At 69.3% G+C, this 115343-nt stretch carries 101 protein-coding genes, 2 tRNA genes, 5 pseudogenes and 1 other annotated feature (2 of these 109 only partly in view); of the genes and pseudogenes, 51 read left to right on the top strand and 57 right to left on the bottom strand.

Features of this window, described 5'->3' with window-relative positions:
* Nucleotides 1–603, top strand: the 3' portion of a protein-coding gene (locus BRM1_RS10065; protein ID WP_268529813.1) for a fatty acid desaturase family protein. The gene continues 498 nt to the left of window position 1, outside the view; only the last 603 of its 1101 coding nucleotides appear in the window; its start codon lies beyond the left edge, outside the window; the stop codon is at nt 601–603.
* Between the two features lie 39 nt (nt 604–642).
* Here the strand turns inward: BRM1_RS10065 and BRM1_RS10060 are convergent, their stop codons facing one another.
* The 7 genes from BRM1_RS10060 to BRM1_RS10030 all read right to left on the bottom strand — a co-directional run bounded on the left by BRM1_RS10060 (nt 643) and on the right by BRM1_RS10030 (nt 10127).
* Nucleotides 643–2088, bottom strand: a complete 1446-nt coding sequence (locus BRM1_RS10060) for an amidase (RefSeq protein ID WP_268525591.1) — start codon at nt 2086–2088, stop codon at nt 643–645.
* Nucleotides 2085–2744: a CoxG family protein gene (locus BRM1_RS10055; protein ID WP_160951996.1), complete on the bottom strand. Its 660-nt coding sequence runs from the start codon at nt 2742–2744 to the stop codon at nt 2085–2087. The genes BRM1_RS10060 and BRM1_RS10055 overlap by 4 nt, the downstream gene beginning before the upstream one ends.
* A 24-nt stretch (nt 2745–2768) precedes the next feature.
* Nucleotides 2769–5216 carry an aerobic carbon-monoxide dehydrogenase large subunit gene (gene cutA, locus BRM1_RS10050; RefSeq protein WP_268525589.1) on the bottom strand — a complete coding sequence of 816 codons (2448 nt, stop codon included), beginning with the start codon at nt 5214–5216 and terminating at the stop codon, nt 2769–2771.
* Entirely contained in the window at nt 5213–5857 is a 645-nt protein-coding gene (locus tag BRM1_RS10045; RefSeq protein WP_326956837.1) for a (2Fe-2S)-binding protein, read from the bottom strand. The genes cutA and BRM1_RS10045 overlap by 4 nt, the downstream gene beginning before the upstream one ends.
* Complete coding sequence (locus BRM1_RS10040; protein ID WP_160951992.1) at nt 5854–6768, bottom strand: FAD binding domain-containing protein; 915 nt, start codon at nt 6766–6768, stop codon at nt 5854–5856. The genes BRM1_RS10045 and BRM1_RS10040 overlap by 4 nt, the downstream gene beginning before the upstream one ends.
* 6 nt (nt 6769–6774) lie before the next feature.
* A complete protein-coding gene (locus BRM1_RS10035; protein ID WP_202410703.1) occupies nt 6775–8247 on the bottom strand; it encodes a uracil-xanthine permease family protein in 1473 nt (490 codons plus the stop codon).
* A gap of 200 nt (nt 8248–8447) precedes the next feature.
* Nucleotides 8448–10127 (bottom strand): PucR family transcriptional regulator, encoded by a 1680-nt coding sequence (locus BRM1_RS10030; RefSeq protein WP_268525584.1) that lies wholly within the window; start codon nt 10125–10127, stop codon nt 8448–8450.
* 113 nt (nt 10128–10240) lie between these two features.
* On the opposite strand from BRM1_RS10030, the gene BRM1_RS10025 reads away from it, so the two are divergent.
* Both BRM1_RS10025 and BRM1_RS10020 read left to right on the top strand, forming a co-directional pair.
* Nucleotides 10241–11044, top strand: a complete 804-nt coding sequence (locus BRM1_RS10025) for an oxamate carbamoyltransferase subunit AllH family protein (RefSeq protein ID WP_160951990.1) — start codon at nt 10241–10243, stop codon at nt 11042–11044.
* 22 nt (nt 11045–11066) lie between these two features.
* On the top strand, nt 11067–14087 hold the full coding sequence (locus BRM1_RS10020; protein ID WP_268525582.1) for a DUF1116 domain-containing protein: 3021 nt from the start codon (nt 11067–11069) through the stop codon (nt 14085–14087).
* A 58-nt stretch (nt 14088–14145) separates the two neighbouring features.
* Here BRM1_RS10020 and BRM1_RS10015 read toward each other — a convergent pair whose 3' ends face one another.
* Genes BRM1_RS10015 through BRM1_RS09985 form a run of 7 tightly spaced genes read right to left on the bottom strand, consistent with a single transcriptional unit; the run spans nt 14146 to nt 23116 of the window.
* Nucleotides 14146–15255 carry an XdhC family protein gene (locus BRM1_RS10015; RefSeq protein WP_326956827.1) on the bottom strand — a complete coding sequence of 370 codons (1110 nt, stop codon included), beginning with the start codon at nt 15253–15255 and terminating at the stop codon, nt 14146–14148.
* A gap of 49 nt (nt 15256–15304) precedes the next feature.
* Nucleotides 15305–16462 (bottom strand): VWA domain-containing protein, encoded by a 1158-nt coding sequence (locus tag BRM1_RS10010; RefSeq protein ID WP_160951987.1) that lies wholly within the window; start codon nt 16460–16462, stop codon nt 15305–15307.
* On the bottom strand, nt 16419–17342 hold the full coding sequence (locus tag BRM1_RS10005) for an AAA family ATPase (protein WP_160951986.1): 924 nt from the start codon (nt 17340–17342) through the stop codon (nt 16419–16421). Before BRM1_RS10005 ends, BRM1_RS10010 begins: the two co-directional genes overlap by 44 nt.
* On the bottom strand, nt 17335–18009 hold the full coding sequence (locus tag BRM1_RS10000) for a nucleotidyltransferase family protein (protein ID WP_268525579.1): 675 nt from the start codon (nt 18007–18009) through the stop codon (nt 17335–17337). The genes BRM1_RS10005 and BRM1_RS10000 overlap by 8 nt, the downstream gene beginning before the upstream one ends.
* A gap of 10 nt (nt 18010–18019) precedes the next feature.
* On the bottom strand, nt 18020–18967 hold the full coding sequence (locus BRM1_RS09995) for a carbamate kinase (protein ID WP_268525578.1): 948 nt from the start codon (nt 18965–18967) through the stop codon (nt 18020–18022).
* A 7-nt stretch (nt 18968–18974) separates the two neighbouring features.
* Nucleotides 18975–20990: a hydantoinase B/oxoprolinase family protein gene (locus BRM1_RS09990; protein ID WP_268525576.1), complete on the bottom strand. Its 2016-nt coding sequence runs from the start codon at nt 20988–20990 to the stop codon at nt 18975–18977.
* Nucleotides 20987–23116 (bottom strand): hydantoinase/oxoprolinase family protein, encoded by a 2130-nt coding sequence (locus BRM1_RS09985; RefSeq protein ID WP_160951983.1) that lies wholly within the window; start codon nt 23114–23116, stop codon nt 20987–20989. Before BRM1_RS09985 ends, BRM1_RS09990 begins: the two co-directional genes overlap by 4 nt.
* 345 nt (nt 23117–23461) lie before the next feature.
* Between BRM1_RS09985 and BRM1_RS09980 the strand changes: the two genes are divergently transcribed.
* Nucleotides 23462–24454 carry a GTP pyrophosphokinase gene (locus BRM1_RS09980; protein WP_160951982.1) on the top strand — a complete coding sequence of 331 codons (993 nt, stop codon included), beginning with the start codon at nt 23462–23464 and terminating at the stop codon, nt 24452–24454.
* Between the two features lie 192 nt (nt 24455–24646).
* On the top strand, nt 24647–25837 hold the full coding sequence (locus BRM1_RS09975) for an acyl-CoA dehydrogenase family protein (RefSeq protein WP_268525573.1): 1191 nt from the start codon (nt 24647–24649) through the stop codon (nt 25835–25837).
* A gap of 72 nt (nt 25838–25909) precedes the next feature.
* Here the strand turns inward: BRM1_RS09975 and BRM1_RS09970 are convergent, their stop codons facing one another.
* Entirely contained in the window at nt 25910–26212 is a 303-nt protein-coding gene (locus BRM1_RS09970) for a DUF3072 domain-containing protein (protein ID WP_442864241.1), read from the bottom strand.
* Nucleotides 26213–26366: 154 nt separating this feature from the next.
* Nucleotides 26367–26627: a hypothetical protein gene (locus BRM1_RS09965; protein WP_160951980.1), complete on the bottom strand. Its 261-nt coding sequence runs from the start codon at nt 26625–26627 to the stop codon at nt 26367–26369.
* 213 nt (nt 26628–26840) lie between these two features.
* Between BRM1_RS09965 and BRM1_RS09960 the strand changes: the two genes are divergently transcribed.
* Together BRM1_RS09960 and BRM1_RS09955 are read left to right on the top strand one after the other, a co-directional pair.
* Nucleotides 26841–27317: a VOC family protein gene (locus BRM1_RS09960; protein ID WP_160951979.1), complete on the top strand. Its 477-nt coding sequence runs from the start codon at nt 26841–26843 to the stop codon at nt 27315–27317.
* A gap of 234 nt (nt 27318–27551) precedes the next feature.
* Entirely contained in the window at nt 27552–30365 is a 2814-nt protein-coding gene (locus BRM1_RS09955; RefSeq protein WP_268525570.1) for a cation-translocating P-type ATPase, read from the top strand.
* A gap of 356 nt (nt 30366–30721) precedes the next feature.
* On the opposite strand, the gene BRM1_RS09950 is transcribed toward BRM1_RS09955, so the two are convergent.
* Both BRM1_RS09950 and BRM1_RS09945 read right to left on the bottom strand, forming a co-directional pair.
* Nucleotides 30722–31768, bottom strand: coding sequence for an NADP-dependent oxidoreductase (locus BRM1_RS09950; protein ID WP_268525568.1), 1047 nt, complete (start codon nt 31766–31768; stop codon nt 30722–30724).
* 77 nt (nt 31769–31845) lie between these two features.
* Nucleotides 31846–32232 carry a DUF1304 domain-containing protein gene (locus BRM1_RS09945; RefSeq protein WP_114045794.1) on the bottom strand — a complete coding sequence of 129 codons (387 nt, stop codon included), beginning with the start codon at nt 32230–32232 and terminating at the stop codon, nt 31846–31848.
* A gap of 90 nt (nt 32233–32322) precedes the next feature.
* On the opposite strand from BRM1_RS09945, the gene BRM1_RS09940 reads away from it, so the two are divergent.
* The 7 genes from BRM1_RS09940 to BRM1_RS09905 all read left to right on the top strand — a co-directional run bounded on the left by BRM1_RS09940 (nt 32323) and on the right by BRM1_RS09905 (nt 38970).
* Nucleotides 32323–32901 (top strand): TetR/AcrR family transcriptional regulator, encoded by a 579-nt coding sequence (locus BRM1_RS09940; protein ID WP_268525566.1) that lies wholly within the window; start codon nt 32323–32325, stop codon nt 32899–32901.
* A gap of 225 nt (nt 32902–33126) precedes the next feature.
* Nucleotides 33127–33699, top strand: coding sequence for a hypothetical protein (locus BRM1_RS09935; RefSeq protein WP_268525565.1), 573 nt, complete (start codon nt 33127–33129; stop codon nt 33697–33699).
* Between the two features lie 372 nt (nt 33700–34071).
* A complete protein-coding gene (locus BRM1_RS14070) occupies nt 34072–34383 on the top strand; it encodes a transposase (RefSeq protein ID WP_160951977.1) in 312 nt (103 codons plus the stop codon).
* Nucleotides 34344–34473 (top strand) — a sequence feature (AL1L pseudoknot). It overlaps the preceding gene by 40 nt.
* Nucleotides 34474–34550: 77 nt before the next feature.
* Entirely contained in the window at nt 34551–34742 is a 192-nt protein-coding gene (locus tag BRM1_RS09920; RefSeq protein WP_202410702.1) for a hypothetical protein, read from the top strand.
* Between the two features lie 32 nt (nt 34743–34774).
* Entirely contained in the window at nt 34775–36058 is a 1284-nt protein-coding gene (locus tag BRM1_RS09915; RefSeq protein WP_160951976.1) for a nitrilase-related carbon-nitrogen hydrolase, read from the top strand.
* A 936-nt stretch (nt 36059–36994) separates the two neighbouring features.
* Entirely contained in the window at nt 36995–38404 is a 1410-nt protein-coding gene (locus BRM1_RS09910; protein WP_268525564.1) for a hypothetical protein, read from the top strand.
* Nucleotides 38405–38544: 140 nt separating this feature from the next.
* Nucleotides 38545–38970: a hypothetical protein gene (locus tag BRM1_RS09905; RefSeq protein WP_268525563.1), complete on the top strand. Its 426-nt coding sequence runs from the start codon at nt 38545–38547 to the stop codon at nt 38968–38970.
* 524 nt (nt 38971–39494) lie between these two features.
* Here the strand turns inward: BRM1_RS09905 and BRM1_RS09900 are convergent.
* The 9 genes from BRM1_RS09900 to BRM1_RS09865 form a co-directional block, all read right to left on the bottom strand.
* The gene (locus BRM1_RS09900) at nt 39495–40061 is read right to left on the bottom strand and encodes a hypothetical protein (RefSeq protein WP_160951973.1); all 567 of its coding nucleotides are present in this window, start codon (nt 40059–40061) and stop codon (nt 39495–39497) included.
* Between the two features lie 20 nt (nt 40062–40081).
* Complete coding sequence (locus tag BRM1_RS09895; protein ID WP_160951972.1) at nt 40082–40438, bottom strand: hypothetical protein; 357 nt, start codon at nt 40436–40438, stop codon at nt 40082–40084.
* Nucleotides 40435–40863, bottom strand: a complete 429-nt coding sequence (locus tag BRM1_RS09890; protein ID WP_268525557.1) for a hypothetical protein — start codon at nt 40861–40863, stop codon at nt 40435–40437. Before BRM1_RS09890 ends, BRM1_RS09895 begins: the two co-directional genes overlap by 4 nt.
* Nucleotides 40835–41455, bottom strand: a complete 621-nt coding sequence (locus BRM1_RS09885) for a hypothetical protein (protein WP_268525555.1) — start codon at nt 41453–41455, stop codon at nt 40835–40837. Before BRM1_RS09885 ends, BRM1_RS09890 begins: the two co-directional genes overlap by 29 nt.
* A 253-nt stretch (nt 41456–41708) precedes the next feature.
* Nucleotides 41709–43100, bottom strand: coding sequence for an AAA family ATPase (locus tag BRM1_RS09880; RefSeq protein WP_268525553.1), 1392 nt, complete (start codon nt 43098–43100; stop codon nt 41709–41711).
* On the bottom strand, nt 43097–43396 hold the full coding sequence (locus BRM1_RS09875) for a hypothetical protein (RefSeq protein ID WP_160954377.1): 300 nt from the start codon (nt 43394–43396) through the stop codon (nt 43097–43099). Before BRM1_RS09875 ends, BRM1_RS09880 begins: the two co-directional genes overlap by 4 nt.
* The gene (locus BRM1_RS09870; RefSeq protein ID WP_160954378.1) at nt 43393–43557 is read right to left on the bottom strand and encodes a hypothetical protein; all 165 of its coding nucleotides are present in this window, start codon (nt 43555–43557) and stop codon (nt 43393–43395) included. Before BRM1_RS09870 ends, BRM1_RS09875 begins: the two co-directional genes overlap by 4 nt.
* Nucleotides 43554–43736 carry a DUF6011 domain-containing protein gene (locus BRM1_RS14065; RefSeq protein ID WP_442864355.1) on the bottom strand — a complete coding sequence of 61 codons (183 nt, stop codon included), beginning with the start codon at nt 43734–43736 and terminating at the stop codon, nt 43554–43556. The genes BRM1_RS09870 and BRM1_RS14065 overlap by 4 nt, the downstream gene beginning before the upstream one ends.
* Nucleotides 43737–43832: 96 nt before the next feature.
* Entirely contained in the window at nt 43833–44054 is a 222-nt protein-coding gene (locus BRM1_RS09865) for a helix-turn-helix transcriptional regulator (protein ID WP_268525551.1), read from the bottom strand.
* Here BRM1_RS09865 and BRM1_RS09860 point away from each other — a divergent pair.
* Together BRM1_RS09860 and BRM1_RS09855 are read left to right on the top strand one after the other, a co-directional pair.
* Complete coding sequence (locus tag BRM1_RS09860; RefSeq protein WP_160954372.1) at nt 44041–44793, top strand: hypothetical protein; 753 nt, start codon at nt 44041–44043, stop codon at nt 44791–44793. The two genes, BRM1_RS09865 and BRM1_RS09860, sit on opposite strands and share 14 nt — an antisense overlap.
* An 11-nt stretch (nt 44794–44804) precedes the next feature.
* Nucleotides 44805–45992, top strand: a complete 1188-nt coding sequence (locus BRM1_RS09855) for a tyrosine-type recombinase/integrase (RefSeq protein ID WP_160954371.1) — start codon at nt 44805–44807, stop codon at nt 45990–45992.
* Between the two features lie 80 nt (nt 45993–46072).
* Here BRM1_RS09855 and BRM1_RS09850 read toward each other — a convergent pair.
* The 10 genes from BRM1_RS09850 to dnaA all read right to left on the bottom strand — a co-directional run bounded on the left by BRM1_RS09850 (nt 46073) and on the right by dnaA (nt 58389).
* A tRNA-Ala gene (locus BRM1_RS09850) sits at nt 46073–46145 on the bottom strand.
* 186 nt (nt 46146–46331) lie between these two features.
* Nucleotides 46332–46405: transfer RNA gene (locus BRM1_RS09845), tRNA-Ile, on the bottom strand.
* Nucleotides 46406–46526: 121 nt separating this feature from the next.
* On the bottom strand, nt 46527–47777 hold the full coding sequence (locus BRM1_RS09840) for a DUF3566 domain-containing protein (protein ID WP_268525548.1): 1251 nt from the start codon (nt 47775–47777) through the stop codon (nt 46527–46529).
* The gene (gene gyrA, locus BRM1_RS09835; protein ID WP_442864238.1) at nt 47774–50494 is read right to left on the bottom strand and encodes a DNA gyrase subunit A; all 2721 of its coding nucleotides are present in this window, start codon (nt 50492–50494) and stop codon (nt 47774–47776) included. The genes BRM1_RS09840 and gyrA overlap by 4 nt, the downstream gene beginning before the upstream one ends.
* 103 nt (nt 50495–50597) lie before the next feature.
* On the bottom strand, nt 50598–52592 hold the full coding sequence (gene gyrB, locus BRM1_RS09830) for a DNA topoisomerase (ATP-hydrolyzing) subunit B (protein ID WP_160953592.1): 1995 nt from the start codon (nt 52590–52592) through the stop codon (nt 50598–50600).
* Nucleotides 52593–52782: 190 nt separating this feature from the next.
* Entirely contained in the window at nt 52783–53496 is a 714-nt protein-coding gene (locus BRM1_RS09825) for a M50 family metallopeptidase (RefSeq protein ID WP_268525545.1), read from the bottom strand.
* A 17-nt stretch (nt 53497–53513) separates the two neighbouring features.
* Complete coding sequence (locus tag BRM1_RS09820; RefSeq protein ID WP_160953594.1) at nt 53514–54023, bottom strand: DUF721 domain-containing protein; 510 nt, start codon at nt 54021–54023, stop codon at nt 53514–53516.
* Nucleotides 54016–55164: a DNA replication/repair protein RecF gene (recF, locus tag BRM1_RS09815; protein ID WP_268525543.1), complete on the bottom strand. Its 1149-nt coding sequence runs from the start codon at nt 55162–55164 to the stop codon at nt 54016–54018. Before recF ends, BRM1_RS09820 begins: the two co-directional genes overlap by 8 nt.
* Nucleotides 55164–56318: a DNA polymerase III subunit beta gene (dnaN, locus tag BRM1_RS09810; protein ID WP_202410982.1), complete on the bottom strand. Its 1155-nt coding sequence runs from the start codon at nt 56316–56318 to the stop codon at nt 55164–55166. Before dnaN ends, recF begins: the two co-directional genes overlap by 1 nt.
* 538 nt (nt 56319–56856) lie before the next feature.
* Nucleotides 56857–58389, bottom strand: a complete 1533-nt coding sequence (dnaA, locus tag BRM1_RS09805; protein ID WP_442864236.1) for a chromosomal replication initiator protein DnaA — start codon at nt 58387–58389, stop codon at nt 56857–56859.
* 425 nt (nt 58390–58814) lie between these two features.
* Here dnaA and rpmH point away from each other — a divergent pair, with 425 nt between their 5' ends.
* The 8 genes from rpmH (at nt 58815) to BRM1_RS09765 (ending at nt 64181) form a co-directional block, all read left to right on the top strand.
* The gene (gene rpmH, locus BRM1_RS09800; RefSeq protein WP_160953597.1) at nt 58815–58952 is read left to right on the top strand and encodes a 50S ribosomal protein L34; all 138 of its coding nucleotides are present in this window, start codon (nt 58815–58817) and stop codon (nt 58950–58952) included.
* 23 nt (nt 58953–58975) lie between these two features.
* Nucleotides 58976–59314: a ribonuclease P protein component gene (gene rnpA / locus BRM1_RS09795; RefSeq protein ID WP_268525539.1), complete on the top strand. Its 339-nt coding sequence runs from the start codon at nt 58976–58978 to the stop codon at nt 59312–59314.
* A complete protein-coding gene (yidD, locus tag BRM1_RS09790; protein ID WP_268525537.1) occupies nt 59311–59706 on the top strand; it encodes a membrane protein insertion efficiency factor YidD in 396 nt (131 codons plus the stop codon). Before rnpA ends, yidD begins: the two co-directional genes overlap by 4 nt.
* Nucleotides 59707–59742: 36 nt before the next feature.
* On the top strand, nt 59743–60696 hold the full coding sequence (gene yidC, locus BRM1_RS09785) for a membrane protein insertase YidC (protein WP_160953599.1): 954 nt from the start codon (nt 59743–59745) through the stop codon (nt 60694–60696).
* Nucleotides 60697–60703: 7 nt separating this feature from the next.
* Entirely contained in the window at nt 60704–61216 is a 513-nt protein-coding gene (locus tag BRM1_RS09780) for a Jag family protein (RefSeq protein ID WP_160953600.1), read from the top strand.
* Nucleotides 61217–61223: 7 nt separating this feature from the next.
* Nucleotides 61224–61862, top strand: coding sequence for a 16S rRNA (guanine(527)-N(7))-methyltransferase RsmG (gene rsmG / locus BRM1_RS09775; RefSeq protein ID WP_160953601.1), 639 nt, complete (start codon nt 61224–61226; stop codon nt 61860–61862).
* A gap of 92 nt (nt 61863–61954) precedes the next feature.
* Complete coding sequence (locus BRM1_RS09770) at nt 61955–62854, top strand: ParA family protein (RefSeq protein WP_268525533.1); 900 nt, start codon at nt 61955–61957, stop codon at nt 62852–62854.
* Nucleotides 62847–64181, top strand: a complete 1335-nt coding sequence (locus BRM1_RS09765; protein ID WP_268525531.1) for a ParB/RepB/Spo0J family partition protein — start codon at nt 62847–62849, stop codon at nt 64179–64181. Before BRM1_RS09770 ends, BRM1_RS09765 begins: the two co-directional genes overlap by 8 nt.
* 1942 nt (nt 64182–66123) lie before the next feature.
* Here the strand turns inward: BRM1_RS09765 and BRM1_RS09760 are convergent.
* From BRM1_RS09760 to BRM1_RS09730, 7 genes are all read right to left on the bottom strand, one after another.
* Nucleotides 66124–67272 carry an N-acetylmuramoyl-L-alanine amidase gene (locus tag BRM1_RS09760; RefSeq protein ID WP_268525530.1) on the bottom strand — a complete coding sequence of 383 codons (1149 nt, stop codon included), beginning with the start codon at nt 67270–67272 and terminating at the stop codon, nt 66124–66126.
* A gap of 92 nt (nt 67273–67364) precedes the next feature.
* Entirely contained in the window at nt 67365–67685 is a 321-nt protein-coding gene (gene trxA, locus BRM1_RS09755; RefSeq protein WP_160953605.1) for a thioredoxin, read from the bottom strand.
* 1 nt (nt 67686) lies between these two features.
* Nucleotides 67687–68643, bottom strand: a complete 957-nt coding sequence (gene trxB, locus BRM1_RS09750) for a thioredoxin-disulfide reductase (protein ID WP_160953606.1) — start codon at nt 68641–68643, stop codon at nt 67687–67689.
* Nucleotides 68644–68749: 106 nt separating this feature from the next.
* Complete coding sequence (locus tag BRM1_RS09745; RefSeq protein WP_268525527.1) at nt 68750–71227, bottom strand: hypothetical protein; 2478 nt, start codon at nt 71225–71227, stop codon at nt 68750–68752.
* A 32-nt stretch (nt 71228–71259) separates the two neighbouring features.
* The gene (gene murJ / locus BRM1_RS09740; RefSeq protein ID WP_326956788.1) at nt 71260–72888 is read right to left on the bottom strand and encodes a murein biosynthesis integral membrane protein MurJ; all 1629 of its coding nucleotides are present in this window, start codon (nt 72886–72888) and stop codon (nt 71260–71262) included.
* Between the two features lie 89 nt (nt 72889–72977).
* Nucleotides 72978–75383, bottom strand: a complete 2406-nt coding sequence (locus BRM1_RS09735; RefSeq protein ID WP_268525525.1) for a DUF6049 family protein — start codon at nt 75381–75383, stop codon at nt 72978–72980.
* Entirely contained in the window at nt 75380–75868 is a 489-nt protein-coding gene (locus BRM1_RS09730) for an NUDIX hydrolase (RefSeq protein WP_160953610.1), read from the bottom strand. Before BRM1_RS09730 ends, BRM1_RS09735 begins: the two co-directional genes overlap by 4 nt.
* A 369-nt stretch (nt 75869–76237) precedes the next feature.
* Here BRM1_RS09730 and BRM1_RS09725 point away from each other — a divergent pair, with 369 nt between their 5' ends.
* The 20 genes from BRM1_RS09725 to BRM1_RS09630 all read left to right on the top strand — a co-directional run bounded on the left by BRM1_RS09725 (nt 76238) and on the right by BRM1_RS09630 (nt 101434).
* On the top strand, nt 76238–77695 hold the full coding sequence (locus BRM1_RS09725; RefSeq protein ID WP_268529803.1) for a CCA tRNA nucleotidyltransferase: 1458 nt from the start codon (nt 76238–76240) through the stop codon (nt 77693–77695).
* A gap of 144 nt (nt 77696–77839) precedes the next feature.
* Nucleotides 77840–79555, top strand: coding sequence for an AMP-binding protein (locus tag BRM1_RS09720; RefSeq protein WP_268525523.1), 1716 nt, complete (start codon nt 77840–77842; stop codon nt 79553–79555).
* A gap of 257 nt (nt 79556–79812) precedes the next feature.
* Complete coding sequence (locus tag BRM1_RS09715; RefSeq protein WP_268525521.1) at nt 79813–82209, top strand: transglycosylase domain-containing protein; 2397 nt, start codon at nt 79813–79815, stop codon at nt 82207–82209.
* 32 nt (nt 82210–82241) lie between these two features.
* Nucleotides 82242–83768 carry a hypothetical protein gene (locus tag BRM1_RS09710; RefSeq protein ID WP_268525519.1) on the top strand — a complete coding sequence of 509 codons (1527 nt, stop codon included), beginning with the start codon at nt 82242–82244 and terminating at the stop codon, nt 83766–83768.
* Nucleotides 83769–83986: 218 nt separating this feature from the next.
* Nucleotides 83987–84277, top strand: a complete 291-nt coding sequence (gene rpsF / locus BRM1_RS09705) for a 30S ribosomal protein S6 (RefSeq protein ID WP_160954351.1) — start codon at nt 83987–83989, stop codon at nt 84275–84277.
* A 47-nt stretch (nt 84278–84324) separates the two neighbouring features.
* Nucleotides 84325–84960, top strand: coding sequence for a single-stranded DNA-binding protein (locus BRM1_RS09700; protein WP_160954350.1), 636 nt, complete (start codon nt 84325–84327; stop codon nt 84958–84960).
* Between the two features lie 30 nt (nt 84961–84990).
* The gene (rpsR, locus tag BRM1_RS09695) at nt 84991–85230 is read left to right on the top strand and encodes a 30S ribosomal protein S18 (RefSeq protein ID WP_160954349.1); all 240 of its coding nucleotides are present in this window, start codon (nt 84991–84993) and stop codon (nt 85228–85230) included.
* Between the two features lie 19 nt (nt 85231–85249).
* Nucleotides 85250–85708, top strand: coding sequence for a 50S ribosomal protein L9 (gene rplI / locus BRM1_RS09690; RefSeq protein ID WP_160954348.1), 459 nt, complete (start codon nt 85250–85252; stop codon nt 85706–85708).
* Between the two features lie 226 nt (nt 85709–85934).
* Nucleotides 85935–87386: a DUF445 domain-containing protein gene (locus tag BRM1_RS09685; protein WP_268525514.1), complete on the top strand. Its 1452-nt coding sequence runs from the start codon at nt 85935–85937 to the stop codon at nt 87384–87386.
* On the top strand, nt 87383–89380 hold the full coding sequence (locus tag BRM1_RS09680; protein ID WP_268525512.1) for a GAF domain-containing protein: 1998 nt from the start codon (nt 87383–87385) through the stop codon (nt 89378–89380). Before BRM1_RS09685 ends, BRM1_RS09680 begins: the two co-directional genes overlap by 4 nt.
* A gap of 101 nt (nt 89381–89481) precedes the next feature.
* Nucleotides 89482–90741 carry a hydroxymethylglutaryl-CoA reductase, degradative gene (locus tag BRM1_RS09675; RefSeq protein ID WP_160954105.1) on the top strand — a complete coding sequence of 420 codons (1260 nt, stop codon included), beginning with the start codon at nt 89482–89484 and terminating at the stop codon, nt 90739–90741.
* Entirely contained in the window at nt 90741–91703 is a 963-nt protein-coding gene (locus tag BRM1_RS09670) for a hydroxymethylglutaryl-CoA lyase (protein WP_160954106.1), read from the top strand. Before BRM1_RS09675 ends, BRM1_RS09670 begins: the two co-directional genes overlap by 1 nt.
* A gap of 58 nt (nt 91704–91761) precedes the next feature.
* On the top strand, nt 91762–92211 hold the full coding sequence (locus BRM1_RS09665) for a hypothetical protein (protein ID WP_160954107.1): 450 nt from the start codon (nt 91762–91764) through the stop codon (nt 92209–92211).
* On the top strand, nt 92204–93607 hold the full coding sequence (locus BRM1_RS09660; protein WP_160954108.1) for a tripartite tricarboxylate transporter permease: 1404 nt from the start codon (nt 92204–92206) through the stop codon (nt 93605–93607). The genes BRM1_RS09665 and BRM1_RS09660 overlap by 8 nt, the downstream gene beginning before the upstream one ends.
* Nucleotides 93608–93695: 88 nt before the next feature.
* A complete protein-coding gene (locus BRM1_RS09655) occupies nt 93696–94583 on the top strand; it encodes an ABC transporter ATP-binding protein (RefSeq protein ID WP_326956779.1) in 888 nt (295 codons plus the stop codon).
* Nucleotides 94580–96100, top strand: coding sequence for an FtsX-like permease family protein (locus tag BRM1_RS09650; RefSeq protein ID WP_268525508.1), 1521 nt, complete (start codon nt 94580–94582; stop codon nt 96098–96100). Before BRM1_RS09655 ends, BRM1_RS09650 begins: the two co-directional genes overlap by 4 nt.
* Before the next feature lie 181 nt (nt 96101–96281).
* Entirely contained in the window at nt 96282–97088 is an 807-nt protein-coding gene (locus tag BRM1_RS09645; RefSeq protein ID WP_268525506.1) for a MerR family transcriptional regulator, read from the top strand.
* 154 nt (nt 97089–97242) lie between these two features.
* A complete protein-coding gene (dnaB, locus tag BRM1_RS09640; protein WP_160954111.1) occupies nt 97243–98592 on the top strand; it encodes a replicative DNA helicase in 1350 nt (449 codons plus the stop codon).
* A 182-nt stretch (nt 98593–98774) separates the two neighbouring features.
* Nucleotides 98775–99572: a class I SAM-dependent methyltransferase gene (locus tag BRM1_RS09635; RefSeq protein ID WP_268525505.1), complete on the top strand. Its 798-nt coding sequence runs from the start codon at nt 98775–98777 to the stop codon at nt 99570–99572.
* Nucleotides 99573–99634: 62 nt separating this feature from the next.
* Nucleotides 99635–101434 carry a bifunctional 3'-5' exonuclease/DNA polymerase gene (locus BRM1_RS09630; RefSeq protein ID WP_160954113.1) on the top strand — a complete coding sequence of 600 codons (1800 nt, stop codon included), beginning with the start codon at nt 99635–99637 and terminating at the stop codon, nt 101432–101434.
* A 14-nt stretch (nt 101435–101448) separates the two neighbouring features.
* Here BRM1_RS09630 and BRM1_RS09625 read toward each other — a convergent pair whose 3' ends face one another.
* Complete coding sequence (locus tag BRM1_RS09625) at nt 101449–102465, bottom strand: hypothetical protein (protein ID WP_268525503.1); 1017 nt, start codon at nt 102463–102465, stop codon at nt 101449–101451.
* Nucleotides 102462–103040 (bottom strand): annotated as a pseudogene (locus tag BRM1_RS09620) (transposase); the annotation flags it as partial. The gene BRM1_RS09625 and the pseudogene BRM1_RS09620, both read right to left, overlap by 4 nt.
* On the opposite strand from BRM1_RS09620, the gene BRM1_RS09615 reads away from it, so the two are divergent.
* The 5 genes and pseudogenes from BRM1_RS09615 to BRM1_RS09590 all read left to right on the top strand — a co-directional run.
* Nucleotides 103018–103224, top strand: a complete 207-nt coding sequence (locus tag BRM1_RS09615) for a hypothetical protein (protein ID WP_268525502.1) — start codon at nt 103018–103020, stop codon at nt 103222–103224. The pseudogene BRM1_RS09620 and the gene BRM1_RS09615 overlap by 23 nt on opposite strands.
* 107 nt (nt 103225–103331) lie before the next feature.
* Nucleotides 103332–103778, top strand: a pseudogene (locus BRM1_RS14060) (S-layer homology domain-containing protein); the annotation flags it as partial.
* Between the two features lie 196 nt (nt 103779–103974).
* Nucleotides 103975–105150 (top strand): zinc-dependent alcohol dehydrogenase, encoded by a 1176-nt coding sequence (locus tag BRM1_RS09600; RefSeq protein WP_073557437.1) that lies wholly within the window; start codon nt 103975–103977, stop codon nt 105148–105150.
* Between the two features lie 380 nt (nt 105151–105530).
* Nucleotides 105531–106562: pseudogene (locus BRM1_RS09595) on the top strand (ISL3 family transposase); the annotation flags it as partial.
* Nucleotides 106563–106683: 121 nt separating this feature from the next.
* Nucleotides 106684–107262, top strand: a pseudogene (locus tag BRM1_RS09590) (ISL3 family transposase); the annotation flags it as partial.
* Here the strand turns inward: BRM1_RS09590 and BRM1_RS09585 are convergent.
* From BRM1_RS09585 to BRM1_RS09565, 5 genes and pseudogenes are all read right to left on the bottom strand, one after another.
* On the bottom strand, nt 107231–107638 hold the full coding sequence (locus tag BRM1_RS09585; RefSeq protein ID WP_268525494.1) for an HIT family protein: 408 nt from the start codon (nt 107636–107638) through the stop codon (nt 107231–107233). The pseudogene BRM1_RS09590 and the gene BRM1_RS09585 sit on opposite strands and share 32 nt — an antisense overlap.
* Nucleotides 107639–107783: 145 nt before the next feature.
* Entirely contained in the window at nt 107784–108317 is a 534-nt protein-coding gene (locus BRM1_RS09580; RefSeq protein ID WP_160954362.1) for an ATP-binding protein, read from the bottom strand.
* Nucleotides 108318–108549: 232 nt separating this feature from the next.
* Nucleotides 108550–109125 (bottom strand): recombinase family protein, encoded by a 576-nt coding sequence (locus BRM1_RS09575; protein ID WP_160954361.1) that lies wholly within the window; start codon nt 109123–109125, stop codon nt 108550–108552.
* Between the two features lie 302 nt (nt 109126–109427).
* A pseudogene (locus BRM1_RS09570) lies at nt 109428–109565 on the bottom strand (IS110 family transposase); the annotation flags it as partial.
* A gap of 39 nt (nt 109566–109604) precedes the next feature.
* Complete coding sequence (locus BRM1_RS09565; RefSeq protein WP_268525491.1) at nt 109605–110321, bottom strand: TetR/AcrR family transcriptional regulator C-terminal domain-containing protein; 717 nt, start codon at nt 110319–110321, stop codon at nt 109605–109607.
* Between the two features lie 96 nt (nt 110322–110417).
* Here BRM1_RS09565 and BRM1_RS09560 point away from each other — a divergent pair, with 96 nt between their 5' ends.
* On the top strand, nt 110418–111497 hold the full coding sequence (locus BRM1_RS09560) for a YihY/virulence factor BrkB family protein (protein WP_268525489.1): 1080 nt from the start codon (nt 110418–110420) through the stop codon (nt 111495–111497).
* A gap of 87 nt (nt 111498–111584) precedes the next feature.
* Here the strand turns inward: BRM1_RS09560 and BRM1_RS09555 are convergent, their stop codons facing one another.
* The 3 genes from BRM1_RS09555 to BRM1_RS09545 are packed head-to-tail and all read right to left on the bottom strand — an operon-like array spanning nt 111585 to nt 112668.
* The gene (locus BRM1_RS09555) at nt 111585–111884 is read right to left on the bottom strand and encodes a DUF4235 domain-containing protein (protein ID WP_268525488.1); all 300 of its coding nucleotides are present in this window, start codon (nt 111882–111884) and stop codon (nt 111585–111587) included.
* 36 nt (nt 111885–111920) lie between these two features.
* Nucleotides 111921–112271 (bottom strand): DUF3618 domain-containing protein, encoded by a 351-nt coding sequence (locus BRM1_RS09550; protein ID WP_268525487.1) that lies wholly within the window; start codon nt 112269–112271, stop codon nt 111921–111923.
* Nucleotides 112258–112668 carry a phage holin family protein gene (locus BRM1_RS09545; protein ID WP_268525486.1) on the bottom strand — a complete coding sequence of 137 codons (411 nt, stop codon included), beginning with the start codon at nt 112666–112668 and terminating at the stop codon, nt 112258–112260. The genes BRM1_RS09550 and BRM1_RS09545 overlap by 14 nt, the downstream gene beginning before the upstream one ends.
* A gap of 365 nt (nt 112669–113033) precedes the next feature.
* Here BRM1_RS09545 and BRM1_RS09540 point away from each other — a divergent pair, with 365 nt between their 5' ends.
* A complete protein-coding gene (locus BRM1_RS09540; protein WP_268525484.1) occupies nt 113034–113849 on the top strand; it encodes a PRC and DUF2382 domain-containing protein in 816 nt (271 codons plus the stop codon).
* An 83-nt stretch (nt 113850–113932) separates the two neighbouring features.
* Here the strand turns inward: BRM1_RS09540 and BRM1_RS09535 are convergent, their stop codons facing one another.
* From BRM1_RS09535 to BRM1_RS09525, 3 genes are all read right to left on the bottom strand, one after another.
* Nucleotides 113933–114187: a hypothetical protein gene (locus BRM1_RS09535; RefSeq protein ID WP_268525482.1), complete on the bottom strand. Its 255-nt coding sequence runs from the start codon at nt 114185–114187 to the stop codon at nt 113933–113935.
* A 270-nt stretch (nt 114188–114457) separates the two neighbouring features.
* Complete coding sequence (locus BRM1_RS09530; RefSeq protein ID WP_268525481.1) at nt 114458–115267, bottom strand: AAA family ATPase; 810 nt, start codon at nt 115265–115267, stop codon at nt 114458–114460.
* On the bottom strand, nt 115264–115343 hold the 3' end of the coding sequence (locus BRM1_RS09525) for a Mu transposase C-terminal domain-containing protein (protein WP_268525479.1). The gene runs 1315 nt beyond the window's last position; only the last 80 of its 1395 coding nucleotides appear in the window; the start codon falls outside the window, past its right edge; its stop codon occupies nt 115264–115266. Before BRM1_RS09525 ends, BRM1_RS09530 begins: the two co-directional genes overlap by 4 nt.

The raw sequence follows: 115343 nt of genomic DNA, 5'->3' as shown, positions 1-115343 counted from the left end.
TGGATCGCCAAGCGGCAGGGCTGGCTGTTCTTCCCCCTGCTCACGCTGGAGGGCCTCAACCTCCACGTGAGCAGCCTGCGCCACGTCATCTCCGTGCGCTCCAGCGCCCACCGCAAGACCGAGCTGGCCCTGCTCCTGGGCCGCTTCGCCGTCCTGTTCGCCGGCGCGTTCCTGCTCATGCCCCAGGGCATGGCGGTGGCCTTCCTGGCGATCCAGTTCGCCGTCTTCGGCGTGTACATGGGGGCGTCGTTTGCGCCGAACCACAAGGGCATGCCCGTCATCGCGCCCACCGCGCGCCTGGACTTCTTCAGCAAGCAGGTGCGCACATCGCGCAACATCCGCGGCGGCTGGTGGGCCACCGCGCTCATGGGCGGCCTCAACTACCAGGTCGAGCACCACCTGTTCCCCAGCATGCCCCGCCCCCACCTCGCACGCGCGCGAATGCTGGTGCGCGAGCACTGCGCGGTGCTCGGAATCCCCTACACGGAGACCTCCCTGTGGCGGTCGTACGGCATCGTCGTGCGCTACCTCAACCGCGTGGGGCTCGCCGCCCGCGACCCCTTCGAATGCCCCGTCCTGGCCCAGTACCGCGGGCACCGCTGAGGGGGTCGTCCGCGGCGCTCTCACATCCCTTCGGGTGGCTCACGCTGCGTGCTCCGGCCTCCGCTGCCCCCAGCCGGTCACGAGCTCGAATGCGCGCGCAACCCGGAGGACCTGAGCATCGGCCCCCAGCCGCCCAACGATCTGCAATCCCACCGGCAGCCCGCCGGCACTGAAACCAGCGGGAACGCTCACGGCGGGGCAGCCCGTCGCGGAAATCAGCGTCGTCGCCTCCATCCAGGCCAGATAGTCTGTCACCCGCGACCCGTTCAGCTCCACCGGGTATTCGAGGTCGGCATCAAATGGCAGCACTTGGCTCGTCACGGTCACGAGAACGTCGTAGCGAGCAAAGAAGTCATCCATGGCAGACAGCAGCTGCGCACGCCTGCGCAGGGCAGCGAAGATTTCCGCGCTCGAGAGGTCGAGGCCGGCCCGGATGTTCGAGCGCAGAGCGGGTTTCAACTGATGGGCGTGCGCGTCGAGGAGCGCCCCATAGTTGAACCCGAACTCGAATGCTCGGGCCACGCGGAAGACTTCCGCAGCCGCACTGAGGTCTGGCGCCTCCGAAGCAAGGTGCGCTCCGAGATCGCAGAAGACCTGGGCCGCGGAGCCAACGATCGCGGCCACCTCGGCGTCGACTTCGATTCGGCCCCCAAGGTCCGGGGCGAAGCCGATCCGCAGTGCCTTCAGCTCCGGTTCCCAACCGCCGTCCCCGGTGAACTCGGGCCCGGTGAAGCCGCCAGGCTCACACCTGGACTGAGGCGCAAGTGCCGCGGGACCGGAGCAGAGCTCCATCAGCAATGCGACATCGGCTGCCGAGCGGGCCATGAACCCGTCTTGGCTCAGCCATTCCCACGGGTTCTCCGGAATGGCGTGCGGCAGCCAGCCATTGGTGGGCCGCAATCCGACGAGGTTGGTGAAGGAGGCGGGCAAGCGCAGCGAGCCCCCGGTATCGGAACCATCGCCGGCGGGCTGGATGCCCGCGGCGATCACCGCCGCTGCCCCACCCGACGAACCGGCGGCCGACCTTGTCGGATCGTACGGATTCACCGTGGTGCCGAAGAGGGGGTTGAACGTGTGCGCACCGGCCGCGAATTCGGGGACATTGGTTTTGCCGGTGGCGATCACACCGGCCGCGCGCAGGCGTGCCACGACGAGGCAGTCCCGCTCGGACACGTGGTGGGCACGGATGGGCGAGCCCCAGGTGGTGCGCATACCGGCCACCTCGTGCGTGTCCTTGTGCGTCATCGGCACGCCGGCCAGCGGACCGAGCGGCACCCCCGCTGCCCGCGCATCGTCGACCGCGCGTGCGCTCGCGAGTGCGGTCTCCGGCTCCCACGTGACAACCGCGTTGAGCGCCGGATTCAGCCGGGCGACGCGCTCCACGTGCGCCGAGACGGTCTGGGTCGCGCTGAGCTCACCGGCGGTCAGCAGGGCGGACAGCTCCCGCAGCGACAGCCACGCAAGCTCGTCCGCGACTGCGGTCACCGGCGTCCCGCAAGCAGCCCGATGCACACGCCGAGCAGCGCGGCACCCGCCCCGACTGCGGCACCGACCGCGAAGTCCCCCACGCCGCGCCCCGGGGCGTGGACGGGAAGGACGGGCGCGGGAGCCGCCCGACCGCGCGATTGCTCGGCAGCGGGGGAGCCGATCGGGGCCGGGGAGGCTGCATCGGGCTGGGGTTCTGCCGCCGCGGCTTCGGGGCCGGCCTGAATGGCCGCGTCGATGTCCGTGAAGAATTTCGCGGCGATGCGCTTCGCCACGCCGGAGAGCATCCGCTGACCGACCCCGCCGATCGCACCGCCCAGAATCGCATCTGCGGTCCAGTCGATGTCCGTGCCGCCGTCGGGCGCTGTGGCGAGCCGCACCGCGATGTCGGCGCCGATCGTCCCCGGTCCGCCGGAGCCCTTGGCACTCAGCACGAACGCGCTAGTGGGCTCCTCTTGGGAAAACGACACCGTTCCCTTGTACGTGCCCTTGATCGCGGCGACGCCCATCGTCAGCACGACGTCGTACGCACCCTCCCCGGCCGGGGTGAGCGATTCGACGCCGGGAATGGTCTTCGCCAGAATGCGCTCGTCGTGGAAGGCCCGCCAGGCGGTATCCGGATCGGCGCTCATATGAGCCGTCGAGATGATCTGCACGGGTTCTCCTCTGCTTCGCCGCGTTCACGCGGATGTGCGGGTGGTCTCGTTCGCAGCATGCCCGTCGGTCTGCTGTGCGCTGCGCCGCAGGCGGTCAATCTCCCCGTTGGCGCTGTGGCGGCGCAGCTCCCACAGCGTTGAGGGGTCCAGCGGCATCTGCCGGATTTCGAACCCCTCTGCGTCTTCGATGGCCGAGGCGATCACGGCAGCGGTCGGAATCGTCCCTGCCTCACCCGCCCCCTTGATCCCCAGCGGGTTGAGCGGGCTGGGCGACTCCAGATGATCGGTCTCGACCGTGGGAACCTCGGATGCGAATGGCATGAGGAAATCCATGAATGAGGCATTGAGGAGCTGGCCGTCGGAGTCATAGGCCATCCGCTCGTACAGCGCTCCCCCGATGCCCTGCGCCACTCCCCCGTGCACCTGTCCTTCGACCACCATGGGGTTGATCATCGGCCCGCAGTCGTGGACCACGCAATAGCGCAGCACGGAGATGTCCGCGGTTTCCGGATCGATCTCCACGATCGCGGCGTGCATGCCGTTCGCCACAGTTGAGCGCATCGGCGAGAAGAAGTCCTGCTCGTCGAGACCCGGTTCATCCCCCGGTGCCACAGGCGGCGCGTCCATCTTGGCCGGACGGGCGAACTGAGTGGCTGCCTTGGCGCTTTCGTCGAACGCGTAGCGCAGCGGATTCGACAGCACCGAGACGGCCGCCAACGGCATGGCCGAACTCGGATCGCCCTTGACGCCCACCATGCCGTCGACGATCTCAAGATCCTCCGGCGACGCCTCGAGGGCTTCCGCGGCGATGCGCAGTGCCTTCGCCTTGACCTTCTTGGCGGTCAGATGGAGCGCGTTGCCTGCCATGACACCGCCGCGCGAGCCCCACGTCCCCACCGAATACGGCATCTTCCGGGTGTCGCCGGTGATGACGTGCACATCTTCCATCGGCACGCCCAGTTCGTCGGCGACGATCTGGGCGAAGACGGTCGCGTGCGCCTGGCCCTGTGTGGTCAGCCCCGTCCAGACGTTCACGCGTCCGGAGGTCTCGACCTCGATGTGCCCGCCCTCATAGGGCCCGGCACCCGTGCTCTCGATATAGCATCCGATCCCGAGCCCGACCCGGCGGCCCTCAGCACGGGCTCGCTCCCGATACTCCCGGAACTCATCCCATCCCACGAGGGCCTTGAGCTTGGCCATCGAAGTGACGAAGTCACCCGAGTCGATACACCCTTCGGCGCCATCCTGCATGACGACGCCCATCGGGTGGGGGAACTCGCGGACGAAGTTGTTCAGCCGCACCTCCGCACGGTCGAGGCCCAGGCGGTCGGCGATGGCGTCCATCGTGCGCTCCATCATGAAGACCGCGTGGGCGCGCCCCGCCCCCCGGTAGGGCGTCACAATGACGGTGTTCGTGTACAGCGACCAGTATTCGCACCGGTACGCAGGCACGGCGTAGGGGCCCATGACGTGTGTGGAGGTATTCAGGGGGACGATCACGCCGTACGGCAGATAGGCACCGTTGTCGTGCCAGAACTTCACGTCGAGCCCCAGAATGCGCCCGTCGTCGTCGAAGCCGACCCGCACGTGCTGCACCTGCGCCCGCTCGTGGGCCGATGAGATGAAGTGCTCGCGCCGGTCCTCGGTCCACTTCACGGGCACGCGCAGGGCACGGGCGGCGCAGGCCACGGCGAGTTCCTCCGGCCATGGATGGTTGATCTTCACCCCGAAGGCCCCGCCCACATCGGGCGCGATGACCTCCACCTTCGTCAGCGGTACTTCGAGCTTGGCCGCCAACGCGGCTCGCAGGCCGGTGCTCGTCTGCGTAGACGAGTGCACGAGGAGACTCTCGTCATCGGTATTCCACTGGGCGAGAACGCCCTTGCCCTCCATGGGCATGCAGGCGCTGCGTTCGAAATCCAGTTCGAGCTCGAGCACATGCGCAGCTGCATCGATGCTCGCCGGGGCATCGCCGACCTCCTGCACGTAGTGAGCGGCGACATTGTCCGGGGCGCACTCGTGCACGGTCCGCTCCGCGGCGCGGGCCTGCCTCACACCCACAACCGGGGGCAGAAACTCGTAGTCGACTTCGATCCTGCCGGCCGCATCCTCGGCCACGTAGCGGTCTTCTGCGATCACCATCGCAATCGGTTCGCCCACGAAGTTCACGTGGTCCTTGGCCAGCGCAAAACCCGTCATCGGTGCGACGATCGACGGGTGCGGAAGGAGCATCGGAAGACGCTCCGCGGCCTGGCCCGGCAGATCCTCGTGGGTCCAGACGGCGATCACACCCTCAACGTCAATGGCCCCGGACACGTCGATGTCGACGATGTCCGCGTGCGCGTGGGGGCTGCGCACGAACGCCGCGGCCAGCGCACCGGCGCCCAGGTCATCGAGATAGCGTCCGTTGCCGGTGACGAGGCGGGGGTCCTCGCGGCGCGCGACCTTCTGGCCGAACATCCGGGTCGTCATCGCCGCTCCTGTCCGCTTCCGAGGTGCTCCACAACCTCCGCGGCGTCGCGCGCCGCCTCCTGCTCCTCGCCGGTGACCTCGCTGCCCTCCCCGGCTCCTGGCCGGTCGGCCGGCGCGGTGCCGTTCGGGTCCGAGCCGGCGGCGCGGGGGCCATGGCCCCGCCTGAGTTCGGCGGCGCGGCTCACGGCTCGCACGATGTTCTGGTAGCCCGTGCAGCGGCACAGGTTTCCCGAAACCGCTTCTCGGGCTTCATCCTCCGAAGGGTTTGGATTCTCATCCAGGAACGCGTCGATGGTCGTGATGAAGCCCGGGGTGCAGAACCCGCACTGCAGGCCGTGGCAGTCGATGAACGCCTGCTGCACGTCGGAGGGGTGCTCGGGATCCCTGCCGATGCCCTCGACCGTGGTGATCTCATGGCCCTGCGCGCTCGCGGCGAACACGAGGCACGAGCGAACCGGGGCTCCGTCGAAGCGCACCGTGCAGGCACCGCACACCCCGTGCTCACAGCCCACATGGGTGCCTGTGAGCCCAAGGTCGTGACGAAGTACGTCGGACAGCAGTCGGCGGTCGGGCACCTCCACGGTGTGGGAGATTCCATTGACGTTCAGTCGGAGCGTCGTGTGCGGTTCGGCGACGGTCATGCGGCTCCTTCTGCGGGGGCGAGCGAATCGCGCGGCTGGGCGGACCCGGCGGGCGGTTGGGCCAATTCCTCCAGCAGCCGCCCGGCGAGCACGCCGGCCAGGCGACGCCGGTAGTCGGCGGTGGCATGGATATCTCCGACGGGGTCAACGCATGCTTCCACGGCGGCCGCGACGGCGGGGGCTGCGGAATCCGCTGCGGCGACCGGAACCCCCGCAACGGCTTCGCCAAGGTCCACCACGACCGGCATGTCGGTGACCGAGACAAACGATGCGCGCAGGCCCGTCATCGTCTCGTTCTCTATGGTCAGAATCATGCCCACACCGGCCAGGGCGTAGTCCCCCGTCCTTCGGGTCAGCTCTTTGAAGCCACCGCGCTGGCCCGGTGCCAGGGCGGGGAAGGTCGCGCTCGTCAACAGCTCGTGCGGCTCCAAGGACGTTTCCAGCGGGCCCACGTTGAAGTCCTCCCAGCCGATCCTGCGCTCTCCGGAATCACCGCGTGCGGTCACCCAGCCGCCGGTGAGCGCGAGGATCGCCGGCATCTCGCCGTTCGGGTCCGCGTGCGCGAGTGAGCCCACCGTCGTTCCCCGGTTGCGGATCGCCGGGTGCGCCACACAGCCCAGTGCCGCCCGCAGCAGGGGCTGGGCCGCCCGCGCTTCCGGGCTCCGCTCGAGCCTGCGGTGCGTCACGAGGGCACCCACCTCGACGGACCCCTCGGCCACGGAGATCCCGTCAAGACCGGTCAGCGCCGTGATGTCGATGAGGTGCTCCGGGGCCGCGAGTCGCATGTTGAGCACCGGCACCAGGCTCTGTCCGCCGGCGATGACCTTTCCCTTCGCTCCGTAGGCGCGGAGGAGTTCAAGTGCCTCGTCGAGCGTGGTGGGGCGGTGCATGGTGAAGGGGGAAGGTTTCATGGAATATCACTCGACTCTCCTGGCGTGGCGCCCATGGTCGTGCTGCAGTTCTTCGCCGATACGGCCTTCCTGGCCCTCTCGGCCGACCGTGATCGCCGTTCCACCAGCATCCGCCTCGGACGCCCTGACCAGCGATTTCGGTGCAAGCCAGTGCGCTACATGGTACATAAGCACCATCACGATGGTGCCGAGTGCGATGCCGGAGAGCGTGAACTTGTCCGAGAACTTCAGGCTCACGCCGCCGATCGCCAGGATGAGGCCAGCGGCGACGGGCACCATATTGAGGGGCGTCGCGAGGTTGACCTTGTTCTCAATCCAGATCTTGGCGCCGAGCATCCCGATCATGCCGTAGAGCACGACCGTGATCCCTCCCAGCACACCACCGGGCACCGCGGAGATGAGCGCACCGAACTTGGGGGACAGCCCGAAGAGAATCGCGACGATCGCGGCCACCCAGTAGGCGGCCGTCGAGTACACGCGGGTCGCGGCCATCACGCCGATGTTCTCCGCGTAGGTGGTCGTGGGGGACCCTCCGACGGCGGTTGCGACGACTGTCGCAACACCGTCGCCGATCACCGCGCGTCCCATGGAGCCGTCCAGGGAGCGCCCCGTCATCTCCTCCACGGCCTTGACGTGCCCGACGTTCTCCGCGACCAGCGCGATGACGCCCGGGAGCATGACGATGATCGCCGCGGCGTTGAACACCGGCAGGTGGATGCCGACGATCCCCGCTGCCGGATCGCTCAGCGGAGGAAAGCCCACCCAGGCAGCGGACTGCACCCCTGACCAGTCGACGCGGAAGTGGGTGTCCACGGCCCCGGTCACAGCATTGAACGCGGTGATCTGCCCGAAGACCATGTCGAAGACCCAGGAGAGCGCATAGCCGAACACGAGTCCGAGGAAGACGGCGATGCGCCCCAGGAAACCGGGGACGCAGACGGAGAAGAGGATGACGAACGCCATCACCAGGAGCGCCACCCACTGGTCCTGGGGCCAATAGGTCTGCGCGACGACGGGGGCCAGGTTGAAGCCGATGAGCATCACGACACCACCGGTCACAACGGGCGGCAGCACCTTCGTCAGGGCGGCGGCTCCCGCGAAGTGGATGAAGACGCCCACGAGCGCCAGCACGATGCCGGAGACCAGGATGGCGCCGGTCACCTCCGCAGGCGTTCCGCCCTGGGCGGTCACGGCTGCGACGCCCCCGACGAAGGCGGCGGACGTACCCACATAGCTGGGTACCTTGCCCTTGACGATGAGAAGGAAGATGATCGTGCCGACACCGCTCATCATGACCGCGAGCTGCGGGTTGAGCCCCATGATGACGGGGAACACGAACGTCGCGCCGAACATGGCGAAGACGTGCTGGATGCCGAGCCCCACGGTGCGGCCCCACGACAATCGCTCGTCCGGAGCGACCACCTCGTTCGGGCCCACGTGCCTGCCGTCGCCGTGCAGCTTCCACGCGAACATCCCCATGATCTTCTCCCCTGCTCAGGACGCGGTGTTGGATTCCGCGGGATCCGGCTGCCGCCGACCCACCACAGGCCCGGCCGAGGTGCGGTGCCGAGCGCTTTCGTTCGACTCTAGGCCCAGAATGAGGTCTGCATCACGTCAGATCCTGCCAAATATTGACCGGTCTTCACGGCCGAACATGTTCACCCGGGCAACCGCGCAGACTAGGGCAACCGGGTGATCTGCAGCGCCAGAGCGAGCGCGAGCCTGAGATTCGGGTCGGTGGTGAACGGGCCCACCATCCGCTCGAGCTTCGTGATGCGATACCGCAGAGTGTTGTAGTGGAAGAAGAGGGCACGGGCGGTCTCGGCCACGTTCAGGCTGTGGTCGAGCAGCGCCTGCAGGGTCTCGCGCAGCCCAGCATTCTCCGGCCTGTCGTCATCGGCCAGCGGTCCGAGCACTTCGCGCGCAAATCGCCTCAGCTCCTCCTGCTCGCCCACCTGCAGGAGCAGGCGGTAGACGCCCAGTGAATCGAAATGGCTCAGACCCCGGCCGTGACTGAGCTGGCGACCGACCTCCACCGCGCGCATCGCCTCCTGATACGCACCGGCCAGCCGCTCCACGTGGTCCGCTGGGCGCGAGACGCCAACGGAGAATTCCCGCCGGCCGCCTCCTCCCTGTCCCCTGACCTCACCGCTGTAGCCGCGCAGGCGCTCCAGGATCTGCTCCGCGGGCTCCGCCCGGAGCAGGAGGATGACCTGGTCGCCCGAGCCCACCACGGCCGCCTGCGGGTCGTCGTGGGAGACCACCCGCGTCCACGCCGCGGTGAACAGCTCCTGCATGGTGCGCTTGTTCTCCGCCTCCGTGCCATCCGTCTCCGGGTCGATCTCCGCGACCGCCACGCTCAGCGGCCGGTCGAGGCGCCAGCCCAGCGATCCCGCGTGGGCCAGGACCTGCTCTGCCGAGGTGATGTGCCCGCGGAGCACCTCGAGCACGAAATCGGCGCGATACTTGCTCTCCACCGCGGCGATCGATTGGTCGCGGGTGATCACGAGGGCGGCCGCTGCAGCAGTCTGCTCGATGAGATGGAAATCCGCCGCGGTCAGGGGCCGATCGGCGAATGCGGCGATGCGGCCCAGCGACCGAGCCCCCGCCTCGATGCGAACATTCCCCCACCACAGCGGGCCGCTCCCGCGTGCCTCCCCGGCCGCCTCGGCTTCGACGATGAAACGGCCCGAGCCGTCGAAGCACGGCAGGGCGGTCAGCGGTGCGGAGTGCGCGGGAGGCTGACTCGCCGTCCGCACACGGCCGTCGACGCTGGTGATGACGGCACCGGCCCCCACGCGCTCCCCCAGCGCAGCGCAGAGATCCTCGAGCGAACCACCGCGGATGACGACATCGACGAGTTCGCGCAGCGTCCGCTCGGTGCGACGCATCTGGCGCGACTGCAGCGCGAGGCTGTGGGTGAGCACATCGTGGATGATCTCGTCGAAGCCCACGCCGTCGCCGAGGCTAATGAGCGGCAGATCGATTTCCTCGGCCGTCTCAAGCGCCCCGGCCGGAATTCCCTCCAGGTAGCGACCGGGTTTGATGCAGATCGCGGACACACCGCGCTCCTTGAGTCGGCGCAGCAGCCCGCTGAGCTCCTCCGGTTTTTCGCGCAACGGGTATCCGGTGGTGAGCAGGAGCTCCCGTTCCTTCACCCACGGCAGGATGTCCGGCACCTCCATGACGTTCGTCAGCTCGACGGGCAGATGCAGTCCCCCGCCGCCGGCTACGAGTTGAGCACCGGCCATGGTGGGGAGGGCGAGGACATCCTCAACGGTCAGCCAGTCTGCCGAATCACCGGGTGCGCCAGGCACTTTCTCGACGGGATCGCCGGCATTTTCGGCATTCTTTGACATGCGCTGACGCTAACAGCCCACGGTAGCCTGCTCGAATGAGGCCCACATCACGTACGTTCGTCGGTGCTGCCTCCCCCCTTGCCGGAGCGGATCCGGTCCCGGGCCCCGGCACCGTGGCACAGGTCTTCACCAGGGGGTTCTACGCCCTCGACGCTGCCGGCCGGATCGTCCCGGTCCTAGGCGCCCGAGCCCTGCGCCTGCCGACGGGGATCCTTGTTCCCGCGCTCGACGCAGATGACCTCCTCGGGCTGCGCTCCGGCACTCCGATCCAGTTCTCGAACACCGGTTCCGGGCCTCGAATGCGCATCGCTGACCTGACCATCGCGACGGGCCGCCGATGGGCCCCCGCACGCGTGGCGCTGGCGCCGACGGTCAAGTCCCCGCCGGCGATGGAACCGCCGGCCGCGAGCCACCGCACCGGAGTCGAAGCGCTCCCGGGCCTCGTTCGCACATTGGCGACGCAGCTCTTAGCACCGGAGACGGCCTGCAATCGGGTGGCAACGGCAGCGGCCGTGAGGGCCCTGGTCGGCCTGGGGCCGGGGAGCACGCCCTCGGGCGACGATGCCCTCTGCGGTGCTGCGCTCGCGCTGCGGTGCCTGGGCCACGGACGCCGGCTGGCACGGCTCCGCCGCGCGGTCAGCCCGCTGCTGCACCGTACAAGCCCCTTTTCCGCGTCACTGCTCGCAGCGGCGCTCGACGGGTGGTGCCTGCCGCAGACCGCCCGGCTCATTGCCCTCGTGTGCCGGCCCCGGTCGGCCGGGGCCCTGTGCACGGCGGACCGGCCAACCTCGTCGGGAGAGCTCCTTGAGCTCGCCGATCAGATCGGCAGCACGTCAGGGCACGACCTGCTGGCCGGTGCGACCGGCCTCGCAGCAGCGCACAGCTCCCAAGCCGGCCCCGCAGTTCGCGTCGCCTGACCCCCACAGACAAGGAAGTTCCATGTCGGATCTCTTCGACGCCCGCACCGGCGTCTACTATGACTCGGTCGCCCTCATGCAGGTCTCCGCCCGAGTGAAGCGGACCACCGGGATCAGCGACGCGCTGATCGGCATGGGAACCCCCCTCAATCTCGACCTCATGCGCGCGGCCGGCTTCGACGTCTCCGGAGACGTCGGCCCCGGGGATCTCGTCATCGCCGTGCGCGGTGACGGCGAACAGGCCCTCGCGGCGGCCCGCACCGAACTCGAGGCGGCGTTCGACGAACTCGCGCGGGCTGCCCGGGCATCGGAAGGGCCCGGCGGGCAGGATCAGCCTCCGCTCACAGTCGAAAGTGCGGCAGACCGTCACGGGGCCAACCTCGCCGTCGTCTCCGTCGCCGGCGAGTACGCGGGGATCGAAGCTCTGGCCGCGCTCGACGCCGGTTGCTCCGTGCTCCTCTTCAGCGACAACGTCGACGTCGCAACCGAGGTCGAGCTCAAGCGAATCGCGGGCGAGCGCGACCTCCTTCTCATGGGCCCCGATTGCGGCACTGCGATGATCGGCGGCGTCGGACTCGGCTTCGCGAACACCGTCCCCCCGGGGCCGTTCGGCATCGTCGCCGCCTCGGGGACCGGTTCCCAGCAGGTCGCCACCCTCCTGGCCGCGGCAGGCACCGGAGTCTCCCACCTGCTCGGAACCGGTGGGAGGGACCTCGGCGCAGAGGTGGGCGGGGCCTCCGCCGCGCAGGCGATGAGGGCGCTTGCCGCCGATGCCCGGACCGAGCGCATCATCGTGGTCTCGAAGCCCGCGGACACCGCGGTTGTCGGCCGGCTCGAGGCACTCGCCGCCGACCTCGGCGTCCCGGTCAGCTGGGCCGTACTCGGTCCGGACTCCCCCGACCTCACCGCCGGTGTCGAGGCCGCGCTCGAAGCGGCGGGCCACGAGGCCGTCGAGTGGCCCGTGTGGGGCAAGGCCGCGCAGTGCACTCCCGACGGCCCCCTCGTGGGGCTCTTCGTGGGCGGCACCCTCGCCGACGAGGCGATGCTCATCGCCAGCCGGTCACTGGGGCCCATCGCCTCGAACATCCCCCTTCCCAGGGCCCCGCAGATCGGCGGCAGTAACCTGCCGGCCGGCCGGCACGCGATCGTGGACTTCGGCGACGACTCGATGACGGAGGGCAGGGCGCATCCGATGATCGACCCCAGCCTGCGCCTGGCGGCCATTCGCGAGCAGGGTGAGAACGCGGGAGTTCTGCTCCTCGACCTCGTGCTGGGCCACGGCGCCCACCCCTCGCCCGGTGCCGAACTCGCCGCGGCGATCTCGGATGCGCGCAGCGCCGCGGCCGCCCGTGGACGCGAACTTCCGGTGCTGGTGAGCCTCATCGGAACCACCGACGATCCGCAGGATCTCGAGGCGACAGCGGCGGCACTCGTCAACGCGGGAGCCCAGGTATTCGCGTCGAACTCACAGGCAGTGCGGCAGGCGCTCGCGCTGGTCGACGGCGCGCGCGCCGGCGCCGGCACCGGTTCGGGTGCGGACACGCAGGGGTGGGCGCAGGACCCCGGCCCCGGCAGGCCCGCGGAGCACCGGATGCCCGACGGAGCGTCGACCGGGGAGGAGCCGCTGCGCGGTCTGCTCGGCTCGGAGCTGATCGCGGTCAACTGCGGCGTTGGGCTCTTCGCACAGTCGCTGCGCGATCAGGCGATCGAGGTGGCGGAGGTGTCCTGGCAGCCGCCCAGCGCCGACCCTGCCGAGATCTTCGCGATCATGGCGGACCCGCGCCGACTGACGGCGAATGCCCTCGCCCTTGAGCGCATGCTCGGCGCCGGTGCCGAGCTCATCGGCCTCCGGCCAGCTCGCGAGTGCCTCGGGCTGCGAGATCACGAATTCCTCCACTCTGGGCCTCCGCTCCGCTGGGAGAATGCCTCCGGACCGATGCGCGGAGCACTCGCGGGCGCGGTCGTCTTCGAGGGCCTCGCGGAATCCCTGGCGGAAGCGGAGGCCGGGCTTGCCGCCGGGACCTTCACCACGGCGCCGTGCCACAGCAGGGACGCGGTCGGCCCGATGGCCGGTGTGGTGAGCCCGTCCATGTGGATGTTCGAGCTGCGCGACCCGGTCTCCGGCAATCGCGCCTACTGCTCCCTCAACGAGGGTCTGGGCAAGGTTCTGCGCTACGGGGCCAACGGCCCGGAGGTACTCGACCGCCTGCGCTGGATGCGCGACGTCCTCGGCCCCGTACTCGCCCGCGCAGTGGAGTCGCACGGACCCATCGACACCAAGAGCTATGTCTCGCAGATGCTGCAGTCGGGCGACGAGGGCCATAACCGCAATCGCACGGCGACCCTCCTGTTCCTGCGCGATCTCATGCCCGACCTGTTGGGCCTGCAGTGGCCAGCCGAGCAGCTGGCCGAGGTCTGCCGCTTCCTCGGCGCCAATGACTACTTCGCCCTGAACCTCGTCATGCCCACGTGCAAGCTCGCGATGGCGGCCGCGAAGGACATCCCAGGATCCTCCCTCATCGTCACGATGGCCAGGAACGGCACGGAGTTCGGTGTGCAGACGGCGGGCGCCGGTCCGACATGGTTCACCGGGCCGGCACAGGTCGCCGACGGCCTCTACCTGGGCTCTTACGGCCCCGAGGACGCGAATCCCGACATCGGCGACTCGGCGATCACCGAGACCGCGGGCATCGGCGGACTGGCCATGGCCGCGGCCCCGGCGGTCGTCCGCCTGGTGGGCGGTGACGTCGCATTCGCCGTCGAGACCACCCGGCGGATGTACGAGATCACTGCGGGAGAGCACCCCGTCCACCAGATTCCGATGCTCGAGTTCCGCGGCGTGCCGAGCGGCATCGATGTCGTCGCGGTTCTCCGCACGGGCGTGCTGCCGCAGATCAACACCGGAATGGCCGGGCGGGTGGCCGGTGTCGGTCAGGTCGGTGCGGGGCTCGTCACCCCGCCGTGGGAATGCTTCACCGAGGCGGCCTCCGAACTGGCGCGTGCGACGGGGGGGCGCGACCGCGCAGCCGCATCCGCGGGGTGAGCAGCGCCGTGCTCGTTCGGATCCGGCGCCCGGCAGGCGCGCATCCCGCGGGGGGTTCTCAGCGGTGTATCGGCCCGCGGAGTCGGCTGAGCGGCCGTCCTGTCGCACCGCTCTGACGGGCAAGCACCTCGGCGAAGATCGACACGGCGGTGGCCTCGGGGGTCTGCGCCCCGATGTCCAAGCCGATCGGTGCGCTGATCCTCGCCAGCTGATCGGGTGCCGTCCCCCGCTCCTCGAGCACCGCCCGGCGGCGTTCGTGGGTTCGGCGGCTGCCCAGGGCCCCAATGAATCCCGCCCGCGACCGCAGCGCCTCCTCCAGCACTGGGACGTCGAACTTGAGGTCGTGGGTGAGGATCGCCAGCACAGTGCTGGGATCGATGCGGCCACCCTCCCTCTCCTGCGCAAGGTAGCGGTGCGGCCAGGCGACCACCACCTCGTCGGCGGCGGGGAACCGGGCCTGGGTGGCGAAGATCGGGCGCGCGTCGCACACCGTCACCCGGTACCCCAAGAAGCGCCCCATCTCCGTCAGCGCTGCGGCATAGTCGATCGCGCCGAACACGACGAGCCTCGGGGGATGAGCGGTGGTCGTCACGAAGATGCGGGTGCCCGCCCCCAAACGCCGACCGGTGGCGTCGTACTCGCGAATGCCCGTCCGCCCGAGGCGCATCATGGCCCGCGCGTCCTCGATCACATGTCGGGTGAGCCGCTCGGGGCCGACACCGCCCGCCTGCTCCTGCGCGGAGACGAAGACCGCTCCTTCGATCGGTTCCACTGGAGGACCGTCCGGCGGTGCTCCGGCAGCCTCGTCACCGTCTGCGAGCTCCCCGTGCGCTGCGAACGGCACCGGAAGCGCGAGGGCGGCTGGCGCGGTGCCGGCACACGCGAGGAATGAGCGCAGCGCGGTGCGCACGCGATCGCCTACGGGCACGACGAGCACGTCGAGCCTGCCACCGCAGGCCAGCCCCACGGAAAGCGCCTCGTCATCGCTGACTCCATAGTGGGCGATCTCCGATGTGCCGCTGTCCAGGCACGCGAGCGCGAGTTCGTGCACCGCCCCTTCCACACACCCGCCGGAGAGGGAGCCCAGCACGGTGCCATCGTCGGCCACGGCCATCATCGCACCGGGGGGACGGGGGGCGGATGACCACGTCTCGACGACGATCGCCACCGCGCACCTGCGCCCTGAGGAGAGCCAGTCGAGCAGTTCCGCAGCGATATCAGGCATCGGCGACCGCCCCGCTCACCCGATTCGCTCCGGTGGAGAGCCGCAAGGCCGAAATCGCATCGGCCGCCGCCTGCCAATCACGCACGTCTGTGCCGGCAATGAGCACGTGCGCCTGCGCGGCGGCAAGCCTCATGCCACGCGCCGCCGGGGAGAATCCGGCACGGCCAGACCGCGGGTTCACCCAGACGAAGCGGTGAGCGAGCCGCCGCAGCCGAGTCGATGCGGCCTCGAGGGCGGCGAAGTCTCCCTGCTCCCACCCGTCGCTGATGAGGACGACGACGCTGGCCCGGACGGCCGTCGAGTGCTCGGCTAGCAGGGTTGCGAGGACGTCACCGAGCCTGGTTCCGCCTCCGAGGTCCGGAACCGCCTCGCGCGCGCGGGCGATGGCGGGGCTCGCAGCACCGGACCTCAGCATGTCGGTGATCTCACTGAGGCGGGTCCCGGCGGCAAAGCAGCGAGCTCCCGTTTCGAGTGCGGCCCGCCGCGCGAAGCGCAGGCTCGCGGCCATCCACTGCTCCATCGAAGCCGACACATCGCAGATGACCGTCACCCGCCGGGCCCGCTGCGCGGGGGCGCGTCGGGGGAGTCGCTCCAATTCCTCACTGCGGAGGAGCTGGCGCACCACCCGCCGCAGCTCCGGCCGCCCCGCACGTGCACGGCGCAGGCGCCGAGTGCGGCGCAGCGCCGGGCCGAACCGGACTTCGTCGATCAACTCGACCGCCTCTCCGCGCAGCTCCGAGCGCCCCAGATCCGCACGGCGCAGGATCTCCCGCCGGCTGGCCCCTGCCTGCATGTCCTGTGTCCCGACTCCGGCGGGCGGCGGGCCCCCAGCCTGAGCGGCGGCGGGCTCCGGGACCTCGACCTGCGCGCGGGAGCGCACGAACGGCGGCGCGCCGGAGGCGAAGAAGCGGGCGAAGACACGATCGTGCACCGCGAGCTGTTCGGGGTCCCGACAGATCACCGCCCGCGAAGCGGCGCACACCCGTGCCCGATCGAGTGGGCCCACCTCGGCGACGGCCGCCTGGAGGTCTGCCACGGCGCTCGGTGGCGCCGGCAGTCCCGCACGTCGCAGATCCCCCGCGAAGGCGGCGAGCACACCCGCGAGTTCAGGCACGATCGTCACCGCCGAACCGAGCGACGTCGTCGGCATCCTTGAGCACTGCGCTCAGCGCTGCGCGCGCGGCGGGCTGATGGAGCTCCTCGACCCCGAGGGCACTCAGGGCCCGCAGCCAGTCGATCGTCTCGGCCGTGCCTGGAGGCTTGGCCGGACCGGCGGCGCGCAGTCGGCCGGCCTCGGCGACGACCGCCGCGCGCAGGCGAGCTGCGGATTCGGGGACGCGCTGGGCGAGGATGCGCTCCTCCTGGTCGGCGTCGGGCTGGGCGAACCAGTGGTAGAGGCAACGCCGCCGCAGTGCGTCGTGGAGCTCGCGCGTCCTGTTGGACGTGAGGATGACAAGCGGAGGAATCGCCGCTGTGATGGTGCCGAACTCGGGCACAGTGACCGACCATTCGGAGAGGACCTCGAGCAGGAGCGCGTCGAACTCGTCGTCGGCGCGATCGATTTCGTCGATGAGCAGCACCGCTCTGCCGCGTTCGGTCGAGGACTCGAGTGCCTGCAGCACTGGCCGGGCCAGCAGAAAGCGGCGGTCGTGAAGCTCGTCTGCCAGCTCCCGCGCGCCGATCGGCCGCCCCAGGGCCTTCGCCTGCGCCTCGATCGTACGGATATGGAGGATCTGCGCGGCGAAGTCCCAGTCGTACAGCGCGTGAGTGGAATCGAGGCCGTCATAGCACTGGAGCCGAATGAGCGGGCCACCGGTCAGGGCAGCAAGGGCGGCGGCCAGACTCGTCTTGCCCACTCCGGGCGGTCCTTCGCAGAGGAGCGGGCGGGTCAGGCGGGAGGCGAGAAAGCAGGCTGCGGAGAGATCGGGCTCGGCCAGATAGCCCTGCGCGGCCAGTGCCTGGCGCACGGCGGCCGGAGAAGAAAGCACCCCATCGCCTGCGGCCTGGGCGGGGTCGTGCCGCTCAACCATGTGCTTCCACTCCTTTTTCGGGCGCCGGGATGCGCATACCCCGCTGCTCTGCGGCCTCACGGGTGTCGATATCGAACCCGCCGCTCATGCCCGGTGCGAGGAGATCGGCGCACTCGATTGCGACGGTTTGCGCCGCGTGCTCGCGCAGGTAGCGACGAGCACCGGTGTCACCGCTGGCGCTGGCCATCACCGCCTCCAACAGCCCCGCGCCGAAGACGACGGGGTGCCCCGGGTGCCCATTCCACGCACACCTGGCGAGCGCCTCGGCAGGCGGACGGGCGGTGCCGTTGACGACGGCACCCGCCAGCCGGGCGTGCGCGGTTGCGGGAACGTCGACAAGGTCGGCGAGCATGACGAGAACGGCCGACGGGGCACCGGCGGCTGCGGCCGACAGCCCCGCGCGCAGTGAGGCCGACAGCCCGCGGGCCCAGTCCTCGCAGATCACCGTACGAACACCGTGCGGCACCAGCGGCACGGCACTGCCCGCCCGCGCTCCGAGCACGACGATCGACTCGAGCGGTTCCACCGCAGCCATTCTGCGGGACTGCTCGGCGATGAGCGGCGTGCCGTCCGGCATCCGCAGCAGCGCTTTGGGACAGCCCAGCCGCGAACCCGCCCCGGCCGCTAGGAGCACCGCACTGAGCCGCGGGCGGGAGGTCGCCATCATCTGGACGATCCTAGTCGGCCGCGCCGGCGACCGCCGTGACCACTGTCCCCGCGGCGCCTGCCACGGCTTCGGGAAGAGCACCGAGGGCGGCGATGACCCCGACCGGGCCGCCGGCCTCCACGAAGCGGAGCACCGCCTCGACCTTCGGTCCCATGGAACCCGAGGCGAATGTGCCCGATTCGCTGATCCCGCGCAGCTCCGCTGCCGTGATCGGGCCGATGTCCCGCGCGGAGGCGGTCCCGAACCCCGCGACGGCGCACGACACGTCCGTGGCGATGATCAGCCGATCCGCCCCGACAGAAATCGCCAGCTGCGCCGCACTCAGGTCCTTGTCGATGACAGCCGATGCTCCGTTGTAGCCCGTGCCATCGGGCACGACGGGCACGCCGCCGCCGCCGGCCGCCACGACCACCCAGCCGGCATCGGCCAGCAGTTCGACGGTGGGGGTCTCGAGGATGCGAAGCGGAGTCGGCGAGGCCACGACGCGTCGCCATCCCCGGGCTCCGAAGTCCTTCCACACCTGCCCGTGCGCCGTCATCGCGCGCGCGTGCTCGGCATCCTGGTAGGAGCCGACCGGTTTGACCGGGTTCTCGAATGCCGGATCCTCCGGATCCACGACGGTGCGCGTGATGAGCGCGACCACGCCGCGCTCGATTCCCCGCGCGCCAAGCTCCTTCTCGATGCGGTTGACGAGCGTAAAGCCCAGGGTGCCCTGGGTCTGCGCACCGCACCAGTCGAGACTGACCGGCGGCAGCTCGGAGGCGGCGAGCTCGTTCTTGCGCATGATGTTGCCCACCTGCGGTCCGTTGCCGTGGGAGACGACGACCTCGTGACCGGCAGCCACGAGGTCCGCCAGGTGCACGGCGGCTCCGGCGATGGCGCGACGCTGGCTGTCCGGTGAAGCGTCGCCGTCGGGGCCGGTCATCGCATTGCCGCCCAGTGCGACCAGAACCCTCATGGGCGTCTCACACCCAGTCGACCGCAGGGGCCTGCGAACCGTCGCTGCTGAGGGCGGCGAAGCCGGGCCCACGGTCGAAGAAGGGCTCTGCAGCGCTGCGCTCGGCCCGCATCCGCTGACGCAGTCCGTCCGAGCCCGCCGCGTCCACGGCGATGTTGTCCGCCGCACCGGAAATCACGACCCCATAGGAGTCGCGCGCTCCATCGGCACTGACCTTGCCCCACTGCACGTCGCGCAGCACCTCGCCGTAGGGGCGCTCCAGCGGGTCGCCCCATCCCCCGCCGCCCGTCGTGCGGATCCGCACTACCTCACCTGCGGCAATCGGCTCCGCATCGGCAAGCGCGTCCACCGTGCGCTCATGGGCGCCGCCGGGGTCGATGGTGACCTCGAACGGCCTGCCTGCCTTGCCGCCCTTGACTCCCCAGCACGCGAGGATGGATCGGTCGGCGATCGACATGAAGTTCCCATCCTTGAGCATGCGGATGTGCTTCTCATAGCCGAGCCCGCCTCGGTAGCGGCCGGCGCCGCCGGAGTCCTGGGCCAGACCGAGCCGCTCCACCCGGAAGGGGAAGCGCGATTCGGTGAATTCCGTCGGGAGATTGCGCGAGTCGGGCACCACGTGGATCGTGTCCTCCCCGTCCGCGTAATAGCGCCCACCGGACCCACCGCCGAGCACCTCGCGCATGAGGTAGTCATTCCCGTCCCGGTCCTTGCCGTAGACGCCGGTATAGCGGATCGTCTCCTGGTCAGCGGGCATCTGCCCATCGACGGCCTTCGCCACAACGCCCGCAAGGACGCCCAGCAGGCGAAGGATCACGAAGGTGCGCGCATTCGTGGGGCCTGGGAACACGGGGGTGAGCAGCGTTCCCTTCTCGGGGAATCGCATCTCGATGAGCGGCACGATGCCCTCGTTGACGTCCAGCTCCGTCATCCGCTCGGGGCTGTCGGCGAGGTTGCGGAGAATGGGGGCGAGCCACTTCTTGAGGAAGTTCCCGCCCACGTAGTCGCCGCAGTGGTTGATCGGCCCCGCTGCCTGGGCGGCAGTGCCGGTGAAGTCGACGATGAGCCGTGGCCCGTCGTCGGGCCCCCCCGTCGAGACTTTCGTCAGCGTGATCCGCTGAGTATGGAGCATGGGGTCGGAGACTCCATCGTGCTCCGCATAGTCCTCCCACACGTACTGCCCATCGGGGATCTTCGAAAGAATCTCCCGCCGGTAGATCTCGGTGGTGTTGTCGAGGATTGTGTCGAACGCGGCCTCGACGGTGTCCACTCCGTAGCGGGCGAACAGCTCGCCCAGCCGCCGGGCGCCCATCAGGCAGGCGGAGCATTCGGCGTCGAGGTCAGCGGAGAGCGAATCGGGCATCCGCGAATTTCGCGTCATGATCCTCAGCGCGGCCCGGTTGGGCCTGCCGGCATCCCACAGTTTGATGGGCGGGATCATGAGGCCCTCTTCGAACACGCTCGTCGCACCCGAGGGCATCGAACCCGGGCAGGCTCCTCCGATGTCGTCGTGGTGTCCGAAGGCCTGGACGAAGCAGACCACCTTCCCATCGGAGAACACCGGCACCGTCACGCACATGTCCGGGAGGTGGCCGATGCCGCCCTCGGACTCGTAGACGTCATTGTGGAAGAAGACGTCGCCCTCCCTCATCTCCTCGATGGGGAAATCCCGGACCACGGGATGCACGAGTGCGGAGTAGGACCGCCCCGTCAGCTTCCGCAGCTGCCTGTCGTGGATGCCGGCACGGAAATCGTGGGCGTCGCGGATCATCGGGGACCGCGAAGTGCGGGAAATGGCGGTCTCGACCTCCATCTCCACACTCGCAAGGGTTCCCTCCACGATCTCCACCACGATGGGGTCGACCGTCGTGCCCGCGGCAGTCAGTCGCTCGCCGTGCTGGTAGGGCGTGGGGAGGCCGGCGGGGTTGATCGGCTCGGCGGCGATGTAGGCCGCGAGGGCATCACCGGTCAGCGGCTGTTCGCCGAGCATCGAACCCGAATAGGTCTGCTGCGTAGACGTCACTGTGCTGCCTCCTGGCCTGTACTGCGGGTGATGATGATGTTCGCGGCGGAGTCGATCGCGGCGGTGAAACCGGGGTGAAGGGGAACGGTGGAGCCGAACTCCTCGATGATGGCGGGGCCGTGGATGCGGTCACCCGCCAAGAGCTCGGGCCGCCAGTAGACCTCGCTGTCCGCATAGCCGTCGGCGGCGTCGAAGCACACGGCACGCGTGGCCGTGCGCGCCCGTTCCGCGAGCGGCGCGGCCCCTTCGGCGGCTGCGATGCTGCGGGTTGCCGGGCGGGTGATGGGCCCTACCCCGGAGACGCGCAGGTTGACCCATTCCACGTGCTGATCGTCCGCGTCTGCGAAGTCGTAGCCGTAGAGCTGGCGGTGCTCGGCATGGAATGCCCGGGTCACTGCGTCCGCCCATTCGCGCGAGATGGCCCCCTGCGGCGCATTCACCCGCACCTCGAATGCCTGGCCGAAGTAGCGCAGGTCAACGGAGCGATCGAAGACGTGGTCGTCATCGGCGAACCCCTCGTTGCGCAGCGCCTGGGTGGCGCGGTCCTGCAGGCCGGTGAACACGGCGCCGATTTCCTCCAGGTCCAACCGGTCATCGCGGGAAACGTGCGTTTGCACGTAGTCGTTCTTCACGTCGACCGTGAGCAGCCCGAATGCGGAGACGTTCCCGGGATTCAGGGGCACCACGACCCCGGCGAGGTCGAGGATGTCGACGAGGGTGCAGGCGAGGAGGGAGCCCGAACCGCCGAAGGTTGTGAGCATGAAGTCGCGCACGTCGAGCCCGCGTTTGACCGAGATCTGGCGGAGCGCGTTCGCCTGGTTCCACGCGGAGATCTCGAGGATTCCCGTGGCCGCCTTCTCCGTGCTCAGTCCCAGGCGCGAGCCGAGAGCGGCGATCCCGCTGCGTGCCGCCTCGGCATCGAGGGGGATCTCACCCCCCAGCAGATGCGGAGGGATGCGCCCCAGCAGTACGTGGGCGTCGGTGATCGTCGGCTCAGTACCACCGTTGCCGTAGCAGATCGGCCCCGGGTCGGCGCCTGCGGATTGGGGGCCGACCTTGAGCTGGCCCTCCGCAGTCGTCCACGCGATCGACCCGCCCCCGGCGCCCACGGTGACGACGTCGATCATGGGGATCTTCGAGGGGTACGCGCCCACCGAACCTTCGGTCGTGAGCGCGGGCTCGCCATCGAGGACCACAGTGACATCCGTGGAGGTTCCTCCTCCGTCGCAGGTGAGGACCTTATCGAAGCCGGCTTCTCGGGCGATGAGCCCGGCTCCGAGGGCTCCCGCCGCTGGACCGGAGAGCACGGTGGTGATGGGCTGGTGAATGACCTCGTCGGCGGAGAGCACGCCTCCGTTGGACTTCATGATGTAGAAGGGAATGGCCTCCCGCTTGCCCGCTGCGGTCCCGGTGTATGCGTCGAGTCGCTCATGGATGTTGGTCACGTAGGCCGACACCTTGGGTTTGACGGCCGCGTCGACCAGTGTGGTCATGGAGCGCTCGTACTCGCGGTACTCCCGCAGCACCTCCGAGCTGAGGGACACGATCGCAGTGGGGTGGACCTCCTCGAGGATCTCCCGCATCCGCTGCTCGTGGGCGGGATTGGCGTAGGCGTGCAGAAAGTTCACACCCAGGGTGTTGATGCCGCGGTCCTTGAACCACTGCGCGGTCTCGCGGGCCTGACGCTCATCGAATGGCCGGACCTCCGTGCCCTCGAAGTCCATTCGACCGCCCACCGTCTTGACGAGGTCAGCGGGAACGATGCGGTCGGGCTTCACCCAGAAGTAGGAGTTGCCGTAGCCATCCGGCACCGCCTGCCGGGCGATCTCGAGCACGAACTCATAGCCTTCGGTCGTGATGAAGCCCAGTTTCTCGAGCTTGCCCTCGAGGAGCTGGTTGGTCGCAACCGTGGTGCCGTGGCTGACCGCCACGATGTCTTCACCGGACGCTCCCAGGATGCCCAGCACCTTGTCGATGCCGTTGATGAACCCATCGGCGGGGTTGCTGGGCGTCGATGGCGTCTTCGTGGTCGTCAGCTCGCCGGTGGCCTCGTTGAACGCCACCACATCGGTGAACGTGCCACCGGTATCGATTCCGATCCGGATTCGCGAATTCTCCTGCGGCATCTGTGTCCTTCCGGGTGCGCGGCAGCGCCGTGTTCGACGAGGGGAACAATGACCCCAATCATTCCCCGTGGCGCAGATCACTCCACCGGCACAATCTGCTGAACCCTCGGGAGGCCTTCGTCGACAATTGCGCCGGCACCCGGAACGGGGAGTCCCCGGTGTCCGCCTGTGCACACCGGTCCCGGTGCCACCGCAACAGTGCGGGGCGGGGCAGTGCGCAGCACCCCGCACTGCCCCGCAGCGGCCGCTCCCCGCTCGCCATCCGGCCGACGGCTTCGCCAGCAGGTTCGGTCAGTTCGGCCGGTGCCCACGCACCGCGTCCGCCCCGTCTGCTTGGATGGGACCATGACACGGAAGTCACTCGAGCGCGCCACCGCTCGCTACGCGGAGCGGTTCCCGGCCATGAAGCGCCACGCCGCCGAATTCGTCGACGCCCTCACCGCCGTCATCGACGATGCGGGGATCAACTACCTCTCGGTCACGGGGCGGGCGAAGTCACCGGAGTCGTTTGCCGACAAGGTCCGGCGCCGCACCGCCGAATTCGGCCACACGGACTTCGACCCCGCCGTCGAGGTCACCGATCAGGTGGGGGCGCGGATCATCACGTACGTCCACAGCGACATCCCGCCCGTCGCGCAGCTGCTCGCGGACAACTTCACGGTGCTCGAGGACCGCGACATGGGCCGCGAGACCGCCCGTGAGGGCCGGTTCGGCTACGCCAGCCGCCACATGCTCATCTCCGACGACCCGCAGGCCACGGGCTTCGACGCCCGCCACTGCGCCTCCGTGCAGATCCGCACGGTCCTCCAGCATGCGTGGGCCGAGTTCGAACACGATGCCCGCTACAAGGGCACCGTCCCCGAAGAGCACGCCGCCGAACTCGACCGCCGGTTCACGCTGGCCGCCGGTCTCATCGAGCTTGCCGATCGCGAATTCTCCATCATCCGCGACACCCTCCAGTCCGGGCTGCGCCACGCAGACTTCGACTCCGACGGCGCCCGCGATGCCTCCCACATCGATCCTCGCGAACTCGCCTCGTTCCTGGCCGGCTGGTACGAGTCCGCGGGATTCTCCCGCTCCGAGCACTACCTGGCCCAGGTGCGCCTCCTCACCGAACTCGACATCACCTCGATCCCCCAGCTGCGCGACGAGCTGCAGCAGGTCGACACCGAGCGGATCCTGCGCGCCATGGGCTATCGGCATCCGCCGGGTGCCATCCGCAGGCTCGACGACGACCTCCTCGCCCTCTTCCGCGAGCGCTACGCGGACCTGCCCGGCAACGCCGAGCGCCGCGATGCGCTGCGCCGGCGGATGCAGCGCCTCGGCAGCCCGGACTGAGGCCCGAGCGGGCGCTCCACCGCGGGTATGCCGGATGCGCGCGAGTGCGGGGCGCACTGGAACCCGCCCCGGCGGATAGGAGCGCACGCCCCCTTGGGGCGGAACGGCCTGACGGACCCGGCCGGCGGCTCCTAAGCTGGGCCCATGACCGGTCGCACCGCTGCGGCCCCGCCCCCTCCGAAAGGACGCGCGATGACGAGCGCAGCCCACGTCGAGCCCGCCGATCTCATCTCCTTCGACTCCCTGCTGAGTGCCGAGGAGATCGCCCTGCGCGACGAGGTGCGCGCCTTCGTGCAGGCGGAGATCAAGCCGCACATCTCCGGCTGGTTCGAGGACGCGCACTTCCCCCTCGAGCTGGTCCCGGAGCTCGGCCGCCGGGGGCTGCTCGGCATGCACCTGACCGGCTACGGCTGCGCGGGCCGCTCGGCCGTGGACTACGGGCTGGCCGGAGCGGAGCTCGAGGCCGGTGACTCGGGCCTGCGGACGTTCGTCTCCGTGCAGGGCTCGCTGGCCATGTCCGCGATCCACAAGCACGGCACCGAGGAGCAGAAGCAGGAGTGGCTGCCGCGCATGGCCGCGGGCGAGGCGATCGGCTGCTTCGGGCTGACCGAGCCGGAGGCGGGTTCCGACCCGGCCTCCATGCAGACGTTCGCGCGCCGCGACGGGTCCGGCGATGATGCCGACTGGATCATCAGCGGCACGAAGCGCTGGATCGGCCTGGCGAACGTGGCGCAGGTGGCGATCATCTGGGCCCAGACCGACGACGGGGTGCGCGGCTTCGTCGTGCCCACCGAGACCCGGGGCTACACCGCGCGCGTCATCGAGCCCAAGCTGTCCATGCGCGCGTCCATCCAGTGCGAGATCTCGCTCGACGAGGTGCGCTTGCCCGCCGCCGCGGTCCTCGAGGGCACCGGGCTCGGCGGGCCCTTCTCCTGCCTCAACGAGGCCCGCTACGGGATCATGTGGGGCGTGATGGGGGCTGCGCGCGACGCCTTCGAAGACGCCCTCGCCTACGCGCAGCAGCGCCGGCAGTTCGACCGCTCGATCGCATCGTTCCAGCTGACACAGCGCAAGCTCGTCGACATGGCGCTCGAGATCAACAAGGGCTTCCTGCTCGCCCTGCACCTGGGCCGCATGAAGGACGCGGGCACACTCGACCACCGGCAGATCTCCGTGGGCAAGCTCAACAACTGCCGCGAGGCCATCGCGATCGCCCGCGAGGCGCGCACGATCCTGGGCGGCAACGGCATCACGCTCGAGCACTCGCCGTTGCGCCACGCCAACAACCTCGAGGCCGTGCGCACCTACGAGGGCACGGACGAGGTCCACACGCTCATCCTGGGCAACTGGCTTACGGGCGAGGCGGCGTTCGGCGCGGACTGAGCAATCGCCCTCGGGGCAGCAGCGCGCGGCCCACGCGCGTGCTGCGAAGCCCGGGCACCCCGGCCGGTGAGCTCAGGAATGCTTGCCCTGGAGCCGGTCGATGTGCTCGGATGCCTGCGCCTTCGTGAGGTTCGCCGGCAGCTCCTCCCCCGCCTCCTTGGCGAGCGTGTCGAGGTAGGACTTCTGCGCCTCGGTCATCGGATCGTCGCCGCTGACCCACTCCTCGGGGTCCTTCTGCAGGTTGGAGCCCTGCGCATCGCCGGTGGCCCCGATCGTCTCCTGCTGCTCGGGTCCGGCCTGCTGGGACTCCGGCGGCTTGGCTCCCGGCTGTCCCGGCTGGGGCTGCTGGGGTTGCTGGTCCATCGACTCGCTCATCGCACTCTCCTTCTCGACCGGCTGCCGCACTGCTCGGCGGAATGCCCCCATGCTAGTACCGACCCCCGGCGCCTCCCGGGCTCGCGCCACACGCCTGCGCCCCGGCGGATCACCACCCGGGCACAGGCGCCGCGCTTGTCTCAGAGCGATGGTCTCAGGCGTTCTCGTCGCGCGCCCTGTCCGCCTGGGACAGGTCGCTCGCCGCAACCGAGCGCTCTGCCTCGGTGCCGCCGTTCTGCATGACGTCGGAGGCCTCCGTGGCGACATCGGGGCTCGTCTCGCCCCCTCGTCCGCCGGACTGACGCAGGGCGCTCGCGGCTACCGCGCGCTCCTCCTCGGTGGAATTGGGGTCCTGCATGATGCGGCTGGCCTCGGACGCATCCATGTTCCCGGTGTGTGCGCTGTTCTCGGACATGGCTCCACTCTCCTTCGCTGGGCCCCGCCCCGTTGCGGCGCCCGTGTTTCGATCGTCGTACCGGCAACCGGTGGTGTCCAGGCCCCGCCGCCGAGGCGCGGGCCGGCTTCCCCACCCGTCCCGCGCCTCGGGCGCGAGCACCCGCTGCGGCTCCGCCGCGCGACACTGGGAGCGGTGGGAACCGCCCGCCGACCCGTTGCCCCGGGAGGCCCCATGCGCATCGACAGACTCGACCACCTCGTGCTCACGGTGGCAGACATCGACGCGACCGTCCGGTTCTACACCGAGGTGCTCGGCATGGAGCTCGTCCGCTTCGGCGCGGGCAGGCTCGCGCTGCGCTTCGGGGACAGCAAGATCAACCTCCACGAGGCCGGCCGCGAGGTCGAACCGCACGCACTGCGTCCCACCCCCGGCAGCGCGGACCTCTGCCTCGTCCTCGCCGGGGAGCCCTCCGAGGCCCTCGCCGGTGCCCGGGCCCGTCTCGCCGAGCACAGGGTGGCCATCGAACTGGGTCCCGTGGAGCGCACGGGTGCGCGCGGAGGCATCGAGAGCCTCTACGTCCGCGACCCCGACGCCAACCTCATCGAACTCAGCGTCTACCCCGCTGCCGCACCGGGTGCGGGTGCCGGGATGCAGCCTGGCGCGAATGCAGGTACCGACTCGGGCGCGGACGCGGCCGGCATCCCCTGAGCGGCCGGGCCCCAGCACGCAGCCCACCCTCCCCACCCCAGCCCGCGAACCGGCTCCGGGCGGCAGGCTCCCCTGCCGGCATCATGCATTCCGCAGGACTCCGCGTCGGCACCGCTGACCACCGCGCCACCGCCATCGCGCTGCACCGCCGGCCCGCGGTCAAGCGGTGAGAGCAGCGGTCCCAGGCGACGGGAATCCGCGCACATAGATCGATGAGATCACTAGGCTCGGTCTATGGAAGCCCACCCCGATCCCCGTCCCGCCTCCGCACCGGCAGCACCCGGTGCACCCGCCGGACCCTCCGACGAGACGCCGGTGGACCAGCCGTGGGCGCGCAGCGGTGAGGAGGCGCTGGAGGCCCTCGCCGCCTCGGGAACGGAGGGCCTGAGCCAGACCCAGGCGGCCGAGCGCCTGGCCGCGCACGGCCGCAACGAGCTCACGGCCGCCCCGCCCACTCCGTGGTGGGCGCGGGTGCTGCGGCTGCTCAACGAGCCCCTGACCTATCTGCTGCTCGCGGCGATCGGCGTCTCGCTGGTCGCGTGGGCGATCGAGGGCCGCCAGGGGCTGCCGGTGGATGCGATCGTCGTGGGGGCCGTCATCGTCCTCAACACCGTCATCGGGCTGGTCCAGGAGCTCAAGGCCGCCGATGCCGTCGCCGCGCTGCGCACGATGGCCTCCCCCACCGCCGTCGTCACCCGCGACGGCGCCCAGCGCAGCATCCCGGTCGCGGAGCTGGTTCCCGGCGACCTCCTCCATCTGGACGAGGGCGATGCGATCCCCGCGGATGCGCGCATCCTGCGCGCCGGCCGGCTCATGGTCGCCGAGGCCGCGCTGACCGGCGAATCCGTGCCGGTCGAGAAGTCCGCCCCGCCGGTGGCGGCGGACGCTGACCTGGCCGAGCGCACCTCCATGGTCCACGCCGGCACCGCCGTCACCCAGGGCAGCGCCGTCGCGCTCGTGACCGGCACGGGCGCGGATACGGAGATCGGCCGGATCGCCGGCATGATCGCCGCGGCCCCGGAGACCGTCACGCCCCTGCAGCGGGAGATGGCGGCGGTCGGCAGGATGCTCACGGTGGCGGTCGTCGCCATCGCGCTCGTCACCATGGTCACGGCCTACCTCGTGACCGATGACCACTCGCTCGAGAGCGTCGTGACGATCCTCCTGCTGGGCGTCTCGCTGGCCGTGGCCGCGGTGCCGGAGGGCCTGACCGCCATCGTCTCCGTCGTGCTGGCACTCGGCGTGCGCCGCATGGCCACGCGCAACGCCATCGTCAAGCAGCTCGATGCGGTCGAGGCGCTGGGCTCGGCCGGGGTCGTGGCCACGGACAAGACGGGCACGCTCACCCTCAACGAGATGACCGTCGAGGCCGTGCTCACCGGGAATGGGCGCGTGGAGCCCGCCGACCCACGCGCAGCGGAGGTCCTGGCCCTGGGGTCGCTCGCCTCGAACGCCCGTCTGACGGCCGATGGGGCGATCGGCGATCCCACCGAGCTCGCGTTCCTCACCGCCTGCCGCGACGAGGGCGTCGAGGTGCCCGCCTGGCGGCGCCTCGACGAGCTGCCCTTCAGCTCCGAGCGCAAGCGCATGTCCGTCCTCTTCGCCCCGCCCGAGGCGCCCACCCGCCTGGTCACGAAGGGCGCCCCCGATGTGGTGCTGGGCCTGTGCGAGCGCGTGCGCACCGCCGAAGGCGATGTCGAGCTCACCGCCCAGGCGCGCGAGCGCCTCGAGGCCGGCATCGAGACCCTGGCTGGGCAGGCGTACCGCACGCTGGCCGTGGCGGAGAAGGAGGTCCCCGCGGCGACCCCGGCACAGGCGGAGGAAAGGACTGCCCCGGCGGGCGGCATCGCCGAGTCCGACGAGCGCGGCCTCACGCTGGTGGGTATCGCGGCGATGATCGATCCGCCGCGCCCCGAGGCGGCCCAGGCCATCGCGCAGGCCCAGCACGCGGGCATCCGCGTCATGATGATCACCGGGGACCATCCGGTGACCGCGCAGCGCATCGCCTCGGACCTCGGCATCGAGCACGCGCACGCGCTCACCGGGCGCGAGCTGCGCGCGATGGACGATGCGCAGCTGGCCGAGGCCATCGAACGGTCCTCCGTGTTCGCCCGCGTGGATCCCAGCCACAAGCTGCGAATCGTCGAGGCCCTCCAGCACAGCGGCAAGGCCGTCGCCATGACCGGCGACGGCGTCAACGACGCCCCGGCCCTCAAGCGCGCTGACATCGGCGTGGCCATGGGGATCACGGGCACCAAGGTCTCGCGCGATGCCGCGACAATGATCCTCGCCGACGACAACTTCGCCACGATCATCGCCGCCGTCAAGCAGGGCCGCGGAATCTTCGCCAACCTCACGAAGGTGCTGCGCTACCTGCTGTCATCGAACATGGGCGAGGTCTTCACCGTCTTCGGCGGGGTGGTGCTGGCCGGGCTTCTGGGCCTCCTGGGGCCCGACGGCGCCATGCTGCTGCCGCTGCTCGCCACCCAGATCCTGTGGGTCAACCTCGTCACGGATTCAATGCCGGCCCTGGCCCTGGGCGTGGAGCCGGTGGAGGACGAGGTCATGGACGCCCCGCCGCGCGACATGTCCAAGCGAGCACTCGACCGGGGCGAGTGGCTGCGGATCCTGGGCACCGGCCTGGTCATGGGGGTCCTCGCGCTGGGCTCACTGGACTGGTGCCTGCCCGGCGGGCTCTTCGACGGCGGTGACGACATCACAACGAGCCGCACGGTGGCATTCACGGTGCTCGTCTTCCTGCAGCTGGCGAACACACTGAGCGTGCGGCACGCCCGCCGCTCGATGTTCTCCCACCTCTTCGCCAACGGCTGGCTGTGGTCCGCGATCGGCCTCACGGTTGCCCTGCAGGCCCTCGTCGTCTACGTTCCGGTGCTCAACACCGCGTTCTCCACGGCCCCGCTCGACGCCGCGCACTGGGGCATAGTGGGAGCCTGCGTCGTGCTCTTCATCGCGTGCGAGGAGCTGCGCAAAGCGATCGCGCGAGGACTGCGGCGGCGCAGGCAGGCGCTCAGCCCCGAGACTAAGTGAAGCGAGCGCTGCGCACAGCAAACGGCCCCGGATCTCCGCTGCTGCCAGCGGCGATCCGGGGCCGTTCGACGAGTGCTGTCTCAAAGTACTCGAGTGGACGCGGGTGGACTCAAACCGAACACCTGGCAGAGGTTCGAGCGGCTCGGCACCGCGTGGGAACAGGCGAAACTCGGTCTTGGCGACGAGCCGCGAGGTGCCGCCGACGATGAACCCGGAGTCGTAGTGAACGCTAGGAGACGAGCTAGAACACCTCTGACGGACAGCTAAGTGGACGCTATTACGCCACGTCTCCACGGTGCCGGAGCGTTGCCCGCGGATGAGGCCGCCGTCGACGGGAACTACGAGGGTGTCGTCCCTCACGCGTGCGCCTCCTCCTCGCCGCGGGTGTCGGTGGGGATGCGGACGAGCATCTTGCCGGTGTTCGCGCCGCGCATCATGTCCAGGAACGCATCCACGGTGTGGTCGATGCCGTCGACGATGGTCTCGTCGTAGGCGATCTTTCCCTCGGCGAACCAGGGAGCGATCTTCTCCTGGAACTCCGCGCCCAGCTGCAGGTAGGCGGCCAGGGTGAAGCCCTTCAGGGTGAGGGCGCGGGTGATGACGTTGGCGAGGTTGTCCGGACCCGGGGCGCGTTCGGTGGTGTTGTATCCCGCGATCGCCCCGCACAGTGCTGCCCGTCCGCCGTCGTTGAAGACGTCGAGGGCCGCTTCGAGGTGGTCGCCGCCGACGTTGTCGAAGAATACGTCGATGCCCGCGGGGGCGGCTTGGGCGAGCTGGCCGCGCACGTCACCGTTCTTGTAGTTGAAGGCCACGTCGTACCCGTACTTCTCGGTGAGCAGGGCGAGCTTCTCGTCGCTGCCGGCAGAGCCGATGACACGGTCGGCGCCGAGGAGCTTCGCGAGCTGTCCGACCGCGGTTCCCACCGCGCCCGCAGCGCCGGAGACGAACACCGTCTCACCCGGCTGCAGCTTCGCGATCGCCGTCAACCCGACGTACGCCGTCAGCCCCGTCACCCCGAGAATGTGCAGGCGCAGGGAGGACGGCACGCCGGGAAGATCTGGCACGGCGCGGAACGTCGAGGCGGCATCCTGCACGAGGTCACTCCACCCGTGCTGGTGCAGCACCAACGCACCCACCGGCAACTCCGGCGCCTCCGAGGCGACGACGCGGCCGATCGCACCACCGGTGATCGTCTCACCGAGCTGGTACGGGGCGACATAGCTGCGGACGTCGTTCATCCGCCCCCGCATGTACGGGTCGACCGACACGAACTCGTTCCGCACCCGCACATGCCCGGCCTCGAGCGCCCCCAACGGCACCGTCACGGTGCGTAAATCGTCGTGGGTGGGCCAACCCTGCGGGCGGGCGGCGAGCTGGATCTGCGTGCTGACAGGCGTGGACATGACTGATGATACTTCTCAAAGCAACAACGAACAGTTCCGGGCGCCGGGCGCATACCCCCGGCATGGCAACGAAACGACTACAGGGCGACGCCGATGGCCAAGGCGATCACCCCGAGCAGCGGCAGGATACCCTGCTTGAGCGCGGCGCCGCGCTTGTCGGGGCTGGAGGCGAACAGCACGAGCGCAGCGGCAGCCATCGACCCCGCACCGGTGAACACGAGGGCCGCGCCGACCGCTGTCGCACCCGTGGCGAGGAAGACGATGCCCGCGACGACGGCGATCGCGAGGAACAGGTTGTAGAAGCCCTGGTTGAACGCAAGACTCTTCGTCGCCTCCGCTTCTTCGACCGTGGTCCCGAACGTGGCGCGCGCCTTCGCGCCCGTCCAGGCGATGGACTCCATGTAGAAGATGTAGACGTGGATCAGCGCCGCCAACCCGGCGAGCACGAGACCTGCGATGACCATGATGCGTTCCCTCTCCGGACTCCTGCCCGTTCTGTAATGACTCTTCCAGTATATACTGGACTGAACGTTACGGAACGAGCGAGGTGCAACATGGCCCGGACGCAGGCCTTCGACCGCGACACTGTCGTGCGCGCCGCCCGCACAGTGTTCTGGGAACACGGCTACGACGGCGCCTCCATCCCCGAACTCGAGGAAGCGACCGGCATCCGCCGCTCCAGCCTGTACAACACCTTCGGCTCGAAGCGCGGTCTCTTCGACGAGGCCGTCCAGTCATACCTCGACGAGGTCATCCGCCCCCGCCTGCGCCCATTCAAGGCCGACCCCGTCGCGCCCGATGCCCTCACGGACTACCTAACCGGGCTGTGGGACGCGTTCGGCAACCTCGACTCCATGCCCGCCACCAACGGGTGTCTCCTGGTGAACACCGCGAGGGAACCCATCGCTCACGACTCCGCAGTGGCACAGCTCGTTGCCGAGTATCGGGCAGAGCTCGCCTCGGCGATGAGGCGGGGCGTACACGCCCAGCGACCCGCATCGTTAGCCACGCAGACAGACGATCTCGCGGAGAACATCGTGGCGCTCGTGATCGCGGCCTTCGCACTCGCCCGAGTCGACTCCACCCAGGCCCGCCACAACCTCACCCTCGCACTCCGCCTCGCCCACGACTGAGCTGAGACGGCCGATACGAGCAGACCGTGGCCGAAGACACCCGCGTCGTCCCTGTTCCCGCTGACGAACTCGCCAAGAAGGCGACGTGACGGCGCTCACCGCCGTCTGACGGCGGTCCGGCGCCACCCCACCACGGCGGCGCCTGCCCGGACCTGGAGAACCGCGAGATCTCGGCGCGGACCAGTCGCCGCCACTTTCGTGCCAGGACGCGCCTCCCCCGATTGCATGGGCAACCAGCGCTCACATCGAGACACAGGCAACGCTCGCTGCTACCGGGACATCGCGATCACCGAGGTCGAGTACGCGGCGCTCGCGGCGCAGGTTGAGGCCGCGTTCGACGAACGCCTCGCCTCCCGTTCCCAAGAACTGGCCGAGCTGACCGAGAACCGCAAGCGGCTCCAGAACGAGAGCGACAAGCTGCTCGCCGCGCACTTCGCCGACGCGATCGACCTCGACACCCTCAAGCGTCACCAAGACCGCATCCGCGCCGGCCTCGCTGACATAGACCGTCGGCTCGCCAGCGAGCACGACCACCACGAGGGATCATGTAAGCAACTCAGCACCGCACTCCGCCTGCTGGTCGACTGCGCCACCCTCTACGCACGGACCGACGAGCACGGCAAGCGGCTGGCGAACCAAGCCTTCACTGATGGCATCGAGATCAGCGAGGACGAGCAGGCGACGATCCGACTCGCCGAGCCCTTCACCGCCCTCACACCGGCATCAACCGATGTCAGGTGTTCTAGTACGTCTTCAATGGTGGAGGTAAGGGGACTCGAACCCCTAACCCCCTGTTAGCGGGCACCGTTTTTCGTGAGTTTCCGTGGGGTGCCGTGTGCCGCGGATTCTAGGGGCGCAACAGGGTTAGGTGCCCCAGACTGTTTCCGCTAGTTTCCGTGGGGTTGCGTTGAAAAAGATGAGTAAGCGTGGGGTTGGTCAAGTCTCTGCACTCATCGAGGAAGCACCCCTGTTGGGCGCGCAGCGTGCCGGCTGACAGCGCGACCGTGGCTCCGCGACCCCTGGGTACACGACAGCGTGTAACCCAGTGCCTCACTACTGAGGACCCATGCAGGGGTCCGCGCTAGTGCGGACCCTCGCGGGCGCCGTGAAGTGTTCCTGGTTTGATAGAGAGTGAGCGGGTGATCCCGAACCAAGGAGCAGACACTCACTATGCCAGCAGTATCGAAGTACCCCGAGGAGCTCAAGGCCAGGGCGACGCGGCTGACCGTCGAGGCCCGGAAAGACCCGGACACGCGTAACGGCGCGATTGCGCGGATCGCTGACCAGTGCGGGGTGAAGCGGGAAGCCCTGAGGATGTGGGTCCGCAAGGCCGAAGCCGACGAGATCCCCGTTGAGACAGAAGACGCCGCCGCGACCATCCGCCGGCTGGAGAAGGAGAACCGGGAGCTGCGCCGCTCGAATAGCATCCTGAAGTCCGCCGCGGCTTTTTTCGCCGCGGAGTTCGACCGCCCACAGAAGTAATCGTCTGCTTCATCGACGAGCACAAGCATCGATGGGGTATCGAACCGATCTGCCGCGTCCTGACCGAGGAATTCGGCATCAAGATCGCCCCGTCAACCTACTACGCCTACACGTCCCGGCCGCCATCGCCGCGGGCCGTGCGGGATGCTGCCCTGAAGGAAGAGATCATGACTATCCATGCCCACGAGCACATGAAGGTGTATGGGATCTTCGAGGTCACCGACGACATCGTGGAGAACTGGGAGAAGTACGCGCTCATCGTCAGCGATGTGTTGCCGTTCGACCGTGCGCTGGACGCGCTGGAGCTGGCCCGGACCCCCGGAGCCGCGGAGAAGGTCGTCGTCGTCAACGAGGACTGAGGTCCACCGTCCGCTCGGTTAGAGTGAACGGCATGGCGCGAACGAGCCTACGGGAGCAGGCGACGTGGGGCATCGTGTTTCTGTGCGGCGGCGCGCTGGCGACTGCGACGTTTGTCGACCGGTGGTGGGTTCAGGTGCTTCCACTGTTCTGCATTGCTCCCGTGTTTGTCGCCATGCGGCGGGCGAAGCCCAGTCGTCACTACCCGGCCGGCCTCGTCTTCTTCGGCGCGTGGCTGCTGCCTACGACGTATTGGTATTACTCGTTCATGCCCGTGTGGCTCGCGTTCTTGGCCAGCGTCGGTTTCGTCGCCCTGATCGCGAACCTCTTCAGACTCTTCGCACTGCGCCTCCCGTTCTGGGCGGTTCTGGTTCTTGTGGCGGCCGTGTGGTCGGCGCTGACATTTGCACGCATGCACCTCCCGGTGACCGAGGACTGGTGGCTCCCTCACCTGGGGTACGCGGTATGGAGGAACAGCGGGCTGCTGCAGTTCGCGGCGCTTGGGGGCGAGGCCGTTGTCGAGGCAGGGGTCCTCGCCTCGAACGTCGTGGTGGCGCTGTTGATCGTGTCGTTTCGTCCCTGGGTGGCGGTGGCCGGAATGTGCGCCCTTGGCGGCGCGGTCGTCGTGGCAGATGTCCGGGTGTGGGATTCGGAGCCGGATGCGGTGCCGCAGGTGGTGAGCGTTCAGCAGATGACCGTCGGCGGGGTCGATGTTCCGGCCACCGCGCGAGACATCCGCACACTCACGGAGACAAGCGCCGCCGCGCTCAAGACTCTCGATGGCGACGCACGGCGAATAGTGGTCTGGCCGGAGAACTCCGTGCCGGAGGCGCAGCGTTTACTCGTCGAGTCGGCCGCTCGAGACCTCGACGCCTCCGTTGTGTATCACTCGGCCGAGATGCGCGGCGATGAGCGCTTCAAGCGGGTCATCGTCCTCAACGAGCGCGGCGACGAGGTGCTCTCGAACACCAAGGCACACATCGCACCCGACGAGAGCGGCACGGGGGCTTTCTCGAACCGCCACGTCTCGTGGGCAGACTGGTCGATCACGGCCTACGTCTGCTACGACATGCACTATCCCGATAGCGTGCGGCGAGTCGCGGGAGCCGACATCGTGTTCGTTCCGATCAACGATGCGGCTTATGGCGGGTTGCAGCAGCGGTTCCACAAGGCCGACCTTGCCATCCGGGCGGTACAGAGCCGCGCCAGCATGATTTCCGCTTCGACGAACGGGCCAACCGTGTTCATCGACAAGCATGGCGTCGTCCGGGACGAGCTTCAACCGGTGACCGCCGGTGTCATCACGGTCAAGAAGTAGGACGGAGCGGGTTCCGGATGACGACGCCTGCTGGTCGTGACCTGGCTTGGCTGCGTCATACGACAGCCGGATCATGTCCCGACCGAGTGCAGCACATCGACGATCTCTTCGCGTGCCCCGCTTCCGTGCCATCCGCCGGGCACCAGAACAGATCGTTTAGTAATGGTGTGAACACTGCGGTGATGGCTAGGCGGTTGCGGGTGAGTCAGCGGTCGGTACAACGATGGGTCCGGCACGGGCTGCCGACAGTTCGGGAGGCGCGGCTCTTTCGTGGTTGGCGTCCGTTGCAGAGCACCCTAAACATGGAACAAGAGAAGCTGCGGAACGCTATAGAAGCTCGGCGTTCGTTGGCTCTCGGACGGGGGCGGGGTGTCCTTCCATCGTGGCAAAGAAGCGGATGGCTAAAAGAGCATGTGGTCTGGGTAAGGCGCGTTAGCCGCGTGGGTGAGTGGCAGCCGGTGCTGCGTGTGCAATCTTCTCGTGTAGATGCAGAAGAAGGTAGTCGAGTTCTGAGATGGCTTAGTGCCTCGATAGAGGGCAATGACCAGTTGGCATGGGAAGCCGGTCTGCCTGATCAGTTCCGCGAAGATACGGGCATAGTGGCGCTGATGCGAGTTCCTACATCGTTCGATTCGGAAACTGTTAAATACCGACTCCTGGAGGAGATGCGGCAATACCGGATCCGAGGAAAGATGATCGGGTGGTGTAGAGCGGGGCACAGCTTGCTTTGGCTGGAGAACGGAAAAATTTTCCACTCTAGCTTCGTTTGCTTGAAAAGCAAGAGGGTAGAAAAATTCAGCGAAGGCCATGAAAATCAGCAATGTGGGTGTAGAGTCGATCGAAATCGGCCGAGATTCAGTAGATATATTGAATACTCAATGTATTTTAACTTCAGACGTCGATTGCCACAAATAATCACCGATAAGGAGAGAAATTGTGAAACGGATGCTAGCTGCTGCGACATTGGGTCTGATAGTACTACCTGTCGCTACTACGCAAATCGCTGCGCAAGCAGTAGAATCTAAAACTGCCAGTTCCAGTTTTCAAAAGGTTGTTAAAGCAGTTCCACCTGCTGGTAAAGCTAAAACACTGCGGACCAACAGCGCGGTACCTAAAACCTCCTCCAAACTAGTGCTAGCGCAACCGAACGCGAATTCGAGCCAGTTAACTACTCTTAACAGGGAATTGAGTAAACAGGCAAGAGCTGCGTCAGCAGAAGCATCGTCATTGTCATCTCTAAATACGGTTTATTTTGAAACCGATAATAAGAATCGCATTATAGATCGGTATATTGGTTCCAGCCCGCAACGCGTCATCGATGACAGAACTGGACAGACTTCATTTAATTGGTCTGCGAACAGTAAAAGCGTTAATCTGTCCTGGTGGAAGCCGAAAGGGGTTTCTGCGACTTGGGTAATTAGCAAAAACGGTCAACCAATAGCGAAAACCGATTCTACGAGTTTCACTGATAACTCGGTTGACCGCAGTCGAGTTAACGAATATTCTGTCGAGGCGCAGGTAGAACAGCTGAAGAAGTCAAACGATCCAGACTCGAAGTATACACATGCGTATAGCTACGGCACAGAAGTTCCTAAAGGCGAAAAAGTTCCGGTCAATGAGTCAGTCGAAAGCAAATCGGTTCTAAGTGCTGCGGCGAACGCGGATATTATGCCTAAGAATGCTGCACTAGCGAAGGCCAAAGTAGCACAAGGCTCGGCCCAGTTCCGGTACGCATCTTTCATTCCAGATAAGAAGATCAAGCAGCCTCCGTTTTGCTCGAATGGATTCGACTCCCATCACGGTGACGGTAGGGCCTTCAGGAACTCGAAGACCATCAACAGTAATCTGAGTTCTAGGGGCGAGAACCAGGCTGGGGTTACGGTCCAGGGTAATAAGAACCACTTGGACTTTACGAAAAAGCACGTCGGAGAGACTATCGCTTACAAAAAGGATGGATCTGTAGCGGATCGTAAAACTGCTAGCGATTCAGGACTTAGCACCACACTGGGCAGTTATGGGATACTCCCGGATATTCGCTTTAAACAGTCTATCGGAAACCCTCTGTGTGATGTTCTTGCTGTGGGGAAAGCACCCGCAATCGACGTAGATATGCACGCGATTTTCGACCCTTCTGGATCAACTGAAGTAAAGGGTAGTCACGACGGGGCACCAAATCACGAGCTAACCTACAATTTGGCTAATAGTAAGGGACGTAGTTACGGTTGCCTCTACCGCTTCCAGTACAGCAGCTTCAATAGCTTGCTGCCACCTATGGACGTGACGGTTAATAGGTACTCGACTCCTATGAACGGTAAGTTCCCAAGGGACTGTGCCATACGCAAATGATGGTGGTTGATAGGCAGTAAGAGCGTCAGAGCTTGAGGGTTGGTGGACATATCGTTTCCATCAACCCTCAAGCAGTCTTGTTTAATGCGCCGTTTCATTTACTGAGGCTCCACGGTTAGAATAACACACATGAAGCAGGCGTGTCAAATCTTGACACTTATTATCATGGAGGCACTGTGGGGTTTGTAAATGTGATAAATGTAGGCGCGCGACGTCTTCAGTTTTCGTTCGCGGTAGCAGCCGTTGTTGTTTTTTGTGTTGCCTTCTCGCTGTACCGTTTTTCGATTTCAAGTGCCGGATTTTTGGCGTTTTACGCACTTCTTCCGGGGCTGCTATCGTCTATCGTTCTTTATTTTGTGTTTTGGTCTCGAGAAGTTTTGCAATGGATCGTGTCTATAGCTTCTCTTCTGGTAGTCCTTGGTGTTTGCGAAGTCATTTATAATACTTGGGGAGAGTGGTGGACGCCTGGTGATTATCTTGGGTATCTGCTATTTGGTGTGCCTGTTCTGGTGCTGGCTATTATTATCCGCCTACTAATAGGTGTGTTGCCCAGTAGACAAAAATGATTGTGTTCCGCAGTCTCTTTTTGCTTCGGGGTTGTCCATGTTATTGCGGCCGTATATGACTGCGATCAGGCGCCGAGCAGGTGAGGTTTGGCAGAGGAGTTCTTCGAGAATACTTGAATCGTGCCCTTCTGGCTGTGTCTGTTGGTGGCGACGCTGAGATTGTGGGTACCGGTTTCTCGGCGAGGTGTGAGACTTAACGACAGAACTGTCGCAAAGGTCACCAGGAGTCCAACACAACGGGCGGGGTACGCGGCCGGTTAGTGCTAGATGCTCAAAATTGAGCACAAGGCCACCACACCACGGGTACACGAAAGCGCCCGCCCCAGCCGAAACCGGGACGGGCACGAACTACCAGCAGCACACCAGTCAGCGGAACCGCTCGAGGCGACCACTGATCTGCGAGAGCATCTCGAGGTCCTCCCCCTCCACCACACCGGCGTGCTGCGCACGCTCCTCAAGGTCCGCTAGACGCCGCAACTCCACCTGCAACAGTGTGTGATTGCGCCAATCCCGCCAGTCCACTCTCACAGCTGCACACCCGCCGCGATGACCTCCGAGAGAGCCTCGTTCGGTTCGACCGCGTAGAACTCATCCAGTGGGCCAGGACGCTTCCCGTGCTCGAGGTAGAAGCGGATGAGGCCGGCGTGATTCTTCGCAGCCTCCACCTTGTCGCCCAAGTCCTCCGACTTCGGCACGTCGCGCCACCTGCCCTGCGGCCCCTCGTGCCACTCCTCAACCGGCGCGTACTCCACACCGTCAAGGTCGCGCAGCTGATCCACCAGAGCTCTCACCCTCCCGGCGTGCTTGTCTGCCTCCCGCTGGGCCTGCACCGCGGCCTTGTCCAGGTTGGCTGCTTCGTCCTCTAGGTGCTTGCGGTACACGTCCACTAACCGCTGCCGGGCCTCCACAGCCGCCGCGTCATAGGCACGTGCCTCCCGCTCCTTGGCCTGCACCTTCACGGTGATGCGCTCAGCGGCAGACGGGTCATCCAAGATCGCGGCCCCTGAGGTCTGGTCAAGCTCCGCACTCTCAGCGCGGGCACGCTCAGCCTTCGCCTCCCACTCCTCAACGGTCGCAGTCGCCTTGCTCACGGCGGCACTCAGGCTGCGCATCACCGGGCCTCCCGCATCTCCGTGAACCGGTTGAGCAGCCGACTCGTCTGCGCGATCCGATCCAGGGGCTCAGCATCCGGATTCGTCATCTCATACGCCTCCCGCACAAGCGCATCCGCGTCACCACGAGACGAAGCGATGATGTGCCGGCCCGCAGCCTGGTGCAGGCCCTCGATGACCGCCCACCGCTTCACCGCCTCCCCATCACTCGGAGGCACGGGCAGCCCGTAGAGCCACTCCTCGCCCTCGAGGGCTGCGCGTACCGCGCTGTGCGCCTGGGGGTCGGCCTCCGACACGTGGGCGGTCGTGGGCGGCTCACCCCGCAATGCCCTGAGAATGTCGTTATCACCGGTCATGCTGCTCTCCTCAGATTCGTGTAGGTATGGACAGCCTCGCGGGTGAACTGAGACCCGACACGTTGAGCGTCGATGTGGCCCGCCGCCGCCAGCTGCCGGACCCTGCGAGTCGAAACCCCCAAGAGCCCGGCAGCCTCCCGGCTGTTCAAGCGGCCACCAACAAGGCCGCTCGGGATTGACTCTGCCGCCTCAGTGCCGATTTCCGCCCTGATGTTTCCGGGAACGGAATCTGGTTCGAAGTTCGCTCGTGCCGCCCGCAACCGCCGCATCGTGTCCTCGAACTCGCGCAACATCACAGGCGGCAGACTGCGCGCCAGCCGCTTGCGCGCCTCCTCCTCCGGCCCCAGCAAGGTCAGCAGGATCACCGCGCCGGCCGGGGTCACCGCCGCCGACAGGTCAGCGTTCGAGGTTCTGCGGTAGATCACCGGGAGCCACCCCCTCGAGCGCCTTGCCCACCCACTCCCGAGCCACACTCAAGGAACGCTCGTGCTGTTCCGCACTCAAGTCCAAGTCGAGGAACACGCCCTGCAACACGAACATGAACAGGCGGGCAGTCTGCTCCTCGACCTGCACTCGGCGCGCCTCAAGGTCATGCCGGCCCAACACGTCCAAGACCTTCACCGTGCGGTCGAGAGCACGCTCATACAGTGCCAGCTCCACGCGGGGTTTCTCCTCCCCCATCGCCGCATAAGTGGGGTCCGTGAGGGCATTGACGCGGGCAGCCAGAGCATCCTTCATCGCTACGATTTCTCGCGCGGCTTTCCCCAGTTCGATCACCGGGTCACCCACGGGTTTCAGACCCTCATGGGCAAGAGCCGCGGCCGCATCGGCTCGAGCCTGAGCCACCGCGAGAGTCTGCTGCGCCTTGCGTTTCACGGCCGGGGTTCGGCCACCGTGGGCGGTGCACACGGACCCGCCCCTGATTGCGTACTTCCCGCACTGCTGGCCCTTGCGGTTCGTCGCCGTGCACCGGCGTTCCGTGGGGTAGTTGGCGGTGGGTTCGTCCCAACGGCTCACAGGTCGTTCCTTTCGCAGGGATGGTAGGTGATGGGGTCAGCGGTGGTGAGTGCGCGGAGGGCTGCTGAGGTCGTGATGATGATGTGGTTGGGGTGGTCCCACATGTCGTGCCAGGGCACGGTGCAGGTGGGGGCCGTGAGGTGGTGGAGGGGTGGGGCCGTGGTGCTGCCGCAGGTTGTGCAGATGGGGTGTTGGCGGCGTATGAGGAGGCAGCGGCCGTGGATGGGACGTGAGCACGAATGGCAGGTGGGGTTCATGCGCTCTCCTTGTGGGTCTTGGCGCAGTTGAGGCAGTGACCGTCGTTGTCGCGGGCGGTGCGCCACTTGGTGTTCTTGCCGCAGAGACTGCAGCCGACGTTGCCGTTGGTGTCTTGGGCGGCTTCGTAGGGGTCTGCGGCCTTACCGAAAATGTCTGTCGGTTCGTCGGGGTCCTCGTGCTTGAGCTGACTGAGCTGACTGGCGTTCGGGGGTGTGTTTTCCCTGGTCAGTCCAGTTGGCTCACAGTTGGCTCTCTCCACGCTTCGCGAGCTGACTGTGAGCTGACTGGGCTGACCTGCGGAAACGTGTGTTTTTGTGTCAGTTGGCTCAGTCGGCTCACGGTCGTGAGCGACCTGGTTCCCACTGATGGACGGGTGCTCCCAGACTGTCGTCGTCGGCACTGTCTTAGTCCGCCTGTGGGCGACACCCAGACGCTTCTTGGAGCGCTTCAAGGTTGCCTCGGAAAATCCCTCTGCGCGCCCGGCCTTGACGATATCGGCGCGGGCGAACTCGAAGGGTTCCCGGTCAAGGTACGACAGCAGCCATTCTCCGCACTCGCTCACGTCGTCGTCCCCGTCCGCTACCGGGCGGTTGATGATCTCGGCTACGTCCACTTCGCTGGGGGTGATGTTGCCAATGGCGACAACCTCGACAGTCTCCCCCGAGATGGGCACGGGGACGCCTGTCAGCTCGAACTCATAGGTGCCCTTCGTCTTGGAGTAGTTGGACTTCTCCTGGGTCATGTAGTGCTTGCCGGTCTCGTCATCGGTGGCGAAGGCCCAGTATGAGCGGGTGAGGTCTCGCCATGCGTGAGAGCCGGAGAGCTTGTCGCCAACGCTGCCTGTGCCCTTCCCGAAGTGGGCGATGAGGATCACAGCGAGGTCCAAGTCCTGCGCGAGCTTGGAGATGGGTTCGAACGCCCTCCGCACGTCGATGACCTTGTTCGGGTCACCGTCGATAAACGATGCTGCGGGATCGAAGATCACTAGGCGCACATCATGTTCGATGATCGCCTCGCGCAGCTGCGTCACGTCGATGGGCAGGACGGCTTTCGTCTCGAAGGATTCCCCGGTGTCTTCCACGTAGGTCTCAACGTCGAACTTGAGGATTCGGTCAAGGTTCGCACCCGCAGCCATGAGACGGGGGACAACTGTCGTCTGCCAGTCATCCTCCACCGAGACAATGAGGGTGTTCACTGGCCCTTGAACGTCACCGTGAAGCTCACCGCGTGACCCTCGTGCAGCCACGTCGAGGACGAGCGTCGATTTCCCTTCGCCTCCTTTGCCTCCACATGTGGAGAGGGTGTTGAGCGGAAACTGGTCCTCCACGAGCCACCGCATTTTGCGGGGTGTGATGGTGGAGGCGGGAGTGACGCGGGGTATCCTCATGCGGCCTCCTTTCGTGTGGAGCGGATTCGATTCGCTGCCCGGGTGGCGAGTGTGGCTTTGAGCGTCTGCTGTAGGTGGTCCTCGAGCACGTCGGCTGCGCGCACACGCCTGGCCAGTGCCGCGAGGAACTCATCATCGGAAAGCGCGGCCGCCTGCTCCCCTGCCGTGTACCCGTCGGCGTATCCGAGGCCGTAGCCGTACTCGATTGCGCTGCGGTGGACCCGGTTCATATCCGACGCTGTGACGGTCATACCGCCCACGAATCCGCGGCCGGCGTCTGCACCGAGGGTGCTCATGCGTCCCACCCCTTCGGCTTGGCCCACCACTTGCCGCGGGAGTCCACCCACGTTGTCGTGTAGTCGGTGGTGCCCGCGTCCTTGATGGTGAGGGCGCGCGCCACAGTCTCGACTGCGGTGGGCTGGGAGGTATCGTGGTGGTTAGTCTTTGTAGTGCTCATCGTTGGGTCTCCTCCCTGGAGGTCTGAACGTTGGGTTCGGCGGCCTCGGCGCGTGCATTCTTGTCGGTATGCGCGTCGGGGTCGTTTTCGTGTCGGCGTCGGCATATCGGCCCGGCCCCGGCTGTGATGCTCCGGTGGTCCCAGAGTGGTGCGCCGCAGTGCTGGCAGCGGACCGTCACCGCGAGGCCCAGAGCGTCAGCGCGGGCGCGGAACTCTGCGAACTCCTTGTCAGTGATGTGGGCTGAGGTGGCTTCCGTTGTCAACGAGATCACGTCTCAGGCTGCCGGGTCCGGGTCGGCCTGCTCGTTGATCCATGCTTCTACGTCGGCGCGGGAGAAGCGCAGGTGACGGCCGAACTTGTGCGCCCGCGGCCCCTTCCCTTCCGTGCGCCAGCGGTAGATCGTCTGTTTCGGGACGTGGATGTATGCGGACAGCGAGTCCGCCTCAAACCATTCCGGAACTGCGTCAGTCGTATAAACCTGCATGTCGTTCTCCATTTCATTGGCGGTCTGTGAACGTGAACACTCGCACGATACCACGGGTGTTCATCGATTGTCTGCGAACCTCAAACATGCCATGATTACTTCCATGAGCAACAGCGCCGCGGGGCGGTTACGCCCCCGCATCACCCCTTCAAACAACGACGGGGTATCCGACGAGTGGTTAGGGCATCTCGTCCCGGACGACACTTCGTTCGCCGAGCTGCCCGGAGACTACTGGCATCGTGTCGAGGTCGAGGGAGTCAACTTCCCCCTCTGGGCCAGATTCGGCCAGACCGAAATGGGGGACTTCGTTGTCACCGGAATGCTCTTGGGAGAGCCTGACGAATCGCAGGCCATTGGAACCGGTGCGCTGAGCAAGATAGCTATCAACGACATCCTCGCGGTGGCTAATGACCTGTCGGAAACAGACGGTCGCATCATCGAACACGCAAGTGACTTCGTGGGGCGCGTACCGACGCCCGGAGGTCAGCCCACGGATGATCGCGTTTACGCGGAAGCAGCGCGGGCATGGGCACTTGCGAAAGCACTGAACGGTACTGCGACAGTCTCGACCGTTGCGAACCTACTAACCACGTCCCGACCGACTGCATCAAGACGAATCCAACGTGCGCGCAGTGAGGGACTCTTGAAAGCGGAGACCGAGCGGCTGGCGAAGATGCCAAGGGCCGCAATCGAAAACGAAGCACGTGAGTCTGCCTTCAACACGAAGTACTTTGAGATGCCGCCCTTCTAGTAAGGAACACCATGCCTAGACCTCGCCTTGAACTCGGCACATGGGGCAAGATCACCCGCACCGAGGTAGCACCCAAGCGGTACCGTGCCCGCGCCCGCTTCCGGGACTTCACCGGCAAGACACGACAGGTCGAAGCCTGGGGCACCTCCGGCGCAGCCGCCCAACGCGCCCTAGAACGAGACCTCCGGGACCGCGCCCAATCCGCAGGCGAGCACATCACCCGCGAGATGCGCATCAGCACCCTCGGCCGGTCATGGCTGGCAGAAATGGAACAGTCCGAACTCAAGCCACAGTCACTAGCCGAATACCGCGCCACGTTCACCCAGCGAATCGAACCGGCCCTCGGTGAGTACGCGATCCGCGAGGCCACGATCTCCGTCCTCGACCGCTTCCTGAAGTCTGTGGCAGCGGAAAGGCCGGCTCTGGGCAAGCAGTGCAAGGTCGTGCTCAACGGCATGTTCGGACTCGCCGCGCGCCATGATGCGATCACCCACAACCCCGTGCGCGAGACGAAGCTCCCCTCACGGCAGCGGCAGGCCGTCATGGCGCTCAGCCTTGACGAAGTGCAGGCACTCCGCCGCGGGGTCTACGCCTGGCAGAACGAACCGGGCACGCACGGCCCCAAGCGGGCGCCCGACCTGCTCGACCTCGTGGACGTGCTGCTTGGCACCGGCCTCCGCATTGGGGAGGTGTGCGCACTGCGCTGGGATGACGTAGACCTTGGAGCCGAGCAGCCTGCAATCGTCGTCTCGGGCACCGTCGTGCGGGTCAAGGGGAAGGGCCTGACGCGCCAGGCTCACCCCAAGACCTCGAGCGGGTTCCGCCGCCTCATTCTCCCGACGTTCGTCGTCGAGACTCTGCTCCGCCGTCAGGTGGAGGCGCAGCCGAACCCGTGGAATGTCGTGTTCCCCAGTGCGGCGGGGACGCTGCGCGATCCGCACAACGTGCGCCGGCAGTGGCGCGACGCTCGCACCGCGGCCGGGTTCGAGTGGGTATCGCCGCACACCTTCCGCAAGACGGTGGCGACGCTCGTGGATCGCACGAGGGACACGGAGAGTGCTGCGGCACTTCTGGGACACTCCGGTACGGCGGTCACGCACGCGCACTACGTGCAGAAGCTCCACGAGGCTCCCGACCTCTCGAATGTGCTCTCCCAGCTGGGGGCGAACAGGCCGGGGCTGATCGAAAAAGGTGGGTAAGCGTGGGGTATGTGACCCCATAGCGAAAATGCGAAAGGCCCTGGCTGGGTGTTATCCCAGGCCAGGGCCTCTGTTGGTTGTGGAGGTAAGGGGACTCGAACCCCTAACCCCCTGCTTGCAAAGCAGGTGCGCTACCAATTGCGCCATACCCCCAAGGTCCGGCCAGCCTACACCGAATCGGTGAACTGGGACCAGGCTCGGTGACCGCTCATCCTGCTGCGCCGCTGGCTGGCGAGCAGGCCCGCCAGGGCTGCGAGGATTCCCGCGATCGGCAACCACGTCTTCATGAGCGCTCCGCTCCTTGGAGTCCAGGCTCCGGTGCTGTCTCAGGGTGGTGCGTGGGCCTAAGAGGACTTGAACCTCTGACCTCTTCGTTATCAGCGAAGCGCTCTAACCGCCTGAGCTATAGGCCCCTGTGAACCGAACCAACTATATAGGCAACGCCGGGGCCAAGCAAAATCGCAGCGGCGGCGTCCCCGCAGGGAAACCGCCGCCGCGATCGCGTCGGGTCCGCGCCTGTGCGCGGCCACCGTGTCAGTCGTCGGAGAGCGTGAGGTGGAAGCCGCCCACGATGGATGCGCCGATGTTGTACAGCAGCGCGAACAGCGTCGACAGCGCGGTCATGAGCACGATGTTCACCACGGCCAGGATGATCGCGAAGCTGAGGATGCGCCCCAGCCCGAACAGGCTGAGCAGCTGGTCCGCGCTCTCCGTGCCCGCGATCTCGCCCAGCGTCGACTGGAGGTTCTGCAGCGTGCCGGTCGCCTGCAGCACGAGCCACAGCACGAGCGCCGCGATGACGGTCGCGATGCCGATCGCCACGGACAGCAGGAACGTCATCTTCATGACCGACCACGGGTCGATCTTCGACACGGTGAGCTTGACGGTGCGCGGGCCCTTCTTCTTCGCGGACCCGCCCATCTTCACGCCGGACGAACTGGCGCGCACCGACTCGCCCTCCCCGCGGGGCGCCGCGCTGGCCCCCTGGGGCGCGGACCCGCGCTGCGAGCCCTGGCCCGCCGTGCGCTGCACACCGCCGCGCGGCGCACCGGCGCCGGCCCCAACAGCGGCACCCGCTCCGGCACCCGCGGCCGCGGCGCCGGTGGCCCCGCTCGGCTGCGAGCCGCGCGGCTCGGCTTCGCGCACCGGGGCGTCGTCGACCCGCAGCTGCACCGCGGTCTGCGACCCCTGGGCCTGCGCGCCCTTCGAGTTCGGCCCGGAGATCCGCACCTGCTTCTTCGGCGGCGCACCCGGGCCCTTCTTCGCACCGTCGCGCTCCGCTCCCGCGACGCCAGCAGGCCGCTCCTCGCGGGCGCCGGCGCCCGCAGTGGCGCCACCGTCAGATTCCGATGCCTCGGATGCGCCCGGCCTGCCGGCCGGCATCGCGATCGTGCGTGCGTCGGCGTCGCCGGACTTGCCGCCCGCCTCCTCCGCAGCCTCGCGGCCGCCGGCCGCCGGTGCCTCGGGGGCCCGCTGTGCGGACTTCGCCGCGGGGGCGGGCTCGGAATCGCCGGCGCGCTTGGCCTCGGCCGATTTCGCCTCGCCCGGTTTCGCCTCCGCCGATTTCGAATCCGTGCCCTGGGAGCCGCGCATGCCGTACTGCGGCCGCTTGGGCTTGCCGGGCTTGCCCGCAGCGGGACCGTCGCCGGTGCCCTGTTCGCCTTCGCGCTGGGGGCGGGGGCCCTCGGCGTCCTGGTCGGAGGGCTTGGCGCCCCCGGCGGTCAGTCGCGTGGACCCCGCCGAGGTGCGCAGGACCTTGCCGGGCTTCTGCTCGTCGTCGCTCACTGCTGCTCTTCACCTTCGCTTCCGGCCTCAGCCTCAGGGGTGTCGGTTCCATCCGCCGCACCGGGCCCATCGGGCGACTCGGCCGCGCCCTCGTCGACGACGGCCCGGACCTCGGCGACCTCGGCCTCCGAGGCCACGTCCTGCGCCGCCTCAAGCGCCTGCTCGTCGACCGGGGTCTCGGCCTCGTCCTCGACGATCTGCTCCGGGCCGCGGGTTACGGCAATGATACGGTCCTTCTTCCCGGGCTTGGCGAACACCACGCCCATGGTGTTGCGGCCCTTGGCGGGCACCTCGTCGATCGCCGAGCGCACCACCTTGCCGCGCTCCATGACGACGAGGACCTGCTCGCCCTCGCCCACGATGAGGCCGCCCACCAGGTCTCCGCGCTGCTCGGTGACCTTGGCGACCTTGATTCCGTAGCCGCCGCGGCCCTGCACGCGATACTCCTCGACGGGGGTCCGCTTGGCGTAGCCGCCCTCGGTGACGACGAAGACGAACGTGCCCGGCGTGAGGACGTCCATGGCGAGCAGCTCGTCGTCGTCCTTGAACTTCATGCCGGTGACGCCGGACGTCGCGCGGCCGGTGGGCCGGATCGTCGAGTCATCGGCGGTGAAGCGGATCGACATGCCCTTGCGGGAGATGAGCAGCAGGTCGTCATCGGCCATGACGAGACGGGCGGAGACGAGCTCGTCGGCCCGGCCCTGCTCGTCCTCGCGCAGGTTGATCGCGATGACGCCGCCCGTGCGGTTCGAGTCGTACTCGGACAGGCGCGTCTTCTTCACGAGCCCCGAGCGGGTGGCGAGCACCAGGTAGTCGGCGGCCTCGTAGTCGCGGGTGGCGAGCACCTGGGCGATCGTCTCGCCCGGCTGCAGCGCGAGCAGGTTCGCCACGTGCTGGCCCTTCGCATCGCGCGAGCCCTCCGGCAGCTCGTAGGCCTTCGCGCGGTAGACGCGCCCCGTGTTCGTGAAGAACAGCAGCCAGTTGTGCGTCGAGGTGACGAAGAAGTGGTCGACGACGTCGTCCCCGCGCAGCTTGGCGCCCGTGATGCCCTTGCCGCCCCGGTGCTGGGCGCGGTAGAGCGCGGACTGGGTGCGCTTGGCGTACCCCCCGCGGGTGATCGTGACGACGACCTCCTCCTCCGGGATGAGGTCCTCCATCGACACATCGCCGTCGAAGCCGGCGAGGATCTTCGTGCGGCGGTCATCGCCGTAGCGGTCGACGATCTCGGCCAGTTCCTCGGAGACGATCTCGCGCTGGCGGTCCTCGCTGGCGAGGATCGCGTTGTACTCCTTGATGAGCTGCTCGATCCGCGCGGCCTCCTCGTCGATCTTCTGCCTCTCGAGGGCCGCGAGGCGGCGCAGCTGCAGGTCGAGGATCGCGTTGGCCTGGATCTCGTCGACCTCGAGCAGCTCCATGAGGCCGGTGCGGGCCTCCTCGGAGCTGGGCGAGCGCCGGATGAGGGCGATGACCGCATCGAGGGCGGAGAGCGCCTTGAGGTAGCCGCGCAGGATGTGGGCGCGCTCCTCGGCCTTGCGCAGGCGGTAGCGGGTGCGGCGCACGATGACGGTGATCTGGTGCTTGACCCACAGGCGCAGGAACGCGTCGAGGGAGAGCGTGCGCGGCACGTTGTCCACGAGCGCGAGCATGTTCGCGGAGAAGTTCTCCTGCAGCGAGGTGTGCTTGTAGAGGTTGTTGAGCACCACCTTCGCCACGGCGTCGCGCTTGAGGACGATGACGAGGCGCTGGCCGGTGCGGCCGGAGGACTCGTCGCGCAGGTCGGCGATGCCGGCGACCTTGCCGTCCTTGACGTAGGAGGCGATCTTCGTGGCCAGCGTGTCCGGGTTGACCATGTAGGGCAGCTCGGTGACGACCAGGCAGGTGCGCCCCTGGATCTCCTCGACCTCCACGACGGCGCGCTGGGTGATCGAGCCGCGCCCGGTCCGGTAGGCGTCCTCGATCCCGGAGTGGCCGAGGATCGTCGCCCCGCCCGGGAAGTCGGGGCCCTTGACGAGGCCGATGAGCGCGTCGAGCGCCTCCTCGCGGCTCGCCTCGGGATGGGAGAGCAGCCACTGAGCGCCGGCGGCGAGCTCGCGCAGGTTGTGCGGCGGGATGTTCGTCGCCATGCCCACGGCGATGCCGGCGGAGCCGTTGGCCAGCAGGTTGGGGATGCGCGAGGGGAGGTAGACGGGCTCGAGGTTGCGCCCGTCGTAGTTCTCCTGGAAGTCGACCGTGTCCTCTTCGATATCGCGGACCATCTCCATGGCCAGCGGGGCCATGCGGCACTCGGTGTAGCGGGGGGCCGCCGCGCCGTCGTCGCCGGCGGAGCCGAAGTTGCCCTGCCCGGCCACGAGCGGATAGCGCAGCACCCACGGCTGGACGAGGCGGACCAGCGCATCGTAGATCGCGGAGTCACCGTGGGGGTGATACTGGCCCATAACGTCGCCCACGACGCGCGCGCACTTGGAGAAGTTGCGGTCCGGCCGGTAGCCGTCGTCGAACATCGCGTAGATGATCCGGCGGTGCACCGGCTTGAGGCCATCGCGCACGTCGGGCAGGGCGCGGCCCACGATCACGCTCATCGCGTAGTCGAGGTAGGAGCGCTGCATCTCCAGGTTGAGGTCCACCTGCTCGATGCGGGAGAGGACATCGCCCGCGGCGCCCGCGCCGCCCTGCGGTTCCGCGCCCTCGGGCTGGGTGTTCTCGGTCTCGTCGGCCACGCCTGTGCCGCCCTTTCGCTGTTCGTCCCGCGCCCCTGCGCGGCTGGGTCAGTGTGCGCTCGCGCGCGCAGCCCGCTCCCCCGGCGGGGGCGCGGGCGGATGGTCACACGTCGAGGAAGCGCACGTCCTTCGCGTTCTCCTGGATGAAGCGCTTGCGGGAGTCGACGTCCTCGCCCATGAGGACGGTGAAGATCTCGTCGGCGAGGATCGCGTCCTCCAGCTCCACCTGCTTGAGCAGGCGGGTGTCCGGATTCATCGTCGTCTCCCACAGCTCGTGGTAGTTCATCTCGCCCAGGCCCTTGTAGCGCTGGATGCCCTGCTGGTTGGGCAGCCGGCGCCCGGCGGCGCGGCCCTCGGCCAGCAGCCGGTCGCGCTCGGCGTCCGTGTAGGCGTACTGGTCCTCCGCGTTCGTCCACTTGATGCGGTAGAGCGGCGGATTGGCCAGGTACACGTAGCCCTGCTCCACCAGCGGCTTCATGTAGCGGAAGATGAGCGTGAGCAGCAGCGTCGTGATGTGCTGGCCGTCCACGTCGGCATCGGCCATGAGGATGATCTTGTGATACCGCAGCCGGGACATGTCGAACTCGTCGCCGATCCCGGTGCCGAACGCCGTGATCATCGACTGGACCTCGTTGTTGGCCAGCGCCCGGTCCAGCCGGGCCTTCTCCACGTTGAGGATCTTGCCGCGCAGGGGCAGGATCGCCTGGGTCTCCGGGTCCCGGCCCTGGACGGCGGAGCCACCGGCGGAATCGCCCTCGACCATGAAGATCTCGCTGATCGCGGGGTTCTTCGACTGGCAGTCGCGCAGCTTGCCCGGCATTCCCGAGGTCTCGAGGAGGCCCTTGCGGCGGGTCGCCTCGCGCGCCTTGCGGGCGGCGAGCCTGGCCTGCGAGGCCTGGATGGCCTTGCGCACCACATCCTTGGCCTGGTTGGGGTTGGACTCCATCCAGTGGCCCAGCTCATCGCGCACCACCCGCTGGACGAACGTCTTGGCCTCGGAGTTGCCGAGCTTCGTCTTCGTCTGCCCCTCGAACTGGGGCTCGCCCAGCTTGATCGAGATGACGGCGGTCAGGCCCTCGCGGACATCGTCGCCCGTGAGGTTGATGTCCTTCTCCTTGAGCAGCTTCTGCTCGCGCGCATAGGCATTGATGAGGCTGGTCAGCGCGGTGCGGAAGCCCTCCTCGTGCGTACCGCCCTCGTGGGTGTTCACCGAATTGGCGTACGAGTGGACGGACTCCGTGTAGGCGGTGGTCCACTGCATCGCGACCTCGAGGGCGATGAGCTGGTCCTTGTCCTCGGACTCGAACGCGATGACGTCCGGGTTGATCGCCTCGGACTTCTTCTGCCCGTTGAGGTACTCGACGTAGTCGAGCAGGCCGTTCTCGTAGCGGTAGGTCACCTCGCGCGGCTTGAACTCGGCGTCCTCGTCGTGGAGCTGGACGTCGTCGTCGTTGACCTCCGGGCGGCGCTCGTCGCGCAGGGTGAGCGTGAGGCCCTTGTTGAGGAACGCGGTCTGCTGCAGGCGGGCGCGCACCGTCTCATAGCTGAAGGCGACCGTCTCGAAGATCTCCTCGTCCGGCCAGAACGTGATGGTCGTCCCGGTATCGGACACGGGCTCGCCCTGGGCGACCTCCGCCGTCGGCACGCCGCGCACATAGTCCTGCGTCCAGACGCTGCCCTCCGTGTGCACCTCCGCGAAGAGCCGGGAGGACAGGGCGTTGACGACCGAGGAGCCCACGCCGTGCAGGCCGCCGGAGACCGCGTAGCCGCCGCCGCCGAACTTGCCGCCGGCGTGGAGGATGGTGAGCACCACCTGGAGGGTGGAGACGCCCTCCGAGGGGTGGAGGCCCACCGGGATGCCGCGGCCGTCGTCGACGACGCGCACTCCGCCGTCGGCCAGCAGCGTCACCCGGATGTGGGAGGCGTAGCCGGCCAGCGCCTCGTCGACGCTGTTGTCGACGATCTCGTAGACGAGGTGGTGGAGGCCGCGCTCCGAGGTGGAGCCGATGTACATGCCCGGCCGCTTGCGAACCGCCTCCAGCCCTTCGAGGACGGTGATATCGCTCGCGTCATAGTGCGGGTTGTCATCAACAGCCATGGGTCTCCTTGCTCAGTGGGCGCCTGCCTGTGCGATTCTACCGCGCGCGGGGCCCGGATTGCGCCAATCGGGCGGTGACTGTGGACGCGGATTCGCCCCTATCCGCCCGCAGGCGCCGATTTCCGGCGCTCGGGGAGCCTCGGCCGTAGGGGATCTCATGGCCAGGCCCGCAACAGCGCCTGCGCGGCTCTCACACGATCGAGGCGAACGCCCATCCGGCCGCGGCGATGCAGGCCGCGATGACGAGGGCCATGAGGAGGAGCCACACCGCCGCCGGCACTCCGGTCGCGCGGGCCATGAGCGCGGCATCGCTGTCGCCCGTCCGGCCGCGGGCGTGGGCGCGCAGCACGTTGCCGAAGCCGCGCAGGGAGCCCACGAGGAAGTACGCGCCCACGCCGCCCACCACGGAGCTCAGCCAGGCACCGGGCAGCCAGCCCAGCGCGCCGATCCCGAGCGCCAGCACGATGAGCACCGTCAGCCAGGTCAGCGCCCCGCGCATGAAGACGAGCGAGACCACGAGGACGAGCAGGCTGAGCGCCAGGGCCGTGCCTGCCCTGCCCCACAGCGCGGCGGCCACGAGTGCGGCGCCGTAGATCGCCGGCGCCGGATACCCGAAGAACGTGGAGAACGGCGCCGATGCGCGCGTGCCCGTCGAGGTCGTGAGTCCGGCGTGGTCGCCGGAGATCCGGATGCCCACGACCCGGCGGCCGGTGAGCAGCCCGGCGAGCCCGTGGCCCAGCTCGTGGACGACCGTGACGACGAGCCCGCTGTAGGCCCAGACCGCGCGCGGCAGGACCAGCAGCGCGGCGACGACGGCGGCAAGGCCCACCGCGAAGGCCGCGGATTCGTCGACCGGGGTGGGCTGGAGGGAAGCGGCGCAGATGCGCTCCAGGATCGGCGGCATCCGCTCAGGCTAGCGACTCAACCATAGGTATCCCTGGGTCCGCGCCCGCGCACCGAGCGCCGCCCGTGCTTCCACGACCGCTGGGCCGGGCCCAGGATCGTGATCTCGTCGATGACCCGCCGCCCCAGCTCGCGCTCGAGCCGGTCGAGCAGCGCCTGGGACATGAGCCGCAGCTGGGTGGCCCAGGTCGTGGACGAGGCCCGGACGACGAGCGCCGGCGGATCGCACGTCTCCGGTTCGCAGTGCGCCGCGACGTCCTGGCCGACGAGCTCCGGCCAGCGGCCCATGAGCGCGCCCACGTCCAGCGACGCGCGCCAGCCCCGCGCCTGGGTGAGCGTGCGGATCTCGGCGACCAGCGGCTTCGGGTCCCGCGCATCGGCCCCGGCCCCCGTATAGGAGACCTCCGCGATGCTGCGCACGGTCCGGCGCAGGCTGCCCGTGTACCGCCCCGCGGCCACGTCGCCCATGCGCCGGACCCGGTCGAGGGCCTCGAGGGCGGCGATGGGCGTCCCCGCCGGCTCAGCCATCGCCGTCCTCGCCGCGCACCGCCGTCAGCTCGTCGAGGTCGACGACGCGTCCGCTCAGGTTAGCCGGGATGTCCCCGGCGACGGCGGCCGTGATGAGCACCTGCTCCGCCGGGGCCACGAGCTCGGCCAGCCGCTCGCGGCGGGCGGCGTCGAGCTCCGCGAAGACATCGTCGAGGACAAGCACGGGCTGCTCCGCCGGATCGTCGGAATCGCCGGTGAGCACGCGCCAGCCCGCGAGGCGCAGGCCGAGCGCCAGCGACCAGGACTCGCCGTGGGAGGCATAGCCCTTGGCCGGCACGCCCCCGATCGTGAGCTCCACATCGTCGCGCTGCGGGCCCACGAGGGTGAGGCCGCGCTCGATCTCCGGGCGCCGCCGGCGGGCCAGCGCGTCGACGATGACCTCCTCGGCCGCGGCGGCATCGGCCACGCCGGCGTAGTCGATCCGCGAGGCGTAGACGGCCTGGGCGCTGCGCCGCTCCTCCTTGGCACCGGCGGCCAGCACCGCGAAGTCCGCGCTGAGCGGGGCGGCCAGCCGCTCGAGCAGCGCGCGGCGGCCCAGCACGAGCTGCGCGGCGGCCTGCGCGAACGCCCGATCCCAGATCTCCAGCGTCGCCTCGAGGGACTCGTCGGGCTGCGCGCGCAGGGACTTGAGCAGGGCGTTGCGCTGGCGCAGTGCGCGGTCGAAGTCGCTGATGACCGCGGCGTAGCGCGGGGCGCCGGTGACGAGGAGGGCGTCGAGGTAGGCGCGCCGCTCCGCGGGCTCCCCCTTGACCAGGCCCAGGTCCTCGGGAGCGAAGACGACGCACGGCAGCAGGCCCAGCAGCTCGCGGGTGCGCACGCCCTGGCGGTTGATGCGCGCCGTGTTCGCGCCTCGGGCCCGGACCGTGACCTCCAGGGTGACCTGGCGGCGGCCCCGGTGGGCGAGTGCGGAGACGGTGGCCTGCTCACGGCCGGCGCGCACGAGCGGCAGGTCCTGGGAGACACGGTGCGAGGACAGCGAGGACAGGTAGCCCAGCGACTCGACGAGGTTGGTCTTGCCCCACCCGTTCGGTGCGGCGAACGCCGTCACCCCCGGCTCGAGCTCCAGGTCGAGCAGCGCATAGGAGCGGAAGTCACGCAGTGAAAGCCGCGAGACCCACATCAGAACCTGAGGATGGGCATGAGCAGGTAGCGGTAGGACGGGTCGTACTCGCCGTCGGGGGCGGACTGCCCCGTGATGACGACCGGCTTCTTGGGCTCGGTGAGCGAGAAGCGGACGAACGGCGCGTCGATCTGCGCGAGGCCCTCGGAGATGAAGTGCGGGTTGAAGCCCGTCGTGATGTCCTCGCCCTCGATCTGCGCCTGCAGCGCCTCGGTGGCCTGGGCGTCGTCGCCGGCACCGGCGCGCAGCACCAGGGAGCCGTCTGCGAACTCGAACTTGATGGGCGTGTTGCGCTCCGCGACGAGGGAGACGCGCCGCACGGCCTCGCGCAGCGCCGAGGTCTCGAGCACCGCGGTGATCCCGACCTCCTTGGGGAAGAGCGAGCGCACCTTCGGGTAGTCGCCCTCGACGAGCAGCGAGGTGGTGACGCGGCCGTTGCCGCTGAAGGCGAACATGTCCTTGCCGCCGGACTCGGCGAGGGCGATCTCCACGTCGCCGCTCATGGCCTTCGCGGCATCGCCGAGGGTGCGCCCGCGCACCAGGGCCGTGGCGGAGACGTCGGGGCGGCGCGGGTTCCACGTGAACTCGCGCACCGCCAGGCGGTAGCGGTCGGTCGCCAGCAGGGTCACGGTGTCGCCCTCGATCTCGACGCGCACCGCGGTGAGGATCGGCAGCGTCTCGTCCTTCGACGTCGCGATGCCCACCTGGGACACGGCGTGCTGGAACTCCGAGGACGCGATGACCCCGGTGGTGTCCGGCACGGTGGGCAGGCTCGGGTAGTCCTCGACCGGCATGGTCATGAGGGAGAAGCGCGAGGAGCCGCAGGTCAGATCGACCTTCGTGCCGTTGAGCTCGAGGGTGACGGGCTGGGCCGGCAGCGCGCGGGCGATGTCCGCGAGCAGCTTGCCGGAGACGAGGAACGTGCCGGGGGCCTCGACCTCGGCGGAGATCTCCGCCCGGGACGAGACCTCGTAGTCGAAGACCGCGAGCTGGACCGTGCCATCGGCCTGCGCGGTGACGAGGATGCCGGTGAGCACCGGAACCGCGGGGCGCTGCGGCAGGGACTTCGTCGCCCAGGTGACGGCGTCGGCGAGGACGTCGCGCTCGACCTTGAACTTCACAGGGGCTTCGGCGTTCACATCTCTCCTGGTCATCAGGTTTCCAAGCGGCAGCGCAGGCCACCGGACCGGGCCGCCGGAGCGCACAGGCGCGTGGCGGCGGGCAGCTGGGGGCATGCGACGACAGCCGACTTTACACGATGCCCGGCGTGTCCCGTTGGCGCAGTGCGCCGTCCGTGATGGACTGTGCCGTTGCAGTGAGCGCCGATGTTCGAATCAGCCCCTCGAGCTCCCGGTCGAGTGCGCGCAGTCGAATCGCGTGCGCAGCCCGGACGAGCCCCCGGGCCGAGCAGTGTGCGGCGCGCCCTCTCCTTCGTCATGTGAGTACAGCAGAAGTATTAGCACCTGTGGAAGCTGTGTAATCACATCGCTGTCATCGGGTGTTCATGCGGCCAAGCGGCCGGCGGGCCCGGTGGACGGCGTGTGGAGAACGGCGCCCGGGGCAGGGGACGATTGTGAGTTACACCGATGTGCCTCCACACCCGTCCACCGGGGCGACGCCGTGCGTTCATTCACCGTACCCAGGATGTGAGCCGTTTCCCACAGGGTTGTCCACACGTGTGGACGCGGCGGATCATAGCCGATGCTGTTGTTTGATCCTGTTTGTGAGCTCAGTGACCTGGGTGTAGAGCGCCCGCCGCTCGGCCATCTGGGTTCGAATCTTCTTGTTCGCGTGCATGACCGTCGTGTGATCGCGCCCGCCGAACTCCTGGCCGATCTTGGGCAGGGAGAGGTCGGTGAGCTCGCGACACAGGTACATCGCGATCTGCCGCGCGGTGGTGAGCGTGCGCGAGCGGGAGGTGCCCTGGAGGTCTTCGAGGGTGAGGCTGAAGTACGCCGCCGTCTGGCCCATGATGTCCGTGGCCGTGATCTCCGGGGTGTCGTCGTGGGTGATGAAGTCCTTGAGCACGGCCTCGGCGAGCCCCACGTCGATGACCTGGTCGTTGAGATTGGCGAAGGCGGTCACCCGGATGAGCGCGCCCTCGAGTTCGCGGATGTTCGACGAGACGCGCGAGGCGATGTACTCGAGCACGTCGTCGGGCACCGCGAGCGACTCCGCCTTCGCCTTGTTGCGCAGAATCGCGATGCGGGTCTCGAGGTCCGGCGGCTGCACATCGGTGAGCAGGCCCCACTCAAAGCGCGAGCGGAGCCGCTCCTCGAAGCCCTTGAGCATCTTGGGCGGCTGGTCCGAGGTGATGACCACCTGCTTGTGCTCGTTGTGCAGTGCGTTGAACGTGTGGAAGAACTCCTCGACCGTGGCATCCTTGCCCTGGAGGAACTGGATGTCGTCGATCATGAGCAGGTCGACCTCGCGGTAGCGGCGCTGGAAGGCCGGGCGCAGCGAGTTCGATGTCGTCGACGAGCCGATCGTGTTGATGAAGTCGTTGACGAACTCCTCGCTGGAGACGTAGCGAACGCGGATGTTGGGGAACAGCTGCGCGGCATAGTGGCCGATCGCGTGCAGCAGGTGGGTCTTGCCCAGGCCGGAGTCGCCGTAGATGAAGAGGGGGTTGTAGGCCTTCGCCGGCGCCTCCGCCACCGCGAACGCGGCAGCGTGGGCGAAGCGGTTCGAGGCGCCGATCACGAACGTCTCGAACGTGTACTTGGGGTTGAGCTGGGCACCCGCGGACGCCTCGTCGGCCCCCGCCATGGCGGGCACCCGGCCCTCCGGGCCGCCGTCGCCCGAGGCGCGCCGCTCATCCGGGGCGGGCCCCGCGGCGGGCTGGGGCTGGGCCTGTGGCTGGGACTGCGGCGGCGCCTCGGGAGCGGCCGAGGCCTGGGTGCGGGCGGGCGGCGGCACGTCGGACTGCTCCTCGACGGCGATGGCGAAGGCGACGTCGTGGCCGAGCGCTGCGGAGAACTCGCGGGCGAGGGGCTCGCGCAGCTGGGTCTCGATCGTGTTGCGCGTGAGCTCATTGGGCACGGAGAGGACGACGAGCTGACCCTGGACGAGGGCCTTGGGCTCGGCCAGGCTGAGGAATCCCTTCTGGCCTCGGGTGATGCCGGAGTCCCCGAGGAGGTTGGCCAGCACCTGCTCCCAGGTCTCCGCCAATTCGCCGCGGTCCGAGTCCTCGCTCACGTCGTCCTCCTGCAGGTGTGCATCCACCGGGCCCCTCCGGTGTGGACAGACCCGCGCTTTCGTTCCACACAGTTTTCCACAGTTTGTGGAGCGCTTCTCCCGCAGCCCCGGATTCATCCACATTGGTGGACAAACATGTGGAAATCACACCCGTGTGAGTTGTGGACCGGGCTGTTCACCCGGGACTGTGAATAACGTGTGGACGCCCGGAGACGGCCCCGTGCGCCCCGTGTGGTGCCCCTCACGGGTGCGGTGAGGGAATTGACCGGCCGCCCCGGCGCCGCCTAAAGTGGAGTGTCCTGTGTTGCGGGCCCGCTGGTGTGTGCGACTTCCCCTTGGCCTCGAGGCGCAGGAGCGCGAGTCGGATCCAGACACCCCCGGGTGGGATCCGCTGCGCGCACGTCCCAGAGCGCACGAGCGCTGCACCCGACGAACCGACCGGAGAGACCCAAGTGAGCAAGCGTACGTTCCAGCCCAATAACCGCAAGCGCGCCAAGACGCACGGCTTCCGCCTGCGCATGCGCACCCGTGCCGGCCGCAGCATCCTCGCCGCCCGCCGCCGCAAGGGCCGCACCAACATCTCTGCCTGACCGTGCTGCCGGTCCAGAACCGGGTGAGGTCGGCCGACGACTTCCGGCGCGCATTCCGCTCCGGGGTCAGGGCAGGCTCCCGCGTTCTGGTCCTCCACGCCGCGAAGGCCGACCGATCCCACGCCGTGCGCGTGGGATTCGTCGTCTCCAAGGCCGTGGGCAACGCCGTGGTCCGCAACCGCGTGAAGCGCCGGCTGCGCGAGATCATGCGCGCCCGGCTGGGCGCGCTGGCCCCCGGCCTCTACGTCGTGCGGGCGCTGCCGGCGGCAGCCGCGGCGGATTTCGGCGCTCTCGAGGCGGCCCTCGATCGGGTGCTGCCGGAGGCGCAGCGCAAGCTCGCCGGCCGAGCGGAGGGCCGATGAGGGCCGCGAAGACCCGCGAGGAGGACACGCCGTCATCGCTGCCGGCGTGGCCGCACGGGGCGTGGGCGAGGATTGGACACGCGCTGCTCCTCGCGCCCCGGATGCCGTTCGTCTGGTTCATGCGGGCCTATCGGCTGCTGGTCTCCCCGCTCTACGGGCGCGTGTGCCGCTACTACCCCAGCTGCTCGAAGTACGCGCTCGACGCCTATGAGGCCAAGGGCGCGATCGTGGGCACCGCGCTGACCGCGTGGCGGCTGCTGCGCTGCAACCCCTTCAGTAGGGGCGGCGTGGACTACGTGAGCGGCTCCGTCCTGGCCCGCCGCAGCGCCGCCCTGCACGGGCAGGACCGCACCGCTGGCAATGGCACAATAGACCGAGTACCCAATGCATAAGGGCCCTGGCACAGTCACGGCTCGAGGAGATGTCGAATGGACTGGCTAGGAAAGCTGCTGCTGCCGCTCGAGTGGGTGGTGGCGTGGATCCTCACCTTCTTCCACCAGGTGCTCACCTCGATCGGCATGCCCGCCGACGGCGGCTGGACCTGGGTGGCCTCGATCGCCCTGCTCACCGTGGTGGTGCGCGCCCTGCTCATCCCCCTCTTCGTCTACCAGATCAAGGCGCAGCGCAAGATGCAGCTGCTGCAGCCGGACATCCAGCGGCTGCAGGCGAAGTACAAGGGCAAGAAGGACCAGTTCTCGCGCCAGCAGATGGCCGAGGAGCAGCAGGCGCTGTTCAAGAAGCACGGCACGAACCCGTTCGCCTCGTGCCTGCCGCTGCTCGTGCAGCTGCCCATCTTCTTCTCGCTCTTCCGCGTCATCCGCGCCACCGCGGCAATCGCGACCGGCGAGCAGGCGCCCATCGGCGGCCTCACGCAGGAGCTCGCCCAGCAGGCCGAGGCCTCCTCCGTGTTCGGCATCCCGCTGTCTGCGACGTTCATGAGCGACGGCGCGGCCGTCAAGGTGCTCACGGCGCTGCTCATCATCATCATGGCCGCGACCCAGTTCCTCACCCAGCGCCAGATGATGACGAAGAACATGTCCGAGGCGGCGCTGAACAACCCGTTCATGCAGCAGCAGAAGATGCTGCTCTACGTCATGCCCGTGGTGTTTGCGATCGGCGGCATCTACTTCCCGCTCGGCGTGCTCGTCTACTGGCTGGTCTCCAACACCTGGACGATGGTCCAGCAGCACGTCGTCATCCGGAACATGCCGGCGCCGGGGTCCAAGGCGGAGAAGGAGATGATGGAGCGCCGTGCGCGCCGCGGCAAGGAGCCGCTGCCCGGTGCCAAGCCCATCGAGATGGCCGAGGAGGCCAAGCCCGCGAGCGGCCAGCGCCAGCAGCCGGTGAGCAAGAACCGTCAGAAGAACAAGAAGAGGAAGTAGGTCGCCGATGACTGAAGAGAACACCGCGGAGGACGCGAAGCCCACCCGGGCGCAGCTGCTCGAAGAAGAGGGCGATATCGCGGCGGACTACCTCGAGGAGTTCCTCGATCTCGCCGATCTCGACGGCGACATCGACATCGACGTCGTCGACGGCCGCGCCCAGGTCGCCATCGTCTGCGACGACGACGAGGCCGGCGGCCTCGACGACCTCGTGGGCCGCGACGGCCGCGTGCTCTCGGCGCTGCAGGAGCTCACGCGCCTGGCCGTGCAGACTTCAACCGGCCAGCGCTCGTGGCTCATGCTCGACATCGACGGCTTCCGCAGCCGCCGGCGCGACGATCTGGCCGCGCAGGCCGATCGTGCGATCGAGCGCGTGCAGGAGACCGGCGAGGCCGAGGCGATGGCGCCGATGAACTCGTTCGAGCGCAAGGTCGTCCACGACCAGGTCGCCAAGGCCGGGCTCGTCTCCGAGTCCGAGGGCGAGGGCGACGGCCGCCACGTCGTCATCCGCCCGGCCTGAGCCCAGGATGGAAGCCGCCGAGTCCCCCGCCGTGCCGCCCGCGGGCGCTCTCGAGCTCTTCGGCGCGCGCGCCGGACTCGCCGAGCGCTACGCCCACCACCTGGCGACGACGGGCGTCGAGTGGGGCCTCATCGGCCCGCGCGAGGTGCCACGGCTGTGGTCCCGGCACATCCTCAACAGCGCACTGGCCGCCGAACTGCTCAGCCCGGGCGACGATGTGGGCGATGTGGGCTCCGGCGCGGGCCTGCCGGGAATTCCCCTGGCGCTCATGGTCCCCGAGGCATCGTTTGCGCTCATCGAGCCCATGGAGCGGCGCGTGGACTGGCTGACGATGGTCGTTCACGACCTCGGCCTGGAGAACGTGCGCATCGTGCGTGGGCGCGTCGAGGACCTCGCCGATGACGAGGTGTTCACGGCGGTGACGGCGCGAGCCGTCAAGGCGCTCAAGGTCCTCGTCGAGTGGTGCGCGCCCGTCCTGGCTCCGGACGGCAGGCTGCTGGCGCTCAAGGGCGAGCGCGCGCAGCAGGAGATGGCCGAGGCGGCGAAGGCGATTCGCCGGCTGCGCCTCTCCCCCGCCGTCCTGCATACCCTGAGCAGCCCGCTCGTCGAGACGCCCACTCGGGTCGTGGAGGTCGTGCGGCCCTGAGGGCCGCGTCGGTGCCGTTCGGTAGAATCGCAGAGCCGGAGCAGGCTTCGGAATCCCGGACGCGTTCCGGTTCACACAAGGACGGAGTGCACATGCCGATCATGGACGAGTCGACTCCGCTGGGCGCCGCGATCGCGCGCGACAACCGGCGGGCGGAGCGCCTGGCGACGACCACCTTCCCCCGGCCGGATCGGACGCGCATCTTCACGATCGCGAACCAGAAGGGCGGCGTCGGCAAGACGACGACCACCGTCAACATCGCGGCCGCGCTGGCGAAGCAGGGCCTCGAAGTCCTCGTCATCGACATCGATCCGCAGGGCAATGCGAGCACGGCACTGGGCATCGACCACTCGACGGAGGTGGCGAGCGTCTACGACGTCATCATCGAGGACGCCGCTATGGCGGACACCGTGGCGCCGTGCCCGGACCTCGATCACCTGCTGTGCGTGCCCGCCACCATTGACCTCGCCGGGGCGGAGATCGAGCTCGTCTCGCTCGTGGCGCGCGAGCAGCGCCTGGCGCGCGCCCTCGAGGAGTACCTCGCCCTCCGCGAGTCCGAGGGCTCGCGTGTGGACTACGTGCTCATCGACTGCCCGCCCAGCCTGGGGCTGCTGACGGTCAATGCGTTCGTCGCCGCGAACGAGGTGCTCATCCCCATCCAGTGCGAGTACTACGCGCTCGAGGGGCTGAGCCAGCTGCTCAAGAACATCCAGCTCATCCAGAAGCACCTCAACCCCGACCTCAGCATCTCGACGATTCTGCTCACGATGTACGACGGGCGTACGAATCTTAGTGCGGAGGTCGCCAACGATGTGCGCGCGCACTTCCCCGAGCAGGTGCTGCGCGTGGCCATCCCCCGTTCCGTGCGGATCTCCGAGGCTCCCAGCTACCGGCAGACCGTCATCACCTATGAGCCCTCGTCGTCCGGTGCGCTGTCGTACCGTGAGGCGGCCGAGGAAATCGCAGCCCGAGGAGTGGCAGACAATGGCTGAGCGCAAGCGCGGACTGGGCCGGGGCATCGGCGCCCTCATCCCCGATATCGTCACCGATGAGCGCCCCGTGGACGTGTTCTTCCCCGACGCCGGTCGCGACGCGGCGGACGAGGCGAAGCCCGCCCAGCGGGCCGCCAGGCGCGACCCCTCGGAGGGCATGCGGCGCGCCGCGGCGAAGAAGAGCGCCGGCAAGAAGGCGCCCCGCGGTGCGGCTCAGGCCAAGGCAGCGGCTCAGAAGGATGCCGAGGCCGATGCCGGAGCCGGTGCTGCCGATGGCACCGCCTCCGCGGTGGGGGGTGCGGGATCCGGGAAGCGATCGGGGTCGTCAGGAGGCGCACGCGGTCGTACGTCCGGGGCGGGTGCCGGTACGCAGTCCGGTGGGGCGTCTCCCGCGGCCAAACGCGGAACCGCGGCGGACAAGCTCGTCCATGAGCAGCAGCAGGCGGAGGCGCACCCGACAGCCGATGCCGGGGAGCCCGGTGGCGATTCGATGGACCACTCCCCCGAGCTGCGCTCCGTACCGGGCACGGCGTTCGGCATGCTTCCGGTCGGCCAGATCCGGGCCAATCCCCGGCAGCCGCGCACGATCTTCGATGAGGACGCGCTCGCCGAGCTCGTCCATTCGATCCGCGAGGTGGGTGTTCTCCAGCCGATCGTCGTGCGCGTGGTCGACGCCCGGCAGCCGCAGTACGAGCTCATCATGGGCGAGCGCCGGTTCCGGGCCAGCCAGGAAGCCGGGTTGAGCGAGATCCCGGCGATCATCCGCGACGTGCGCGATGACGACCTGCTGCGGGACGCGCTGCTGGAGAACCTGCACCGCGCCGACCTCAATCCCCTGGAGGAGGCGGCCGCGTATCAGCAGCTGCTCGACGACTTCTCCTGCACGCAGGAGGAGCTGTCCGAGCGGATCGGACGCTCGCGCCCCCAGATCACCAACACCCTGCGGCTGCTGCGGCTGCCGGCGCTTGTGCAGCGCCGTGTCGCGGCCGGTGTGATCTCGCAGGGCCATGCGCGCGCGATCCTGGGCCTCAACGACTCGGGGCAGATGGAGGTCCTTGCCCAGCGGGTGGTGGCCGAGGGACTGTCGGTCCGCGCCACGGAGGAGGCCGTCGTGCTGCTCAACCGCGGCGAGAAGCCGCGGGCATCACGCGCCGCCGGACAGGTCTCCCCCGAGCTTGCCGAGGTTGCTCGCTCCATCGGCGACCGACTGGACACCCGGGTCGCCATCACGATGGGCAAGCGCAAGGGCAAGATCAGCGTCGAGTTCGCCAATGCGGAGGACCTCGAGCGCATCCTCGGTGCAATGGGAGTCCAGCGCTCCGAGTGAGCGTGAGAGTCAGTGTGTCCGCTGCACGCGCTGCGCGCTTTACGCGCTGTTGGCGCTGTACGTTCTGCTGGCGCGAGATTTCCACACTTCCGGTTTCGGCCGTGCGACGCGCGATACACCAGACGGTGTTCGATGATCGGGGTTCCGGTGCGCAGCAGTTGCCGTTGCGCGAGCGAAGTGAACACGACGCCATAGTTGAGTGCGCCTTACCACGTTTCACGTGAAACATCGCCGTGGCACCCGCTGGGTGTCGGTGCTGCGGAGCATTTCCCGGTGGTTGAATGACGTGTTTCCGCGTTCGAAAGGCGTATACGTGCGCGACGTTCGGTTTTGATTCGAGTGAGGCGAAGTTCTTTGGCCGTGGGCCTCCTCCGTGGCAGCAAGCTGGCATTTTGGCTGACCGACGGCGTTCTCATCAGCACTTGCGGTGTGCTGACGGGAGTTCCCCTGTCCTCGATGCCGGTGGCGAGAAGGCGTCCAGTATCGGCGTACTAGCGATGTTTCACGTGAAACCGCTCGCCCGACCGTTTGCGTTCTGCGTCCGCCGTGCTGGGCTGCACTCGCAATCGTGCGCTCCCGCGCGAACGGCTGTCCGAGGGCGTTGAGGAATCGAGGCCCTCCGGCGGGCGGTTCAACCATCCTATGCCTCGCTTAAGTCTTTTGAATCGGGTGTGTGGCGCCGGGTTCCGTAGGCCTGACGTTCACTTGCTGGTTTCGGCAGGTGGTCCCCGTTGGCAGAGGCCAAGCTGATGGCCGCTCTTCCCCTCCCCTAACCCGAGCTCGCGATCACCGGTCCCCGACGAGTCGGCTTGCCCTTTTATGGTGCCGTTGCGATCGCGGCTTTTCCGAGGTTTCACGTGAAAAGGTCCGACTTCCGCGATCAAACACCGCAGCGGGCGGTCGGAAGTGAAGTTCGCGGTGTACGTGAGGCAGCCGCAAGACGTCCCGCTGGCTCCGCTCGGCTCTCGTGGTGATCACAGTTCACGGCTCTTGTTCGGCTGCTGTATGCGGTGGGCCGGGCGGCTGTGCTTGCGCCCTTGACCGGTATCGGGTGCGCGATGCGAGAGCGGTGCTGCGACGCCGGACTCAGTGGTGGATGAGCCGCGAAGCGGTAAGCGAGGTGAACAACAAGGGGAACACCGGGTGGAGACCGAAACGTTGGTGATGCGATTCATCCTCGCTGCCGGTTTCACGTGAAACATTCTTGAAGATTGCGCTTGTCAGGACCGAGGCAACCCGTTGGCTTTTCGCGCCGCCCATTCTTCGAGTCCGGCGTCATCTTCTTCGCGTCGCCATGTCATTTGGGCTGGGCAACGGCGTAAGACGGTTTAGGAGCCTACTTCATCCTGCATGCGGGGCAGCCGTGGCACCGCAACGCAAGCTAGGGTTCGTTAACCGCCGGGCCGGTGTGAGTCAGGTTGCTTGCGAGTGCTTATGTTGGCATGTTTCACGTGAAACACGGTCTGTGGTGCTGCGGGGCGTGCTGGGCAGGCTCGAATCCGGCTTTTTCGGCCCGGAACCGGGGACCTGGCACCCGGGCTTTGCGACATTTGGCCGTGGGACTTGCGCTCTACGACCGTGGGCTTTGCGACCGTGGGGCGCGCGGTGCGGGGCTCGTTGCGCGGCGTGGGCATCCGGTCGAGTGGTCTGGCAGGGGCCCCTGAAGTCGCGGTCTCGCGTCTATCACGCGTGACACGGGGCAGTGTCCGTATTGGGCTGAACGGCGAAGAGCCGACGACCAACAGAAACTGCCCGGGCCGAACAACGGTCATGCGCACCGCCCGGGATCGATGCAGAGGCTCGTTGCGAACGGGACAGTGCACGGTGGCTGCGTTGCTCGCCTGGGGTGACCTCATCACCCAGGTCCGAGGGCCTGCACACGTCATGTTTCACGTGAAACACGTTGGTTCTGACGGCGCGGATCGAACTGGGCGGAGCGATTCTACGGGTGAGTCTTCCCGGTCGCCTCGGCTATTGCTGTGACGGACAGCGTGCCGGTTTCCGGATCGGCTTCGCCCTGCAGATAGAGGCGCTGGAGTGCGACGACAATCGCCTCCGCCATGCTGTCGCGGACCGTGTCATCGGACAGTCGTCGGGCATCTTCGGCGTTGCTGAGATAGCCCGCGACCACGTGGACCTTGGGCGTGCGCAGGATGCTGAGGGAATCCCAGCTCGCGGCGTGGGCCCGGCAGTCGGTGAAGCCGGTGCGGGCTGTGAGCTCGCGCTGGATGAAGGAACTCAGCCTTCGACCGGTGGGGGAGAGGCCCTGCTCGCGGACGGAATTGCCGAAGTAATAGGTGGCGACGCCGTTGGCGACGGGGGAGGGGCTGTGGTCCTGGGTGATGCTCACGACGGCAGCGGCTCCCAGCTCGTCGCCCAGGCGGGGGTCGGAGCGGGCGTCCGCGGTGATCGCAGCGGCCCCGAGGGCGGTGAGCCGACCGGTCACTCGGCGGGCGATGTCTCCCGAGATCCGCGCCTCGGCGTCTGCCTGCTCCTGGGAGAGGTGAAGCGCGGTGAAGTCGCGGGGGGTGGTGCCGGCCTCGATGACGAACACGCGCCCAGCCAGCGAGGCGCCGGTCGCCGTGAGGCGGACGCGCTCGCGCAGGGCGAAGACCGTGCCCGCGCTGCCGCTGCGCACCACTCCGGAGAGCGCGTGGAGGGTAGCGGGGCCGACGATGCCGTCGGGCTGGATGCCGAGGTTCTGCTGGGCATCGCGCACCGCCGCATCGGTCTGCGGACCGAAGATGAAGTCCAGTCGCTCGGTGTACATGCCCAGTCGGCTCAAGCGCGTCTGCAGCTCGGCCACGTCGTCCCCGCGCATGGGGCGCACGGGGTCGAAGCTGAGCACCCGGTCGCCGAGCCGAAAGCGCGCGAGCTCGACCTGGCTGAAGGTCTCCGGCCCCAGAACGCCGTCGCAGACGATGCCGCGCTGCTGCTGGAACTCACGGATCGCAGAATCGAACGTACGATCGAATTCATCGGATTCCGCGTCGCCCACGGGAAGCCCGAGCCGCGCGAGCTGGGACTTCGTCACCTGCAGAACGGGGTGCGAATCCCCTCGGCGCAGGGTGGGGAACAGGGAGGTGGGCATAGGGAGATCATGTTCTGTAGACGGCGTGGAACGCGAACAGGGCGTCCGACGATTCTAGCGCAGACGCCCTGTTCGCCCGGACGGGCCGGGTCTCAGCCGATGTAGTCGGCGAGTTCCTTCTCCAGCGCGGGCTTGGGCCGCGCGCCGATGATGGTCTTGGCGACCTCGCCCTTGTCGAAGACGTAGAGCGCGGGGATCGAGGTGATCCCGTACTGCGCCGCGGTCTGCATGTTGTCGTCCGTGTTGAGCTTGACGACCTTCAGCTTGCCCGCGTGCTCCTGGGCGATCTCGTCGACGATGGGCGAGACCATCCGGCACGGGCCGCACCAGGGCGCCCAGAAGTCGACGAGCACGGGCCCGTCCGCCTCGAGGACCTGCTGCTTGAAATCGGCGTCGGTGACTTCCTGGGACATCTCACTTCTCCTTGGTGTTGAGTTCGCTGTCGCTGAGCTCGGACAGGTAGTGCTCGGCATCCGTCGCGGCGACGCAGCCGGATCCGGCCGCGGTGATCGCCTGCCGGTAGACGGGATCGATGACATCGCCGGCGCCGAAGACTCCCTCGGCGCTCGTGCGCGAGGAGCGGCCCTCGACGACGAGGTAGCCGTCGGGGCGCAGATCGAGCTGGCCGGCGAAGAGCGCTGTGCGAGGATCCGAGCCGATCGCGACGAACAGCCCGGTCACCGGCAGTTCGCGGGTCTGCCCATCCGCGGTGGAGGCGATGGTGAGGCCCTCGAGCTTGTCGGCCCCGTGGATCGCCGTGACCTCGGAGTCGAGGACGAATTCGAGCTTGGGGTCGGCCTCGGCCCGCTGGCGCATGGCCTTCGAGGCGCGCAGCTCGCCGCGGCGGTGGATGAGGGAGACCTTCTTGGCGAATCGCGTGAGGAACGTCGCCTCCTCCACGGCGGAGTCGCCCCCGCCCACGACGGCGATCTCCTGGTCCTTGAAGAAGAACCCATCGCAGGTCGCACACCAGGACACCCCGCGTCCGGAGAGGTTCTTCTCCTCCGCGAGGCCGAGCTCGCGATAGGCCGAGCCGGTTGCGAGGATGACGGCGGTGGCGGTGTACTCGGCGCCCAGTGCGGTGGTGATGCGGTGGCGGCGCGGCTCGATGTGCAGTGTTTCGACGTCGTCGTAGAGCACCTCGGCGCCGAAGCGCTCCGCCTGCGCGCGCATGCTCTCCATGAGCTCGGGGCCCTGGACGCCCTCCGGGAAGCCGGGGAAGTTCTCGACCTCCGTCGTCGTCATGAGGTCACCGCCGGCCGTGACGGACCCCGCGATGACGAGCGGCACGAGGCCGGCCCGAGCGGCGTAGATCGCCGCGGTGTACCCCGCGGGGCCCGAGCCGATGATGACGAGCTGCTTGTCGGTCATGCTTCTCCTTGTCTGTTCACCCTGCCCAACAGCGCGTGGGGGAGTGGTATTCCGGTGCGGGCGGGGCCGCGGACGAGGCTGTGGCGCCGGGGTGCGGCAGCCGGGCTCAGCCCACCGCGACCTTGGTCAGCTGCGCGCGGTAGCCCGTCGAGGACTTGGGCAGCTCGGTGATCCACACGAACACGTAGGAGCCCTCGGCGGGCTCGTCGAGGGTGAGCGTGCCGTCAGCCTTCGAGAACTTCCCGCTGCCGACCCGGCGCGCATCGCCGCGCTTGGCCGAATCGCCCACGAGGATGTCGAAGGAACCGCCGGAGAGCTTCGAGTCGAGCGTCACGGACTTCACGGCCGCACTCTCCTCGAGCTTGATGCGCAGGCCAAGGCCGTCCTTGAGGCTGCCGAACTGCGCGCTGCTGTAGCGATCGGTGGACCAGGTGCCATCGCCGTCGGGCAGTTTCTTCGCGTCCGCGTTGTGCTCCTTGCCGTCGCCCTGCGGGTCGATGGCGGTGACCGAGGCGATGGCGGGCGCGGGTCCCTGCGCGGTTTCGCTCGGGGCGCTCGCCGAGGTCTCTGCGGGCTCCGGCGCCGCGGTCCGGTCCGCTCCGGGCCGGATGAAGAGGGCGGCGACGATGCCCAGGCCCACGAGGATCGCGAGGCCGCCGAGCATCACGGGCAGGCGGCTGCGGCGCCCCGGCGGGCGCGCGCCGCCCTCCCCGGCGGGCGCGCGGCCCACGGTACCGGCGGCGCCTGCTCCGGTTGCGGTCGCTCCGGCCGGGGTCGTCCCGGCGGCGCCTGCACCGCTGCCGGCAGTCTCCGCAGTCACGGCGTCCCCGTGCTCGGCGCGGCCGCCGTGCTCGGCTGCGCCGCGGGCGTTCGCTCCGGCGGGCGCTGCGCCACCGTCTCCGGCCGGCAAGCCGGTGGCGTGCGCCGCATCGCCGTTGAGGTCGCTGCGCTCGTCGGCGCTGAGCGCCCGCCGGCGGCGCGCGGTCTCCTGCTCGGCGGCGGCCGCCTGCTCGGCACGGGCGCGCTCCTGCGCCGCCCGCTCGCGCTCCTCGTCCGCGCGGGCGCGCTCGAGGGCGGCCTCGCGCAGGCGGGACTCGCGCTCGTACTCCGCCTGCTGCTCGGCGAACCGCTCCTCGCGCGTGGTGAACATGCCGCCCATGAACCACCCGCCCTCGTCCTCCTCGGCGGGCACCGGAGCCGGGCGGTCCGCGGGGGCGTCGGCAGCCCCGTCGGCCGCGGCGTCCGGGCCGGGCGCGGACTGCCCGGGCGCGCGGCCGGCGTCGTCCGGCTCCGGGCGGGGGCCACCGCCGGCTGCCTCCCGGCCCCAGGGGGCGTCGCGGTCCCACAGGGCCTCACGGTCGAGGATCGGTGCGGTGAGGTTGTCGTCGCGCTCATAGGCCGCGTAGGCGCTGTAGTCCTCGCGGGAGTCCTCCGGCTGCCACTCGTGCGCCCGCTGCGAGGCGGAGTCGAGAGAGGCCGGGGCGATGGGGAACCGGGAGGCGCTGCGCATCTTCATGCGGTCGTCGTACGGGCTGCGCGTGGCATCCGAGACCCCGGCCGCGGCGCCGTGCACGCCCGGGCGCGTCATCCCGATGCGGGCCAGGGCCGCCTGCATCTGCGCCGGGCTGGCGCGCCGGCCGCTGCTCGAGGAGCCCTCGTTGTCGCCGGGGCGCGCCTGGGGGGCTGCGGTGACGGGCGCGAGCGGGGCACTGGGCCGCACGGACTGCGCGATGGTGCCCGCGGAGCCGGCGGAGAGCTCGTCGCGGCTCTGGCTGGCCCGCCGGTCGATGGAGCCGAGGGCGGAGACGTCCCACTCGCCCAGGTAGCGGACGATCTCGCTGGCCGAGCGGGGCCCGGGCTCCGTCTGCGCGACGACCCCGGAGACGAACTGCTCGAGTTCGCCGGGAATGCCCTCGGCCAGGGAGCGGGCGGGCACGATCCGACTGTTCTTCATGCCGGAGGCCGGCAGTCCCGCGCGCTCCTGGGAGCCGGGCCACGTGCCGGTCAGGCACGCGTAGAGGATGTCGATGAGCGCGAGGGCATCGGTGCGCTGGGCCTCCTGCGCGCTGAGCTCGTCGAGGCGCAGCCCGTACGGGCGGTCCGCCGCGGCCGCGTCGATCGCCAGGCCGTGGACCACGACGTCGTTGTCATCGGTGATGAGCACCGACTCCGGGCCGAGGAAGAGGTGGTGGAGGCCGCGCTTGGCCGCGTGGGCGAGCGCGGTCGCCAGCTCGCCCACGAGGGCGGTGGCCGCGGCGGGGCTCAGCGGGCCGTGCGCCAGCGCGCGCGGCAGGGGAGTCCCGCCGGCGCGCTCGCACACGACGAAGTCGAAGCCCTGGGAGGAGCCGACGTCGTGGACGGCGGGGATCCGCGGGTCGGTGAGCAGCGAGGCGCGCCGGCCGGCGTCGAGGAGGCCGGCGACGGCCTCGGAGTCCGCGAGGTAGAGGAGCACGGGCTGGTCGAGGATCGCGTCGAGGCCCACGCACACGGACCCGACGGCGGGGTGGTCGGCAAACCACGGCCGGACGACGTCGGAGACGACGTAGCGGTCGGCGATGACCATCCCTCGGTCGAGCTTGGGCACTGCGATCACCTCCGGTCGGAATCCGGCTCAGTCTATCGTTTGAGCTTCGCCCTCACCGTCGCCTGCAGCTGGCGGAGCTCGGTGACTCCCAGGACCCAGCAGACTCCCAGGTAGAGGGCCAGGATGACGATCCCGATCCACGTGCCGGTGAGGAGCGCGGAGACCTGGGTGTCCCACGCCTCGGGCCCCACGAGGCGCAGCAGCGCGGTGCCCGCGAGGCTGGCCACGATGCCCGCGATCGCGAACCGCACGTGCGCGCCGATGATCGCGCGCAGGCCCAGGGTGCCGATCCGGCGGCGCAGGAGGATGGCGGAGAGCGCGCACGCGACGATGTAGCCCAGCGTCATCGAGGCGCCGATGCCCGCGACGATGAGCCGCGGCGGGAGGGAGCTGGAGACGAGGACGCCGGCGGCGGTGATGAGCACCTGGGGGACCTGGACGAAGAACGGGGTGCGGGCGTCCTCGTAGGCGTAGAAGACGCGCTGCAGCAGATAGTTCGCGCTGAAGGGCACGAGGCCCAGGACCATCGTGACGATGATGATGCCCAGGGCGATGGCCTGCTCCGTCGTGCCGCCGCCGATCACCATGGCGACCGGGCCGGCCAGCGCGATGAGCGCCGCCGTGAAGAACATGTTCACAAGCCCCACGAGCCGCGTGCCCGTGCTGAACTGGCGGACGACCGCGGGCGTGTCGCCCTCCGCCGCGGCCGAGCTCAGCGGCGTGAACAGGGCGGTGGCGAGCGAGACCGCGACGAGGGAGTGGGGGAGCATGAAGATGAGGTAGGCCACGGAGTACGCGGCGTTCGAGGCGGAGACCTCGGCGCCGTTCGACGAGGCCTGCGAGGCCACGCGCGAGGTGATGATGAAGCCCAGCTGGCCCAGCAGCACGGCCCCGAAGGTCCAGCCCGCGACCTTGCCGGCCCGGCCCAGGCCCACCCCGCGGAAGCCAAAGCGGGGGCGGTAGCGGAAGCCGATCCGGTAGAGCGGCCACAGGAGCACGAGCGCCTGGGCAACGACGCCCAGGGTGGCCGAGCCCGCGAGCACCGTGATCTTCTGCGCATCCCACGTGCCCACAGCGTGCTGGCCCATGCGGCCGGGGCCGAACATGAGGATGAACGCCCCGAGGCCGGCCATGGACACGAGGTTGTTGACCACCGGCGCCCACATGTAGGGGCCGAACGAGGACTTCGCGTTGAGCACCTGGCCGAGCATCGTGTAGAGCCCGTAGAAGAAGATCTGCGGCAGGCACCAGTAGGCGAATGCCACGGCCAGTGCGGTCTTCTCCCCGCTCCACGTGCTCGAGGAGTAGAGGTGGACGAAGCCCGGCGCGAAGAGCGTGGCGATGGCGGTGAAGGCGAAGAGCAGGCCCACGGTGAGCGTGAGCAGGCGGTCGGTGAAGTCGCGCCCGCCGTCCGGCTGCTTGGCCGCGCGCACGATCTGCGGGACGAGCACCGCGTTGAGCACGCCGCCGGCCAGGAGCATGTAGAGGTTGTTCGGCACCTTGTTCGCGACGTCGAAGGCGTCCGCGGCACCGCCGGCGGTCACCCCGATGGCCAGGGCGAGCATCATCGTCTTGACCAGGCCCAGGATGCGCGAGACGAGCGTGCCCGCCGTCATGATCGCCGAGGATCGGGCCAGGGAGGCGATTTTCGTGCCTGCCACGTGGTCTCCTTCTGAGTCTGGTGCTGTGTCCGGGTGTGCGTGCGTTGGTCGGTGCGGGCTCCTCCGCTGAGGCGCGGGCCGGGTTCGGCTCAGGCGCCCGGATCGCGCTCCGGGGGGTGCGCCGGAGCGTCCGGGCCGGCCGGAACGCGGCCGAGCGCGGCATCGAGCTGATTGGCCGGGATCTTGCGGCGTCCGCGGCGGATGGTGCCCACGAGGCCGACGACGAAGACGAGGCCGACTCCGCCGCCCACGACGGCGGTGCCGATATTCTCCCAGTCCGCGCGCACCCGCACCACCGTGTGCGAATCGCCCGGGACGACGAAGCCGTTGTCCGCGATGAGGCTGACGCCCACCCGCACATCCGCGTTGGCGATGCCCTCGATGGGCACCTCGACGCGGGTGCGCTCGCCCGGCTTGAGCTCGAGGCGCTCGGAGCCCTGGGCGCGCAGCTGCGGGGTCTCCGGGGTCAGCCGCACCGTCATGGCGGCCGAACGGTCCGTGCGGTTCTCCACGGTGATGGGCAGGGTGGTCTTCTCACCCGTGACGAGGAGGACGGAGGAGCCCTGCTCGATGTCGATTCCCGTCGTGAGCGAGTGGGCGCTCTCCTTCGCCTTCGCCGTGCAGTCGGCCTGCGAGCCGGTCAGGCGCCAGCCGAGCGAGGCGCAGGTGAGCAGCATGCGGCTGTCCGCGGTGCGCGCGGCCTGCGGGTCGGTGAAGATCGCCGCGTAGCGCTCGAGCTCCGCGGCCGGCCGGCCCAGGGGGCGCAGGCTGTCCGCGTCGAGGCCCTGGGAGCGGGTGCGCTCGGCCGTGCGCTCGGCGGCGGTGCTGCCGAAGCCGCCCGCCTGCGAGCCTGCGGACCCCCCCGCCGTGCTCCCGGCACCGGTCGAGGCCGGAGAGGCGGACGCGCTCGACGCGTCGTCGGAATCCGCCGCGGGCTGCTCGAGGGGGCCGCGCTGCACGGCCTTCGAGTCCAGCAGCGCACCCAGCGAGTCGCCCTTGAGCCAGGGCAGCTGGGAGGCCAGGGCCGTGGCGCGCTGCCACGACGGATCGGCGCCCGTGCGCGGCAGCGCCATGAGCACGGTGCGGGAGTCGGAGGGCCGCTCGGAGGTGATGGCGGCCGTCTGCGCGACGAGCTCGCTCATGGCGGCCGCGCGGGTCTGCGGATCGCCGAGGCCGCCGGCGAGCGCGCTCAGGCGGGTGTCGACGATGAGGGTGCCGAGCTCCGAGTCCGAGTCGGAGCCGCCGGAGGAGTCCGAGCCCTCGCCGCCCAGGGACAGGCGCGAGTGGGCGCTCTGGGTGTAGGAGGCGGTGCCCGGCTGCTGCGTGTCGGCGAGGACGGCGGTGGTGTCCCCGGCGCGCCGGGCCGTCTGCAGCCCCTGCTGCCCGGCGGCTCCTGAGGCCGGCCAGGCGATGTCGGTGCGCGCCTTCGGGAAGACTCGGCGCACGATGTCGGCCGAGGCGCGGGCCGTCTTCGTCTGCGCGTCGAGGCCCGCGGCGCTCAGGGCGGTGAGATCCGCATCCCCCCAGGGCAGCGCCACGATGCTGTGCTTGGCGGCCTCGGCCCGGAAGTCCTCCCACCATGCCCGCAGCTGTGGATGGTCCGCGTCCTGCTCGTCGTCGGGCGCCGCGCTCGGGGCGTCCGTGGCCCCCGGTGAGGCATCGTCGTCCTCGTCGTCGTCCCGCGCGCTCAGGGCGGCCTGGACGGAGGCGACGATGCGCGGATCGATGGCGAGCGCGGTCGAGCGCTCGGCGCGGGCGGCGGCGAGGGCCGCGGTGAGCGCGCCGTTCTTGCCGACCGCGTCGTCGAGGGCATCGGCGGCGATGAGGCCGCGCTGCCCGAACGCCGTGAGCGTGACCGGCACGAGGCCCGTGAGGCGGGTGGGCTGGACACTGGGCTTCGGATACCAGGTGGTGAACGCGGTGGCGGGGTCCGCGGTGACCTCGCGCTCGGAGCTGCCGGTCAGTCCCACGCGCAGGCCGCGCGGGCCCCAGGTGGCCAGCGGCTCCGACGTGCTGAGCCCCAGGCGCGAGGCCGGGACAGTGAAGCGGAAGCGGGTGGTGCTGCCGGCGGCCAGCGTCGCGGGCATGTCCGGCACTGCGATGGGGTGCTTCGAGGTGTCGCGCTGCGCGGTGCCCTGCGCCGCCGCGGCCTCGCGCCACTGCGAGGGGGAGGCCGACCACGACTCGATGCGGTCGCGGGAGTCGAGGATGCGCCGGGAGATGCCCAGGCTCAGGCGGGGGCTGCGCACCTCCGTGCGCGCGGTGATGGTGCCGCTGAGCGTGAGCGTGCCGTCCTTGTCCAGCCAGGGGGTGACCTCGGTGACGGCGACGGTGGCCGCCTGCGCCTCGGCGGGGGAGGAGGAGGCCGAGGCCTGCGGCGAGGCCGCGGGCTGGGCCGCGGCGGGGGTGCCCACGAGCAGGGGGGAGGCGGCGAGCGCAGCGGCGGCGAGGGCACTGGCGGCCCGCGTCGCGCGGCGGGTGGAACGGCGGGTCACGAGGCGTACCGCTCCACCATGTGGCCGGCGGCCATGACGATCCGGCGCTCGTTGGCGAAGGACAGTCGCGTGCCCAGCTCGCGGAACGGCACCCACGCAGCGTCGACGGCCTCGTGATCCGGATCGTCGTCCACGGTCAGGCGGCCGCCCACGGCGCGCAGGAGGAAGTGGTGGACGACCTTGTGGATCCGGCAGCCGGCGGCGGAGAACCAGTAGTCGACGCTGCCCAGCGGGGCCATGACGCTGCCGACGATGCCGGTCTCCTCGGCCACCTCGCGGCGCGCCGCCTGCGCGGGGGTCTCCGCGCCCTCCAGGTGGCCCTTCGGCAGGCACCACTCGAGGCGGCCCGCGCGGTTGATGCGGGCGATGATCGCGACCTCGAGCGCGGCCGAGTCGAAGTCCACGACGACGCCGCCCGCGGAGGTCTCCTCCACGGTGCGGGCGCGCAGGGGCGCGGGCCCGGGCTTCGGCAGCGGTCTGGACATGCCCTCACCCTAGCGGGCGAGTCTGGGGAATTGGCCGTGCGCGCCCGCGGGCGCCTGATCGCCCCCGCGGCCCCGGAGGCGGGCCGCACGGGCACCGGGCGGCGCCCTTGGGTAGCCTGGTGGCGTCAGCGCGCAGGACCGCGGGCGGCGCCGCCCGCGCCCGGCCGGCCACCCGCGCCCGGCACAGCCGAGTGGCCCGCGCCACGGCAGCCCGCAGTGGGCGCTGGGGCGGCCCCGGGTGCGCGGAGCAGCGGTGCGGCCGGACGCGCACGCGGAGCGGTGGTGCTGCTGCGCGCGCAGCACACAGAGAATCACAGTGTCAGCAGAGAGTAAGGAGCAGCGGTGTTCTTGGCGAAGTCGCACGCGCGGATGGCCGCCGCCCTCGACGGGCTCGGCGCGGTGCTCGATCCGCTGGCGCAGCGCTTCGCTGCCGCGGGCTTCGAACTCGCCCTCGTGGGGGGCTCGGTGCGCGATGCGCTGCTGGGCCGGAGCATGCCCGACCTCGACTTCACCACCGACGCCCGCCCCGATGACATCGAACGGCTCATCGTGGGCTGGGCGGACGCCCACTGGGACATCGGGCGGAAGTTCGGCACGATCGGGCTGCGCAAGGACGGCTACCAGATCGAGATCACGACGTATCGCACGGACGCCTACGCCGGGGACTCCCGGAATCCGGAGGTGGCGTTCGGCACGAGCCTCGACGAGGACCTCGTGCGCCGCGACTTCACGATCGGGGCGATGGCCGTCCGGCTGCCCGGCCGGGTCTTCGTCGACCCGTTCGGCGGGATGGAGGACCTGGAGGCGGGCCGGATCCGCACCCCGGGCACGCCGGAGACCAGCTTCGGCGATGACCCCCTGCGCATGATGCGCGCCGCCCGCTTCGTCTCGCAGCTGGGCTTCGAGGCGGCCCCGGAGGTCGTGGCGGCCATGCGGGAGATGGCCGGGCGGATCGAGATCATCTCCGCCCAGCGGGTGCGCGATGAGCTCGTCAAGCTCATGTGCGGCGCCCGCCCGTGGGACGGGGTCGACCTCCTCGTGGCGACCGGCATCGCGGACACCGTGCTGCCGGAGGTGGCCGGGCTGCGCCTCGAGCGCGACGAGCACCACCGGCACAAGGACGTCTACCAGCACTCCCTGACCGTGCTGCGGCAGGCGGTCGAGCTGGAGGCGCGCTACGCCGCGGCACAGGAGGCAGCGGGGCTGGACGCCGACGACCCGCAGCGGCTCGCGCCGCCGGACTTCGCGGTGCGCTTCGCCGCGCTCATGCACGACGTGGGCAAGCCGGCCACGCGCCGGTTCGAGCCGGGCGGGGCCGTGACGTTCTACCACCACGACGTCGTGGGCGCGAAGCTGACCCGGGCGCGAATGAGGGCCCTGCGCTTCGACAAGGACACGATCGCCACCGTCAGCCGACTCGTCGAGCTGCACCTGCGCTTCTACGGCTACGGTGAGGCCGGCTGGACTGATTCGGCCGTGCGCCGCTACGTCACGGACGCCGGCGCCCAGCTCACCCGCCTGCACATCCTCACCCGCTCGGACGTCACGACGCGCAACCGGCGCAAGGCGGAGCGCCTCGCCTTCGCCTACGACGACCTCGAGGCGCGAATCGCGGCGCTGGCGGAGCGGGAGCGGCTCGAGGCGATCCGGCCGGACCTCGACGGCACCCAGATCATGGCGATCCTGGGCATCGGGCCCGGCCGCGCGGTGGGCAGGGCCTACGCCCACCTCCTCGAGCAGCGCATGGAGCACGGGCCGCTGGGCCCGAAGCGCGCGGAGGAGGCACTGCGCCAGTGGTGGGCCCAGCAGCCCGAGGCCCAGGCCTGAGCCCCGCAGAGCCCGCCCGCTCCCTCGCCGAGGCCCGCGCTCGGCCGCGCGGCCCGGGGCCGCATGGCACCGGTGTGCCACGCGCTCTTCGGCACCGGGCCCACCGTGTAGTCTGAGCCCGAATCCGGTCATCGAAGGAGAGACATGGGCGAGCAGACAGAGCAGTTCCGCGCGGCCAGGGACGGTCTGCTGCGGCTGCGCACCGACTACGAGGCGGCCATCGACGACTTCGAGTGGCCCCGCTTCGAGGAGTTCAACTTCGCCCTCGACTGGTTCGACGAGATCGCCCGGGACAACGACGCCCCCGCCCTGTGGATCGTCGAAGAGGACGGCCGGGAGGGCCGCTGGTCCTACCGGGAGCTCTCCGAGCGCTCGAACCGGGTCGCCAACCACCTGCGCGCTGCCGGCGTGCGCCGCGGGACCCACGTCATGGTCATGCTCGGCAACCAGGTGGAGCTGTGGGAGACGATGCTCGCCGGCATCAAGCTGGGCGCGGTCCTCATGCCCACGACCACCCAGCTGGGGCCCATCGACCTGCGCGACCGGGTGGAGCGCGGCGAGGCCGAATTCGTCGTGGCCGGCGCGGCCGATGCCGCGAAGTTCGACGAGGTCGCAGCGCCGGTCACCCGGATCGTCGTGGGCGCGAGGCCCGAGCGCGCGGGCGACATCGCCTATGCCGACGCCGACGGCGCCGCGGCGGACTTCGAGCCGGATGGCCCCACGCGGGCGGACGACCTGCTCCTGCTCTACTTCACCTCCGGCACCACCTCGAAGGCGAAGATGGTGGCGCACACCCACGTGTCCTATCCGGTGGGCCACCTGTCCACGCTGTACTGGACGGGTATGGAGCCGGGCGATGTGCACCTGAACGTGGCATCGCCGGGCTGGGCCAAGCACGCGTGGTCGAACATCTTCACCCCGTGGATCGCGCAGGCCTGCGTCTTCCTCTACAACTACACGCGCTTCGACGCCTCCGCCCTCATGGCGACGATGGAGCGCGCGGGCGTCACGAGCTTCTGCGCCCCGCCCACCGTGTGGCGCATGCTCATCCACGCGGACCTGGGCGAGCTCGCGCACCCGCCGGCGAAGGCGCTGTCCGCGGGCGAGCCGCTCAACCCGGAGGTCATCAGCCGCGTCCGCCGCGAGTGGGACGTGACGATCCGCGACGGGTTCGGGCAGACGGAGTCGACTCTGCAGATCGGCAACCCGCCCGGCCAGCCGCTCCACGAGGGCTCGATGGGCCGCCCCCTGCCGGGCTACGACGTCGTCCTGCGCGACCCGGCCACCGGCGAGGAGGGCGACGAGGGGGAGATCTGCCTGCGCCTCGACCCGCCCCCTGTGGGCCTGACCGCCGGGTACTGGAACAACCCGGACAAGACCGCCGAGGCGTTCGCCGACGGGGTCTACCACACCGGCGACGTCGCGGCGCGGGACGCGGACGGCTACATCACCTACGTGGGCCGGGCCGACGACGTCTTCAAGGCCAGCGACTACCGGCTCTCCCCCTTCGAGCTGGAGAGCGTGCTCATCGAGCACGAGGCGGTCATCGAGGCCGCCGTCGTCCCCTCGCCCGACCCCGTGCGCCTGGCCGTGCCGAAGGCCTATGTCGTGCTCGCCCCGGCGTGGGAGCCCACCGCGGAGACGGCCGAGGACATCCTGCGCTTCTGCCGCGAGCAGCTGGCCCCCTACAAGCGGATCCGGCGCATCGAGTTCGCGGAGCTGCCCAAGACGATCTCGGGCAAGATCCGCCGCGTCGAGCTGCGCACCCGCGAGCAGGAGCTGCACGGCGATGGGGGAGAGGCCCCCTCCGGCGGGCGCGAGTGGTCCGATGCGGACTTCCCCGGCCTCAAGGACGGCTGAGGGCCTCCGGGTCCGCGCTCCTGCCCGGGCCCGCGCTCCTGTGAGTTGGGCTGGCCTGGCTGTCGCAATCCCCGCCGGTGCCGTAGCCTGGGCCTGGGCCGACAGCCGTTCACAGGGGTGCCCGACGCTGGGACGGTGAGGAACGTCACCGCCCGGCCCGACCCCTGCGAGCTCATTTTCGGCCTCCCGCTCACCGTTCTTGGAAGATTGAATGGTGTACTTCTGCGGTTGAGCCCGACGATCGACCTGGGGGATTCTTGGCTGAGCACGTACGCCGCGGCACGCCGCGCTCGAAGACCGGCGCCAATCGGCGACTGCTGAATTACCCGCGCGCCGGCGTGGCCGGCTGGACCCGCTGGCTGCCGTCGCTGCGCCTCGTGGGCCTCGTCGCCCTTGTGGGGTTCGTGGCCGTCATCGCCGCCTTCAGCATCGGCTACGCCATGACCGGCATCCCCTCGCCCAACGCCGCCGCGGCGGGGCAGACCTCGAACGTCTACTACGCCGACGGCAAGACGCAGATCGGCTCGTTCAAGGTGGAGAACCGCAAGAGCGTCGGCATCGACAAGATCTCCACCGATATGCAGCACGCCGCGATCGCCGCCGAGGACAAGACGTTCTACGAGAACCGCGGCATCAGCCTCAAGGGCCTCTCGCGCGCCGTGTGGGGCGTCGCCACGGACAACTACTCCGGCGGCGGCTCCACGATCACGCAGCAGTACGTGAAGAACTACTACCTCACCGACGAGCACTCCATCACCCGCAAGGTCAAGGAGATGTTCATCGCGCTCAAGATCGACCAGGAGCAGTCGAAGGACGAGATCCTCGCGAACTACCTCAACACCGTCTTCCTGGGCCGGCGCAGCTACGGCATCGAGGTGGCCTCGCAGGCCTACTTCGACAAGCCGGCCAGCGAGCTCGACCGCTCCCAGTCCGCGCTGCTCGCGGCCATGATCCAGCAGCCCAGCCTCGCGGACCCCGCCGAGGAGCCGGAGAAGTACGAGGGCCGGTTCCGCTACGTGCTCAACGGCATGGCCGAGCTGGGCTACATCAGCCAGGCCGAGGCCGACTCCACGCAGCTGCCCAAGGTCAACGCGGTGAAGAAGGAGAACCAGTACAAGGGCCAGGCCGGCTACCTCATGGACGCCGTGCGCAGCGAGCTCAAGGACAGCGGGCACCTCACCGACGACCAGATCGACCGCGGCGGCCTCAACGTCACGACGACGTTCGACAAGGACAAGGTCAAGGACGCGCAGAAGGCCGTGAAGAAGCTGCCCAAGCTCAAGAAGGGCATGCGCGTGGGCCTCGTGTCGATCAACCCGAAGACGGGCGGCATCGAAGCGCTCTACGGCGGCCCGGACTACTACAAGCGGATGCAGAACCAGTCCACCCGCGACCGCGCCCAGGCCGGTTCGACGTTCAAGCCGTTCGCCCTGACCGCGGCGTTCGAGAACGGCTACCGGCTCAACGACACGTTCGTGGGCAGCTCGACGACCTTCCGCAACGACGGCACCCCGTGGCACGTGAGCAACTACGGCGGCTCGAGCTACGGCCGGGTCTCCCTGCTCGAGGCCACGGAGAAGTCCATCAACACGGCCTACGCCCAGCTCAACGTCAACATGGGCCCCAAGAAGACGCAGGAGGCGGCGATCCGCGCGGGCGTGCCGAAGGACACGCCCGGCCTGGACTCGAACGCCTCGAACGTGCTGGGCACCGCGAGCCCCACGACGAAGGACATGGCCAGCGCGTTCGCCACGTTCGCAGCCGGCGGCGTCTACCGCGCGCCCCACATGGTGGAGGAGGCCAAGGACTCCAACGCCAAGAGCATCTACAAGCCGGACACGGAGGGCGAGCGGCGCTTCGACAAGGCCGTCGCCGCGGAGACCACCTACGCGCTGCGCCACGTCGTGACGAGCGGCTCCGGGACGTACGCCCAGAACCTGGGCCGGCCCGCCGCGGGCAAGACCGGCACCTCGCAGAACAACGTCTCCGCCTGGTTCGACGGCTACACCCCGCAGCTGGCGACCTCGGTGTCCATGTTCCGCGAGAAGGTCGTGGAGAAGGACGGCAAGAAGATCGTCACGAACATCCCGATCGGCGCCTACGGCGGCCGCGGGGCCGTGACCGGCGGGTCGTTCCCCGTCCAGGTGTGGACGGACTACAGCAAGGCCGCGCTCAAGGGCACGAAGGTCAAGTCGTTCCCCAAGCGCGGCGAGCTGCCGGAGGTCGACAAGCCCGATGACGAATCGGGCGCCGGCCAGGGCCGCGCGTCCTCGGAGGACACCTCCGACGACGAGCCCAGGCGCACGCACCGCTACCGCTCCGACGACTCGCAGAAGAAGGGCAGCTCGTCGAAGAAGTCCTCCGCGCCCAAGAAGACGAAGGACGCCGACGAGGACAAGAAGAAGTCCGACGACTCCGAGGACAAGAAGGACGACTCGAAGAAGGACGACTCGAAGAAGGACGACTCGAAGAAGGACGACGGCGGCTCGGACGACGGCGGTGGCAAGGACGACGGCGGGAAGGACGACGACGGCGGTGCCGTCTCGCCCAAGCCCAAGCCGTCGAAGAAGAAGGACTCCGGCGGCGACAGCAAGGGCGACAGCAAGACGGAGAAGAAGGCCTCCGGCGAGGCCGCCCGCCCCGAGGACGACTAGCGCCGCGCCGCGCGCTCTGTAGGCTGGGGCGCATGCGCACGCACGCCGATCCCGCCGATCTCGCCGCCCCCCTCCTGGGCGGGCAGCCCGGCCGCCACCGCGCGCCCGGGGGAGCGCAGTGGTCGCTGCGCACCGCCACCGCGGCGCTCCTGCTGCTGGGGCTGACCTGCGTGCTCGGCGTGCTCAAGACCGGTTCGTGCCTGGCGCGCGGCTTCGAGCTGCCGACGGCGGCCAACCGGATGTGCGCCAGCCCCGTGGCGAACGCGGCCCTGGGCGCCTCGTTCCCCGCCGCTCCGGGCAGGGCACGGGGAGACCTGGCCGGCTTCTCGCCGGTGACGTGGTGGTTCGTCCAGCTGGCCCAGTCGACGGCCGGACCCGACTCCGCCGCGGTCATCATGTCGTTCGTCCTGCTCATCAACGTCCTCGCGATCGCTGCGGCCGGGGTGGCGCTGCTCATGCTGGCCCGCAGCCGTGCCTGGACCGCCGCGGCGTTCGCCTCGCCGGTCATCCTCTTCTCCCTCGGCCAGTCCTTCGACGCCGTGGGGATCGCCTGCGCCCTGTGGGGCGTGGTGCTGCTGCGCGCCTGGGGTCCGGGACCGCGCAGCGCGATCGGCGCGGGCGCGCTGCTGGGCTTCGCGGGCATCGTCAACCCGCTGGGCTTCGTCGTGCTGCTGGGCCTGCTGCTCCACCTCATGACCGCCCGGCGCAGCTCGGACGGCCTGGTCGCGGCCGGTTCCGCGATCATCGTCGTGGGCGTCGTCACGCTCTTCGACGGCAGGATCGTGGGCCGCTTCGCGGCCTGGTACGCGGACTCCGTGGACCGCGGCACGCTGGCGTCCCTGCTCAGCTATCAGGCGGGCATCGACACCCGGGTGCTGGGCGCCGTGTTCACCGGCGCGTGGCTCGTGGCCCTGGCGGCCGCGAGCGCGCTGTTCCTGCGCCGCGCCGCGCGCACCGGCGAGCCCGTGGGCGTGGCCGCCCCCATCGCCGCGCTGCTGGCCATCAGCCTCCTGACGATGCCGGCGGCGCCCGTCCAGAACGCCCTGTGGCTCGTCCCGTTCGCAGCGCTGTGCGTCCACCGGCTCTGGGTGCAGGTGGGCTGGATGCTCGCGGAGGCGGCGCTGTTCGCAGCGGTCAGCCTGGGCGACTCCGGCACACTGGACTCGGCCAAGGGCCTCTCGCCCATGTGGGTGGCGATCTTCACGCTGCTGCGCATCGCGGCCCTCCTCGCCGTGCTCATGTGCGCCTGGGCCGCCGCCGAGGCGCCCGCGGGCACCGTTGCCGACCCCGCTGCCGGGGACGACGGCGGAAATCGCGCGACGAGCCCCGAGGACCCCGGCGCCGCGCCCGCAGCCCACGAAGTCGCGCCCGCAGCCCAGGACGGCGCGCTGGGCTTCGGCCCCGAGCCGGCGACCGGACCCGCGGGGGAGCGGGCCGAGGCGCAGGCCGCCCGGTCCGAGCCGACCCCCGGGGCGGAGCGCGCGCCCGGGGCGGAGAGCGCCCCGGCGGCACCCGGGCAGCCCGCGGGAGCGCACGCCGCCTCCGAGCCCCGGGCGTAGGGCGCGCGGCGCCCGGCCCGCGCCTCGGCGGCGGAGCCCACCCGGTCCCCCGAGGTGCGCTGTCCACAGGCACGCAGGGGGAATCGACACCGCGCCCGGTGCCCACTAGACTGGGCGGGTCTGTGCGCCGCCGGAGAAGCCGGCGGGACGCAGACGCGCATACACCCTCCTGCCGCGGAACGACCGCGGCCGTGAAGACCAGAGGAGGTGGGTTATACGTGCGTCACTACGAGGCAATGATCATCCTCGATCCGGAGCTCCAGGAGAGCTCGCTCGGTGCCACCATTGAAAAGCTGCTCAAGGTGATCCCCGCGGACGGCGGAACCGTCGACAACGTGGACATCTGGGGCCGTCGCCGCTTCGCCTACGAGATCCAGAAGAAGACCGAGGGCTACTACGCCGTCGTCGACTTCCACGCGGAGCCCGCAACGACGAAGGAACTCGACCGCCAGCTGGGGCTCAACGAGTCCGTGCTGCGCGTGAAGATCCTCCGCCCCGACGCGAAGTAAGACCATCCGCCCGGAATCCGGGCACCCCTGACCCGTAAGGAGCCGCCATGGCCGGCGAAACCATCATCACCGTCGTCGGGAACCTCACCGCTGATCCGGAGCTCCGGTTCACGCCCAATGGCCCGGCAGTCGCCAACTTCACGGTGGCCTCCACTCCGCGCACCTTCGACCGCCGCACCAACGAGTTCAAGGACGGGGAGACGATGTTCCTCCGCTGCTCGGTGTGGCGCGAGGTCGCGGAGAACGTCGCGGAGTCGCTGTCCCGCGGCTCCCGCGTCATCGTCCAGGGCCGGCTGCGCTCGCGCACCTTCGAGACGAAGGAGGGAGAGCGCCGCACGGTGTTCGAACTCGACGTCGACGAGGTGGGCCCGAGCCTGCGCTACGCCACTGCGAACGTGACGAAGAAGGAGCGCTCCGGCGGCTTCAACGGCGGCGGTCAGGGCGGCGGCCAGTCCGGCCAGGGCTTCGGCGGAGGCAACTCCGGCGGCGGCTGGGGCCAGAACTCCGGCGGGGGCAACTCCGGCGGGAACTGGGGCCAGGGAGGCCAGAACCAGGGCGGATACGGTCAGGGCAATCAGGGCGGCTACGGCTCAGGCCAGCCCGCGGAGGATCCGTGGGCGTCGTCCAATCCCCAGAACGGCGGCGGGTGGGGCAACACCACCAACGACGAGCCCCCGTTCTGATCGACACACACTTTTCAACAGGAGAACACCATGGCAAAGCCGGATACCCGGAAGCCGATCAAGAAGAAGGCGAACCCGCTCAAGCCGGGCGAGGCCGCTTCGATCGATTACAAGGACACCGCAACCCTGCGCAAGTTCATCTCTGACCGCGGCAAGATCCGTGCCCGCCGCGTCACGGGTGTGACGGTGCAGGAGCAGCGCGTCATCGCCAAGGCAGTCAAGAACGCCCGCGAAATGGCCCTGCTGCCCTACACGGGCTCGACCCGCTGATTCGAAGGGGGAAGCAGACATGGCTACCAGGAAGCTCATTCTCAGTCAGGAAGTCGACGGCCTCGGTGCCGCCGGCGACGTCGTCGAGGTGAAGGCGGGCTACGCCCGCAACCTCCTGCTCCCGCGCGGCTGGGCCACCCCGTGGTCCCAGGGCGCGCAGAAGCAGATCGACTCGCTGCGCCGCGCCCGCCAGGCCCGCCAGCTGGCGGACCACGACGAGGCGATCGCGCTCAAGGGCACGATCGAGTCGACGACCGCGCGCGTGGAGATGAAGGCCGGCAAGGGCGGTCGCCTCTTCGGCGCCGTCACCCCCGCCCTCGTCGCCGAGGCGCTGTCGAAGGCCACCGGCCACACGTTCGACCGGCGCCAGGTGGCGCTCGGCCAGCACGTGAAGTCGACCGGCTCCTACACCGCCACCGTGCGCGTGCACGACGAGATCACGGCCAACGCGAAGTTCGACGTCATCGGCAAGGCGTGATGCGCTGAGCGCATCCGCCGCCGGCGGTATGAGGCGCCCGGACCCCACGGGGTCCGGGCGCCTTCGCGTACCCACCCCGGACGGCCGCCGAACCGGATTGTCACCGGCCGGGGAGGGGGACGGCCGCCGCCCCGGGGGCGCACGGCCGAGCGGGGAGGCGGAGCGGGTGCGGGGCACGTCGGCGCGCACGCGCGAGGAGCGGACCGCGGGGTGGAAGAATATCCGCATGACCGCACCCTCCGATCGACCGGGCGGCGCCGAGGCGCTGCCCGAGCGACCCTCCTCTCCGCCGGCGCCCCGGGCACCGGCCGGCCCCGCAAACGCGCGGGCCGGTTTCGCCCCCCAGGATCACGGCCAGGACCCGCCCGCGGGACGCCCGACGACGGGGGCTGCACGGCGCGCCGAGCCCGCCGGCCCCTCGGCGCCCCCCGAAGCCGGGGACGAGGCCGAGCGCGCCGCCGGCCTGCGCCGGATGCGCATCATCGCCACCGGCCTGCTCGTCCTCGCGGCCCTCGTCTTCGTCTCCATGCACGTCTTCACCGACGTCCACGGCTTCTGGGGCTTCGTCGCCGCGGGCGCCGAGGCGGCCATGGTGGGCGCGATCGCCGACTGGTTCGCCGTCACCGCCCTGTTCCGCCACCCCCTGGGCCTGCCGATCCCGCACACCGCGATCATCCCGCGCAAGAAGGACGTGCTGGGCGAGAGCCTGTCGACGTTCGTGGCGCTGAACTTCCTCAAGGCCTCGACCGTGGCCCCGAAGATCCGCTCGGCGCGCGTCACCCAGCGGGCGGGCCAGTGGCTGCTCGCACCCGACCACCAGGACCTGCTCGTGGCCCGGGCCGGCCAGGGACTCGAGTACGTGCTGGGCCGCGTGGACGACGGCGCCATCGAGGCCCTCACCCGCAATGTGCTCATCCCCAAGCTCGTCGCCACGCACAAGACCCCCGTGCTCGCGCGGCTCATCGCGGAGATCGTCGAGGACGGCGCCCACCACCGCCTCGTCGACCTCATCGTCGCCGAGGCCCACGTGTGGCTCGAGGCCAATCCGCACGTCATCGACGAGATCGTCGCCCAGCGCAGTCCGGAGTGGATGCCGCGCTTCGTCAACGACACGCTGTCCAACCGGCTGCGCCGCGAGGTGCTCGGCTGGGTCGCAGCGGTGCGCGACAGCCGTGAGCACAAGGCGCGCCAGGCGCTCGACCGGTGGCTGCTCGAGCTCTCCGGTGCCCTGGCGCAGGACACCTCGATCGCGCGGCGCACGGAGGGCGTCCTCGACGACCTCCTGCGCGAGGAGGGCGTCGTGCACTCCGTGCTCGACATCTGGGGCTCGCTCAAGCGGCTGCTGCGCTCCGCGGTGCTCGAGGACGGCGGCGAGGTCCACGCCCGGATCCGCTCGCTGCTCGACGACGTCGCGGTGCGGATGACGAGCGACGAGGCGTTCGCGGACCGGCTCAACGACCAGCTGGCCACCGCGGCGGGCGACCTCGCGGAGTCGTTCGGAGCGGAGATCGCGAGCGTCATCTCCGACACGATCGCCTCGTGGGATGCCCGGGAGGCCGCGGAGAAGATCGAGCTCTACGTCGGCAAGGACCTCCAGTACATCCGTATCAACGGCACCGTGATCGGCGCCCTCGTGGGCATCGTCATCCACGCGTTCACCCTGCTGCTGCCCGCATGAGCCCGGGCGCCGATGACGCCGCCGAGCTCTCCGCGTCCGCCGCGCGGGCCGCGCTGAGCTCCGGGCCCGATGCGCTGGCCGGCCTGGGGGCGGGCCTCGCGGCTGCGGGGCTGGACCCCGCCCAGCGCGCGGCCGTGCTCGCGGCGGTGGGCGGGACGGCCGAGGAGGCGAGCCGGCTGCGCCAGCGCGGCGCCGAGCTCACCGCCCTGGCCGAGAGCGCCCGCATCCTCGCCACGGAGACGGACGTCGACGCCGTGCTCGCCCATGTGGTGCGCATGGCGCACGACCTGGTGCTCTCCGACGTCGCCTACCTCTCCGCGTTCGACCCGCAGACCGGTGAGCTGCGCGTGCGCGCCACCCACGGGGTCGTCACCGACGACTTCGCGCGCATCCACGTGCCGGCGGGAATCGGGCTGGCCTCGCTCATCGCCACGACCCGGCGGCCGCAGGCGATCGCGGACTACCGCGCCTCGGAAGCGATCGCGCACTCGCCGCAGATCGACCGGGCGATGGAGGGCGAGGCGATCGCCTCGATCGTGGGCGTGCCGCTCATCGCCGGTGAGGAGCTGCTGGGCATCCTCTTCGCGGGCGTGCGCCGCAGACACGAGTTCCGCCCGGCCGAGCTCGCGATCCTCAGCGCACTCGCCGACCACGCCGCGATCGCGCTGTCGCGCTCGCACAGCTTCCGCGAGCTGCGCGCCACCGTCACCCGGGCCCAGGCGAGCCAGGCCCGCCGCGACGCGGAGGCCAGCGCGGAGCGCGAGCTCGCCGCGCGCGTCGATGCCCTCTTCGAGCTCGTGCTCGCCGATGCCCACCCGGCCGAGCTCGTCCGCGCGCTCGGCGCGGCCCTCGGGCTGCCCGCGACGCTCGTGGCCGGCGACGACGCGTGGTCGAGCGCCCCCGGCGCACCGGCCCCCGCCGCGGTGCGCGCGGCCGCGGCGGGGGCCGCCGCCGGGCGGGTCCACCGCGCCGCGGGCGTCGACGGCGCCGATCTGGCCTGCGCGGTCGTCGAGGCGGATGCCGCGGGCAGCGCCGTGCTCGCCGTGGCACTGGGGGAGCGGGCGGAGCCGAGCCCCGTCGTGGGCAGCGCGCTGCTGCGCGGGGCGCGCATCTGCGTCTGCGCGTGGCGCCTGCAGGAGGCCCAGCTCGCGCGCGAGGCCGGCGACGACGATCGGCTCGTGGCGGCACTCCTCGCCCCGGGGGACGCCGCGCGGTGGGTGCTGGGGGGAATGCTCGCCCGCGGGGTGGAGACCACGGCCGTGGCCCGCGCGTGGGTCCTCGCGGCCCCCGAGGCGGCGCTGCGGCGGACCCGGCTGCGGCTGCGCGCGCTGCCCGGGGTGCTCGTCGGCATCCACGCCGGGGCGCTCTACGCCGCAGCAGCGCACGGCGCCGCGGACAGCGCAGCCGCGGTGCTCGGGGAGGAGGCACCCGGCCGCGGACCCGCGCTTGCGACGGCCCTCGGCCCGGCGGGCGACACCGCGGCGGCCAGTACCGCGGCGACCCAGGGTGCGCCCCGCGGGGAGGCGACCGGTCCCGGTGCCCTGCGCTCGGCCTGGCGGCGGGCGGCCGCGCACGCCCGCCTGGCCGTGGCCCTCGAGTGGACGGGCGTCATCGCGCTGGCCGAGCTCGCCCCGGTCTCCGGGCTGCTGAGCGCAGAGCGCAGCGTGCTCGACGAATTCGTCGAGCGCCAGCTCGGCCCCCTGCGCCGCGCCGATGCCGCGCGCGGTTCGCAGCTCGCGCAGACCCTCACGGCCTATGTGCGCGCCGGGCGCAGCCCCAGCGCGACTGCGCGGGACAGCGGCTACCACCTCAACACCGTCACGCAGCGCCTGCGGCGCATCGACGCGCTCCTGGGCCCCACGTGGCGCGAGCCCGAGCGGATGTTCGCGCTGGAGGCGGCGGTCCGGCTGGACGACCTCGACCGGCGCCTGCGCCGCCTGGGGTGCGCAGGCGAGTGTGTCGATCGCACACCGCAGCGGGGGCATGGTGTGTGATTCGCACCTCGCCGCCCGGCCCGCCGCACCCTAGCCTGGGAGCGTCGGCGGGCTCGCCCCGGGGCCGTCACCGCAATCGCAACGAGGCGAAGGAGAACGCCATGGACTCACGCTGGTCGGGACTCAAGGACATCGCTCCGCAGGAGCGCCTGCGCGGCACCGCCGAGCGCACCGGGATCGACCCGGACGCACTGCGGGCGCTCGACCCCCGGGAGGGGCTGTCCACCGCGGACGCCGACGTGCTCGTCGAGAACGTCATCGGCGTCATGGGCGTCCCGGTGGGCCTCGCGCCGAACTTCATCGTCGACGGCGAGGCCGTCCTCGTCCCGATGGCCACGGAGGAGCCGTCGGTCGTGGCGGCGGCCGCGAACGCCGCGCGCCTCGCCCGCGAGTGCGGTGGGTTCTCCACGAGCTCCACCGGGCCCGTCATGATCGCCCAGGTGCAGATCATCGGCGCCGCGGACCCCCATGCGGCGGCGGCCCGGGTGCTCGAGGCCTGCGCCGAGCTGCGGGAGGCCGCGGACGCGGTGGACCCCATGCTCGTCTCGCTGGGCGGCGGCTGCCGCGATATCGAGGCGCGCGTCGTGCACACGCGCCGCGGCCCCCAGGTGGTCGTCCACCTCATCGTGGACGTCCGCGACGCCATGGGCGCCAATGCGGTGAACTCGATCGCCGAGAGCCTCTCCGACCGCATCGCGCAGCTGGCCGGTGGCCGCGCCCTCATGCGCATCCTCAGCAACTACGCCGATCGGCGGATCGTGCGCGCCCGCGCCGTGTTCTCCGCCGCGCAGCTGGGCGGGGCGGCGGTCGTCGAGAACATCCTCGATGCCGCGGCGCTGGCGGAGGCTGACCCCTACCGCGCCGCCACGCACAACAAGGGGATCATGAACGGGATCTCCGCCGTCGTGCTCGCCACCGGCAACGACACCCGCGCCGTCGAGGCCGGCTGCCACGCGTACGCGGCGCGCTCCGGGTCGTACAGTGCGCTCAGCCGCTTCGAGGCGAACGCCGCCGGCGACCTCGAGGCCAGCATAGAGGTGCCCATGCCCGTGGGCCTCGTGGGCGGGGCGACCCGCTCCAACCCCGTGGCGCGCGCCGATGTCGCGATCATCGGCACCGACAGCGCCGACCGGCTGGCCCGCGTCATCACCGCGGTGGGGCTGGCGCAGAACGTCGCCGCCGTCCGCGCCCTGGCCACGGAGGGCATCCAGCGCGGGCACATGACCCTGCACGCGCGCACGGTCGCCGTCTCCGCCGGCGCCCAGGGCGAGGAGATCACCGAGGTCGCCCGGCGCCTCGTCGCCTCGGGCACCGTGCGCGCGGACCGGGCCGAGCAGGTCCTCGCGGAGCTGCGGCGCTGATGGCGGGCGATTCGGGGGCCCGCACCTGGACCGCGCCGGCGCGGGCGGTCAGTGCCGCGGCGGGTGCCGAGCGCGCTGTCCGCGTCCACGAGGTGGGCCCGCGCGACGGCCTGCAGGCCGAGGACGCGCCGCTGAGCGCACAGCTGAAGATCGACTTCTGCCGGCGGCTGCTCGCCGCCGGCGTGCGCTCGCTCGAGGCCGCCTCGTTCGTCCACCCGGGCCGCGTGCCGCAGATGGCCGATGCCGAGGAGGTGCTCGCCGGCCTGGCAGGGCAGGCCGGCGCCGAGCTCGTCTCGCTCGTGCCCAACCCCCGCGGGCTCGAGCGGGCCCTGACCGCCGGCGCCGCCTCGGTCGCCGTCTTCGCCAGCGCCACGGAGGCATTCGCGCGCGCGAACCTGGGCACGGACCGCGACGCGAGCATCGCGACGGCCGGCAGGGTGGCGCGGGACGCTGTGGCCGCCGGCTCCGCCGTGCGCGGCTACCTGTCCATGTGCTTCGGGGATCCGTGGGAGGGCGCGGTGGACCCGGACGCGGTGGTGCGCGCCGCCGAGGCGCTCCGCGCCGCCGGCTGCCAGACGGTCGTCATCAGCGACACGATCGGCGTGGCCCATGCGGGCCAGGTCGAGGACATCCTCGGCCGGCTGCACGGTGCGGGATTCGCACCCGATTCGCTCGCCCTGCACCTCCACGACACCTACGGTCAGGCGCTATCGTGTGTTGACGTGGCACTGCGCGCCGGGATCCGGCAGTTCGACTCCTCGGCGGGCGGCCTGGGGCGCTGCCCGTTCGCGCCCGGTGCCACCGGCAACCTCGCCACCGAGGACCTGCTGTGGATGCTGCACGGCATGGGCTTCGAGACCGGAATCGACCTGCGCGCCCTCGCCGCGGCGACGGATGCCGTCGACCGCGCGCTGGGCCGCAGCACCACCTCGGCGGTCAAGCGCGCCCTCGACCGCGCCTGAGCCGCCGCACCACGACGAACCGCGCACAATGGGGCGCGCAGCGAAAGGGACCGCCACGATGCGATCTGACCCGGCGCCGCAGGCGCAGCCCGAGCCCGCGGGCGAGTACCTCTTCGTCTGGGGCGACACCGTGGTGGGCCGCCGCCTGCTCATCGGCGTGGGAATCGCCGTGCTCGGCGCGCTCGCGGGGCTCTACGGCGGCCAGGCGGTGTTCACCGCGCTGCTCGCCGACGCCAAGCTCGTCCACGTGTGGTCGCTCATCACCGGGATCCTCGGCAGCGTCGCCGCTGGCATCGTGACCGGGATGCTCTTCCGCCCGGCCCGCACGGTGACCCAGGACGCCACGGGCGCCGCCCGCAGCGCCGCCGTCGTGCAGGAGATGGCGGCCTCGCCCCAGGGCCTCGGCACGCTCGAGCAGGCCTCGCCGCTGTCGCGCCGCGAACTGGACGAGGCCGGTCTCACCCCCGTCTTCGAAGAGGCCCAGCGGACGGAGCGCGAGCATGGCTGAACTCGTCGCCAACATCCCGATCGCCGTGCTCATGGCGGTCATCGGCTCCCTCGTGTTCACCCTCATCGGCGTGGTCTCCGGCACGGATGAGACGGCGACGATCGCCCCGCTCACCCTGGCCGTCATCCTGCTGGGCGTGCCCCCGGCCGGCGTGTTCACGTTCTTCCTCGCCGGCGCGATCTCGAAGCACATGACGCACGCGATCCCCACAATGCTCCTGGGCATCCCCGGTGACACGACGGCCGTGCCGCTGCTGGAGGAGGCGGACCAGCTGCGCGCGCTGGGCGTCCCGCACCTGGCGCTGCGCAAGGCGGTCGCCGGCGCGCTCGTCTCCGCCGTCATCGCGGTGCCCGCCGCCGTGCTCTTCGCCTGGATCCTCTCCCCGTTCGGCACGCTCATCGAGACGTGGGCGCCGTGGATCTTCCTCCTCGCCGCGGCGGGGATCGCGTACGCGTCGAAGGCGAAGTTTGCCGGCGTGCTCGCGCTCATCCCGTTCACCGCGCTGGTCCTGGGGCTGCAGGCGTGGACCGCCGGCTCCGGGGTCAAGCTCGCCACCAGCTACTTCCTGGGCATCGCGATCGGGCCCATGATCTTCGACCTGCTGCGCGTCCTCGTCCCGGCCAACCGGACGGCCATGCGGCGTGCCGAGCCCTCCGCGGTCTTCCTCGCCCCGCCGGTGAAGGCCGCGGTGGCCCAGGGCGGTCGGCGCCGCCGCTGGGCCTCGAGCCCGTTCGCGCTGCTCGACCGCCGCCAGGTGGGCGCGGTGGCGGGCACCTCCGTGGTCTCCAGCGCCACGTTCGTCTTCTCGCCCGTCGCGATGACGGTCCTCATGGGCGAGCTGGTGCGCGGGCGCATCAAGCAGGGCTACGAGCGCCTGACCACGGTGCTCACCGCCAAGAACGGCACCACCGAGTCGACGTACATCGCCGAGGCGCTCATCCCGCTCATCGCGTTCGGCCTGCCGCTCAGCCCCGTGGCGGCGGGCCCGGCCGCCCCGCTGTTCAACGCGCCGCCGGTGTTCTCCACCGATGCCAGCACAGGGGCGCACACGAACCTCTCGTCGTTCCTCAGCCAGCCGGAGTTCCTGGTCTTCGGACTGCTCTCCGTCGCCGTCTCCGCGCTCATCGCCTACCCCTTCGTCATGCGGTTCTCCCACACGGCGGCCCGCTTCGTGGTCCGCCACGTCAGCCACGAGGCGATCATCGCCGCGTTCACGGCGCTCGTCATCGTCGTGAGCCTCTGGGAGGGCGGCATCATGGGTCTCGTGGTGACCCTGACGATCGGCGTGGTCAGCGGTGCGCTCATCCGCGCGCTCAAGCTGCACGCGGGCGTGCTGTTCATGGGCTACTACGTCGCGGTGCTCAGCGTGCCCGGGATCGTGAAGATGCTCGGCTGAGCCCCCGGACCCGCCTTCGGGTTTTCCACCCCCGGGCGGGCGGATTGCTCCATGGCGGCCCGCCCCGCCTGCGGGCGAGAGTGGAGCCATGAACACGCAGAAGCTATGGGACGCCCCGCCGGCTCCCGCCCACCGTCCCCACTCATCGCCCACCGCGCTCGTGGGCGGCCCGCCCCTCATCACCGCCCAGGGCCTGGGGAAGGCCTATGGGCCCACCCAGGCGCTCGCCGGAGTCGACCTCGCGGTGCGCGCGGGCGAGTCCGTGGCCATCATGGGCCCGTCGGGCTCGGGCAAGACCACCCTCCTGCACGTCCTGGCCGGGATGGTCCTCCCGGACCGGGGGCAGGTGCGCATCGCCGCCTCCGAGCACACACCCCAGGTCGAGCTGAGCGCAACGTCGGAGGCCCAGCGCACCCGCCTGCGCCGGGAGGCCTTCGGCTTCGTCTTCCAGGAGGGGCTGCTGCTGCCCGAGCTCAGCGCGGAGGACAACGTGGCGATCGCGGCGATGATGAAGGGCATGCCCCGGGCCGGCGCCGCGGCGCTCGCCCGCGACTGGCTGGGCAGGCTGGGCCTCGCCGAGCACGCGGCCAAGCGGATCGGCCAGCTCTCCGGGGGCCAGGCGCAGCGCGTGGCGATCGCGCGCGCCCAGATCACTGAGCCCGGGATCGTCTTCGCCGATGAGCCCACCGGGGCCCTGGACTCCACCACCTCCGCCGAGGTGCTCGCGCTGCTGCTGCGCACCACGGCCGGGCGCGGGCGCACCCTCATCCTCGTCACCCACGACGAGCAGGTGGCAGCCGCGTGCTCGCGCACCGTGCGCCTCTCCGATGGCAGGATCGTCTCCGACACCGCCCACGGCACGACGGCCCACCCTGCCCCGCAGGCCGGGTTCGCACCCGCCGGGGCGCAGACCGGATTCCCACCTGCCGGGGCGCCGGCCGCGCAGGCAAGCGCGTGGCAGGGGGGCGCACGATGAGCGCCCACACCGCAGTCGACCGGGCCGCTGCCGACCGGGCAGCCGGCTTCACCGCGGGTGCGGAGCGGGACGCCGAGGGCACGGGCCCCGCGCCCACCGGCGGTCCGGCCGACGCACCCCGCCCGGACGCGCCCTCGGCCGCCGCCCGGCCTGCCGCGTTCGGCGCGCGCGGCTCGCTTGCCACCGCGCGGCGGCTGGTGCCGCTGCTCGTGGGCTGGCGGAGCATCGCGAGCGTGCCCGGCATGCTCATGGTCGCGGCCTTCGCCGCCTGCTCGGCGCTCTTCCTCACGGTGGCCGGCGGGCTGTGGGCCTTCCTCCAGTGGCCGCCGCTGGATGACAGCCTCGACGTGCTCTACAAGGGGCTCGCCGCCATTGCGACCGCACTGCTCGTGGTGCCCGCCGTCACGCTGGGGCAGTCCGCGGCCACGCTGTCCGCCCGCCGGGAGGACGAGCGGCTGTCCACGCTGTCGCTGCTGGGGGCCTCGCGCACCACCGTCACGCTCGTCTCGCTCGCCGAGCCGCTGCTCATGGCGGCCCTGGGCACGCTGGCCGGTATCGCGGGTTACCTGGTGCTGGCGCTGCCGCTGAGCCGGATCCCGTTCCAGGGCCACGGCCTGGGCTATGACGCGATGATGCTGCCCTGGTGGGTGCTGCTGCTCGCCGCGGCGGGGCTGCTCCTGGTGAGCGCCTGCAGCGCGCTCGTGGGCCTGCGCCGCATCGCAATCTCGCCTTTGGGCGTGCGCACGAAGTCCCTGGAGGCCCGCTTCCCAGTGGGGCGGATCATCGCGGGCGCGCTGCTCGTGCCCGCCTGCGGGATCGCCGTGTTCGTCAGCAAGGCGGGGACCACCGTGGCGGTGATCTGCGCGGGCCTGTTCGCGATGATCCTGCTGGGCATGCTGCTCGTCGACGTGCTGGGCGTGCTGTTCGTCCGCCTCGTCGCCTGGGCCCGCGGGCGCCGCGCGCGCTCGGCCCACCAGCTCATCGCCGCGCGGCTCGTGAGCGCCTCGCCCAAGCAGTACTGGCGGCGGGTCTCCGGGCTCGCGCTGACGGCGTTCACCGCGACGTTCGCCGGCACCGGGGTCGCCCTCATCGGCGCGGCCGGCAGCGAGGGGCTGACCGGACCCGAGCGCTACCTCATGGACGACATCCTCACCGGAGTCCTCCTGACCCTGGGCATCGCGTTCCTCTTCATCGCGGCCTCGGCCGTCATCAACCAGGCCGCGGACATCTACGACCGCGCCGCCACCTACCGGGAGCTGCACGCCGCGGGGATGGCGGAGGAGACGGTGCGCCGGATCAACGTCAGCGCCGTCATGATGCCGGTCGTGTGGGTCTCCGCGTTCGCCGGCGGGCTGGGCCTGTTCCTCGTGCTGCCGTTCGCCGGGATGGCCCTCGTCATGAAGCCGGCGACGTTCCTCGTGCTCCTCGGGTCCATCGTCGTGGGTGCGCTCATCGTCCGCGCGGGGCTGCTGGTGACGAACCCGCTCGTGCGCAGGGTCACGCTCTCCCAGGGCTGAGGCCCGCCGCGCGCCGGCCGCTGGCCGTGCAGGTGTGCCGCCCCGCGCCCGAGGTGCGGTTCCGGATTCGCCCGGGCCCGCACCTCGGGCGCGGGGGCGGCCCGTCTGCTGGGCGAAGCGCCGCCTTGACCCTGACGCGACGTGAGGGACCAGCCTGCGGGGTGTGGGAGATGATGAGCGGATGAGCAGCGCAGCCGAGCCGGACGAGGGGCTCACGGTGGGCGCCACCGCGCGCGCCGTGGGCGTGAGCGTGCGGGCGCTGCACCACTGGGACGAGATCGGGCTGGTGAGCCCGAGCGCGCGGACCTGGGCGGGCTACCGGCTGTATGCGGGCTGCGACATCGCCCGGCTGCAGCGGGTGCTCGTCTACCGCGAGCTCGGCATGCGCCTGGACGAGATCGCCCGGGTGCTCGACGACCCGGACGTGGACGTCGCTGGCCACCTGGTCCGACAGCGGGAGCTGCTCGCCGCTCGCATCGACCGCCTGCAGGAGATGGTCTCCGCAGTCGATCGGATGATGGAGGTCCACAGGATGGATGAGAGGCTCACACCGCAGGAGCAGGCGGAGGCGTTCGGCAGCCAGTGGGACGACCGCTACGCCCAGGAGGCGCAGGAGCGCTGGGGCGATACGCCGGAGTGGGAGCAGTCGGAGCGGGTGAAGGCGCAGCTGAGCGCCGCGGACTGGGAGCGCGTGCGCGCCGAGGCGGAGTCCTTCGAGGAAGACCTCGCCGCGGCGTTCGCCGCAGGGACGGCGCCGGGCTCACCGGCCGCGAATGCGCTGGCCGAACGGCACTTCGCCCAGATCGGGCAGTGGTTCGACATGACGCACCAGAAGCAGGTGCTCATCGCCACCGGCTACGTGCAGGACCCGCGCTACGTCGAGTACTACGACCGGCTCGGGGCGGGGCTGACCGCCTGGCTCAAGGAGGTCATCGACGCCAACGCGCGCGCCCACGGCGTGGATCCGCAGGCCGCGCGCTGGGAGTGACCGGCGCAGGGCCCGGTGGCGCCGCGAGCGGCGTCGCCGGGTCCGTGCCGGACGGTAGTCTTAGGCGTGCTCTCCCCGGGGGCGAGGTGCGCGGGCGCGCGGTGCTGGCCGGCGCCGCGGGCGCGGGAGAGGCGAGTGCGATGGGACGGAGACGATGAGCGAGACGGACAACTGGCAGCGGGCGGAGGCGGGCCTGCGCACGCCCCCGCAGGATCTCGAGGCCGAGTCGAGCGTGCTGGGCGGCATGATGCTGTCGAAGGACGCGATCGCCGACGTCGTGGAGAACCTGCGCGCGGACGACTTCTACAAGCCCGCCCACGAGACGATCTACGACGCGATCCTCGATCTTTACGCCCGCGGTGAGCCCGCGGACGCCGTGACCGTCGCGAATTCCCTGTCGAAGACCGGTGGCCTGGCCCGCGTGGGCGGCGCAGCCTATCTGCACACGCTCATCGCGTCGGTCCCCACGGCCGCGAACGCGGGCTTCTACGCCAACATCGTGCGCGAGCAGGCGCTGCTGCGCCGGCTCGTCGAGGCCGGCACGCGCATCGTGCAGATGGGCTACGACGCGGAGGGCGACACCGACGACCTCGTCAACCGGGCGCAGTCCGAGGTCTACCAGGTCACCGAGCGCAACGCGTCCGAGGACTACGTGCGCCTGTCCGAGATGATCAACCCGGTCATGGAGGAGATCGACCGGACCGCCTCGCACGGGGACGACACCGTGGGCGTGCCCACGGGCTTCTACGAGTTCGACGAGCTCACCAACGGCCTGCATCCAGGGCAGATGATCGTCATCGCCGCCCGCCCCGGCGTGGGCAAGTCGACGCTGGCACTCGACATGGCGCGCTCGGCGGCCATCCACCACAGCCAGGCCACGGTCGTGTTCTCCCTGGAGATGGGCCGCCAGGAGCTGACGATGCGCCTGCTGAGCGCGGAGTCGGGGATCCCGCTGCAGTCGCTGCGCCGCGGTGAGCTCGCACAGTCGGACTGGACGACGCTGGCGTCCGTGACGGGCAACATCAACGACGCGCCGTTCTTCATCGACGACTCGCCCAACATGGCGCTCACGGAGATCCGCGCGAAGTGCCGGCGGCTCAAGCAGCAGCACGATCTGAAGATGGTCGTCATCGACTACCTGCAGCTCATGAGCTCCGGCAAGCGCGTCGAGTCCCGTCAGCAGGAGGTCTCCGAGTTCTCCCGCTCGCTCAAGCTGCTGGCCAAGGAGCTCGAGGTGCCCGTCATCGCGCTCTCCCAGCTCAACCGGTCCTCCGAGCAGCGCACGGACAAGCGCCCCATGATCTCCGACCTGCGCGAATCCGGTTCGATCGAGCAGGACGCGGACATGGTGCTCCTCATCCACCGCGACGACATGTACGACAAGGAGTCCCCGCACGCCGGTGAGGCCGTCATCATGGTCGCCAAGCACCGCAACGGGCCGACCGGCGACATCACGGTGGCCTTCCAGGGTGCGCGCTCGCGGTTCGCCAATATGCCGCGGTAGGGGCGGGGTCAGCGGGGTCGGAGTGCGCTCGCCGGTGTCGCTCGGCTCATCGGCCGCAGCGCTGAGACCCCGCATCTCGGTTCGCGCGGGCGCCCTTCCGCGGCCGACCGAGCAGTGGTTGGCTTGAGGCAGCGCCGTCCAGTGCTCAGCCGGCGGCGCGTCGTAGCCACAGGGAGGCGGAAATGAACGCGCAGGCCCCGATCCCCTGCGCCGGCCGCCGAGCGGAGGACGCCCCCGGTCACTGGCTCCTGGCGCGGCTGGGAAAGCGCGTGCTGCGGCCCGGCGGTCTCGGGCTGACCCGCGCGCTGCTCGCCCATGCGCAGCTGCGCGGGGCGGATGTCGTCGAACTCGCACCGGGGCTGGGGCGCACGGCCGTGGAGATCCTGGCGGCCGCACCCGCGTCGTACACAGGAGTGGAGAAGGACCCGGACGCCGCGGTGCAGGCGGAGATCGCGGTGGGCCCCCGGGCGCGGATCGTCGTCGCCGATGCCGCGAAAACGGGACTGCCCGACGCCTGCGCCGATGCCGTCGTGGGCGAGGCGATCCTCACGATGCACACGGATGCCGCGAAGACTGCCATGATCGCGGAGGCGGCCCGGCTGCTTCGCCCCGGAGGCCGCTATGCCATCCACGAGCTCGGGCTGCGCCCAGACGGCCTCGATGACGAGACCAAGACGGCCCTGCGCCGGCAGCTGGCCCGCGCGATCAAGGTCAACGCCCGCCCCCTCACCGTGGCGGAGTGGAGCGCACTGCTCGAGGACGCCGGACTCGTGGTGGAGTGGACCGACACCGCGCCCATGGCCCTCCTCCAGCTGCGGCGCAATCTCGCCGACGAGGGCGTGCGCGCCACCCTGCGCATCATCGGCAACATGCTGCGCGACGCTCAGGCGCGGCGCCGCGTCCTGGGCATGCGCGCGGTGTTCCGCGCTCATCGCCATAGCCTGTGCGGCGTCGCCCTGGTGGCGCGCAAACCCGCATAGCCCGCGGGCCCGAGTGGACCGCCCGCACGTGCCGCTCCCGCGCGGGGCAGTAGCGTGGCCCCATGAGCTCAGAGGCCGAAGCCGGCGCATCCGTGTGGCTGCTGGGCACCCGACCAGAGGACACGGCATCCGGCCTCCCAGCTCCCCACTCCGCTCGCGGCGTCGTGGCGGTGGAACTGGACGGCGCCGGTGAGCCGAGCGCGCGCCGCGAATTCGATGCCAGTGAGCTGCCCGGCTTTGTGCGCGCCCGCGCAGGGCGCCCGACGCGCTTTGCCTTCAGCGATACGCCCCTGTGGTATCCGCCGCTGCTGGCCGCCGGGGTGACCATCGAGCGCTCGCGGGACCTGCGCCTGGCGCATGCGATCCTCGCGGGTGCGCAGGCGCTCGCCGGCGCCCCGGAGGGCCGGGCGCTCGCCGCTGCGCAGGAGTGGGCCGCACCCCCGCTGACCGAGGTGGAGGATCTGCGCGGCGAGGCGCTGTTCGACGTCGAGGAGTTCGGCTCCGAGCGGCGCCGGGCGCGCACCAAGCAGGTGCCCCACGACATCGACTCCGCGCTCGCCGAATACCGGCGACAGGAGCGGGCCATCGCGGCCTCTGCCCAGCCGGCCCGTCTGCGCCTGCTGCTTGCCGCCGAATCCGCCGGCGGGCTTGTGGCCGCGGAGATGCAGGCCGCCGGGGTGCCGTGGGACGTGGCCGAACACGACCGGATCCTCGCGGAGCACCTGGGGCCGAGGCCCATGGAGGGCGCCAAGCCCGCCAAGATGCTCGAGGTCGCCCAGGAGGTGCGGGCGGCGCTGGGCGATCCGCGCGCCAACCTCGACTCACCACCGCGGCTGCTCCAAGCCCTGCGCAACGCCGGGATCAACGTGGCCTCCACCTCCAAGTGGGAGCTGCGCGAGCACGACCACTCGGCTGTCGAACCGCTGCTGCGCTACAAGAAGCAGGCGCGGCTGCTCGCCGCGAACGGCTGGAACTGGCTGGACGAGTGGGTGCGCGATGGCCGCTACCGCCCTGTCTACGTGCCCGGCGGGGTCGTGACCGGGCGCTGGGCGGCCAGCGGCGGCGGGGCGCTGCAGATCCCGCGCCAGCTGCGCCCGGCCCTGCGCGCGGATCCCGGTTGGACGCTCATCTCCGCAGATGTCGCACAGCTCGAGCCCCGGGCGCTCACCGCCATGTCCGGGGACCGCGCCATGGCCGAGGCCGGGCGGGGCCGCGATCTCTACTCCGGCCTCGTGGAGGAGGGCATCGTCGGCACGCGCCAGGAGGCGAAGATCGCGGTCCTGGGAGCCATGTACGGCTCGACGACGGGGGAGAGCGGACGGCTGGTGCCGCGCCTGCGGACAAGCTTCCCCGCGGCCATGGCGCTCGTCGACTCCGCCGCCGAGGTGGGCCGCAGGGGCGGGCGCGTGTCCACCTGGCTGGGCCGCACCTCACCGGAGCCCGACGAACGGTGGCGTGAAGCGCAGGCGCGCGGGAACAGGTTCGACGCGAGTCCCCAGGATGAGAACCGCGCCCGGCGGGCCGCCGGCGACTGGGGTCGCTTCACACGCAACTTCGTCGTCCAGGGCACCGCCGCCGAATGGGCGCTGGCGTGGCTTGCCGACCTGCGGCTGCGCCTCGCCCAGCTTCCCGCGACAGGCGGTGAGCCGGCCCGCGCCTCGGGACCGGTGTTCGAGCGGCGCGCCCATCTGGTGTTCTTCCTCCACGACGAGGTGATCGTCCACGCCCCGCTGGAACAGGCCGAGGTCGCGGCACAGGCCATCCGCGAGGCCGCCGCGAGTGCGGGGCGGGTCATGTTCGGCCAGGCGCCGGTGGACTTCCCGCTCGACCTCACGGTGGCCGAGCGGGCGGCAAAGGGGTAGGTGGCCTGGAACAGCTACGGAGCGGCCGGGGCAATGATCGCGAAGATGAGCATCGCTACGGCCAACCCGAGGATGACGAGCGATGCGAGGGCCAGCAGAGTTTTCGAAATGAACTTTCGCTTCCAGACCAGAATTATGCCGGCAAGCACAATCGAGATCCCGACGGGTGAGAACGCAACGAGTTGTTGTGATGTTCTCAGCGGCACAATGTTGCCCGCCGAATACAAGGCTAGGAAGAGTACTGGGATACCTAAAATGATCGCTGCGACGGACAACACGGTGTTAAAGGTGCTTTGAGTTTGTGCTTCGTTATTCACAGCAACGGTCGCGGCTGTACTCAGTGTAGCCTCGACCGCCGCGATTTCTTCCGTGCAGAGATTCTCTAGGCCCTCCATGTGTCGGATCGCCGAGTCATATAGTTGCATGAGGCTGGGGTCTGGAGGTGCGAGTTCTTTTTTGTTGTAAACAATAGATGGATCGCGATGGCGGCGATAGAAATGATAGAGGTTACTATCGATCTTCCATGCGTTAAATCCTTCGCGGCGGGAATCCAACGTAAGGTCGCGTGTTTGGCTAACTGCGATGTTTAGATCTATGAGACACGTAATTAACGCTGATGTCGAGTTGGCGGAAGTCGGCTCTTTAAACTCCGCTGCGAGGCTACTTTCGATGCCATAGCGTTTCTGTCGAAAGATCTGGGCGCAACCGCGACTGTACTCCGCGAGCGTTTTCACGAGACTAAAGACAGCGTCCGCGTAATCGATCTGCCGGATCTTTGAAACTTGGTTTTTGACTGCCTGTTGTACCCACCGCAGGTCCTCGTTGAGATTGCAGTCGATGTCGCTTACCGGGCGCCATTCACCCGTCTCGCGCACGAGGACGCGTCGGACGCGTAGAACAACATCGAATGTAGTGAGGGGTTTGCCTGCCTCTCCGCTGTCGACAAAATAGGTTCCAGTCACGGCGGTAAACGGAGTGGACTGCTCATCTGAGTCGCTCTTGACGGAAATCACCGCGGGTATCCGGCTCATCGCATTTGAGGGTGTAGCAGGGGTCTGAAGCCGCCTGATTCGAGGAGGCTGCGGGCGATGTAGTTGGTGAGGTTACGGAAACCGAGGGCGGAGCCGCGGAGGTGCTCGAGCCGTCCGTTGATCGCTTCGGTGGGGCCGTTGCTGGTGCCGGGTCGGTCGAAGAACGCAAACACGTCCGTGGAGCGCTGGGTCAGGGTCCGGCCGAGCTTTCCCAGTTCCTCGAGGGTGTCGGGGACCTTCTTGCTCAGTGCCGCGATCACCTTCTCCATCTTGGCCTTGGCCTTGGCGCGGTCAGGTTCTCGATAGGCGGCCACCATGGCCTGGTAGACCTCCCAAGTCGCCTCAACCGCGGCGTGCTTCTCGTGGGCGAACAGCATGCTGAGCCGCTCCCGTTGCCGGTCGGTCAGCAGGCTCATCCCGGTGTGGAGGGTGCGGCGCGCCTTGTAGAGCGGGTCGTCCTTGCGGCCTCTGCGCTTGTGGAGCTGCTACTGGACGCGTCGCCGGCAGTCGTCCAGGGCGTCGCCGGCCAGGCGGACGACGTGGAAGGGGTCCATGACCGCGACTGCGCCGGGCAGAGAAGGGTACGAGGGCTACTGGGACGAGTTCTTCGCCGCGAAAGACGTGTTCTACGGGCACATGCTGAACTTCAAAGGCCTCGAGCGGCCCGTGGTGGTGCTCGCGATCAACGGCTTCGGCGCGGCCGAGCGGGCCCCGCAGCTGCGTACGTGGGGCTGTCCAGGGCGCGATCAATGCTGGTGATGGTCGGCGATCAGGGCGAGATCTGGGACGCGGTCGGGGCGTGGTGCTGGAGCGGGTGCTGGGGAAGTAGAGCGTCCGAACGAATGGAGAACGATCGATACTTCGTCACCTACCGCCCCCTCCAGCCCGTGAACCGCGACGCCATGGCCGCGTTCCTCTACCGCATGGCGGGCTCCCCCGCCGTGCGCTTGCCCGCGGCGTCGCCGTTCAAGGGCGTGAGCCCGCGCGACCAGCACTACAAGGCCATCATCTGGGCAAAGCAACGCGGCATCACGACCGGGTGACCCGACCGCACGTTCCGGCCCACGCAGCCCATCAATCGCGATGCGATGGCAGCGTTCCTGTACCGGTACGCCGGCAAGCTCGCCTACTCTGCGCCGTCCTCGAACCCGTTCCGGGACGTCAACCGCAGCCAGCTGTTCGCCAAAGAGATGGCGTGGATGAAGAGCACCGGCATCTCCACCGGCTGGGCCGACGGCACCTACCGTCCCCTGCAGTCGGTCGAGCGCGACGCGACGGCCGCGTTCCTCTACCGCTACGACAAAACGTTCTGACGCCACAGGGCGCTGGAGCCGTTCGCCGTCTTCCGGACGATCGTCCATCCCACCAAGGACCGGTCTCCCGGAGAGGGAAGAGAACAGGGAACGAGGACCTCATCGGGCCTGCAGGCAGCAGTAGTAGGGTCGGCCTACGCAACAGATCAGCAGGTCGTCATTCCGGCCGCGGCGGCGGCCCTGAGAAGGAGGACAGATGAAGGCTCTGACATGGCAGGGAAAGCGCTCGGTGAGCGTTGAGGAGGTTCCGGATCCCCGGATCCAGGAGCCCACGGACGCGATTGTACGGATCACCTCGACCGCCATCTGCGGGTCGGACCTTCACTTGTACGAGGTGCTCACCCCGTTCATGGACAAGGGCGACATCATCGGCCACGAGCCCATGGGGATCGTGGAGGAGGTCGGCTCCGCCGTCACCCAGATCAAGGCCGGGGACCGCGTGGTGATTCCCTTCAACGTCTCCTGCGGCCACTGCTTCATGTGTAGGCAGGGCCTGCAGTCCCAGTGCGAGACCACCCAGGTCCGGGAGTACAACAGCGGTGCAGTCTTCCTGGGATACTCCCGCCTCTACGGTTCAGTGCCCGGCGGGCAGGCCGAGTACCTGCGCGTCCCGCACGCGGACTACGGACCCATCAAGGTCCCCAACACCGGTGAGGACGAACGCTACCTGTACCTCTCCGACGTGGTGCCCACCGCTTGGCAGGCCGTACAGTACGCCGCGCCCCCTCAGGGCGGTTCCCTGGCCGTGCTGGGCCTGGGCCCGATCGGCCAGATGTCCGCCCGGATCGGCCGCCACCTGGGCTACCGGGTACTCGCGGTGGACCCGGTCGCCGAGCGGCGTGCCATGGCCGAGCGCCACGGCATCGAGACGCTGGACTCGTCCGGCGAGGTGGCGGAGCAGCTGAAAGACCTCACCGACGGGCGCGGCCCGGACGCGGTGGTGGACGCGGTCGGGATGGAGGCCCACGGCTCCCCGGTGGCCGGGGCGGTCCACCAGGCGGTAGGGCTACTGCCCTCCGCGCTGGGACGCGAGGCGATGGAGACGGCCGGGGTGGACCGGCTCGATGCGCTGTACACCGCGATCGAGGCTGTCCGGCGAGGCGGGACGATCTCGATCAGCGGGGTTTACGGCGGCATGAAGGACCCCCTGCCGATGCTCACGATGTTCGATAAGCAGATCCAGCTGCGCATGGGCCAATGCAACGTGAAGCGGTGGACCGATGACCTCTTGCCGCTGGTCGATGACCCTTCAGACCCGCTCGGCGTCCTGGACCTCAAGACACACACCGCGTCCCTGGACGAGGCGCCGGAGATGTACGAGAAGTTCCAGAAGAAGGAGGACGGCTGCATCAAGGTGGTGCTCAAGCCGTAGTCCCCGGAACGCTGGCGGAGACCGGTTCCCGCGAGGACCGGGCTCCGCCGCTTCACGAGTCGGAAGATTACTCAGGCGGTGACCTCCTGACGCACAGCGGCGGCCGACGCCGGGTCCTCGGCGGAGTAGATCGCGCTGCCGACGACGGCGACCTGCGCACCGGCAGACCGGACGGCGCCGATCGTGGCGACGGAGACGCCTCCAGCGACTCTGACTGAATCCTGAATCAGAGGTACGACACGCGAACGGGACGTTTGCCGGCTCTTCACAGATGAGGGTGTAGCTGTGGTGCGACCTGGGGTGGCGCGTCGGTGTCGGGGTGAGGGTCGAGGTCTTCCGATGATGGGAGTTCTCACACAACCCGTCCGGAAGACCTCGACGTGCCTGACGCTACCTTCACGTGCCCTGACCTGACTACCTTCACCCGCCTCGACGGCCTCGGTCTGGAGGTCACCGGCCAGCTGCTCGAGCCTGACCGGTCCGTGCTGGCGTGCCGGGTCGTGGAGCCGGACGACTGGTGCAGGCGGTGCGGCTGCCAGGGCGTGCCCCGTGACACGGTGAGCAGGGAGTTGGCGCACGAGCCGTTCGGGTGGCGCCCTACCACGCTGGTGCTCACCGTGCGCCGCTACCGCTGCAAGGAGTGCTCGCACGTGTGGCGTCAGGACACCACCGCTGCGGCGCCGCCGCGGGCCAAGATCTCCCGCGCCGGCCTGCGGTGGGGTCTGGTCGGGATCGTCGTCGGCCACCTGTCGATGGCCCGAGTTGCCGAAGGACTGGGCGTGGCGTGGAACACCGCCAACGACGCGGTCCTGGCTGAGGGCCGGCGTCTGCTCATCGAGGACCCGACCCGCCTGGACGGTGTCAAGGTCGTCGGGGTCGATGAGCACGTGTGGCGGCACACCCGGCGCGGTGACAAGTACGTCACCGTGATCATCGACCTCACCCCGGCCCGGGACGGCACCGGGCCCTCACGCCTGCTGGACGTGGTCGAAGGTCGGTCGAAGAAGGCGTTCAAGGACTGGCTGGCCGAGCGGGACCAGGCTTGGCGCGATGGGATCGAGGTCGTGGCCATGGATGGGTTCGCGGGCTTCAAGACCGCCACCACCGAGGAGCTGCCGGACGCCGTCACGGTTATGGATCCCTTCCACGTCATCCGGTTGGCCGGGGACGCTCTCGATGAGTGCCGCCGCCGAGTCCAGCAGGAACTGCACGGACACCGCGGACGCAAAGGCGACCCGCTCTACACCGCGCGGCGGACCCTGCACACCGGGGCTGACCTGCTCACCGACCGCCAGCACGAGCGCCTTGACAAGCTCTTCGCTGGGGACCGGCACGTGCAAGTCGAGTGCACCTGGGGGATCTACCAGCGCATGATCTCCGCCTACCGTCACCCCGACCGGGCAGCCGGCCGCGTCGAAACCGTTGATCGCGAGCACCACCACGGGCCGCTCGAGGCCTTTGAAGTTCAGCATGTGCCCGTAGAACACGTCTTTCGCGGCGAAGAACTCGTCCCAGTAGCCCTCGTACCCTTCTCTGCCCGGCGCAGTCGCGGTCATGGACCCCTTCCACGTCGTCCGCCTGGCCGGCGACGCCCTGGACGACTGCCGGCGACGCGTCCAGTAGCAGCTCCACATGCGCAGAGGCCGCAAGGACGACCCGCTCTACAAGGCGCGCCGCACCCTCCACACCGGGATGAGCCTGCTGACCGACCGGCAACGGGAGCGGCTCAGCATGCTGTTCGCCCACGAGAAGCACGCCGCGGTTGAGGCGACTTGGGAGGTCTACCAGGCCATGGTGGCCGCCTATCGAGAACCTGACCGCGCCAAGGCCAAGGCCAAGATGGAGAAGGTGATCGCGGCACTGAGCAAGAAGGTCCCCGACACCCTCGAGGAACTGGGAAAGCTCGGCCGGACCCTGACCCAGCGCTCCACGGACGTGTTTGCGTTCTTCGACCGACCCGGCACCAGCAACGGCCCCACCGAAGCGATCAACGGACGGCTCGAGCACCTCCGCGGCTCCGCCCTCGGTTTCCGTAACCTCACCAACTACATCGCCCGCAGCCTCCTCGAATCAGGCGGCTTCAGACCCCTGCTACACCCTCAAATGCGATGAGCCGGTAGAGCCAGACGGGCATTCCAACCAGGTTGGGAGGTTCCCAGTCGTAGCGGGGCCACACGTGGGCATGGAGCATCGCATCTGTGTTGCCCAGGATCTCCAGGTTCACGCGCCGGAAGGCGGGATCCCGTGCGCTGCACACTCGTTCGACTGCCTCCCCGAGCATCTCCATGTCTGACAGGAAGCCCAGACGGTCGGCGCGTGGCAGGTCGGTGAGGGTCTGGACACCGGGCCGGTCAGTCAGCGCGACACAGTAGCCCGGGAGGAACTGCACGTCCCCGAGGACAGCGAATGATGCGCTCAGGTGGGCGATCACCATGGGGTTGTCGCCGCGCAGTGCTGCGGCGATTCTGTCGGAACGCCAGTCCTTCACGAGCGAAGGCTACTGCTTCCTCCGGCCCCAGGATCTGGCGGCGCGATCTGCTAAATCGAGAGGGACGCCATCGTGGTGGACCGCGACAGCAGCTGGAGTATGTCTTCCGTGTGGCGGATGCGTTGGTCGGGTCTGATGGTGAGGCTCATGTGATGATGGCGGTGATGATCTCGTGTGTGACGTTCGCGACCGACTTGTCGGTCGTGTCGATCTGCAGATCGTCGGTGAAGCCTGCTTGATCAAGGATGTTCGCCAGTTCGGGGTGTCGTTGTGCGTGCCAGCGCAGTGCCGCCTCGTCGTCGTGATGCCTTCTGGTCAGCCGCGAGAGCACCGCATCTGATGATGCTGTCAGGCGGACGTGCAGCATCCTTCTCGAGGCCAACGCACAGGCAGTTCGTTCCAGTTGCTCAACGGTCTCGACGACGGTTGCGACCACGATCAGCCGAGCACCGGCGCGGCGGAAGTTCGCGGTGATCGCCTGCATGTTCTCCAGCGCCAGTGCGGTCCGGAATGGGTCGCCGGCTGGTGAGGGCCACGATCGGCGCAACCAGTCGACGTCGATCACTGCTCCGGGGATTCCGCGCTGCTTCACTTCGTCGCCGAGAGCCTCAGCAGTTGTCGTCTTACCTGTGCCCACGCTGCCATTGATCAGCACGGTGTCGTACGTCGCGATGGGCATGTCTCACAGTATCGATCATCAGCATGCGCCCGTGTGAGAGGCCAGCACAGGAGAGAATCGCGCAGAGTGTGACCCTGGCACGGTAGGCGATAGTGAGCTTGTCGTAGTGGGTCGCGGTATCACGCCGTTGTGAGTCCATGGGCACCCGATGCGGTGACTTCGTCGACCTCACCCATCCGGACTGCTGCGAGTCTCACCGCGATGCTGAGACACGCCCTCGTGAACTCAGGGGTCAGTGGTGGTAGCGGCCCTGGCCTGCTAGAGCCGTGTACAGGGTCTGCCGGGACACTCCGAGATCCCGGGCGACCCTGGACTTGGTCACCCCGTCGGCGATGCGCCGGCGGGCCAGCTCAATCTGGTCGGCCGACAGTTTCGGGGCCCGGTCGTAGACCCCTCGGGCTTTCGCCAGGGCAATGCCCTCGGCCTGGCGTTCCCTGATGGTGGCCCGCTCCAGTTGGGCCACCGCACCCAGGATGGTGAGCATGAACTCGCCTTGGGGGGAGTCGGTGTTCAGGGCCGGCTGGTCGACGAACTGGATTTGGACGTCCTTGTCCCTGAGTTGGTTCACCAGGGCCAGGAGGTCGGTGGTGGAGCGGGCGAGCCGGTCGGGAGACTTCACTTTCACCACATCACCGGAGCGCACGTAGGCGAGCATGGCCTGGAGCTGGGGCCGGTCGGTGGTCCTGGCCGAGATCTTCTCGCAGAAGAGCCGGTCGACGGTGCCGATGGCCTCCAGCTGTCGCGCCGGGTTCTGGTCAGTGGCTGAGACCCTGACGTAGCCGACGATCTGCCCGGTATGTCCATTCACACCTAAACCCTATGTGACTTTCGCCGATAGATGGCGGGGTTCTCCCGACGCTCCATGGCGGCATCCTCTGCTGCGTGCGGGCGCTACCCGCGGCGGCTGGTGTTCCATAAGGTGATCGGTTTGCGGGGCAGTTCTCTCTGTGGCCTCATGGACTGTCGAGTGGCCGTCATGCCACTATTAAGAAACGACTCCGTTTCGTTCTGGTATGATAAGAGTCATGAGCTCGGAGCTATCGCCGCAGACGAAACCAGGGCGTCCCGTCGACCCCGAACTAACACGCAGCATTGACGCTCCTATAGTTGTCAACTCGCGATTTCGCCGGTGCGGGGGTTGACCTTGATGAGGTGGTAGACCTCGCGAATGACGTAGCGCTTCAGGCAGCGGATGATGTCGCGTTTGCTCTTGCCCTCGGCGGTCCGACGGGCAACGTAGGCGATGGTCGGCTCGTGGAGCTTCGGAGGGATCGACGCACGACCCACCTACTGGGAGACCTCGAGCTCGATACGGTCGAGCAGTGACTCGAGCGACGACTCGAACTCCTCGGCGCCGTGGTTCTCGCTCAGCATCGGGCGCAGTCGCAGCACCTCGCTGCCCGGGGAGAGCTGGATGCGCCCGTCCCGGTTGGGCACGTCCGCGTCCCCCTCGTCGAGCGGTTCCTCCGGCGGCGAGACCCCGTCGCCGCGCGCGGCCGCCTCGAGAAGCAGCTGGCCCAGCAGGAAGCTCGTGAAGGAGCGATACGCGCCGACCTTCTGCTCGTCGCTGAAGCCGAACTCGCCGAGCGTCGTGAGGAAGTCCTCGACCACCTCGAGGCTGCGCAGCGGCGGCCGCAGCCACGGGGCGGCAGGATGCCGGGTCGCGACGAGCGGGAAGGCGAGCGGGTGCTCGAGAGCTAGATCACGCACGATGTGCGCGAGGGTTTGCAGATACTGCTGCCAGCTCATCGGGCGCGCGTTCGCGAGCTCGGCCGTGACGCCCTCGAGCAAGCACACGACGATGCCCTCGAGAAGATCCTCACGACCCGTGACGTAGCGGTACAGCGACATGGCCTCGACGCCGAGCTCCTGACCGAGGCCGCGCATCGTGAGCGCGCGAGAACCTTCTCGATCGACCACGCGCAGCGCCTCCTTGATGACCGTGTCGCGGTCGAGCCGCCGACCGCTCCTGCGGGATTCCGTGCTCTCTGCCGTGCTGTCCATGGAGCCAGTGTCCAGTCCTCGCTGATTCGATGCCACCCCGACCTCGCGGTACATCGTTAACCTTACGCTGTAAGGACGCGATTGAGAGGATGGATGATGTCACCACAGACGACCCACGACCACGAGAACCCGGCTGACGCCCCCGACCCCGAGGACGACCGCAAGCCCGACAGTCCGGCGGAGATCACGGCTCCGTCCTGGAAGTACGTGCTGCGCACGACCGTGCGGGAGTTCTCGGCCGACGGGTGCACGGACCTTGCGTCGGGGCTCACCTACCGCACCGTGCTCTCGATGTTCCCCGCGCTCGTGGCGCTCGTCTCGATCCTCAGCCTCTTCGGCCAGAGTGGATCGGTGAACTCGGTCCTCGATCAGGCTGAGGGCATCATCCCGGCCGACACGTGGCAGACTGTCCGGCCCGCCCTCGAGTCCGTCCTGACCGCTCCCGCCCCCGGTCTGGGCCTGGTCATCGGCCTCCTCGCGGCCCTCTGGTCCGCCTCGAGCTACATCAAGGCCTTCGGGCGCGCGATGAACCAGATCCACGACGTCCCCGAGGGGCGCGGTGCGATCAAGCTAACCGTGCAGATGTACCTGCTGACCGCACTCGTGCTCGTGCTCGGCGCGGTGGGCCTCATGATCGTCGTGCTGTCCGGCCCCGTCGCCGAGGCCGTCGGCGGCGCGATCGGGCTGGGCTCGACGGCGATCACCGTGTGGAACGTCGGGAAGTGGGTGGTGCTCGCGGCGATCGTGGTGATCGTTGTCGCGCTGCTCTACTACGCGACGCCCAACGTCCGCCAGCCGAAGATGCGCTGGATCAGCCTGGGCGCCCTGATCGCGATCATCGTCGCTGTGCTCGCGAGCCTCGCGTTCTTCTTCTACGTCTCCAACTTCGGCAACTACAACAAGACGTACGGCGCCCTGGCCGGGGTGATCATCCTGCTGCTCTGGCTCTACATCATCAACGCGATCCTGCTGTTCGGCGTGGAGGTCGACAGCGAGGTCGAGCGGGGCCGCGAGCTGCAGGCGGGCATGCCAGCCGAGGAGACACTCCAGCTGCCGGCCCGCGACACCAAGGCCAGCGACAAGCGCGAGCGGAAGTTCGCCGAGGACGTCGAGCGGGCGCGCCGTCTGCGGGAGACCGCGGGCCGCAGCCAGGAGAAGGACGACACGGACGAGTGACCCTCGCGCACCACGGCGAGTGAACGAGGAACGCCCCTGAGCCCGGCCGGGTTCAGGGGCGTTCCTCGTGGGGCGCGGATCAGGTCGTCAGTTGCCGGGCCATTCTCCGAACACGCGCTGGAACCCGCGGGCACCTCCGCGGTCGACGAGCGCTTTGACGAAGGCGAAGATCGCACCCTGCAGCGCGGCGGCCAGGAGTACCTGACCGAGGCTGAAATTTGATTCCAACGCCTTGGGGGCGTCGTCGCTCCTGGACTGGGGGGTGGCGAGCTTCCATACCTGCTTGAAGATGATCCCGGCGATCGCTCCGCTCACGAGGCCGCCGAGCATGCCGATTGGACGGTAGAGGATCTTGGCGGGAGTGCTGGTGGACTCATTCTTGGACATGCGATGCCTTTCGTTGTCGACGGGGTTCCCGTGGCCTCAGCGGCGGGCCGCGTGGATAACCAGGTAGATCCCGAGGGCGACCCCGGCACCGGCCACGGAGGCGGCGATCCAGCCGTTGCGGTTGAGCTGACCGTCGTCATCGGTGACCGCGTCGCGGGCCGCCGAGAACTGCTGGGCGGCTCGATCCTTCACGTCGTCGACCTGCTGACGGGCTCGCTCGGTGGCCTGGCCGACCTGCTGCTTGGCCTGCGCCTTGACGTCAAAGGCCGAGGTCAGCTGCTCAACGGTCTCGCCGAGCTCCTCACGGGTACGGGCGATATCGGCCTCGATCTGCTCGGGCGAAGCGTCGCCGTCGGGCTCGGGGTGCTGGGGATCAGGCATGGTCATGGTGGGTCTGTCCTTTCACTTCGGCGATGTCTTCCTGGACGCTGTCGATCGTGCGCTCGGGGGTGAGAGAAAGGTCCTGGACCTTCTTCTTGCCGACGAGGGCCGCGATGGCCGCCGCGATGAACAGGACGGCCGTGACGATCAGTGCTGCCGCCCATGCCGGGAGCACGAGGGCGAGGGCGATGATGGCGGTCGCGATGAGCGCCGCGAAGCCGTAGGCGGCGAGGACGCCGCCGGCGCCGAGGAGCCCGGCGCCGACCCCGCCCTGCTTAACCGTGGCGGTCATCTCGGCGCGCGCGAGCTTGAACTCATCGCGCACGAGGCGCGAGGTCTGCTCCGACAGACGGCTGATGAGTTCGGCCGGCGATGGCTGGGATGAGGATTCCGGGTGGCTCATGGGGACTCTCTTTCTCTCGGACGAGGCGAGCGGCTCCAAGGACGCCCGTTCCACGATGAGTTCCGGATCGCCGGGACGTACGCCCGAGGATCACGCCGGGCAACGACGAACCGTCCGCACATCGGGGGGACGAGAGCCCCGGACGGCCTAACCCACCGGGGATGACGCGTTCAACCTTACAACGTAGGGGGTGAGCAGCCGAGGCGTTGACGGCTCCTGGCGACGCGCTCGGGGCACACCCCGACCGGGTTCCGCGCGCCGTGTTTACATTGTAAGTTCACGGCGATACGGTGGCCGGACCCGGCATTCGGGAAGGCAGACCGTCCGGCCAGAGGGCGGTGATGGGCAAGGAAGCGAGATATCACATGGGCGATGACAAGAACGATCTCCAGGCGCTCGAGAACTCCACCGTCTACGACAGCGAGAACAAGAAGATTGGGTCCGTCGGACAGATCTACGTCGATAACGAAACCGGGCGACCGACGTTTGTGACGGTCAACACGGGTCTCTTCGGCACGCGCGAGACCTTCGTGCCCGTCGATGCCGCCCGCCCCGCCGACGGCGACCTGGTGGTGCCCTTCACGAAGGACTTCATCAAGGACGCCCCCAGCGTTGAGGCCGACGGCCAGATCTCGCCCCAGGAGGAGCAGGAACTGTTCCGCTACTACCAGAACGGTGGCGGCACCACCGACCGCACCGCTCCGGCGCCCACGGCTGACACCGCCGGTCGGGACGAACGCCGCGACGATTCTCGCGCCCAGGCGGGACGCACCGCCGCGGGTGACGGGGTCGAGGACGACAGCCAGATGGTCGCCCACGAGGAGCGGCTGCGCGTCGACACGCATCAGCAGGAGGCCGGACGGGCGCGGCTGCGCAAGCGCGTCCGCACCGAGGGCCAGAACATCGAGGTCCCCGTCCGGCGCGAGGAGCTCGTCGTCGAGCGCGAGGCGATCGACCCCGACTCGGCGGATGCGCGCTCCACCGGGTCGATCGACGAGTCCGCCAACGAGGAGGAGGTCGTCACCCTCAAGGAGGAGCGGCCCGTCGTCCAGAAGGAGACCGTCGCCACCGAGAAGGTGAAAGTGGGCAAGCGCACCGTGCAGGAGACTGAGACCGTGAGCGCGGACCTGCGCAAGGAAGAGATTGACGTCGATCGGGACACCGATCCGCGCGGGCGCTGACAACCCGCTCCGACGGCTCCCGGGGTCGAAAGGCCCCGGGAGCCGTCGCACGTGCGGCCTGTGAAGATCTCGCCTGCTGGTGATCACAGCTTGAGCATCAGCGCGATCAGGTCGGCTAAGAAGCCCGGATCGTGTTTGTCGGCGTTGTCAATGATGGGGTCGTTGGCGATGTGGTTCCCGAACAGCCCAATGAACCGCAGCCCCTGGTCCTCGGCCACCACGGAGCGGAGGACCCGGTCGTCCGGGCTAACGTCCATCAGCGACAGACTGACACCGGGCCGCACGCGGTCCGCGAGCGAGGCGACATCGGGGGCGCCGATGGGCCGGTCGCGCAGCACGAAGTGACACAGGACCAAGCTTAGGGACTGAATCGGCTCTAAGAACGAAATTCAGGGCGCTAGGCTCACTCTAGTGCGCATAACTTCTATTATGCGCACTCGAACGGTCGGCACTCCTCCCGCCTCGCTCCTGCCGCGGTCCGGTGATGCGGGCCGTCCGAAAAGGTGAACCGGCTGTAAGTGTTCGTGGTGGCCGCAGGACTCCATCGGCCCCCGAGGTATGACCTTCGCCGGTAAATGCCGGGGTTCTGTCGATGCTCCGTGGCGGTCTCAGGTGGTGCCTATGACGAGAGTGCTGGCGGCTGCTTCGATGACATCGTTGGTGATGGTGTCGAGCTCGTTGATCTTCATGACGCGCTCGATTTGCGGGAAGAGCCGCTCTAGCAGTCGGAAGTTCCCGCGGGTGATGCGAGTGATGGTGGCGATGGCCTGAGCGTCGGTGAAGTCCTCGGAGTCGAGGGTCTTGCCCAGGGAGCGCCAGTGACGCTGGAGGACGAACAGCAGCTCGTCCGTGCCCAGGGGCCGGTACTGGTGGGCGAAGCCGACACGGCTGTAGAACTGGGGGTAGTGGCTGAACTGCTTCTCCAGCCCGGGCATGCCGATCAGGATCAGCGCGATGTTGTCGCGGTCGTAGCGATCGCGTAGCAGCTCCAGCGCGGTGGGACGGAGCCGTTCGGACTCGTCGACGATGAGCAGCTCGACGTAGTTCCTGCCGTGCCGTCGGGCCGGGGTGATCTGGCCGACTGCTTCGAGGTGCTGCTCGATGCAGATGCTGGTGCGGGCGAGGGCCTGGTCGAGCTCGTCCTTCAGCACCCGTGGGGTGGTGAGGACGCTGGGGGTGTAGAGCACGGTGCGGCTGCGGGCCAGAGCGGCATAGACCTTGGCGTCGCTGTCGGCGCGCGGCCCCCAGTAGGTCAGCAGGTCATAGGCCTTCTCCCAGTGGGCGTAGCGGCGCGCGGACAGCGTCTTGCCCACCCCGGCCGGTCCGACGCACAGACCGATGGTGCGGCCGCGGCGGACAGCGTCGGCGAACTCGGTGAAGCGGCGATGCTCCTTGGTGACGATGAAGCGCTGGTTCACCTCAGGTCCTCCTTGTAGACCTTCAACTTCCGCCGCGGCGCCGGCGGCTCGGCTGTCGGTGGCTTCTCGGTGGTGT

Origin of the sequence: Brevibacterium sp. BRM-1, from assembly GCF_026802075.1 — a bacterium.
GTDB classification, from domain to species: Bacteria; Actinomycetota; Actinomycetes; order Actinomycetales; family Brevibacteriaceae; genus Brevibacterium; species Brevibacterium rongguiense.
This window is presented reverse-complemented; position numbering and strand designations above follow the sequence as displayed.

Bases quoted from the DNA above. Each gene is read 5' to 3' on its own strand.
- BRM1_RS09985 (WP_160951983.1), bottom strand. From the start codon at position 23,116: ATGCCGCAGGAGAATTCGCGAATCCGGATCGGAATCGATACCGGTGGC.
- BRM1_RS09975 (WP_268525573.1), top strand. From the start codon at position 24,647: ATGACGAGCGCAGCCCACGTCGAGCCCGCCGATCTCATCTCCTTCGAC.
- BRM1_RS09860 (WP_160954372.1), top strand. From the start codon at position 44,041: ATGTCGTTCTCCATTTCATTGGCGGTCTGTGAACGTGAACACTCGCAC.
- BRM1_RS10040 (WP_160951992.1), bottom strand. From the start codon at position 6,768: ATGAAACCTTCCCCCTTCACCATGCACCGCCCCACCACGCTCGACGAG.
- BRM1_RS09870 (WP_160954378.1), bottom strand. From the start codon at position 43,557: ATGAGCACTACAAAGACTAACCACCACGATACCTCCCAGCCCACCGCA.
- BRM1_RS09625 (WP_268525503.1), bottom strand. From the start codon at position 102,465: ATGAGCCGGATACCCGCGGTGATTTCCGTCAAGAGCGACTCAGATGAG.
- BRM1_RS09670 (WP_160954106.1), top strand. From the start codon at position 90,741: ATGGCGGGCGATTCGGGGGCCCGCACCTGGACCGCGCCGGCGCGGGCG.
- BRM1_RS09635 (WP_268525505.1), top strand. From the start codon at position 98,775: ATGAACGCGCAGGCCCCGATCCCCTGCGCCGGCCGCCGAGCGGAGGAC.
- BRM1_RS09630 (WP_160954113.1), top strand. From the start codon at position 99,635: ATGAGCTCAGAGGCCGAAGCCGGCGCATCCGTGTGGCTGCTGGGCACC.
- BRM1_RS10030 (WP_268525584.1), bottom strand. From the start codon at position 10,127: ATGTCAAAGAATGCCGAAAATGCCGGCGATCCCGTCGAGAAAGTGCCT.
- trxB (WP_160953606.1), bottom strand. From the start codon at position 68,643: ATGACCGACAAGCAGCTCGTCATCATCGGCTCGGGCCCCGCGGGGTAC.
- BRM1_RS09560 (WP_268525489.1), top strand. From the start codon at position 110,418: ATGTCACCACAGACGACCCACGACCACGAGAACCCGGCTGACGCCCCC.
- BRM1_RS09915 (WP_160951976.1), top strand. From the start codon at position 34,775: ATGGCGCGAACGAGCCTACGGGAGCAGGCGACGTGGGGCATCGTGTTT.
- BRM1_RS09540 (WP_268525484.1), top strand. From the start codon at position 113,034: ATGGGCGATGACAAGAACGATCTCCAGGCGCTCGAGAACTCCACCGTC.
- BRM1_RS09580 (WP_160954362.1), bottom strand. From the start codon at position 108,317: ATGCCCATCGCGACGTACGACACCGTGCTGATCAATGGCAGCGTGGGC.
- BRM1_RS09770 (WP_268525533.1), top strand. From the start codon at position 61,955: ATGCCGATCATGGACGAGTCGACTCCGCTGGGCGCCGCGATCGCGCGC.
- BRM1_RS09700 (WP_160954350.1), top strand. From the start codon at position 84,325: ATGGCCGGCGAAACCATCATCACCGTCGTCGGGAACCTCACCGCTGAT.
- BRM1_RS09895 (WP_160951972.1), bottom strand. From the start codon at position 40,438: ATGACCGGTGATAACGACATTCTCAGGGCATTGCGGGGTGAGCCGCCC.
- cutA (WP_268525589.1), bottom strand. From the start codon at position 5,216: ATGACGACCCGGATGTTCGGCCAGAAGGTCGCGCGCCGCGAGGACCCC.
- BRM1_RS09615 (WP_268525502.1), top strand. From the start codon at position 103,018: ATGACCGCGACTGCGCCGGGCAGAGAAGGGTACGAGGGCTACTGGGAC.
- BRM1_RS09665 (WP_160954107.1), top strand. From the start codon at position 91,762: ATGCGATCTGACCCGGCGCCGCAGGCGCAGCCCGAGCCCGCGGGCGAG.
- dnaN (WP_202410982.1), bottom strand. From the start codon at position 56,318: ATGACCAGGAGAGATGTGAACGCCGAAGCCCCTGTGAAGTTCAAGGTC.
- BRM1_RS09675 (WP_160954105.1), top strand. From the start codon at position 89,482: ATGGACTCACGCTGGTCGGGACTCAAGGACATCGCTCCGCAGGAGCGC.
- BRM1_RS09940 (WP_268525566.1), top strand. From the start codon at position 32,323: ATGGCCCGGACGCAGGCCTTCGACCGCGACACTGTCGTGCGCGCCGCC.
- BRM1_RS09875 (WP_160954377.1), bottom strand. From the start codon at position 43,396: ATGAGCACCCTCGGTGCAGACGCCGGCCGCGGATTCGTGGGCGGTATG.
- BRM1_RS09685 (WP_268525514.1), top strand. From the start codon at position 85,935: ATGACCGCACCCTCCGATCGACCGGGCGGCGCCGAGGCGCTGCCCGAG.
- BRM1_RS10010 (WP_160951987.1), bottom strand. From the start codon at position 16,462: ATGCCGACGACGTCGCTCGGTTCGGCGGTGACGATCGTGCCTGAACTC.
- gyrB (WP_160953592.1), bottom strand. From the start codon at position 52,592: ATGGCTGTTGATGACAACCCGCACTATGACGCGAGCGATATCACCGTC.
- BRM1_RS09780 (WP_160953600.1), top strand. From the start codon at position 60,704: ATGACTGAAGAGAACACCGCGGAGGACGCGAAGCCCACCCGGGCGCAG.
- BRM1_RS10005 (WP_160951986.1), bottom strand. From the start codon at position 17,342: ATGGTTGAGCGGCACGACCCCGCCCAGGCCGCAGGCGATGGGGTGCTT.
- rsmG (WP_160953601.1), top strand. From the start codon at position 61,224: ATGGAAGCCGCCGAGTCCCCCGCCGTGCCGCCCGCGGGCGCTCTCGAG.
- BRM1_RS09865 (WP_268525551.1), bottom strand. From the start codon at position 44,054: ATGGAGAACGACATGCAGGTTTATACGACTGACGCAGTTCCGGAATGG.
- BRM1_RS09760 (WP_268525530.1), bottom strand. From the start codon at position 67,272: ATGCCCACCTCCCTGTTCCCCACCCTGCGCCGAGGGGATTCGCACCCC.
- BRM1_RS09880 (WP_268525553.1), bottom strand. From the start codon at position 43,100: ATGAGGATACCCCGCGTCACTCCCGCCTCCACCATCACACCCCGCAAA.
- BRM1_RS09950 (WP_268525568.1), bottom strand. From the start codon at position 31,768: ATGTCCACGCCTGTCAGCACGCAGATCCAGCTCGCCGCCCGCCCGCAG.
- BRM1_RS09680 (WP_268525512.1), top strand. From the start codon at position 87,383: ATGAGCCCGGGCGCCGATGACGCCGCCGAGCTCTCCGCGTCCGCCGCG.
- rpsR (WP_160954349.1), top strand. From the start codon at position 84,991: ATGGCAAAGCCGGATACCCGGAAGCCGATCAAGAAGAAGGCGAACCCG.
- recF (WP_268525543.1), bottom strand. From the start codon at position 55,164: ATGTGGGTCTCGCGGCTTTCACTGCGTGACTTCCGCTCCTATGCGCTG.
- dnaB (WP_160954111.1), top strand. From the start codon at position 97,243: ATGAGCGAGACGGACAACTGGCAGCGGGCGGAGGCGGGCCTGCGCACG.
- BRM1_RS09855 (WP_160954371.1), top strand. From the start codon at position 44,805: ATGCCTAGACCTCGCCTTGAACTCGGCACATGGGGCAAGATCACCCGC.
- BRM1_RS09710 (WP_268525519.1), top strand. From the start codon at position 82,242: ATGCGCACGCACGCCGATCCCGCCGATCTCGCCGCCCCCCTCCTGGGC.
- BRM1_RS10020 (WP_268525582.1), top strand. From the start codon at position 11,067: ATGTCGGATCTCTTCGACGCCCGCACCGGCGTCTACTATGACTCGGTC.
- BRM1_RS09660 (WP_160954108.1), top strand. From the start codon at position 92,204: ATGGCTGAACTCGTCGCCAACATCCCGATCGCCGTGCTCATGGCGGTC.
- yidC (WP_160953599.1), top strand. From the start codon at position 59,743: ATGGACTGGCTAGGAAAGCTGCTGCTGCCGCTCGAGTGGGTGGTGGCG.
- BRM1_RS09960 (WP_160951979.1), top strand. From the start codon at position 26,841: ATGCGCATCGACAGACTCGACCACCTCGTGCTCACGGTGGCAGACATC.
- trxA (WP_160953605.1), bottom strand. From the start codon at position 67,685: ATGTCCCAGGAAGTCACCGACGCCGATTTCAAGCAGCAGGTCCTCGAG.
- BRM1_RS09600 (WP_073557437.1), top strand. From the start codon at position 103,975: ATGAAGGCTCTGACATGGCAGGGAAAGCGCTCGGTGAGCGTTGAGGAG.
- BRM1_RS09555 (WP_268525488.1), bottom strand. From the start codon at position 111,884: ATGTCCAAGAATGAGTCCACCAGCACTCCCGCCAAGATCCTCTACCGT.
- yidD (WP_268525537.1), top strand. From the start codon at position 59,311: ATGAGGGCCGCGAAGACCCGCGAGGAGGACACGCCGTCATCGCTGCCG.
- BRM1_RS09945 (WP_114045794.1), bottom strand. From the start codon at position 32,232: ATGGTCATCGCAGGTCTCGTGCTCGCCGGGTTGGCGGCGCTGATCCAC.
- BRM1_RS09650 (WP_268525508.1), top strand. From the start codon at position 94,580: ATGAGCGCCCACACCGCAGTCGACCGGGCCGCTGCCGACCGGGCAGCC.
- BRM1_RS09645 (WP_268525506.1), top strand. From the start codon at position 96,282: ATGAGCAGCGCAGCCGAGCCGGACGAGGGGCTCACGGTGGGCGCCACC.
- BRM1_RS09725 (WP_268529803.1), top strand. From the start codon at position 76,238: ATGGCCGCCGCCCTCGACGGGCTCGGCGCGGTGCTCGATCCGCTGGCG.
- BRM1_RS14070 (WP_160951977.1), top strand. From the start codon at position 34,072: ATGCCAGCAGTATCGAAGTACCCCGAGGAGCTCAAGGCCAGGGCGACG.
- BRM1_RS09655 (WP_326956779.1), top strand. From the start codon at position 93,696: ATGAACACGCAGAAGCTATGGGACGCCCCGCCGGCTCCCGCCCACCGT.
- BRM1_RS10000 (WP_268525579.1), bottom strand. From the start codon at position 18,009: ATGATGGCGACCTCCCGCCCGCGGCTCAGTGCGGTGCTCCTAGCGGCC.
- BRM1_RS10045 (WP_326956837.1), bottom strand. From the start codon at position 5,857: ATGACCGTCGCCGAACCGCACACGACGCTCCGACTGAACGTCAATGGA.
- BRM1_RS09730 (WP_160953610.1), bottom strand. From the start codon at position 75,868: ATGTCCAGACCGCTGCCGAAGCCCGGGCCCGCGCCCCTGCGCGCCCGC.
- BRM1_RS09820 (WP_160953594.1), bottom strand. From the start codon at position 54,023: ATGGCTGAGCCGGCGGGGACGCCCATCGCCGCCCTCGAGGCCCTCGAC.
- BRM1_RS10035 (WP_202410703.1), bottom strand. From the start codon at position 8,247: ATGGGGATGTTCGCGTGGAAGCTGCACGGCGACGGCAGGCACGTGGGC.
- BRM1_RS09935 (WP_268525565.1), top strand. From the start codon at position 33,127: ATGGGCAACCAGCGCTCACATCGAGACACAGGCAACGCTCGCTGCTAC.
- BRM1_RS09550 (WP_268525487.1), bottom strand. From the start codon at position 112,271: ATGACCATGCCTGATCCCCAGCACCCCGAGCCCGACGGCGACGCTTCG.
- BRM1_RS09720 (WP_268525523.1), top strand. From the start codon at position 77,840: ATGGGCGAGCAGACAGAGCAGTTCCGCGCGGCCAGGGACGGTCTGCTG.
- BRM1_RS09920 (WP_202410702.1), top strand. From the start codon at position 34,551: ATGACTATCCATGCCCACGAGCACATGAAGGTGTATGGGATCTTCGAG.
- BRM1_RS09970 (WP_442864241.1), bottom strand. From the start codon at position 26,212: ATGAGCGAGTCGATGGACCAGCAACCCCAGCAGCCCCAGCCGGGACAG.
- BRM1_RS09980 (WP_160951982.1), top strand. From the start codon at position 23,462: ATGACACGGAAGTCACTCGAGCGCGCCACCGCTCGCTACGCGGAGCGG.
- BRM1_RS09765 (WP_268525531.1), top strand. From the start codon at position 62,847: ATGGCTGAGCGCAAGCGCGGACTGGGCCGGGGCATCGGCGCCCTCATC.
- BRM1_RS09965 (WP_160951980.1), bottom strand. From the start codon at position 26,627: ATGTCCGAGAACAGCGCACACACCGGGAACATGGATGCGTCCGAGGCC.
- BRM1_RS09825 (WP_268525545.1), bottom strand. From the start codon at position 53,496: ATGCCGCCGATCCTGGAGCGCATCTGCGCCGCTTCCCTCCAGCCCACC.
- BRM1_RS09565 (WP_268525491.1), bottom strand. From the start codon at position 110,321: ATGGACAGCACGGCAGAGAGCACGGAATCCCGCAGGAGCGGTCGGCGG.
- BRM1_RS09545 (WP_268525486.1), bottom strand. From the start codon at position 112,668: ATGAGCCACCCGGAATCCTCATCCCAGCCATCGCCGGCCGAACTCATC.
- BRM1_RS09995 (WP_268525578.1), bottom strand. From the start codon at position 18,967: ATGAGGGTTCTGGTCGCACTGGGCGGCAATGCGATGACCGGCCCCGAC.
- BRM1_RS09955 (WP_268525570.1), top strand. From the start codon at position 27,552: ATGGAAGCCCACCCCGATCCCCGTCCCGCCTCCGCACCGGCAGCACCC.
- rplI (WP_160954348.1), top strand. From the start codon at position 85,250: ATGGCTACCAGGAAGCTCATTCTCAGTCAGGAAGTCGACGGCCTCGGT.